Here is an 89,882-nt window from a genome sequence, read left to right on the forward strand (position 1 = left end):
CGGCGGACACCGGCACGGAACCGGCCAGGGGCGCCCGGCCGGAGCCGGCGAGAGGCGCCGGACTGGAGCCGACAAACTGACGATATGCCGGGTTTGTGAACTCCGGAGCGTTACCGTGCCCGCATGCACGCGAACACTCCGCCACAGAAGACTGTCGCACTGACGCGGAGGGGCCGACTGGTCCTCCTCGTCTCCGGGGCCGTCCTGGCCGGCACCGCCGTGGTGGTGCCGCTGCTGACCCTGCGCAACGACGGAGCGGTGCGCCCGCGCACGCTGGTGATCCCGGAGGGCTGGCGGGCCGCCCAGGTCTACGCCGCCGTCGACAAGGCGCTCGCGCTGCCGCCCGGCAGCACGAAGCAGACGGCCGCCGAGGCGGGTCTGAAGCTGCCGGACGCGGCGGAGGGCAATCCGGAGGGGTACCTGTACCCGGCGACGTACCCCGTCGACGGCAGGACGACCCCGCTGTCGCTGCTGTCCGCCATGGTCACCACCGCCGACAGGAAGTTCTCCGCGGCGCCGGTCGCCGCGGGCGCTCCCCGCCCCTCGCTGTCCCTCTACCAGGCCGTGACCATCGCGAGCATCGTCCAGGCGGAGTCGGCCACCAGGGCCGACATGGGGAAGGTGGCGCGGGTGGTCTTCAACCGACTGGAGCACGGCATGCCGCTCCAGATGGACTCCACCCTGAACTACGGCCTCGGCCGCACCGCGGCCCGCACCACCGCCGAGGACACGCGGATCACCAGCCCGTACAACTCCTACCGGCGCATGGGGCTGCCGCCCACCCCCATCGACAACCCCGGCGAGGACGCGCTGCGCGCCGTGTACGACCCGACCCCGGGCGACTGGGTGTACTTCGTCACGGTCAAGCCCGGTGACACCCGCTTCACCTCCGACTACGCCCAGCACCAGCGCAACGTCGAGGAGTTCGACGTCCGGCGGCGGAGCCCTGCCCGTCAGATCCCTGCGCGGCAGAGCCCCGGGCGGGCAGGGAGCGAGCAGCCGGGTCACAGCCCCGGTGCGCAGCCGACCACGAGCTGAGCCGGAGCCGATGCGGCGGTCCCGCCTCCGGACCCTCGGGCGGCGCCGGTCGTGTCCTGCGCGACGACGGCCGCGTCCTCACGCAGCCACGGCCGGCTCCCCGGCCAGCAGCCGCCGGATGTCCCGGACGGCCGCGCGCCCCGCCCGGCTGGCCCCCACCGTGCTCGCCGAGGGACCGTAACCGACCAGGTGGACGCGCGGATCGGCGACGGCCCGGGTCCCCTCCACGCGGATGCCGCCGCCCACCTCGCGCAGCCGCAGCGGCGCCAGGTGGTCGAGTGCGGCCCGGAACCCCGTCGCCCACAGGATGACGTCGGCCGCCAGGCGCTGCCCGTCCCGCCACTCCACTCCGTCGGGCGTGATCCGGGCGAACATGGGCCGGCGGTCCAGGACGCCGTCGCGCAGTGCCTGCCGCACGGCGTCGTTCAGGGGGAGGCCCGTGACCGAGACGACGCTGCGGGGCGGCAGTCCTCGTCGGACCCGTTCCTCGACGAGCGCGACCGCGGCACGGCCCGCGTCCTCGTCGAAGGGCCCCTCGCGGAAGACCGGCGGCCGTCTGGTCACCCAGGTGGTGGCGGCCGCGTACGGCGCGAGTTCCATGAGGTGCTGGGTGCCGGACGCGCCGCCGCCCACCACGATCACCCGCTGCCCGGCGAACTCCCGCGGACCGGCGTACTGCGCGGTGTGCAACTGCCGCCCGCGGAAGGTCTCCTGACCCGGGTAGCGCGGCCAGAACGGACGGTCCCAGGTGCCGGTCGCGTTGATCAGCGCGCGCGTCGACCACACGTCCTTCGAGGTCTCCACCAGCAGCCGCCCACCGGGGCCTTCGCGCACGGCGCGTACGTGCACAGGCCGCCGCACCCGCAGGTCGAACGTGCGCTCGTACTCGGCGAAGTACTCGCCGACGACGTCCGCGGACGGCCGCGCCGGGTCGGCGCCCGTCAGCTCCATCCCCGGCAGCGCGTGCATCCCGTGCACCTTGCCGTACGTCAGTGACGGCCAGCGGAACTGCCAGGCGCCGCCCGGCCCGGGGGAGTGGTCGAGCACGACGAAGCCGTGATCCGGTTCGAATCCGGTGCGCCGCAGGTGATGCGCGGCCGCCAGGCCGGCCTGACCGGCACCGACGACGACCACGTCGACCTCGTGTGTGCTGTTCACGCAGGCACCAACCGAGTGGGGGGCGCGGATCTTCCCCGGGATCGACGAGGATGGGTGCATGTCACATGCCTTCACCACCCGAGTGCTGCACGTCGCCTCCGGTTCACGGGAGCGGGTCGTCGACCTCACCCGCGACTGCGAGACCTTCCTGCGGGAGGCCTCCGACGGCCGTGACGGCCTGCTGAACCTGTTCGTACCGCACGCCACGGCCGGTATCGCGATCATCGAGACGGGCGCGGGCAGCGACGACGACCTCCTGGCCGCCCTGCACACGCTGCTGCCCGCCGACGACCGCTGGCAGCACCGCCACGGCAGCCCCGGTCACGGCCGCGACCACGTCCTGCCCGCCCTCGTCCCGCCGCACGCGACCGTCCCGGTCCTCGGCGGACGCATGGAACTGGGTACCTGGCAGTCGGTGTGCCTGGTGGACACCAACGTGGACAACCCGGACCGCCGGGTGAGGCTGAGCTTCCTCGGCTGACCGGGGCGGACGCGGGGCGGGCGGGCGGAGGGCGCGGGCCTGTGGGACGCCCGACTGCGCGCCTCCCCGCGCGGAAGGGACGGACCTGCCGACGCCACCGTCGCCGAGCGTCAGGAGCGGATCCTCGCCGCGGTCCGCAAGCACGGCATCGTGCGGCTCGTGCGGCCCTGGTGCAGTCAGGGGGCAGCAGTGACCGTAGGCGTAGGCGTCGCGCTGCCGGCCGATCGCGGCCTGGTCCGGCGCATGCACGGCGGCTTCGCGCTGCCGCGCCGGGCACAGGCGGCCCTGCCGGGGGAGGGCGTGCGCGGCGCCTGCGGCCCGAGGACGACGGGTTTCCTGGCCGGCACCGTCATGCTCTCGGTGGAGCACTACGGGCCGCCCGTCATCCAGGGGCGCAGACCACCGAGGCCGAGGGCAGGCGAGCCTCGCGCCACGACGACCCTTCGGCCCCACGCTCGCCCAGGACGCTGCCACGCCCGCGCACGCCCGTGACGCCGGTCTCGCGGTGCGCCGCCTCGCCTGCCCGGGGCACCGCCGGGTCGAGTTGATCGACACCTGGGCGAGCCCGACCCGCAAGGCGCCGCGCACCGGCCGGCAGGACGCCGTACGGTGCGGGGACACCGCCCCCGAAGACGTGAACTACTGCGCCCTGGCGGCCCGTTCGGATGCGAGGGCCTGCTGCGGCCGGAGATCCGGCTGTGCAGAGGGGTGGTTCACCTCGCGCGGACCGGAGGGCCGGACGGGGTGCTCACGCAGGTTCCGGGGCCCAGGGATCGACGGTCCGCGGAGGTCACGTCGTGGCACCGCTTCCGCGGGCGCGGGGCGCCGCCGTGCTGCGCCGGACCACCAGCCGGGTGGGGACGAGCGTGGTGCCGCGCTCCGTCCCGCTCTCGCGGACCTGGCGCAGGACCCCTTCCACGCACAGGCGCCCCACCTCGGCGAAGTCCTGGTGCACGGTGGTGAGCGGGGGCAGGAAGGACGCGGACTCCGGAATGTCGTCGAAGCCGATGACGGAGATGTCCTCGGGCACCCTGAGCCCCCGCTCGTGCAGGGCCCGCAACAGCCCCAGCGCCATCTGGTCGTTGGCCGCGAACACCGCCGTGCAGTCCTCCTGCCCGGCGAGGTGGAGGCCCGCGCGGTAGCCGGAGTCCGCCGACCAGTCGCCGCGCACCACCGGCGGCGGCACCCGCCCCTCCTCGGTCAGTGCCGCGCGCCAGGCGTCGGCCCTGCGCTGCGCGGCGAACGACTCCTCGGGGCCGGCCAGGTGCCACACCGTGCGGTGTCCGAGGCCGAGCAGGTGCCGCACCGCGTCCCGGGTCCCGCCGGTCTGGTCGGTGTCGACCACGGTGTACCTGTCGCCCGCGTCCGAGTCCGCCACGACCACGGTGATGTGGGGCGGCAGGGAGAGCCGGGCCGCGTCGAGCAGGTGCACCTCCATGATCACGATGGCTGCGTCGACGGCGAGTTCGCCGAGCCGGGAGAAGGCGCCGCGGACCTCGTCCTGCGTGGGCACGGCGACGGGGAGCAGGGTGACCGCGTACCCCTCCTGCGCGGCCGAGGTGGCGATGGCCTCCAGCGTGCGCATGTTTCCCGTGGTGGACAGGGTGAAGGTGATGACGCCGATGGTGCGGAACTCGCCGCGCTTGAGGGCGCGGGCCGCACTGTTGGGCCGGTAGCCGAGTTCCTTCATGGCGGCGAGCACCTGCTGCCGCGTCTCCTCGTTCACCCCCGGGAAGCCGTTGGAGACGCGGGAGACGGTCTGCGAGGAGACACCGGCCAGACGTGCCACGTCCGCCATCGACACGCTCCGCCTGCGTCCGGCGGTACGCCCCGCGGCCGTCGTGGTCCGGGAGCGCCGCCCACCGCGCGCCGAGGCGCTGTCCGCTGCTTCCACCGTCTCCCTCATCCGTGCGCCGGCCGGGGCGGCGCGTCGCGGCCACCCGTAGCCCGTACCGGTGCGGTGGGGGCAGGTCGGCACCGCATGTTTACGTGAACGTATCAGCCGAGCGAGCGGCGGCGCTCCCGCGCGATCCGCCGGCCGGGCGCGGGGTGCTGTCCGTGCCCGCGGGAAACCCGACACGGAAACCTGTCATGCTTTACCCAGTGCTGGGACGTTTCCGCGCCTGGCGGTACGTTTCCGCTGGGCGGATTCATCGCCGGGAGACTTCCTGAAGGCGGCCCTCTGGCCTCTTTCTTATGGCACGCTAGCACGAAGCGGAACCTGAGGTACCGCACCTCTTGCGACCTTCACGCGGATGAGTGGACGTCCAGATCCCCTGTTTGCTGATGTTCCGGGCAGGACACTTTCCCGGGTGACGGGCGGAGGGATTTCGTGGACTGTTCTGAAGAGTTCAATCGTTCAAAAGAGTTCCAGCGGGAATTCTCCTGGGATGTCATTGCCGGCCACCGCGAACGCCTGATGCGCCTGGTGCGCCGCCGGCTTCCGAACGCCCAGGACGCGGAGGACTGCGTACAGGAGGCAATGCTCCGGGCCGCCGCGCACGGAAACCTGGACCGGGAGCGGATCGGCCCCTTTCTGACGTCGGTCGCCCTGCGCCTGTGTGTCGATCACTACCGTGAGCAGGAACGACGTCGTCGGCTGCTGCGGCGTGCGGCTGATGCGCGCGCCCCCGAACTGCCCGACGAAGGCGTCTGCGACCAGGACTTCGGGCGCTGGCTGCTCGGACAGGTCGACCTGCTGCGCGGCCGGGAGCGCCAAGTGGTGCTGGCCCGCGCCCAGGGGATCTCCACGCTTGAATTCGCGCGGATGCACCAGATCTCGGTGAAGGCCGCAGAGGGAGCTTTCACCCGGGGTCGGGCCCGGCTGCGCCTGGTGTGCGCCCGCGCGCTGGACGGTGCAATGGCCTGAACCATAAATGATCGCGTGCGATCGGCAACACGTTCCGTAGATTCCGCGAGTTCCGTGAGTGTGGCGGTGAGTGGAATTCACGAGAATGATCCCCCTGGTTGAGGGATCGCATTTCGGGGCTCATTTATCGGGCTCCATGAAAAATCAACTCCGGATTTCGGGGGACTGCTCCCCGGGCTCCGTGAGGCACATGAAAGGGAAGTGGCCGTGGGGAAGAACAACACGCAGGACACCATCAAGGATCTGATCGGGGACATCGCCGACAGCACGAAGAAGGCCTTCGACGAGATCCTCGACCGGAAGGACGACGACCGCAGCGCCCTCGACTGGCTCGGCCCGGTCAACCCGTACCAGGCGCTCACCGGCCTCCCCGGTGACGTGCTCCGAACCGTCAGCGCGCTCTCCGCCCTCGGCGGGGTTGCCAACCCCGTCGCAGCGCTGGCCAGTGCCGCCAACGCCGCGGCCGGCGGCAACCCGCTCGCCGCGCTGACGGGCGCCGCGGGCAACCCGCTCGCGGCGCTCGGTGGCGGGGGCGGCAATCCGCTGGCCGCGCTGACCGGCGCGGCGGGCGCCGCCAACCCCCTGGGCGCCCTCACCGGCGGCGGCAATCCGCTCGGCGCGCTCGCGGGCGGCGGAAACCCCCTCGGGGCGCTCGGCCAGGTCGCGGGCGGCGCGGCCTCGGCCGTGTCCGGTGCGGCGGGCATGGCCGAGGGGCTGGCCGCGCTGCCCGCCCAGCTCGCCCAGCTCACCGAACTCGTCGGCAACCTGGCGAGCGTGCTGGAGAACGTCCAGAAGGTCGCGGGACCGCTCGCCGGCGTGAGCACGCCGGCCGCCCGCAAGGCCACCTGAGCCCGTCCCGGCTCCCGTGCCCACCGGGCGGAAGCCCCCTCCCGCCCGGTGACCCCCTCACAGGACCGACGCGATCCGTCCGGGACGTCCCGGACATCCGCCGGGACGTCCGTCAGACATCAGGAGGATGTGGCACATGAGTGCCCCGCTCGGCAGCCGGCTCCGGCTGGTGGTGAAGGTGCTGGGAAGTCTCGTCACCGACGAGGTCGGCCAACTGGCCCGGACCAGGCGGCAGTTCGGCCGGGAATCCCCGCCCGTGGGCACGTCCTCCGAGGGGGAGGGGGCCCGCCGTGCGCGAGCGGTCCGCCAGGCCCTGGAGAGTCTCGGCCCGTTCTACGTCAAGCTCGGGCAGATCCTGTCCACGCGGCCCGACATGGTGCCCCCCGCCATGATCGCCGAACTCCAGAACCTCCACGACCAGGTCGACGTCCAGCCGTTCTCCGTCTTCGAGCCCGTACTCGAGGCGGAGCTGGGCCCGGACTGGAAACTCTGCTTTGACGACGTCGACACCACCCGCCCGCTCGGCGCCGCCTCGCTGGCCCAGGTGTACCGGGTGCAACTGCCGGGCGGCCGGCCGGCCGTCGTCAAGGTGCAGCGCCCCGGCATCCGCGACACCGTACGCGCCGACATGGCGCTGATGCGCAAAGCGTCCCGGATCCTGGCGCGCACCGCGCCCCGCTTCAACGAGGTCATCGACGTGGAGGCGATGCTCGACTCCATCTTCGACGCCATGGAGCCCGAGCTGGACTTCACCGGCGAGGCCCGCAACATGGACGAGGCGCGCGAGAACATCCGCCGCTACCCGACCCTGGAGGTGCCCCGCGTCGTCCACGCCACGCCCAAGGTGCTGGTGCAGTCGCTCGCGCCGGGCACCTCCGTCCGCCACGCCGACCGGCGCGCGTTCAGCGACCGCGAACGCATGGACATGGGCAAGGACCTGCTGCGGTTCATGTACCGCGGCTACTTCGTCGACCGGATGTTCCACGCCGATCCGCACGCGGGCAACGTGTTCGCCCGCCCGGGCGGCCCGGCCACCCTCATCGACTGGGGTATGGTCGGCCGGCTCGACCGGCGCACCAGCCTGCGCCTGCTGCCGCTGCTGATGTCCATCGCCCAGAACGACGGGCACGGACTGGCCTGGGCCTGGGCCGACATGGGCCGCGTCACGGCCTGGTCCAACCTGCCGGCCTTCGCCTCCGACATGGCGGCACTGGTTCCCAAGGTGGCCACGGCCTCCCTGGAGGACATCAACTTCGGGGTGTCCCTGACCACCGTGCTGGAGAAGGCCACACGACGCGGCATCGGCTCCGCGCCGTCCATCTCGCTGCTGGGCAAGTCCTTCGCCAACCTCGAAGGCTCGGTGCGCTGCCTGGCGCCGGACATCGCCCTCGCCGAGGTCTTCAAGTCCGAGGTGCGCGGCATCATCGTCTCGCTGCTGCGCGAGTACTTCTCCCTCGACCAGGTCGCCCGCAACACCATGGACCTGCTCACCGCCGTGACCTCGGGCCCCGAGCAGTGGCGCGGGGTGCTCGCGGACGCCGCCAACCGCCGCTTCGCCCTCCAGGTCAACGAGCCGTACACACCCTCCTCCCTGGGCGGCCAGCGCCCCTGGTCGCCCTCGCGCGGCCTGATGGCCCTGGGCGCGGCGGCCCTCCTGCTCGACCGCCGCCGCGCACCGCGCTGAGCCGCGCCGCCATCCCGCTATGCCGACCCGCAGCCCTGCCGACCCGCAGCCCCGCCGACCCGCCGACCCGCAGCCCCGCCGACCCGCAGCCCTGCCGACCCACTGACCCGCCGCCCCGCCGACCCATCAAGCCGACCGACGCCGCACACCCCGCCGACCCGAGCGTCTGCCGGGCCGTCCGCCTGACGCCCCCGGCCCCGCCTGCCGAACCGGCCGGGCGGGCCCGGGCGCCCGGACGGCCGGTGCCCCGGCGCCGCCGCTCGTCCCGGCGAACCATCCGTGTGCGCACCCTCCGACGAAGGATCTCGACCGATGCCCATGCTGCTGCCGCACGACGACACCCCCCACGACACGGAGTCCGCCTCCGCCGGGCTGGACGGCGTCTCCGGAACGGCCCTGTGGACCGTGCGGATGCGTGCTCAGGAGTCCGCCCGCGCCGACGCCCTCTTCGACGACCCGCTGGCCGCCGAGTTCCTCACCCGTGCCCGTGAGGTGGGCACCCCGCCCGGCAGCGGGCTGCTCCAGCAGGTGCTCCCGGACTGGCTGGCCGTGCGCACCCGGTTCTTCGACGACCACCTCCTCGCCACCACCCGCGCCGGCTGCCCGCAGGTGGTCCTGCTGGGCGCCGGGCTCGACACCCGCGCCCACCGGCTCGACTGGCCGGCTTCGGTCCACCTCTTCGAGGTCGACCTGCCGGCCGTGCACACCTTCAAGGAACGTATCGTCGCCGCGCACCCGCCGGCCGTCGCCCGGCGTGTCCCCGTCCCCGCCGACCTCCTCGCCGACTGGTCCGGCGCGCTGCTGGCCGCCGGGTTCGACCCCGAGCGGCCCACCGCGTGGCTGTGCGAGGGGCTTCTCTTCTACCTGGCGCCCGAGGCCGTGGACCGCTTGGTCGCCACCGTCGGCGAGCTGTCCGCGCCCGGCAGTTCGCTCGGCGCGGAGTGCCTGAACGCCGAGGCCGCCGACTCGCCCTTCGTCCGGCCCTGGCTGGAGGCCCTGTCCGGCTCGGGCACCCCGTGGGTGTGGCACCTCGCGGACGCCGAGCACTGGTGGGGCGAGCGCGGCTGGGACGCCCAGGTGGCCGACCTGCTCTCCCTGCCGTACGCCCTCGAACGCTTCGCACCCCACCTGGCCGCCCATCCCGGCCTGGAGAAGCAGAGCATGCTCCTGGTGACCGCAACCCGGCCCGCCGGCGGGCGGTGAGTGCGATGGACGGCCACAACCTCTGCCAGACACCGACCACCTACCGGCTGCTGCGCCTGGAGTACCTGCTCGGACTCCTCGTGGCCACCGGGTTCTTCCTGGCCCACCTCGCCGAGGTCCGCTGGTGGGTCGCCGCCGTGCTCTTCCTCTACGTCGACCTGATCGGCTACCTGCCGGGCGCCGTCGCCTACCACCGCAGCCCCGACCGGCGGATCTCCCGCGTCTACTACGTCCTGTACAACACCATGCACAGCCTGAGCGTGCAGGGCGCGGTCCTCGGCGCCTGGGTGCTGGCGCACGGCTGGGAATGGGCGCTGCTCGTCCTGCCGATCCACCTGTTCGGCGACCGCGCCCTGTTCGGCAACTTCGTCAAGTCCTTCACCGTGTCATTCGAACCCCGCCCGCACCCCTCGGTGCAGTCCGCGCTGCGCGACTTCGCGTCCGTGCCCTGGCACCAGGCGGCCACCCGATGAGCACCCGGCAGGCACGGCAGCCGTCACCGCGACCGCGGCGACCACAACCGCCGCAGTCCCTCGCCGACGACGAGGCCTACGCCATGCTGCGCCGCCACGCCGGTCACAGCAGCGCCTTCCTCGCCCTGAACGCGGGCAACCGCCGCTTCCGCACGGCCGGCGTCGACGGCTTCGTCCCCTACCGGGAAGGCGGCCGGCGGCACCTGTTCCCGCTGGGCGGCCCGGTCTGCGCCGCCGGCGACCGGGACCGGCTGCTCACCGCCCTGCTGGAGCGGGCCGGGAGCGAGGGCCGCCGGGTCACCGCCGTCCAGCTCCCGCGACCGGCCGCCGAACTCCACGCCCGGCACGGTTTCACCGTCAACCAGTTCGGCGCATCCTTCAGCATCCACCTCGACGGGTACAGCCTCGGCGGACAGCGCATGGTGAAGGTGCGCAACATGGTCAACCGGGCCCGCCGCGAAGGCGTCACCGTCACCGAGGTGACCGCCGGCGAGCGCGCCGACCCGGAGGTCACCGCGGCCCTCGACGCCGTCGACCGGGCCTGGCTGCGCGACAAGGGCCGCCACGTGAAGGAGCTGGACTTCCTCATCGGCGAGCGCGGCGGTCCCGGCGCACCACACCGGCGGCTGTTCACCGCCCGCCACGCGGGACGGACGGTCGCCTACGTGTCGTACTCGCCCGTCTTCGGCGAGTGCGGCGGCTGGCTCTACGACCTGACGCGGCGGCTCCCGGACGCCCCGCCCGGGACGGTCGAGATGGTCTTCGCCACCGCCTTGCGCCGCTTCCAGGACGAGGAGTGCGCCTGGCTCCACCTCGGCTTCACCCCGTTCGTCCAGCTCCGGCCGGACGCGTGCGCCTTCGGGCCCACCAGCGGCGTGCTGCGGCGCTGCCTGGAACTCCTCGCCGCCAAGGGGCAGGCCATCTACCCGGCGGCCACCCAGGAGTCGTTCAAGCTCAAGTGGCGCCCGCAGCTGATCGAGCCCGAGTACCTGGCCTTCCAGGGCGGGGTCACCCCCGGCGCCGTATGGCGGCTGATGCGGCTGACCAAGGCCGTGTGACCCCCCTGCCCGGCACACCCTCACCGACCGGCGCGACCGAAGCACCCCTCGCCGACCGGCATGGCGGCAGCACGCCCCTCGCCGGACAGACGCGGCCGCCGCACGTCCTCGCCGACCGGCACGACCGAAGGACGCCCCCGCCGACAGCCACGACCGGCACACCCCTCGGCAACAGGCACGACCGAACATGAGCAGAAAGGCAGAAATGACCACATCCGTCGCCCACGGCCCGGCCCGCACCACCGCGATCCCCGCGGAGGCCGACCGGCACCGCGCCCCCAGCCTCCTCGACGGCGCGCTGCACGCCGACCTGACCCCGGAGGGCTGCGACCTCGGCTACTGGTTCCGCGCCGTCCCCGACGGCACCCTCGCAGGGGACCCGATGGGCCGCACCCCGGACATCACCGTGCCCGAGCACATGCTGTGCGAAGGACCGCTGCGGCAGGCGGTGATGCAGGAACTGGCCTTCCGCTCCATGGCCGAGGAGAAGGCGGCCCGCGCCATCTCCTACCTGGTCGCCCACGCCCCCGACCTCAGCGGAATGGACTTCTACACCACCCAGCTGATGGACGAGGCCCGGCACGCCTACGCCTTCCGCGGCCACCTCCTGGAACTCGGCGTCGAGGAGAGCGGCCTCGAAGCCACCATGGAGGAACTCGCCGGCGCCGACCGGGACGCAATCCTCGCCCCGCTGGAGGAGTTCGGCCTCGAAGTCCTGCGCGACCGACGGGACTACATCGGCGGCGTCATCACCCTGACCGTCCTGGTGGAGGGCGTCCTCGCGCCCACCGCGGAACTCAGCGAACGCAAGTGGCGGCCCTTCGACCCCGCCGCCGCCCAGATCGAACGGGCCGCCGGCATCGACGAGATCCGCCACCTGTCGGTGGGCACCACCATCGTCCGGCGGCACCTGGAACAGCACCCCGAGGAGCGGGAACGGATCGGCGACCTCATCGCCCGCGGCGCCGGGCTGTGGTCCGGGCTGCCCGTGCGCGAACTGACCCTGCGGCGCGAGCAGCTCTACCAGCAGGGCCTCGAACAGCACCGGGACATCGCCGGTGACTACGAGGTGTGGCCGGGCCGCCGGCTGGCCGACACCACCGCCGAGGAACGGATGGTGACCGCCGCCGAGTGGGCCGAGACCACCCAGCGGGCACGCCTCGCCGACATGGGGCTCGCGCCGTGAGGAGGCCCCCGCATCCCGCACGACACCGAGAACGAAAGGGCTGGTGGCACCCCCATGACCGACATCCCGGCAGTCGACTCCGCACCGCGTGAACCGGGCGCGGCGGAGGAGGACTTCCGTGAACTGACCCGGCGCGTCACGGCAGCCGGACTGATGAGCCCCCGCAAGGGGCAGTATGCGGCCGCCATCGTCACGGTGTGGCTGATGAACGCCGCCGGCTGGGCGGCGCTCGCGCTGAGCGACGGCAGTTGGTGGCGGGCCGCCCTGGCCGCGGTCTGGCTGGCGGTGTGGCACGAACAGCTCGCCTTCCTGCTGCACGACGCAGGCCACCGGCAGATCAGCCGCTCCCAGAAGACCATCCGCGCGCTCGGCCTGATCCACGGCAACCTCATGCTCGGGGTGTGCTTCGGCTGGTGGGTGCAGCACCACAACAGGCACCACAACCACCCCAACCACCTGGAGCTGGACCCCGACATCCTGCGCCGGGTCGCCATCTTCGCGCCCGAACAGGCCCAGCAGCGCACCGGGTTCGCGCGTTTCCTCGCCGCCAACCAGCGCTACCTCTTCTTCCCGCTGCTCGGCCTGGAGTCGGTGGTGCTGCGCATCGCCGGGGTCATCGCCCTGCGCCGGCGCGCGGTGCGCAGGCCCTGGCTGGAGGGCGGCCTGATGGCCCTGCACGCGGTGCTCTTCTTCGGTGCGCTGTTCTGGCTGCTGCCCTGGCCGAGCGCCCTGCTCTTCCTCGCCGTGCACCAGGTCCTGCTCGGCTACCTGCTCGGCCTCGCCTTCGCCGTCAACCATAAGGGGCTGCCCACCCGTACCGGCGGCGAGTGGAGCTGGCTGGAGCGCCAGGTGCTCACCTCCCGCACCCTGCCCACCGGCCTGATCGGCGACTTCTTCTACGGCGGTCTCAACTACCAGATCGAGCACCACCTCTTCCCGGGCATGCCGCGCTCCGCCCTGCGGCACGCCTACCCCCTCGTCAAGCAGTTCTGCGCCGAGCGCGGCATCGCCTACACCGAGACCGGGGTCCTGGAGTCCTACCGGGACCTCTCACGCCATCTGGGTTCGGCGAGTGAGGTCCTGCGCTCCGGCACCGTCACCGCCTGACACCCCACCCCCGTACGCGCCCCCGGCCCGTACGCACGCCGTACACAGACCGCAAGAGAGGAACCAGCGGATGAAGACCGCTCGGACCGCCACCACCACACCCTCGGCTCACCGGCCCAGGATGCGCAGAGCGCTCCTGCCCGCCGCGCTGCTCGCCGGCCTGGGCCTCCTCGCCCCGGCCGCCGTCGCCGCTCCGGCTGCCGCCCCGGCACGGGTCGCCGCTCCCACCGCGGCAGCGGACCCGGGTCCCGTCCCCGACCTCGTCTGCCGTCTCGAGGCCGAAGTGAACTTCAGCCCGCCGCTCGGCCTGCTCACGCGGGAGGCGCAGGTGACCGGGCACATCGGCTACCGCGACTGCCGCTCGCCCGACGGTGCCGCCCCCGAGTTGACCGACATCGTCTTCCACGTCTTCGGCACGGGCCGCTTCGGTGCCGTGCCGGTGCCGACGTTCTCCGTGGAGGGCACCGGCCGCGGCATCTGGAACATCGGTGAGGAGGGCTCCCTCTACTTCAAGGGCGAGCTGAAGAAGGGCAGTCCGGTGCCCGACCGCACGGTGACCAGCGGCCCGCTGGCCGGCGACGGGATCAACGGCCTGCAGATCCCCGTGCCCCGCTTCGACAAGATCGACCCCAACGGGGTCGCCGGGTTCGACGTGGTCGGACAGGTGTGCTTCTGGAACGGCGAGAAGGGCCGGTGCACCGCGTACTGAACCCCCTGAACACACGGAAGTGGGGTGAGGCCCGAGGGGGCCTCACCCCACTTCTTCGTGCTCCGGGCCGCTCAGCCGTCCAGAGCGCGGAGCATCTCCCGCAGCACGACGGGGTCGTACGGCATCGCCATGTGCGTGGTACGGCTGTCCGGGGAGAGTTCCTGCAGGCACAGGTTGGTGACCTCGTGGTCCGGCTCGCTGGGTGTGAGCCGCTGGGACGTGGGCGGCTGGACCACCTCGTCCCGTGTGGACCAGATCACGGTGTACCGCACCCCGGCGACGGTGTCGCCGGACGACGTCAGCTCGCGCACGAACTCCGAGTCGTGCAGCAACTGGACGAACGCCGGGCTGACCCGGAACAGCAGCTCCTCCTCGACGATGTCGCGCACCCCGACCGCCTGGCGCACCAGGGCCGTCAGGCCCTCGACGGTGACCCCGTGACTGCTGGGCGCGATGCCCACCACCCGGCGCACCTTGCCCGCGCCGCCGAGGGACTTCAGGTAGTAGAGCGGGATCATCCCGCCCTGCGAGTGGCCGACGAGGTCCACCTGGGCCGCGCCGGTGTCGGCGAGCACCCGGTCGACGAACGCGGCCAGCTCGCGGGTGGACAGGCGGATGTCGGCGAGGCCGTACAGCCTAGGCAGGGTCGGCAGTTCCCCGTAGTTCAGCCGGAAGACCCGGTGCCCGGCGGCCTTGAGCGCCGGTACGGCCTCCCGCCAGATGTACTGCCGGTCGCCCAGCGTGCCGTGCACGAGGACGACGGGGCACGGGCGCTGGGCGTCCGGGGGGCGGCCCCAGTCGTCGGTGGCGGCCGCTGTGTCGAAGGCAGCGGCGACTCCGTGGCCCGCGGCGGTGGCGTTGCCGGAGAGCCGCTCGGGCGAGCGGGTGAGTTCGGTCCGCGCGTCGTCGGCGTTGACGCCGGGGAGTGGGGGGAGTGGGGGCAGGGACATACGACCTCCTAGGTCGGTCATGGGGGTGAGCGGATACGCGGACGCCCGGCCGGTGGAGCAGATGGCCGGGCGTCCTTGCGGAGGAGAACGGTCAACTTTCCTCGGCCCGCGGTGGGAGAGAGGCGAGTGGAAGAGACGGGAGTGGCGGAGAGGGGAGCGGTGGAGACGTGTGTGGTGGGGAGGAGAGTGGTGAGGGGGAGCGTGGCAGAGAGGTGAGTGTGTGGAAGGCCCGGTCGTGCCACAGGAGCGGCCGGCCGGAGCCGGCCTCCACGGCCCGCACCCGGCCGACGACCGCGTCGTGGTCGCCGTACCGGCGTACGTCCTCGACGAGACACACCGACCAGGCGAGCGCCTCGGACACCACCGGCACACCGAGCACGTGCCGTACCGGCACCCCGCGGAACCGCGCGGTGGGGGACAGGGCGGCGTCGGCGAAGCGCTCCGCCACCCCGCGCTGCCGGTCGGTGAGGAAGCTGACGGCGAACTCGCCGCGCTCCTTGAGGGCGGTCAGTGTCTGTGAACCGCTGCGCAGGCAGGCGAGCAGCAGCGGGGGCCGGGCCGAGACGGAGGTGAGGGCCGAGACGGTCATCCCGGCCGGCCGGCCGGCGGCGTCGAGCGCGGTGACCACGGTGACCCCGGCGGCCAGCCTGGTGTAGAGGCCGAGGCAGCGCAGGGCGTCGGGGCCGGGTTCGTCGCGCAGGGTGTCCCAGCTCGCGGTGGGCGAGGTTCCCGGGGTGAGCGGGGCCAGGGCGAGTTCAGCCACGGACGGGGGCCGCCGTCCGTGGCAGCGGGACCGCGGGTGCCGAGGTGACGGAGCCGAGCAGTCCGCCCAGGATGCGCTCGATGTTGGTGCGCAGGGTCGACTCGGCGACCGGGTCCAGCATGTCGGCCAGTGTGGGAATGCCCAGGTCGAACCCGGCATCGAAGGTCACGACGGTGCCCGAGCCGGCCGGCGCGCACCGCCAGGTGCCCTCGAACACCTCGAAGTCGCCGCGCAGTTGGGTGAAGCCGAGGGTCAGGCGTTCCGGATGGAACGAGTCGCGCTCCGACCACCGCATCAGGCCGTTGCGGAAGCGCACGGTCCAGTCCGACACCACCGTGCCGTCGGCGCCGGGCGGATGCACCACCACCTCGCGCACGGTCTCGGTGACGTCCGGATAGCGACGGAAGTCGCGGATCCGCTCGTAGGCGGCTTCGGGGCTCACGTCCTGGGCGTTCATCCGTACGGTCACACGACGCATGGGGATACCTTTCGTGACTTTCGTAGCTTTCATGGCTTCGGGAGAGGGCAGACGGGAGAGAGGAGACCGGAGGTCAGAGAAGGGGAGGGGCAGGAGCGGGAGGGGCGGCGTTCAGCCGATCCGGGCCGCCACCGCGTGCAGCGCCTCGCTCAGGGTGGTGAGGAAGAGCCGCAGCTCCTCGTCGGTGACGACCGCCGGCGGGGTCAGACGCAGCACACGGCCCGCGTTGAGGGAGTGGTTCACCAGGACGCCGCGCCCGACCAGTTCGAGGATCAGCTCGCCCACGGCCTGCTCCGCGGCGAACTCCAGCCCGACCAGCAGGCCGCGCCCGCGCACCTCACGGACGAGACCGCCCGTGTACGGCGTACAGGCGGTGCGCACACCGTGCAGCAGCCTGAGCCCGAGCGCGCGGGCCCGCCCGGGAACGTCCTCGCGTTCCGTCGTCTCCACGGCGGCCAGCGCGGCCGCGCAGGCGAGCGGCGAGGCCGCGAAGGTGGAGGTGTGCAGGTAGGGGTCGCGCGAGAAGGGGGCGTAGGCCTCGTCGGTGGCCACCATGGCGGCGACCGGCACCACCCCGCCGCTCAGGCCCTTGCCGACGAGCAGCACGTCGGGGCGGACGTGCTCGGTGTCCACGCCCCACCACGAACCCAGCCGCCCGAGACCCGTCTGGATCTCGTCGACGATCAGGAAGGCGCCGTGTGTGCGGCACAACCGTCCCACGTCGGCCAGGTAGCCGGGCGGCGGGATGCGGACGCCGCCCTCGCCCTGCACCGGCTCGACGATCACACAGGCCCGTTCGCCGAAGCGGGCGAGCACGTCCGCCAGGGCCTCCCGGTCCCCGTACGGCACCGCCGAACTGTCCGGCAGCAGTGGGCGGAACGGATCCTGGTAGGTGGGGTTGGCGGTCGCGCTGAGTGCGCCGAGGGTCTTGCCGTGGTAACCGCCGACGGTGCTGACCAGCGCGGTGCGCCCGTGGGCGCGGGCCAGCTTGAGACCGGCCTCGGTGGCCTCGGCACCGGAGTTGACGAAGTGCACCCGGTCCAGGCCGAGGGGCGTGTGCGCGGCCAGTGCGGCGGCGGCGCGGGCGGCGACCGGCTCCAGGAACACCCGGGTGGCCAGTGGGTGGGCGTCGATCTGACGGTGCACGGCGGCGGTCACCGCGGGGTGCCGGTGGCCGAGGATGAAGACGCCGTACCCGCCGAAATCCAGATAGCGGCGGCCGTCCGCGGTGTGCACCCAGGCGCCCTCGGACGCCGTCTCCACCATGCCGCCCAGCACCTCGCCCAGCACCGCGCGGCCGGCGGCCAGGTGCTCCCGGTAGAGGCGGGCGGTGTGCGCTTCGTCGACAGGGAGGTCCGCGGGCGGCTCCGCCGACGGCTGCCCCGGCGCTTCGCGGGCTTCGACGGTCGGGGGTACTTCCGCTTCTTCCCGGACCGCCGGGTCTTGCGGGTCTTGCGGGTCTTGCGGGTGTTCCGGGCGAGGGGCCGCTACGGCGGTGGGGGGCGCCGTCATGACGCCAGCTCCCGGGGTGCCGAATCCTCCTGGAGAGCGGGCCGGGTCCGCCGCTGCCGCCGCGGGCCCGCGGGACCGGCCGCCCAGGCGGTCAGGTTGCTCAGCAGCGCCCGGCGCAGGTCGTCCTTGGTGACGGCGGTGCCGCAGTGCGGGGAGCCCAGGGAGGAGTCGAAGGGCAGGGCGCGCTGGAAGACCAGCAGCAGCTCCGCGTACGTCTGGAAGCGGCGCCGCAGCGACTCGGGGAAGGTCGGGCCTTCGATGAGCGGGAGCAGGAGCCGGTGCACCGACTCCACCGGGATCAGCCGCGGGGGGTGCGGGCGGGGCCCGTAGCGGTCGGCGAACTCCAGGCAGACGTCGACGACTTCGCATTGCAGGAGCGCCTCCGCGCCGGCCGTCAGCCAGTACTCGCCCTGGGTGACGCCACCGCGCAGCAGGTCGCCGATGGCGCGGGCGACGAGGTCCTGGGGCACCATGTCGATGCGTGCCCCGGGTTCTCCGGGCAGCACCGGGACCTGGCCCTTCACGATGGCGCCCAGGGCCCGGGTCAGCCCCTGGGCCCCCGCGATCCGGCCGGTGACGGAGTCGCCCATCACCACCGAGGGGCGCAGGATCGTCGTCGGCACCGGCGCCTCGCGCACCGCCTGTTCGGCCGCCGTCTTGGAGGCCAGGTAGGCGGCGGCGCCGGGGAAGCGCCGCTGCTCCTCGGTGGCCAGCGGGTTGGCCACGAAGGCGGTGCTGATGTGGTGCAAGGGTGCCTGCGCCCGGGCGGCCAGATCGAGCATGGTGGCGGTGCCGTCGAGGTTGGCCCGCCAGATCGCCTCGGGTTCGGCCTTCCAGTTGGTGGCCGCGGCGGAGTGCACGACGACGTCCACGTCGGCGGCGAGGCGCGCGAACTCGGCACGGGAGAGGCCGAGGCCCGGCTCCAGCAGATCGGCGCGGACCTCTTCGACCCGGGGGTCGTCCACGGGCGTGCGGTGGCGCAGGCAGATGATCCGGAAGCCGGGCGACAGCTCCTCGATGAGTGCCCGCCCCAGGACGCCGGAGCCCCCGGTCAGCAGGAGTACCGGGCGTCGGGTCGGCGGTAGATGAGGCATGCGGAAGATCCCCTCGGTCGGAGGCAGGACGGTGGCGGAGGACCGCGGTCCCGGCCGGGCCGTGACAGGCCGGCGGCACAGGAACGGAAGAGCGGCCGCAGAGCAGCGGAAGAGCAGCGGAGAAGCAGGGCCGGGCACCGGCCGGGTGGTGGCGGAGCACAGCAGGGCGGTGCGGTGGCGGGGTGGTGGGTAGTCGGTGGCCGGGCCGGGCGTATGGGGCTCAGGCCACGGTCAGCGTCCCGTCGGACAGGTACGCGGCCAGTGGTCCGGTCATCCGCGACCGGGACGGCGGGTGGAGGGCGAGACCGTTGGTACAGGCGGCGAGGTAGCCGACCTCGTCGGACGTCATGAAGTTGAGGCCCCCGAGGAGTTCCACCGCGCGCGGGACGATGCGGGACAGGGCGTCCTGGACGCCGTAGCGGACGTAGAGCGATTCGGCCAGCGTGGACTCGTCGGGGGTGCTCTCGTCCACGCGGCGCGCGAGTCCCTCCACCGCCGCGGCGGCGCTCTCGGTACTGATCAGCAGGGCGACCCGTTCGCTCTCGGGCACCCGGTCGTTCAGCAGCACCCGTTCCACCAGGCCGCTGGCCGCCCCGAGGTAGCTGCCGGTCATCAGCAGCTCGAACCAGACCAGGCCGATCGTCTGCACCTCGTCCAGCCGGGCGCCGGGCGGGCACGCGGTGCGCACCATGAGGTCCGGCGGCACCAGCACCCCGTCCAGGGTCACCTGGTCGCTCTCCGCCCCGGCCAGGAAGCCGCTGGACCAGAAGCCGCTGACGCTCAGGCCCTCGCTGGCGGCGGGGACCAGGGCCACGGCCAACTCCTCCCCTTCCCCGTCCTCGCGGGGCACGAGCACGCTGGCGGTCAGCAGGTCCATGGAGCGGGCCAGGCTGCACGGCCGCTTCACGCCCGTGATCCGCAGCCCCTGCGGGGTCGCAGTGGCGGACATCGACGGCGACAGGATGCCGGCGCCGCTGCGTCCCTCGGCGAACCCGGAGGCCATCAGCTGGTTCTCCGTGGCGACGGCCTGGACCAGCATCCACTCCAGGCCCTCACCGGCGTTGCTCAGTCCCACCAGGGTCGCCATCGAGAAGTGGTGCATGGTCGTCGCCACGGCGAGTGAGGGCGAGCGGCTGCCGAGGGCGCGCTGCACCCGTACGGCGTCCAAGGCGGAGGCCCCCCGTCCCTGGAGCGACGCCGGGGCGAGCAGCCCCGGTCCGCCGCTGTCGCGGAAGAGCCCGATGCCCGGGCTGCCGGGCCGTTCGAGGGTCATCAACGGCACGGCGCGCAGGCTGTCGTCGAGCCCCGGCAGCAGTTTGGTGAGGGCCGCGCGTTCACGGTCCAGGAATCTCATGTCGTCCCCTGCTCCTTGGTTCGCGGGCGCTGCCGGCGGCGACGGTTCACGGTGTCGCTGTCGTGGCAGCGTCACTTGTGTTTACGCGCGGGGCGCGAGGACCCCTCGGGGCGAAATGGGGTGACATGAAAGGGACCGCGGGAGAGGCGACGGCCGGCGGGGGAGGGCGCGGTGGGGCGCGGGGGATCGCGGGAGGGCTTCTCAGGTGCCGGGCGCACCGACGCGCAGGCCGTCCATGACGAGGTCGAGGAGGCGGCTCGCGCGGGCCTGCCAGTCGCCGTGCGGGTCGAGCTGCCAGATGCCGGCGATGGCGAGGACGAAGTCGTCGGCGCTGACGCCGGACCGGATGGTGCCGGCCTCCTCCGCGGCGCGGAGCAGGAGATCGGCCGCGGTGGACAGGGGTGTGTGCCCGGGTTTCGCCGGGCTGCCGGGTCCGCTGGTGGCCTGGCGGATGGCGTCCGCGAGCCCGGCCTTGGTCATCGCGAACCGGGCCAGTCGGTCCATCCACTCCCGCAGCGCCCGGTCGGGGGGCCGGCACTCCAGCAGCTCGGCCGCGCTCTCGGAGACCTGCTGCATCTCGTGGCGGTAGATCTCCAGGACGAGTGCCTCGCGGTTGGGGAAGTTGCGGTAGAACGTCCCCTGCCCCACGCCCGCCTTCCTCGCGATCAGGCTGAGCGGGGCGTCCGCGCACCGGGTCAGCTCGGCCACCGCCACTTCCAGGATGGTCTCGCGGTTGCGTTGCGCGTCCGAGCGCAGAGGCGTGTGCTTCTTCTGCTGCACTCGTCCTCCTTTCGGGTGCGTCGCCGACCCGGCCTTGCTAAGCGGACAGCTGTCCGGTAGTTTTTTCGATAGCGGACAGCTGTCCGCTTGATGTCCACTCTAACGGTAGCCAGTGCTTTTTCGCCACGTACAGTGCCCCTCTTCCTGCTTCCGGACTCCTTGCCCCGCATCGCCCCGTTTTCCTGATCCGTCATCCGTCATCCGTGGGCGATGCCCGACTCTCTCGACGTGTTTCCGCCGCACATGCGAAAGAAGCTGATCATGGACCCAGCCACCTCGTCGACATACAGCCCGATCACCTTGAACATCAACGGCGAGAAGCATGCGCTGACCGTCGACCACCGCACCACGCTGCTCGACGCGCTGCGCGAGCGGCTCGATCTGACCGGCACCAAAAAGGGCTGTGACCAGGGGCAGTGCGGTGCCTGTACGGTGCTCCTCGACGGCCGCCGGGCCGTGGCGTGCCTCCAGCTGGCGGTGGCGGCCGAGGGGCGTGAGATCACCACCATCGAGGGCATGGCCGAAGGTGAGCACCTGCACCCGGTGCAGCAGGCCTTCCTCGACCTCGACGGCTACCAGTGCGGCTACTGCACCCCCGGTCAGATCTGTTCCGCCGTCGCCATGATCGAGGAGCACGCGGCAGGCTGGCCGAGCGCCGCGACCGATGACGTGCGCCCCGAAGCGGGCCCGCCGCCGCTCACTCCCGAGGAGATCAAGGAGCGGATGAGCGGCAACCTGTGCCGCTGCGGCGCGTACGCGTCGATCGCCCAGGCGGTCGCCCGGGCCGCCGCGACCGTGCGGCCCGACGCCGACGCGTCGGCCGCGGAGAACAAGGAGGCCGTGGCATGAGGGAGTTCGGTTACGAGAGGGCCCAGGACATCGCCGGCGCCGTCGCACTGCTCGACGCCGACCCGGACGCCCGTTTCCTCGGTGGCGGCACCAACCTCGTCGACCTGATGAAGACCGGCATCGAGCGGCCCACCCGCCTCGTCGACGTGCGCGAACTCCCCCTCGACGGCATCGAGGAGACCGAGGACGGAGGACTGCGCATCGGTGCCACGGTCACCAACAGCGACCTGGCCGCCCATCCCGAGGTGCGCCGCCGCTACCCGGCTCTGACGCAGGCGGTGCTGGCCGGCGCCTCGGGACAGCTGCGCAACATGGCCACCGTCGGTGGCAACCTCCTCCAGCGCACCCGCTGCGGCTACTTCACCGACGTCACCCGGGCGTGCAACAAGCGCGTCCCCGGCAGCGGCTGCCCCGCGATCGAGGGCGAGCATCACAACCACGCGATCCTGGGCGCCTCCGAGCACTGCGTGGCCGTCCATCCCTCCGACATGGGCGTGGCCCTGACCGCCTTCGACGCCGTCGTCTCCTACCGGACGGCCGACGGACCGGGCAGCCTGCCGCTCGCGGACTTCTACCTGCCCGTGGGCGACACCCCCCACCGGGAGACCGCCCTGCCGCCCGGCGCGCTGATCACCGGCGTCACACTGCCGACCGCCCCGGTCGCGCGCACCTCGCGCTACCGAAAGGTGCGAGAGCGCGCCTCCTACGCCTTCGCCATCGGCTCGGTGGCCGCCGCACTCGACGTCCAGGACGGTCTCGTGCGCGAGGCGCGCCTGGCCTTCGGCGCGGTCGCCTCCCGCCCCTGGCGGGCACACGCGGCCGAGCGGGCCCTCACCGGGGCACCGGCCGACGCCGCCGCCTTCGCCGCCGCCGCGGACGCCGAGCTGGCGGCGGCCGCCCCGCTGCCCCACAACGGATACAAGGTGGCCCTCATGCGCAACCTGGTGGTGGCCGTGCTGACCGAACTCGCCGAGGAGGCCGCCCGATGACCACCGCCACCGGAACACGTACGAACGTCCAGGGCTCCGTCGGCACCGCGCACACCCGCGTGGAGGGCCGCGACAAGGTCACGGGAGCCGCGCGCTACGCCGGCGAGATCCCCTTCGCCGACCTCGCCCACGGCTGGCTGGTGCTGTCCACCGTGGCCCGCGGCCGGATCCGGTCCGTCGAGACCGCGCCCGTCCTCGACATGCCCGGCGTCCTCACCGTCCTGCACCACGGGAACGCCCCCCGCCTGGACACCGACTTCATCGGCCTGCTGGGCACGCCGCCCGACCCCACCTGCGCCCTCTTCCAGAACGACCGGGTGTCGCACCTGGGCTGGCCGGTGGCGCTGGTCGTCGCCGAGACCTCCGAGCAGGCCCGGGAGGCGGCCGAGGCCCTCGTCGTGCACTACGAACAGGAGCCCCACGACACCGACTTCTCCGCCGACCGCACCGACGCCTACGCGTTGGAGGGCCACATGCCGGCAGTGGTCGAGAAGGGCGACCTGGACGCCGAACTCGCCGCCTCCGCCTTCGCCCTGGACCAGGAGTACACCACCCCTGAAGAGCACCACAGCATGATGGAGCCGCACGCGGCCACCGCCCTGTGGGACGGCGGGCGGCTGGAGGTCGTCGACTCCAACCAGGGCGCCACCTGGGTCGTCGGCGAACTGGCCAAGCTGTTCTCGCTCGACCCGTCCGCCGTGCGGGTGCGCTCCGAGCACGTCGGCGGAGGCTTCGGCAGCAAGGGCGTGCGCGTCCACCAGGTGGGCGCCGTGATGGCCACCACCGTCCTGCACCGTCCGGTCCGCGTGGTCCTGACCCGCCGTCAGATGTTCTCGCTGACCGGCTACCGCAGCCCCACCGCGCAGCGCGTCAGGCTCGGCGCGGACGCCGACGGACGCCTGCGCGCGCTGGAACACCTGTCCCTCAACCAGACCTCCGCCGTCCACGAGTTCGTCGAGTCGTGTGCCGCCCCCTCGCGGGTGATGTACGACGCAGACGCCCACCACACCGCCCACCGGATCGTACGTCTGGACGTACCGACCCCGACCTTCATGCGCGCGCCGGGCGAGGCCCCGGGGTCCTTCGCGCTGGAGTCGGCGCTCGACGAACTGGCCGAGAAGTGCGGCCTCGACCCCATCGAGCTGCGCCGGCGCAATGAACCGGAGCGGGGCCCCGCGTCCGGACTGCCCTTCAGCGGCCGCAACCTGGAGGCCTGCTTCCGCGAGGGCGCCCGCCGGTTCGGCTGGGCGGACCGGGACCCGCGCCCCGGCGTGCGCCGTGAGGGCCGCTGGCTGCTCGGCACCGGCATGGCCGCCGCGTCGTTCCCCTCCGGAGCCGGGCCCTCCACGGCGGTCGTCACGGCCGAGGCGGACGGCACCTTCACGGTGCGGATCGCCGCCGCCGACATCGGCACCGGCGCCCGCACCGCACTGGGCCTCATCGCCGCCGACGCCCTGGAGACCACACCGGACAAGGTCCGGGTGCGGATCGGGGACAGCGACTTCGGACCGGCGATGATCGCCGGTGGTTCCATGGGCACCCGCTCCTGGGGCTGGGCGATCACGATCGCGGCCCGTGAGCTGCGGGAGCGGCTGGCGCTGGGCTCCGACATCCCGCCGGAGGGCATCACCGTCCGGTCGGACACCACCGAGGCCCTGGGCGCCCTCGCCCGCAAGGAGCGGCACTCCTTCGGCGCGCAGTTCGCCGAGGCCGCCGTGGACGTCACCACCGGCGAGGTCCGGGTGCGCCGGATGCTCGGCATCTTCGCGGCCGGCAAGATCGTCAACCCGCTCACCGCACGCAACCAGCTCGTCGGCGGCATGATCTGGGGCATCTCCATGGCGCTGCACGAGGAGGCGGTCCGCGACCGGGCCAGCGGCGGCCTCTACGGCGCCGACCTCGCCGGCTACCACGTCGCGACGCACGCCGACGTACCACCGCTCATCGAGGCCGACTGGGTCGACGACCCGGACCCGGAGGACCCGGTCGGGATCAAGGGCGTCGGAGAGGTCGGCATCGTCGGAGCGGCGGCGGCGGTCGCCAACGCCGTCTGGCACGCCACCGGCGTCCGCCACCGCCACCTGCCCATCCGCCCCGACCGTGTCCTAGGGGCGGCCACAGGGGAGCCGCATGCTTGACATCGCCGAGGAACTGCACCGCTGGATCGAGGAGGGTCGCGCCTTCGCCGTCGCCACCGTCGTGGCCGTAGGCGGCAGCGCGCCGCGCGGCCCGGGCGCGGCCCTCGCCGTCGACAGCGAGGGCACCGTCATCGGCTCGGTCTCCGGCGGCTGCGTGGAGGGAGCGGTCTACGACCTGTGCCGCCAGGCGCTGGAGGACGGCACCACCTTCCTCGAACGGTTCGGCTACAGCGACGAGGACGCCTTCGCCGTCGGACTGACCTGCGGCGGGATCATCGACATGATGATCACTCCGGTCGCGGCGGACGCACCCGTGCGGACGGTGCTCCGGGCCGCGCTGTCGGCCGCCCTCCGGGGCGAGCCGCTGGCCGTCGCCCGGATCGTGCGCGGTCCGGACCACCTGCTCGGCGCGACGGTACTGGTCCGTCCGGACCAGCGGCCGGACGGGCCGGGCGGTCCGGATTCAGGTGCGGACGGGAGGGACGAGGGTGCGGACGGCAGCGGATTCGACGACCATCCGGAGGCGGCCCGTACCGCGGTGGCCGAGGCCCGGGCTCTGCTGGAGGCCGGCCGCACGGGGACGGTGGAACTGTCCGAGGACGGCTCCCGCTGCCCCGGCGGTCTGACCCTCCTCGTCGAATCCAGCACGCCGCCGCCCCGCATGATCGTCTTCGGGGCGGTGGACTTCGCCGCAGCGCTGGTCAGAGCGGGCAAGTTCCTCGGCTACCACGTCACGGTGTGCGACGCCCGGCCCGTCTTCGCCACCCGGGGCCGCTTCCCCGAGGCCGACGACATCGTCGTCGACTGGCCGCACCGCTACCTGCGGGACACCTCCGTCGACCGGCGCACGGTGCTGTGCGTGCTCACCCACGACGCCAAGTTCGACATACCCCTGCTGACGGTCGCGCTGCGGATGCCGGTCGCCTTCGTGGGCGCGATGGGCTCGCGCCGCACCCATGAGGACCGCCGGCGCCGGCTGCGCGAGGCAGGCGTGAGCGAGGAGGAGATGGACCGCCTGCGGTCCCCGATCGGCCTGGACCTCGGCGCACGGACCCCGGAGGAGACGGCCCTGTCGATCGCGGCGGAGATCGTCGCCGCCGGTCGTGGCGGGACGGGCGCCCCGCTGACGGGCTCCCAGGGCCCGATCCACCACGACCGAGCCCGGCCGGGAGGCACCCGGGCGGCGTGACAGCCCGGGCGCCGCGAGCCGGACAGGACATCGCGCCGGACAGGACATCGCGCCGGTACGACCGGGTCAGGGGCAGGAGCGGGGAAAGGTCTCCAGGGCGGCGGCGAGACCGGCGGCGTCGGTGCCGACCTTGCGGTACACGGAGGACAGGAGCTGCCGCACCCCCTGCTCGGTGAGGTGCAGCTCCTTGGCGACCACCGCGACCGGATGCCCCTGGGCGGCCAGCTCGGCAGCCCGGCGCTCCTGGGCGGTGAGCGTGTCGGTCTGCGCGTACCGCAAGGGCAGCGGTCGCAGACCGGCCGCCGACAGTTCCGCCCGGGCCCGGCCGGCCAGCGCCTCCGCCCCGCAGTGGACGGCGGTCTCCAGCCCCCGGTACAGGCGGTCGGCGGCCTCGGGGAGCTTGCCGTTGCGGGCCAGCGCGGCGCCGTGCCCGACCAGCGCGCGGGCCAGCTCGTACCCCGCGGGGGACCCCTCCAGCAGGCAGACCGACTCCGCGTGCAGGTCGAGCGCCGCCGGTCCGCCGGTCACCTCGGCCAGGGTGCGCAGCGCCTGCCCCGTGGCCGACGCGGCGCCGAAGGCCCGCGCCCGCCTGAGCGCCTCCGAGGCCAGGCTCACCGCACGCTCCGGTTCGGCCGGGGCCAGCGCCGACGCCAGGTCCATCTGCCAAGGACACCAGGCGGGGTTGCGCCAGTCCCGGTCGTCCAGCCGCTCCCCGACCTCGGACAGCAGGCGGACCGCATCGGCGTTCCGGTTCTCCGCCAGCAGCAGCTCGGCGTAGACCGTACGGGGATCGGGGTAGATGACCGCGTTCGGCGCGCGCTCGCCGAAGCCGTGGTCGTCGGCGACCCGGCGAGCCTTTGCGACCCGGCCACGGGCCAGCAGGGTCTGGATCAGGACGCCGACCGCGAACCACTGCGCCGGAACCGCCCCTTCCACCCGGTCGGCCACCCGCAGGCCCTCCAGGACCTGGTCCTCCGCCTCCGCCAGACAGCCGCGGTGGTAGCGGATGTAGCCGAGGAGGGTCTGGCCCAGGGCCAGGTGGGAGCCGCGCCAGCCCTTGTCCGTGCACTCGGCGATGCCCTTGCCGAACAGCTCCTCGGCCCGCCGGGGCTGGTCGCAGTACATGAACAGCAGGGCGACCGAGGCGGGGACCTCGAAGCCACGGTGCTCGTCGGTCCAGCTCAGCCCGCCGCGCAGCGCCTTCTCGGCGTGTTCCAGGACGGTCTGCCGCGGCTCGCCGCGCACCATGGCGTCCCAGGCGCGCAGCCCCAGGATGTAGCGCTCCTCCAGGGTGCGTCCGGACAGCCGTCCGGCCAGCCGCGCCAGCTTCCGCGAGCGTCCCCGGGAGTCCGGCTCGTCGCTGCGGAAGGCGCTCCACACGAAGTGATCGGCCTGCATGCGCAGCCGCGTCCGCGCATCGGTGGCCTGCTGGGCCTCCTCCGCGGCCACGCTCGCCGCCTCCGCCATGCGGTCCGTGTGCGCGAGCGCCTGCGTCAGCCGGTAGACGATGGAGGCCCGCAGACCGGGATCGACGTCCGGCTCCGCCAGCGCCTCCCGCAGATGACTGACGGTGGCCGCGGGCTCGACGAGGAAGGTCGAGCACGCCAGTTCGTGGAGCAGCGCCGCCCGGTCCTCAGGCAGCGGCGGCTCCTGCAGGGCCCGGGTCAGCATCCGCCGGGCGGCTTCGGGCGCCCCGGCCCGCAGATATTCACGGCCGGCCTCCCGCAGGCACTCGACCGCCTCGATGTTGGCCTCGCACGGGACCTCCAGCAGGTGCCGTGCGGCGGCCGTGGGCCCGAGCCCCGCCGCGCGGACGGCCACCGCGGCGGAGTTGTGCAGACCGACCCGCAGAGCCGGCGGGATGGCCTGGTAGATCGCCGCGGCGATCAGCGGATGCGCGAACTCCACGTTCCCGCCCGCGGTCCGGCTGTCGGTCAGGATCCCGGCGGCGCGCAGCTTCGCGGTCTCCTGCGCGGCCTGCTCCACCCCGACCACGGCGATCGTGGCGGCCAGGTCAGGGGAGATGGAGGTGCCCAGCACGGCGGCGGCCGAGGCGAAACGGACGGTGGTGGTGCCGAGCCGGCGCAGCCGGTCCAGCAGCCCGGGACCCTTGATCGCGGAGGCGAGGTCGCGCATGACCGGCAGGTCGTCCCGGGCGCCCCGCACCTGCCGTTCGGCGAGCCGGATCGCCAGCTCCACCGCCTCGAACGGGCGCCCCTCGGTGACCGCCCAGCACTCCGCGCAGAACTCCTCCTCGGCCCCGTCGCCCACGTGTTCCCTGACGATCTGGGCCACTCCCGCGGCGGAGAGCGGCTCCAGGGCGTGCGGACGGTTCTCGTGATGATCGACCAGGGAGCGGAACGCGGTGGCGTCGGGCGGCAGGTCCCCCGGGCGGTAGGCGACGACGATCAGCAGCGGAAGGCTCTCGATGCGCGGCGCGAAGGACGCCAGCCAGCCCAGGGACTCGGCGTCGGCCCAGTGCGCGTCGTCCAGGAGCAGCACGACAGGTGCCTGCTCCACGGCGAGGCGGGTCATCACCCAGTCCAGGCCGTCCCGCACTCCCGCCGGGTCGGTCACCCGGACGCCGCCGGACGCCTCCAGGCCGAGGGCGGTGGCGACGGTGTCGTACCAACTGCCCAGGAACGCCCGCCGGGCCGGCTCGGGCATGGCCGCCAGCGGGGGCTGCACGAGTTGCCGGACGACGTGGAAGGCCATTTCCTGCTCGGTCTCGCCGCCCCGGCCCGAGAGCACCGTGAAGCCTTGGGCGGCGGACCGCGCGCGCAACTGCGTCATGAGGGTCGTCTTGCCCAGCCCGGCCGCGCCCGTGAACGCGAGCAGCCGGCCATGGCGCGGGGCGCCGTCCGCGGAGGCGGCGAGGTCGGCCAACGCGGTGTCCAGCGCGTGGAGTTCCCGTTGGCGTTCGAGCAAGGGTCGGTGTTCGGTGTGCGACTGCCACGGCTCATGTGCCATGTGCCTACCGCTTCCTGTCCTTCGGCCGTCCGGGGGGAAAGCCAGAGCGTACGCCCGGGCGGGGTCCGGACGGCCGAATGGGGCATGGAAGGGGTAAGGAAGGGTGAATCGCCCCTCTCGAAGGATTGACGCGTCCCCGAGGTGGGTAACGCGGCTGGAATGGCCGGCTACCGGGCAGGCGCCCGTGCGGAGTCGGCGTAGCGCGGCACGGCGCGCGACCAGTGGTAACACCCGCGGATCCAGCCGGTCATCCCGTCGAGGTAGCCGAGGGCGGCAGTGCTGAGTTGCGGTTCGAGTTCCGCGCGGATCCGCTCGAACTCCCGGATGGTGCTGTTGATCCGCCGGATGGCCGGCAGCACGGCCTCCGCGAGGGAGCAGCCGTACGCCCTCTGGTAGCCGAGGGCCAGATTGATCAGTCCGCCGGCCCGCTGCTCCTTCACCGCCGAGTACAGGTCGGGTATCCACACGGCGGCGTCCACGGAGAGGCGGGTCAGCCGCCGCATGAGCGGGTGGTGCAGTTCGCCCGGCGCCATCTCCTCGGCCTCCGCCGCCTCGCAGAGCGGATAGAACGGCTCCACTCCCGCCGTCAGCGACCGTATGGACGTGCACAGCCCGAGGTGCGGCGGCGCGGCCCCGTTCTGGGCCACCGCCTCGTACATGAGGCCGTGCACGTACTCCCGGCTGTAGCCCGCCCAGCGGGCCGCCTGGGCGGGGGTGCAGCGTCGGCGGACCTGGCCGTACAGGTCGGCCAGGGCCGCCCCGAGGGCCGTCGTCGGCGGGCGGCCGTCGCGGAGGATCGCGACGCTCTCGCACAGCATGGGCAGCAGCCGGTCGGGCCCGTCCAGGCCCACCTCCTCCGCCCGGTCGTCGAAGACGAACTGGTAGGCGATCTGCCGGGCGACGAGGTGCAGGATGTCCGCGTCGACGTCCGGGGTGATGTACGAGGCGAGCTGGGCCGGACGGGTACGGACGATCATGCCCGCCACGCCCGGTTCGGCGGTCAGCCCGCAGCTGTCCAGCCACGCGTCGGTGCCCGCCGCCGCCTCGGCCTCGTGGGGACTGCTCCGGAAGGGGAAGGGCATGTAGAGGCGGGCGTCGATCAGATCGTTCAGCGTGGCCGCCGGATCGGCCGCCCGGTCGGCGGCCGAAACCCCCTGGCGCGGTACCGCGCGTTCCCCCTGTGTCGTCGACACCACTGTCACCTGACCTTCGGCTCGATGAGGTCCTGCGGACGGTCCGAACGCGGCTCACAGGTCATCACCAGCGACCGCGGGCCAAGGGTCACCGCGGGGCGCGGCGGTGCCACCGGTCCGGGCAGGTGGCGCAGTCGCAGCCGTCCGGCCACGGTCGCCAGGACAACGGTGACCTCGGCCACGGCGAAAGCGTCACCGATGCACTTGCGGTTGCCCGCGGCGAACGGGAGCATCGCGCCCTGCGGCCCTCCGGCCGCCGTGCCCGGCAGCCAGCGGTCCGGCCAGAACCGCTCGGGGTCGGGGAACGACGCGGGATCGTGGTGCAGCAGGTAGGGGCTGTAGAGGACGGTGGCCCCGCGGGGCATCCGGCAGCCGCCCAGCTCGGTCGCCTCGGTGGTGACGCGGGTGAAGAGCCAGCCGGGCGGGGAATGCCGCAGCGTCTCGGTGACCGCGTTGCCGGTGTGCACCAGACGGGGCAGGTCGGCGGCGGTGGGCGCGCGCCCACCGAGCACCGTGTCGACCTCCGCGTGCACGCGGCGCTCCGCCTGCGGATGCCGGCCCAGCAGGCTGAAGAGGGAGGCCAGGCACAGGGCGGTGGTCTCCACACCGGTGAGCAGGAGGGTGATCAGGTGGTCGTGGACCTCCTGTCCCGTGATCGGCGGTCCCCCCGCGCCCCGTTCGGCCGCCAGCAGGGTGCCGAGCAGGTCGTCGCGCGGAGCCTGTCGGCGCCGTCGCGCGACGGCCGCGTCGATGAGGCCGTGCAGGCGTGCGAGGGCGTGTCGGTAGCGGCGGTTGGCGGGCAGGGGTATGCGGAAGGGGGCGTCCAGCGGCACCACCGTGCGCACGAACAGCCCGCGCACCACCGTGGCCAGACAGCGCCGCAGCTCGGCGGCCGTCGCCTCGTCGAGGGTGTCGGAGAGCAGCATGCGGCTGGTGACGCGGGTCGTCAGCGTCATCATCGCCGCGCTGACGTCGACGCGCTGGCCGGGCCGCAGCGAGTCGCACAGTGCCACGGCCTGAGCGCCCATCAGCTCGGTGTACGCGGCGACGTTCGAGGCGTGGAAGCGCGGTTGCAGCATGCGGCGCTGTCTGCGGTGCGTCTCGTGACGGCTGGTGACCAGGCCGTCGCCCATGAGCGTCCGGAGCCGGTCGTACTGGGGGCCGCCCTTGTCGAACGTACGGGTGTCCACGAGCATCCTGTGGACCAGCTCCGGATGGCACACCACCCAGGCGGGCAGCGGGCCGAGCCGGATCCGGACCACGTCCCCGCGCCGGGGCAGAGAGTTCAGAAAAGCCAGCGGACGGCGGAACAAGGCGATACCGTGGCTCAAGTAAGGGAATATGCCCGGCGCAGTACCCACGGTCCAGGACCGGTCGGACCGGTCTGTCGCGGGCAGGGCACCGGTTGACGCACCGCTCATCGAATACCACCTGCCTCAGTCGGCACACACAACTCGGGCGGTCTTTCAGGGCTTGGCGTTCGAACCATGTCCTGCCCAGTCCAACGCGTGACCGGCTCCCCATGCGTCTTGCAAAGGGGGCGCACGGAAGCGCGTGGGAGCGTGGGACGAACCGCGTGCGTGACGAACCGAGGCAGCTGGCCGATTTCCGGCGCCGGAGCAGCTGGCCGATTTCCGGCGCCGGACCTCTGAGGCGTCCGCCGCACCTCTCAAGGGGCCCGCCGGACCTCTTCCGGCGTCATGCTTCTTCCGGTCTCGGACTTCTCCCGGCCCGAGGCCTCTCCCGCTCTCGGGCCCATTCCGGTGTCGTCGGGTCCTTTCCGGTCAGCCCTGCGGGCCGCCGCCCTGTTCGGCGCGCTCGGCGTCCCGCTTCTTCAGCCGGGCCGCCTCCTTGCGGACCTCCGCCTGGGTGGCCCGCTCCTTCTCCAGCCACTCGGGCCCCTCCTGCTTCAGGGCCTCGATCTGCTCCGTGGTGAGCGCCTCGGTGACCCCGCCGCGCGCGAGACCCGCGATGGAGACACCCAGCTTGGCCGCGACCACCGGGCGGGGGTGCGGGCCGTCGCGCCGCAGGTCCCGCAGCCACTCGGGCGGATCGGCCTGGAGCTGGTCGAGCTCGGCACGCGAGACGACGCCCTCCTGGAACTCGGTGGGCGTGGCGGGCAGGTACACACCCAGCTTCTTCGCCGCGGTCGCGGGCTTCATCGTCTGGGTGGTCTGGTGCGACTTCATGGTGTCCAGACTATCGACCGGCGCGAGGGGATCCGACCACACGCGGGACGCCGCCCGCCGGACCTCGGCCGCACCAGCCTCCAGCCGCGACCCCGCCCCCACATCGGGCCTCCAGCCGCACCCCGCCCCGCCCCGCCCGCACCCGCCCCACCCGCACCGGGCCTCCGCCCGTACCCCGCCCAGCCCGCATCGGGCGTCGGACCGCACCCGCCCCCGCACCGGGTCTCCGCAACCGCACCGTGTCCCCGGGTCGCCAAGCCCCCGGCCCGCACCGGCCGGAGGCACACGCCGGGGGCCGGGCGGGTAACCTGGCCGGGTGACAGGCTCGGAAGCATCCCCCACGTTCCGGCTCGCGTACGTCCCCGGGGTGACGCCCGCCAAGTGGGTGCGGATCTGGAACGAGCGCCTGCCCGACGTCCCCCTCGACCTCCTCCAGGTCCCGGCCGCCGACGCGCCGGCGGCGCTGCGCGAGGGCGCCGCGGACGCGGGCGTCGTACGGCTGCCCGTGGACCGTACGTTCTTCAGCGCGATCCCCCTCTACACCGAGACCACGGTGGTCGTCGTCCCCAAGGACCACCTGGTGACGGCGGCGGACGAGGTGTCCGTCGCCGACCTGGCCGACGAGGTGCTCTTCCACCCGCTGGACGACGTCCTCGGCTGGGAGCGGCCTCCGGGCGAGCCCGCGTTCGAACGCCCGGCCACCACGGAGGACGCCGTCGAACTGGTGGCGGCGGGCGTGGGCCTGCTGGTCGTGCCCCAGTCGCTGGCCCGGCTGTACCACCGCAGGGACCTGACCTACCGGCCCGTCGTCGACGCCCCGCAGTCGGGAGTCGCGCTGGTGTGGCCCGAGGAGGCGACCACCGACCTGGTCGACGACTTCATCGGGATCGTGCGCGGCCGGACCGTCAACAGCACCCGGGGCCGGAATCCCGCGGCGGGCCGGACCACGGGCCCGGAGAAGGCGGTCGGCAGGACCGCGGGCAGAGCGGGCGGCAAGCCCTCGGGCAGGACGGCCGCGGGCACCGGCAGGGCCGCCGCGCACAAGGGCGGCTCCCGCGGGGCGCCTCGCGGCGGCAGGGGCTCGGGCGCGCAGGGCTCGGGCTCGGGTAAGGGCACCAAGCGGGGCAGGCCGCGCCGCGGATCGTAGAACGGGCCGCCGAGGGAGGGCGGACCCTTCCGCCCGGCCACGCGGGGGATCACTTCCCCGTCGTACGGCCGATCGACTCCACCAGCGGCAGCAGCCGGTGCGGGACGCGTTCGCGCAGCGCGATCTCGGTGCGGGTGCGGACCACGCCCGGCAGACTGATCAGTTTCTGGATCACGTCCTCCAGGTGGGCGTTGTCCCGCGCCACCACCCGGGTGAGCAGGTCGCCGCCTCCCGTGATGGAGAACGCCTCGACGATCTCCGGCACCCCCGCCAGCGCGTCCCCGACGTCGTCCAGGTGCCCCTGGGTCACCTCGATGTGCACGAACGCCAGCACCGGATGGCCGAGAGCGGCGGGGGACAGGGAAGGCTCCGTTCCGGTGATCACACCGTCCCGTTCCAGGCGGTCCAGCCGTGCCTGGAGCGTGCCGCGCGCGACGCCGAGGACGCGGGCGTACTCACGCACGCTGGTGCGCGGCTGTTCGAGGAGCAGCCGCAGGATGCGGGTGTCGAGTTCGTCCACGGCCATGACGGCACCGGCCTCCTAGCAGCGGGTCGATCCACTCCGACTGTACCAATGGCCCAGCTCAGCGTGATGGGAGTGGGCCAGCAGATCTCGTCCATTGGCTCGCTGCCGGGCCCTTCTTCGCCCGTCGTGTTGAGCCAATGGCCCAGTTGATCGGTGCTGACTTGAGCCAGAGGACCTTCGGGTGTTGTGATGGACGTGTCGATGGCGCTGCGGATCACCGCGGCGCCTTTTTCATGCCGGTGTTCGACGTCTGCCGAGGGGGCGGTCAACAGTGCTGAAGAGGGTGTTCATGGCTCCGGACCCCGGACGGGCGCGACTGCGGTTCGCCTCCCGGGCCGTTGTCGGGATCGCTCTGGCGGCCGTCGTGTGCGGTCTGGCCGGCCACTCGCTGCCCGGCGCCGTCACCGGCGGGCTCGCCGCGCTGCTCGCCCTGTTCACCGTCTTGGACCCCACGATCCGCGGGCAGGCGCTCACCACGGCGCTGCTGCCCGTCGTCGGCATCCCCGTCCTCGTCGCCGCCGCCGCGCTGCACGCCCACCCGGTGGCCCGGGACCTCACCTTCCTCGCCCTGGTCGGCGCGGGAGTGTACGCGCGCCGCTGGGGACCGCGCGGCCACAGCCTGGGCGTCTTCGCCTTCATGACCTTCTTCGTGGCCCAGTTCCTGCACGCCACCCCCGGGCAGCTGCCCGAGCTGTCCGCGGCGGTCGTCCTGTCCGTGCTCAGCGCGGCGGCGGTGCGCTTCGGGCTGTGGTGCTACGAACGCCGGCAGCCCCCGGCCGCCGTCCCCGCCCCGCCGGCCGGCACCGGACTGGCCCGGGTGACCACCCGGCAGGCCGTCCAGGCGACCGCCGGCGCGGGTTTCGCGCTCGTCCTGGGCCAGTTGGTGTCCGGGCAGCGCTGGTACTGGGCGGTCGGCGCGACCTGGTGGGTGTTCGTGAACACCGCCTCGCGCGGCGAGACCCTGGTCCGCGGTTTCCGCCGGGTCCTCGGCACCGTGCTCGGCCTCGGCCTCGGGGCCCTGCTCGTCGCGCCGCTGCACGGATCCGCCCTGCCCACGGCCGTCCTCGTCGCCGTCGGCGTCTTCGGGATCTTCTACACGGCCGCCGTGTCCTACACCTGGATGATGCTCTGGGTCACCCTGCTCGCCGTCTCGCTCTACGGTCTCCTCGGCGTCCTCAGCCCCGCGCTGCTCGCGCTGCGGCTCGGGGAGACGGCCGTCGGCGCGCTCGGTGCCTGGCTGGCCGTGCTGTTCGTGCTGCCGGTCACGACCCACGCCGTCACCGGTGACTGGATCCAGCGCGCCCTGCGCTGCGTCCACGCCTGCACCGGCGAGGCCGCCGCCCGGCTGGCGGGAGACGCGGACGCCGACCCGGCGCCCCGCGTGGCCGAGCTGGAACACCTGCTCGGCCGGGTACGCCTCTCCGTGGCGCCGCTCGTCCACCCGCTGAACCCGATGCCGGCCCGCAAGCGGCGCGCCCGCCAGGTGCTCGTCCTGCTGGACGCCTGCGCCCGCGAGGTCCGCGGCCTGGTCACCGTCGCCGCGGACCCCGAGGCTTCCCACGACGCGCGCCTGGCCGCCGCCTGCTGGCGCGTGGAGGCCGCCGTCGAGGCGCTCACCGACGGCGGCGGCGAACCCCTCGCCGCGTCGGACACCCCCCGGCCCGCCGCGGAGGCGCAGGCGCTCGTCCACCTGCACGGCCTGGAGCGGGCGCTGGCGGACCTGGCCGCACCCCTGCGGGCCCCCACGGGCTCGCCCCTGGCCGGCGCCTGACGTGCTTCCCGCACCGGCGAGACACCCCTCGACCTTGGTCTAGACCGATCTTGATCGACTGCTACCGTCACCCCGAACGGGACGACGGAGAGGAGAATGCGGTGGCAGACGAGGGCGGCGGGCGGCAGCGGGCGTTCATCGGGTCCTTCACGGCGGCGGGCGGCCCCGGCGTGGTCACCGCGGCCGTGGCCGAAGGCGGCGCGCTGACCGTGCTGAGCAGCGTGGACGGCGTGCTGGACCCGTCCTACCTCGCCCTGTCCGCCGACGGCGGCACGCTCTACGCGGTCAGCGAGACCGCCGAGGGCGCGGTGGCCGCGTACCGGGTGAAGGGCGAGACGGTCGAACTCACCGGTCCGCCCGTCCGCGTCGAGGGCAGCGGCCCCACTCACCTCAGTCTGGTCGACGGGCACGTCCTCACGGCCAACTACGGCTCGGGCAGCGTCAGCGCCGTCCCCGTGCGCGCGGACGGACGCCTCGGTCAGAGCGTGTCCGACGTGCTGCGTCACACCGGTTCCGGACCGCACGAACGTCGGCAGCGCGCCCCGCACGCCCACCAGGTGCAGCCCGACCCGAGCGGCCGCTGGGCCGTCAGCGTCGACCTCGGCACGGACTCGGTGCGGGTGTGCACGCTGACGGACGGCAGCCTCGGCGTGCACCGCGAGATCGCGCTCCGCCCCGGCTCCGGCCCCCGCCACCTGGCCTTCCACCCGGACGGCCGACACGCGTACGTCCTCAACGAACTCACGCCCACCGTCACCGCCTGCCGCTGGGAGCCGGAGACCGGCTCGCTCAGGCCGCTCGCCGAGACGCAGGTCCTGCGGGCCGCCCCGGCGGGTGACGCCTACCCGTCGGGCATCGTCGTCGCGCCGGACGGCCGCTTCGTGTGGACCGCGACGCGCGGCGAGGACGTGCTCTCGGTCTTCGCCGCCGAGGCCGACGGGGAGCGGCTGGAACTGCGGGCGACCGTCCCGTGCGGTGGCCACTGGCCCCGCGCGCTCACCCTGTCCGGTGGATTCCTCTACGTCGCCAACGAGCGTTCCGGTGACGTCACCTGGTTCGCCGTGCACCCGGAGACGGGGCTCCCGGAACGGGCCGGCGCGGTAAAGGTGGCCGCCGCCTCCTGTGTCGTCTTCGGCTGAACACTCCGCGTCTCGATCGAGAACCCCGAGCGGCCATGCGATCGACCGTCCGGCCGATCGACCGAGCGCCTGATCTTGAACGCGATCCGACCGATCGGCCGGAGGGCCGGTCGGCCGCGTGGCGACATGGCGAAGGGCCCGCCCCGAGCGGAGCGGACCCTTCCCGGCAGTCCTGCGGATGCCGGAGCCGCGTCACCGTACCGGCGTGCCCTGCGCCTGCTGCGGGGAGATGCCCAGGGCCGTCGTGTACTTGGCCAGGGCCAGCTTGCCGATCGCCGGGTAGGCGCCGAGCGCCTCGGCGGCGGGGCAGTCCGCCTCCTTGGCGGCGGCCTCGACCAGCTCGGCGTCGATCTCCGGGCCGATCAGGTAGGGCGCCAGCGCCAGCTGCTGGGAACCGGAGGAACGCAGCTGCTCGGCGACGCCGGCGACCGAGCCCTCCTGGTCGAGCGCGGCGGCCATCACCGGCACCGCGAGGCGGGCGGCGAGCAGCATGCCGGTGATCCCCGCCGCCTGCACGGCCTCCTCGCCGCCGACCGACGCGAGGATGATGCCGTCCGCGGCCGTCGCCACGGTGAACAGCCGGGCGCGGTCGGCGCGGGCCAGCCCCGCCTCCGACAGCCGCACGTGCAGTGCCTCGGCGAGCAGCGGGTGCGGGCCGAGCACATCGGTCAGCTCCGCGGCGACCCGGCTCTCCATGACGGCCTCGCGGAGCCGGCGCAGCAGCGCGTTGTCCGGACCGGCCAGCAGCGGTACGACGACCGCGACCGGGCCCTCGGGCTCCTTGACCTCGCCACCGGCGGCGAGCGCCTGCTCGTAGCGGGCCGTCCGCTGGTCGGCCGCGCGCGCGAGCACGGACTGCAGGGTCGGGAACTCCGCCTCGTCCCCGTCGAGGTACCCGATCAGGGCCTCCAGGCCGGGAAGCTCGGAGCGGGCGATGCTCACGGCCTCCTCGGCGAGGGCGCGCGATGCGGCACCGGGCGTGCCAGGCACCGCGAGGACGAGCGCGGGCGCGCCCTCGGGAGCCGCCAGCGGTTCGGGTCGGCGGTGCCGTCCGGGCTGGCGGGGGCGCGGCATTCGTACAGGCAGGCCGGACGCGGGCCCAGTGGGGGAGCTCATGGCGCCGCATGTTACTGGCTTTCGGGGTTCCCCCGTTCGGGGAGGGGGCGGGTGAGCGGTTTCCGTCCGGTTTTGTCGCGTGAGTTACGCACCGATCGGAAATGATCGGTGCGGGCAATCGGATCGGATGCGACAACTCGCCCCGGACATGTGGTTGCTTGCCTGGCAAGAGGCCGACATGTTCGGTAGATGGGCAATTGGTCCCCTTGTCCCGGGCGGTGTGCCCGACGAGGGCCCGCAGCCCCGGCCCACCGGAGTCCACGGCGGGGGGAGCCGGTCGACAGCGCCGGGGGAGGTGGGTGCGCGGGGTTCCTCCCTGGCTGTGCGGCGTGCGGACATGTGCCAGTAGAGTGACGCGCCGTGGCACCACGACCGTTGCATGAACTCGTCGAAGCGGGCTGGGCGAAGGCCCTCGAACCCGCGGCCGAACGCATCACCGCCATGGGGAACTTCCTCAGGGCCGAGATAGCGGCCGGCCGGACCTACCTCCCGTCCGGGGCCAACGTGCTGCGGGCGTTCCAGCAGCCGTTCGACGACGTGCGCGTCCTGATCGTCGGCCAGGACCCCTACCCCACCCCGGGCATGGCCATCGGGCTGAGCTTCGCGGTCTCGCCCGAGGTGCGATCCCTTCCGGGCAGCTTGGAGAACATCTTCCGGGAACTCCATGCGGACCTGGGGCTGCCCCGGCCGTCCAACGGCGATCTGACGCCGTGGGCCCGGCAGGGGGTACTGCTGCTCAACAGGGCGCTGACGACGGCGCCCCGCAAGCCCGCGGCACACCGGGGCAAGGGCTGGGAAGAGGTCACGGAGCAGGCGATCCGGGCGCTGGCGGCCCGCGGCAAGCCGCTGGTGTCGATCCTGTGGGGGCGTGACGCGCGCAATCTGCGCCCGCTGCTCGGCGATCTCCCGGCGATCGAGTCCGCCCACCCCTCGCCGATGTCGGCGGACCGGGGCTTCTTCGGCTCCCGCCCGTTCAGCCGGGCCAACGACCTGCTCGTACGGCAGGGCGCGCAGCCGGTCGACTGGCAGCTTCCCTGATCCGGCCGCCCGCAGCCGGCGGCCGACCCGCGGTGGCCGACCGCCGGCAGTCGTGCCCCAGCGGCGGCCTTCCAGTCGGGCCTGGGCAGCCGGCCCGTCCGGCCGCGGGTCACGGCACCGCGGCCGTCGGGGCCGGGCGTCGTGTGCGTACGACACCGGTCGCGTAGGCGACGGCGACCGCCTGCGCGCGGCTGTTCAGGTTCAGCTTGCCCATCATCCGGTTCAGACGTGTCTTCAAGATGTGTCTTCACCGTGGCGACGGTCACCGTCGGCCGGTCGCCGATCTCCGGGTTGGACAGCCCCTGGCCGGCCAGGCTGAGCACGTCGCGCTCCCGGTTGGTCAGCGGGGCCGGCGTGTCGGAGTCGGCCAGGGCGGGCGAGGGCCGGCGCGGGTAGGTGTCGATGAGCCGACGGGTGACCGTGGGTGCGAAGAGCATGCCGCCGTCCGCGACGGTGCGGATGGCGGTGAACAGCCGTTTTGGCGGTGTCTCCTTTGAGCAGGAAGCCGCTCGCGCCGACCCGGAGAGCGGCGTGCACCGGCTCGTCGAGGTCGAACGCGGTGAGCATGATCACCCGCTGTCTGGGCTCGTCGCAGGGGGCCAGGATCCGTTCGGCCGCGGCGACCCCGTCCAGGCCGGGCAGTCGGATGTCCATGAGGATCACCTCCGGCCGGTGCCCGGTGGCCGGCTCGACCGCCTCCTCCCCGCTCGCCGCCTCCCCGCAGACGTCGAAGTCAGGTGCGGCCCGCAGGAGGGCCGGCAGGCCGCTGAGGACGAGTACTTGGTCGCCTACGACGAGCACACGTGTCATCCCTGTGATTCGCCCGCAGTAGGTTCGGTCCACGGGCTCGCCTGCGGCCCCGCGTCCGGGTGGTCCTCCCGGGCCGGGCGGTAGGGGACGGGCAGTGTGAACGCCACCTCGAATCCCGCCGCCGGTCCGGGCCCGGCGCGGAAACTGCCGCCATAGAGCCTCACGCGTTCATACATGCCGATCAACCCGTGCCCGGTCCCCGCCGGGCCGGGGCCGATTCCAGCCTCGCCACGGCCGGTTCCCGGCGCCCGCCGACCGGTTCGCGCGGACCGCCCGGCCAGGGCTTTCCGCTGCCCGGCGGCGCTTTCGGCACCGCTTCCGTTTCTGGTGGCGGTGCCGGTGCCCGCTCCGGTCGGCGTGCGGGAGCCGTTCGCCCGGGGACCCCCGTCGTCGGACACCGTGACGGCCAGCCCATGGGTGTCGTACGCCAGCGTTATCCGGACGCGGGCCTGCGAGCCCGCGTGTTTGAGCGTGTTGGTCAGGGCCTCCTGGACGATGCGGTAGGCACACAGGTCCGCGCCCGATGCCAACGGCCGGGGTTCCCCCGTGAAGGCGGTCTCGACGACCAGCCCGGCGCCGGTCATCCGGGCCGCCAGTTCGTCCAGCCGGGCGAGACCGGCATCGGGTCCGGTGGACGGACCTGACACGGCGTCGGTGCCGTCGGGGCTCACACGCAGCACCTGGAGCAGGCCGCGCATCTCCTCCAGCGTCTCGCGCGCGGTGTCCTCGATGGTGCGCAGCGCAGAGCGGGCCTTGGCGGCGTCGGTGTCGAAGACGTACCTGGCCAGACCGCTCTGCACCGAGACGACCGACAGATGGTGGGCGACCACGTCGTGCAGTTCGCGGGCGATGCGCAGGCGTTCCTCTGTCACGGCGTGCCGGGCGCGGGCCCCCTCCTCGGCGCGCAGGCGCGCGGTGAGCCGGTCCAGTTCGGTGTTCTGCCTCTCCAGGCGGCGCAGGCTGGTACCGAAGCCCCAGGCGAGCAGCAGGACCACGAGGGTCTGGCCCACGGCCACCAGCGCCGACATCGCGTGGGAGGCCAGTGCGTTGTACAGCCACGCGGCCGTGACCGGAACGGCCGCCCGCGCGGTCTCCCCGACCGGTCGCGCGGCGGCGATCGTGAAGAACGCGAGCATCGGCGACCACACGTTGACGGACGGCTGGTAGCCGAGTGCCGTGTACAGGGCGAGGCCGGCACAGGTGGCGCACAGCACCGGCCAGGGAGCCACCCGGCGCACCACGAGCGGCAGGTGGATGAGGCAGGTCAGGACGACGGCGCGGGTGTCGAAGGCGGGCCAGCCGGGCGGCCGGTACCCGGCGGCGAAGCCCAGCGTGACCCCCAGGAGCGCGGCCGCGATCAGCGTGTCGAGGCCCAACCGTTGACGTGGCGTCACCCGCAAGCGCATGACGGCAGGGTAGCCAGCGCGCCCCCGCTCCACGGCCGGGTCGGGAAGCGCAGCCCTCTCGTCCGGAAGGTCGCCGCCGTGGAGCCGCCACCCACGGCGGCTCCCACCGTGCCGGGGACGGGCCGCCCCTCCCGCCCGCGTCAGTCGATCACCGCCGCGCGGACACAGAGCACGTCCGGCAGGTGCGAGGCCAGTTGCCGCCAGCTGTCACCGTCGTCCGCGGAGGCGTACACCTCGCCGTTGCGGTTGCCGAAGTAGACGCCCGCCGGGTCCGCGTCGTCGGTGCACAGGGCGTCGCGCAGCACGGTGCCGTAGTGGTCCTCCTGTGGCAGGCCCGCCGACAGCGGCTCCCAGCTCCGGCCGGCGTCGGTGGTCCGGAACACCCGGCAGCGGTGCCCGGCCGGGACCCGGTCCGCGTCGGCGTTGATCGGGAAGACGTACGCCGTGTCGCCGCGGCGCGGGTGGGTGGCCGCCGCGAAGCCGAAGGTCGAGGGCAGGCCCTCGCCGATGTCCGTCCAGTGCGCGCCCCTGTCGTCGCTGCGGTAGACACCCCAGTGGTTCTGCAGGTAGAGCCGGTCGGGGTCGGCCGGGTCCTGGGCGACCTTGTGGACGCACTGCCCGAACTCGGGGTCCGGATCGGGCAGGAACACGGCGGACACCCCGGAGTTGGACGGTGCCCAGCTCGCGCCGCCGTCGTCCGTGCGGAACACCCCGGCGGTGGACACGGCGACCGTGACGGCCTTCGGGTCGCGCCGGTCCGTGACCACGGTGTGCAGCCCCTCACCGCCGCCGCCCGGAACCCACCGGGAGCGCGTGGGGTGCTCCCACAGCGGGCGGACCAGCTCGAAGCTCTCCCCGCGGTCCTCGGAGCGGTAGAGCGCGGCCGGTTCCGTGCCCGCGTACACCACGTCCGGTTCCGCCGCGGCCGGGTGCAGCTGCCAGACCCGCTCCAGCGACGCGCCGGTGTCCTTGGGGAACTTCACCGCCGGCCGGGCCGGTTCGGTCCAGCTGCGGCCCAGGTCGTCGGAGTGGAACACGGACGGCCCCCAGTGCGCGCTGTCACCGCCGGCCAGCAGCCGCGGGACGGTGCCCCTGGTGTCGATGGCGACCGAATACACGGCCTGCGCGTTGAACTGTGGGCTGTCGTCGAACTCCCAGGCCCCACCTCGCCGCCGCCCGATGAACAGGCCCTTGCGGGTGCCTACGGCGAGCAGTACCTCGGACATGCCGATCACCTCCGCGACCATTGCGTCCAAGACGCCTTCGTCCTGGACACCGGCCAGTCTGCACCCCACCACTGACAGCCACCTCCGCCGCGGCGTCACCGCAGGTCACAGCGGCCTGGTCGGACATGAGGGGGCCGTCGCCAGCCCGGGCGAGGGGCCGCCGCGCGCCACCGCCCACCAGGCGCCCGCCGGCCGCCCACCTGGCGCCCGCGACGGGCCTTCCGCCAGGCGCCCGCGCCGGACCGGCCACCAGGCGCCCGCGCCGGACCGCCTATCAGGTACCCGCGGCGCCCCCGGCTCAGCCGAACCCCGGCAGCGCCCGCCCCAGGATCGCGTCGAGGTCCGCGGCGCCGGGCAGGGTGCCGAAGGCGTGCCCCCAGTCCCCGCCCAGCCGGGTCGAGCAGAACGCGTCGGCGACCGCCGAAGGGGCGTGCCGGACCAGGAGGGACGCCTGCAGGGTCAGCGCCATCAGCTCGACCAGGCGGCGCGCGCCCACCGGGGAGGCTTCGCCCAGGCCCTGCCGCAGCCGGGTCACGGCCGCGTCCAGCCGGGGATCGCCGCCGTGCGCGAGGGCGAGCTCGGCGAACAGCGCCTCGGCGGCCCCCGGCTCGCGTCCCAGTGCCCGCAGCACGTCCAGGGCGTTGACGTTCCCCGACCCCTCCCAGATCGACAGCAGCGGGGCCTCGCGGTAGTGCCGGGGCATGCCGGACTCCTCCACGTAGCCGTTGCCTCCCAGGCACTCCAGCGCCTCCGCGGTGAAGGCCGGGCCACGCTTGGTGACCCAGTACTTGCCGACGGCGGTGGCCACCCGCCGGAACGCGGCCTCCCGCGATGCCTGCCCGCCCTCCCGTGCCGCCCGGTCGGCCGCACCCGCCAGCCGCAGGGTGAGCGTCGTCGCGGCCTCCGACTCCAGCGCCAGGTCGGCCAGCACGTTGCGCATGAGCGGCTGGTCGGCCAGCAGCGCTCCGAAGGCCGTGCGGTGCCGTGCGTGGTGACCGGCCTCCACCAGGGTCTTGCGCATGAGGGCCGCCGACATCATCACGCAGTCCAGCCGTGTGCAGTTGACCATCTCGATGATCGTCTTGACACCCCGCCCCTCGGGGCCGACCAGCCAGGCCACCGCGCCGTCGAACTCCGGTTCGCACGAGGCGTTGGACCGGTTGCCCAGCTTGTCCTTGAGGCGCTGGATGCGGAAGGCGTTGCGGCTGCCGTCGGGCAGGACGCGCGGCACCAGGAAGCAGGACAGTCCGCCCGGCGCCTGCGCCAGTACCAGGAAGACGTCGCACATGGGCGCCGAGGTGAACCACTTGTGCCCGCGCAGCGTGTACACGCCGGGTTCCGCGGTCGGCGCGGCCGTCGTCGTGTTCGTCCGTACGTCCGAGCCGCCCTGCTTCTCGGTCATGCCCATCCCCGCCAGCAGCCCCGCTTTGCCGGCCGGCGCCCGCGGCCCCGGCTCGTAGACGCGGCTGGTCAGCAGCGGTTCGTAGAGGGCGGCCAGCTCGGGCTGGGCGCGCAGGGCGGGTACGGCCGCGTACGTCATCGACGTCGGACAGCCGTGCCCCGCGTCGGTGTGCCCCCACACCAGGCCGCCCGCCGTACGGGCCACGTGGGCCCCCGGCCGGTCGTCCGCCCAGGGCGCGCCCGCCAGGCCCTCGGCGACGGCGGTCCGCATCAGGTGGTGCCAGGCGGGGTGGAAGTCGACCTCGTCGACCCGGTTGCCGTAGCGGTCGTGGGTGCGCAGCTCCGGCTCGTGGCGGTCGGCGAGATCGGCCCACTCCTGCGCCTGCGTGCTCCCGGCCCGCGCCCCGAGCCGCCGCACGCCTTCCTCGGCCCAGCCGGCGCCCTCGCGGCGCAGCCCCTCCAGCAGCGCCGCGTCCTCCGACGCGTCATAGGGGCTCAGGGGAGGAGGCTGGTTGGTCACGTCGTGGGTGGTGGACGGGCGGGGCGGCGCGGAGCGTGCCGCCGTGCCGTCCGGGGGCGCGTCTCCCGCCCGCCGCGCGTCTCCCGCGCCCGGTGCGTGTGCCAGTGTCGAGGCCATACCGTCAGTGTTGCACTATTGCCACAGTCGCAGCAATGATGCAACAAGAGGAATCCGTACAGTACCTGACCATGAACGACTCCCGGGAGCCCGCCGCGCTCGACCTGCGCCCGCTGTCGGCGCGGTCCGTCGTCCTGAGCCTGCTGCTGGGCACCCACCCGCCCGAGCTGCCGGTGAAGGACCTCCTGCGGGCCGTCGAACCCTTCGGCGTCGGCGGGTCGGCCCTGCGGGCGGCGCTGAGCCGGATGGTGGCCGCCGGCGACCTGTGGCGCACGGACGGCGTGCACGGCCTCAGCGACCGGCTGCTGGAGCGCCAGCGGCGCCAGGACGACGCCGTGCACCCGCGGACCCGGACCTGGGACGGCGAGTGGGAGATGGCCGTCGTGACGGCGACCGGACGCGGACCCGCCGAACGCGCCGGACTCCGCGCCCGGCTGACCGCCCTCCGGCTCGCCGAACTGCGGGAGGGCGTCTGGCTGCGGCCCGCCAACCTGCGCCGCGCCCGGCCCGCAGGCGAGGGCGGAGTGGTCCATTTCGCCGCCCGGCCGGACGAGGACGCCCGCGACCTGGCCGCGGAACTGTGGCCGCTCGACGCCTGGGCGGCCACCGGACGGGCGCTGCTCACCCACCTGGCGCGCACCGACCGCCCGTCCGGCCGCTTCACCGCCCTCGCGGCCGTCGTACGCCATCTGCTCGACGACCCGGTCCTGCCCGCCGCGCTGCTCCCCGCCGACTGGCCGGGTCCCGAGCTGCGCGCCGCCTACACGGCCCGGCAGCGAGAGCTGACCGAGGAGGTGCTGGGCCGGACCGGGGGTCGGACCCGGCCCCGCACCGCCCCCGGCCCGGGTCAGCCGTAGGTGACGTCGGACGCCGAGTAGCGGCAGTACGTGCCGTCCGGGCCGCTGCCGGTCTCCTTCGGCTCCTTGCCGGTGTTGTTGCCCTGGTAGCGCACGCACGGCTTGACCTTCTTCGAGCTGTCGCCGTGGACGCGGATCCCGCTCAGGGTCGCCGTGTCACCGTAGTTCTCGTCGATGCCGACGATCGCCTTCCCCGGCGCGGTGACGTCGACGTCGCTCACGGAGATGGTGCGCTTGTACTGCGTCTTGCAGTTGCCGCACGAGCGCACCAGCTTCCCGAAGTCCGCGACCCGGAACTGGCTGACCGTCAGCTTTCCCGCGCCGTTGAACTGGAAGATCTTGTCCGACGCCTTCTTCGCGCCGCCCCCGATCACGTGGTACGCGGCCGACGACGACGTGCCCTTGAAGCTGGCCGCGTCCTCGCCGACGTCCTCCCACCACACGTTCTGCAGCGTGCAACTGCCCGGACAGTGGCCGCCGTCGGCGGCGGGGGAGCCGATGACGACGTTCTTGAGGACCGCGCCGTCCTTCAGTTCGAAGATCGGCCCCTGGTCCTCGGACTGGCCGTCCGTGCCGAGGTCGCCGCTTCCGTAGAACCGCTGGAGTTCGCCGTCGTAGGTGCCGGACACCGGGATCGTCTCGGTGACCGGCACGCTCTTCGTCGGTGTGGGCCAGGCGGAGGCCGCCACGGCGGTGCCCGACAGGCCCGTCAGGTAGGTGGTGCAGGTCAGGCCGAGAGCGGCCAGTGCGCTGGTCGCCGCGCGCCGCCGGGCGCGCGGACGTGATGCGGAAGTCATGTCCCGAGTCCTCCGGTCAGAGTTTTCCGGTGCCCGCGCCCGCCGTCACCGAGGCGACGACGCCGGAGGCGGGTTCGGCCGTGTAGTCGTAGGGCGGGTCGGTGAAGGTGCCCACCTGCGAGACCTCGGTGGCGGCGCCCCCCAGGTCGTTGCCGCGCAGGTCGGCGTAGCCGTCCTTCTTGCTGTCCCGGCTGGTGGTGACGGCGACCTGGGTGTCGCGGAAGACGTTGTTCTCGACGAGCATCTGGGCACCCATGCGCGAGTGCACGGCGGTCTCGGCGCCCACGACGTAGTTGTCGTAGAAGTGCCCGGTGCCGAACCGCAGACTGGGGATACGCGAGTTGACGTTGTCGAACCAGTTGTGGTGGTACGTCACCCGCAGGTGCCCGGTGTCCTCGCTCGCGTTGCTGTCGCTGTGCCCGACGAGCGAGCCCTTGTAGTGGTCCTTGAAGGTGTTCCAGGACACGGTCACGTAGTCCGAGGCGTGCGTGATGTCGACGAGGCCGTCGTAGTAGTCCTTGCCGTGCTCGCGGTCGGACGACAGGGAGTTGTGGTCGATCCACACCTTGGCCGAGGCCTGGACGGTGATCGCGTCGGTCTTCACCGCCTTGCTGATGGCGAGGTTGCGGATCACGACGTTGCTGACCTTCTTCAGGCGCAGCCCGCCGCCGGTGAACCCGGAGGACGCACCCACGCCGAGCACGGTGGTGTTGGAGCCGACGTCCACCTGGCCGCTGAGCGAGATCACGCCGCTGACCTTGACGACCTTGGCCGCGTCGCCCGCGACGGCCGACTTGAAGGCGCCGAGGGAGGAGACCGTGACCGCGGAGGTGCCGCCGCCGCCGGTGGTTCCGGCGCCGAACCCGACCGGCGTGGTCTCGGCGGCCCCGGCCGACTGCGGCAGCGCGAGCGCGCCGACCGCCGCGGCGACGGCCACCGCGGCCGCCAGTAAGGACTTCGGTGCGCGGGGACGCGGACGTGGGGGGAGAGTGCGCATGCGGATGTGTCCCTTCGGGGGAGTACGTGAGCGAGACGGGTCATGTACATAGACGACGAACGTCATCTGGTACGCGCAGCGCGGGCAGAGCGACCGTGTGAGCCGAAAACGGCCGCGAATGGAACCTGGCGGGTCACAGTGCTGAACGGAACGTAGAGTGCAAGCGCTTTCTGGTCAACGCTTCCGGCGGAAGGATCACGGGAATCGTGGGAGCGCTTCCATTCAGTGTTCGGCGCCGGGGGAGGAGAGGGCCGGGGACCGGTGGTCCGGCGGTTGCTCCAGCCGGCCCCGGAGCCCCGGACGCCACCAGGGCGGCGGATCCACGGCGGATCCCGGTGGCGCGGGCGCGAACCCTGGCGTTCCCTGAGAAGGGCGGGGATGACCGGCACGCCCGCGGGCACCCGGTGCGCACGGACGCGGGATCCCCACTCCCAGGCGAGGAGAGTCATGGCTGAGCAGAAGTCGTCGTCGGTCCTCACGATGCCCCTGCACGGTGCCGCGGCGGTGCTGCGCAGGGTGCCCGGCGCCGGCACGGTGGGCAGGGCCGCGCAGGGCACGCTGGACGTGATCGGCGCGGTGTCGCCGCGGGGCCGGCGGCTCGCGGTCTACACGGGTGCCGGGGTACTCGGCGTCGCCGGGGTCGTGGAGTGGCCGGTGGCGCTCACGGGGGCCGCGGTGGCCTGGCTCACCCGGCCCCGGTCCGAACACGCCGACCAGCCCCCGTCCCCGGAACGGCACACGGACGGCGTAGGGCGTGCCCCGGCACCCGCGGGCGGGGCCGCGCGCCCGCGTACGCCCCGGGGCACGGCAAGCGGGCAGGGCACCGCCGTCACCCCGGCCGTCACCCGGACCCGTCGTACGGCACGCGGGGCCGCCGACGATCGAACGGCGCCGGGACCGGCCCCGGCGGGCGGCGGAGGCCGCAGCCGGACCCGCGCGACCCTGGCGAAGACCACGACCAAGGCGTCCGCCTCGAAGGCCACCGCCGTCAAGACCGCCGCCGTCAAGTCGTCCACGGCCAAGACCGCCGCAGGCCGGACGACCGCTGCCAAGACGTCCGCCGCCGAGGCGCCCGCGGGGAAGACGGCGACAGGCAGCGCCGCCGCGGCCGCGGCCCGCGCACGCGGGACCACGGCGGCCAAGTCGACGGCGAGCAAGGCGGCTGCGGGCAAGACCGCTGCCGGCAAGGCGACCGCGGCCGAGTCCGCCGCGCGCACGATCGCCCCGAGCACCCGCACGGCGGGCGGGACCTCCGCGGGCGGGACGGCCGCCGGCAAGGCACCGGCCGGCAAGGCCGCCTCGGCCAGGACAGCAGCGGCAGGTAAGGCACCGGCGGGCAAGTCCCCCACCGGCAAGGCCGTCGCCAAGACTGCCGCAGCCACCAAGGCCACCCCGGCCGAGGTCGCCGCCAAGGCCACCCGGGCGAAGACCGCGACCGCCAAGAGCGCGACCCCCAAGACGGCCACCGCCAAGACGGCCACCGCCAAGACCGCGGCCGCCAAGTCCGCCGCAGCCCAAGCCGCCACCGGCGGGCAGCGCAAGGGCCGGGCCGCGTCCGCCGGGCCGCTCGGGCCCACGGCGCGGCCCGGCCGAACCACTCTGTGAAGGTGCGTGATGGTGCTCGGGCTGCTCACCGCTCCCTCGGCCGCCGTCCGGCTGCTGCCGGCGGCGCCCGCGTTGCTGGCACGGGCCGCCGCCCCGGCGATCGGGGTGGCCGCCGGGGCGCTGGCGGGGACCGCGCGGGCCGGCGTGCGCGGCGCGGACTCGGCGGCACGGGTCGCCCGGGTCGCCCGTAACGCGCTGCCCGGCGCGCGCGGGCACTGGCGTTCCGGCACCCGCGCCCACCTGGCGCTGCGCGCCGCCGAGCCCGAGCGGGTGCGGCGGGCCGGCGGGACCGGGCACCTGGCCCGCCGGGTGGCCGTGGCGCTCGCCGAGCGGCCCGACGTGCTGTTCGCGTACTGGGACGAGGGACTGGCCCGGCTGGTGGTGACCGCGACGGAGGACGAGGCGGCCGAGCGGGTCGTGGACCACGCGGCCGACCTCGCCGCCCGGCACGGCCTGGTCCTCGAGGGCGGCGACCCCGACGAACCGACGCACCCGGCGGATCCCGCCGGGGTACGGGCGGCAGCCGCCACGCTGGCGGCCGACGCGCTCGGGATCGCCGTGGCCTTCACCGCGTCCTCGCTCCGCCTGCCGCCGTCGCCGCGCCTGGTGACCGCCGTCGTCACACTGCTGCGGGAGAACCCGCGCTTCCGCGCCTGGCTGCGGGCCCGGGTGGGCGACGCGTCCATGGACCTCATGCTGGCCTGCGCCAACGCGGTCGCCCACGGCACCGGGCAGACGCCCACCGCGCTGGTGCTCGACGGCACCCTGCGCGCCTGCCAACTGGCGGAGACCGTGGCCCGCTCGGCGGCCTTCGACGCGGTGCACGACCAGTTGTGCTCGCCCGACCGGGTCAGTCTCGCCGCGGCCGGCGGACCGCCCCGCCCGCCGCTGCGCGTCTCGCCCGCCCAGGAGTACGCCAACCACGCCTCCGCGGGCAGCCTGGTCGGCGCGGCCGTGACCCTGCTGGTCAAGCACGACGCCGCCGAGGCGGCCGAGGCGGTGCTCGCGGGCTCGCCGAAGGCCGCGCGCTACGGACCCGCCGCCTTCCACGCGGTGCTCGGCGCGTCGCTGGCCCGCACCGGCGTGCTGGTCCGCGACCCGGAGCGGGCGCGGCAGTTGGAGATGGCGGGCACCGTCGTCCTGCATCCGAGCGCGCTGCGCACCCCGGAGGGGGAGGCGGACCCGTGGGCCGAACCCGTGCTGGACGCGGCCCGCCGGGCCGGGCTGCGGGTCGTGGTCGTCGACGACCCCGCCCTGGAGGACCTCACCGCGCTCGCCGACCAGGTCGTGGACGCCCGTCGCCCGCTGGACGACGTGGTGTACGGGCTGCGCGCGCAACAGGACGCGGGCGCGGTGCTGACGGTCGCGCGCGCCGGTTCGGCCGGCGACCACGGCGTGCTGCCGGGGCTGCGCGGAAGCGACATCGCCGTCGCCCTCACCGACCGCGACTCGGCCGTCTGCTGGGGCGCCGACATCCTGGCCCTGCACGGCCTGCCCGACGTGTGGCGGCTGCTGAGGGCGATCCCCGCCGCGCGCACGGTCGGCCGCCGGGCGCAGACCCTGGCCCGTTCCGGTGCCGCGCTGTCCGGGCTGCTCGTCGCCGTCGGCGAGTCCGGGAAGGGTCACGGGCGCCTCGCCGTCCTGCCCGGCCTGCGGCACGCGCCGGTCGACCTGAGCGCGGCCCTCGCACTGATCTCGGGAACACGCGCCGCCCTCGGCGTGGCGGCGGCCCGCGCCCCGCACCCCCGCCCGCGCGTGCACTGGCACGAACTGCGCTCGGAGGAGGCCCGGGAACGGCTCGCGCACGAGGAGACGGCCGTCCCGACCCCGCTGGAAACGGCCACCGCCCGGGTGCGCGGGGCCGCCCGCAGTGCCACCCGGCACCCCGCGCTCGCCCCGGCACGCTGGACGTACGAGCTGGGCCGGGCCGTACGGGGCGAACTGCGGGACCCGCTCACCCCGGTGCTCGCGGTCGGCTCGGCGGCCTCGGCCATCCTCGGCTCCGTCATGGACGCGCTGCTCGTGGTCGGCGCCCTCGACCTGAACGCGCTGGTCGGCGGCGTCCAGCGGCTGCGCGCGGAGCGGGCCCTGTCCGGGCTGCTCGCCGACCAGAAGCGCAAGGCGCGGCTCGCGCCCCCGCCCGCGGAGGCGCCGGCAGGCGGCACCCGCACCGTCGAGGCGGGCAAGCTGCGCCCGGGAGACGTGATCGAACTCAAAGGGGACGACGTGGTGCCCGCCGACGCCCGCCTGCTGTGGGAGGAGGGCCTGGAGGTCGACGAGTCCGCGCTGACCGGGGAGTCGTTGCCGGTGCAGAAGCAGACCGCGCCGACCCCGCACGCCGTCGTCGCCGACCGTCTCTGCATGGTCTTCGAGGGGACGACCGTGGTGGCCGGGCAGGCGCGTGCCGTCGTCGTGGACACCGGTGAGAGCACCGAGGCCGCGCGCGCCGTGCACCTCGCGGCTCGCACCCCGCCCGCCGCCGGAGTGCAGGCACGGCTTCAGGAACTCACCCGCAAGGCACTGCCGTTGACGCTCTCCGGCGGGGCGGCGGTGACCGGCCTGGCGCTGCTGCGCGGCACGCCGGTGCGGGAGGCGGTCAGCGGGGGAGTGGCCGTCGCGGTGGCAGCCGTCCCCGAGGGGCTGCCGCTGGTGGCCACGGTGGCCCAATTGGCGGCGGCCCGCCGGCTCAGCCGCGACGGCGTCCTGGTGCGCACCCCGCGCACGCTGGAGGCGTTGGGCCGGATGGACACGATCTGCTTCGACAAGACGGGCACGCTCACCGAGAACCGGCTGCGGCTGGTGCGGATCTCCGACGCGGACGGCGACATCCACCCGGTGGCCGACGAGGCCGCCGCCGCCACGGTGCGCGCGGCGGCCCGGGCCTGCCCGCGCTCGAACGGCAATACGGACCGGCCGGTGCACGCCACCGACGAGGCGGTCCTGGACGCGGCGGGCCCCGACCCGGAGTGGACGCAGCTCGAAGGCCTCGACTTCGAGGCGGGCCGCGGGTACGCGGCGGCCGTCGGCCGCAGCGGGAACGGCCCGCGGGTCCTGGTGGTCAAGGGCGCCCCCGAGACGGTCCTGCCCGCCTGCCCGGGGCTGCCCGCCCACGCCTCCGGCGCGGCCCAGTCGCTGGCCGGTGCCGGGCTGCGGGTCCTCGCGGTGGCCCAACGGCTGCTCGGCGAGGGGGATCCGGAGGCGGACGTACTCGAACAGCCGCTGGGAGAGCTGGAGTTCACGGGGCTCCTGGCGCTTTCGGACGTGCCGCGCGAGACCTCCACGGCCCTGGTGCGCGGACTACACGACGAGGGCGTACGGCCGGTGATGCTCACCGGCGACCATCCGCAGACCGCGCGGGCGATCGCCACCGAACTGGGCTGGCCGCAGGACACGGTGGTGGTCACCGGGGACGAACTGGCCGCCGCGGACCGCCTCGCGCGGGCCCGGATGCTGCGGGACGCGGGCGTGGTCGCCCGGGTGGCGCCCGAGCAGAAGCTCCAGGTCGTGGAGGCGTTGCGGGACGCCGGCCGGGTGGTGGGCATGGTCGGCGACGGCGCCAACGACGCCGCCGCGATCCGCGCCGCCGACATCGGGGTGGGCATCAACGCGCGGGGTTCGGCCGCCGCCCGCAACGCCGCGGACATCGTCCTGACCGCCGACGACCTCACCGTACTGATCGACGCCATCGGCGAGGGCCGCGCCCTGTGGCACAGCGTCGCGGACGCCATCGCCATCCTGATCGGCGGCAACGCGGGCGAGGTCGGCTTCGGCATCCTCGGCACGCTGCTGTCCGGCCGGGCGCCGCTGTCCACCCGTCAGATGCTCATGGTGAACCTGTTCACCGACCTCTTCCCGGCCATGGCGGTGGCGGTGACCCCCAAGGAGGACGCGGCGCGGGCCGCCTCCCCCGAGGACGCGGCCGGCGGGGTGCTGGGGGAGCCGCTCGTCCGGCAGATCCGCCACCGGGCCCTGACCACCTGCCTCGGCGCGGTCACCGCCTGGCTGATCGGGCGGTTCACGCCGGGCACCGCGCGCCGCTCCGGCACGATGGCGCTGTGCGGAGTGGTCGGCACGCAGCTCGCCCAGACGCTGCTCGATCGCCGTGACAGCCCGCTGGTCCGGCTCACGGCCCTGGGCTCGGCCGCCGTCCTGGTCGCCGTGGTCCAGACGCCGGGCCCCAGCCGCCTCTTCGGCTGCACTCCGCTGGGCCCGCTCGCCTGGGCCGGCGTCGCCGTGGCCATCGCGCTGGCCCTGGCGGGTCAACGGACGTTGCCCCGCCTGGAGGAGACGGTCGTGCGCCTGCTGCCCAAGGGCCGCGACGAAGGCCCCGAGGGAGGCCCCGACGGAGGCTGAGCCGTACGGGGCGGACGCCGACCGGCCGGCCGGACGTCGCCCGTCCGGCCGGCCGAGGGACGCGCGTGGCTCAGACCGACCGGTGGTACTGGTCGGGCACGTGCACCGGGGCGTCCAGCTCGCGTGCGGCGTGGCGGGCCCAGGACGGGTTGCGCAGCAGCTCGCGGCCCACCAGCACCGCGTCCGCCTCGCCGTTGGCGATGATCTTCTCCGCCTGCCCGGTCTCGGTGATGAGCCCGACGGCGGCCACGGCCATGGGCGTCTCGGCCTTCACCCGGGCCGCGAACGGCACCTGGTAGCCCGGGCGCGTCGGAATGCGTACGGCGGGAGCGTTGCCGCCGGTGGAGACGTCGAGCAGGTCGATGCCGTGGGCGTGCAGCTCCGCCGCGAAGCGGACCGTTTCGTCGGCCGTCCAGCCGTCCGCCTCCAGCCAGTCGGTGGCGGAGATGCGGAAGAACAGCGGCTTGTCGTCCGGCCACACCGCGCGCACCGCGTCGACGACCTCCAGGGCGAAGCGCACCCGGTTCTCGTAGGAGCCGCCGTACGCGTCGGTGCGGTGGTTGGAGTGCGGCGACAGGAACTCGTGGATCAGGTAGCCGTGCGCACCGTGGAGCTCGGCGATCTCGAAACCGGCGGCGAGGGCACGGCGTGCCGCGTCGGCGAACTCGCCGACGATCCGCTGGATCTCCTCGACGGTCAGCTCGTGCGGGACCGGGTGCCCCTCGTCGAAGGCCACCGCGCTCGGGGCGAGCGGCTGCCAGCCGTGCGCCTCGGGCGCGAGCGGCGCTCCGCCCTTCCACGGCCGCTCGGTGGAGGCCTTGCGCCCGCTGTGGGCGAGCTGGACCGCGGGCACCGTACCCTGGCCGCGCAGGAAGTCCGTGATCCGCCGGAACGCCTCGACCTGGGTGTCGTTCCAGAGGCCGAGGTCGTACGGGGAGATCCGGCCCTCCGGCGAGACCGCGGTGGCCTCCACGACGATCAGGCCCGTGCCGCCGGTCGCCCTGGCCGCGTAGTGCGCGAAGTGCCAGTCGCCCGGCGCGCCCGCCGACGGGCCCTCGGGCGCCGCCGAGTACTGGCACATCGGGGGCATCCAGACCCGGTTGGGAATCGTCACGTCACGCAGGGTGTAGGGCTCGAAGAGCGCACTCACGGCGGGCTCCATTCATCACGGGGACCGGGGAACAGGCTTGTACGGTAACTCTCGTACTACGATACCTGTCAAACTACGATGGTGTTCGTAGAATGAGGCTTCGCTACGAAGTGGAGCAGCCGTGACCGCCACCGCCCCCGTTCCCCCCGCCGGCAGCCGCGATCTCCCGCATCCCGAGCGGGAGGAGATCCGTCTGGAGTACGTGCTGCACGCGCTGTCCGAGCCCGTGCGGCTGCGGATCGTGCGCGAACTCTCCGCCGAAGGCGACGAGTTGTCGTGTTCGCACTTCGACCTGCCGGTCACCAAGTCGACCACCACGCACCACTTCCGCGTCCTGCGCGAGGCCGGCGTCGTCCGCCAGGTCTACCGGGGCACGGCCAAGATGAACGGCCTGCGCCGCGACGACCTCGACCACCTCTTCCCGGGCCTGCTCGACACCCTCCTCGACGCCGCGGCCCGCCAGGCCGCACGCCTCACGAAGGGCTGAGCCGACCCGCCCGCCACGGGGTCTACGGCACCGCCGTGCGCGCCGCGGCCCGCAGCGACGCCCAGTCGGGCAGCTTGACCACGCCCCGCCCGAGCGAGGCGCCCAGGTCCGCCTCCGCGCGCTCGATGGCCTGCCAGCCCGCCCACGGCACCGGATCGAACCCCTCGGCACGCAACGCGGCGACCGCGTCGCCGGGCACCGGCACCCGTACGAGCGCGGGCGCGTCCGCCAGCAGCGACGCCACCGTCTCCTTGGCGCACGGCCGGTTGGTGCCGATGACCCCCGTCGGACCCCGCTTGATCCAGCCGGCCACGTACTCACCGGGCGCGACCGCCCCGCCGCGCAGCACACGCCCCTGCCGGTGCGGCACGGTGCCCAAGACCGCGTCGAACGGCAGCCCGTCCAGCGGCACCCCCCGATACCCCACCGACCGCAGCACCAACTGCGCCGGCACGTCCTCGTGGCGCCCCGTCCCCGCCACACCGCCGTGCCCGTCCGGCACCGTCCGCTCGAACCGCACGGCCGCCACCCGGCCGCCCCTGCCGAGCAGCGCGACCGGCCGGAGGAAGAAGCGCAGCCGGATCCGGCGGGCCGCCCCGGTCGGGGGCCGGTCCGCCCAGCCGCGCAGCACCTCCACGTTGCGGCGCTGGGCGGCCGGCAGCGCCGACGGGTCGGCGTACGCCGGGTCCGGCGCGAGTTCCGCGGGGTCGACGACGAGGTCGGTGCCGGGCAGGGAGCCCAGCTCCCGCAGCTCCTTGGTGGTGAAACGGGCCTGCGAGGGGCCGCGCCGCCCCACCATGTGGATCTCCCGCACGCCGCTCCCGGCGAGCGCGGCCAGCGCGGCCTCGGGCATGTCGGTGGGGCTCAGCTCCGCCGCGCCCCGGGCCAGCATGCGGGTGACGTCCACGGCCACGTTGCCGACGCCGACGACCACGGCGCTGCGCGCGTCCCGCAGGAAGCCGCCGTCCACGGCGTCCGGATGGGCGCTGTACCAGGACACGAACTCGGTCGCCGACCAGCAGCCCGGCAGTTCCTCGCCGGGGACGCCGAGGTGGCGGTCGGTCGCGGCGCCCACGCAGTACACCACCGCGTGGTACAGCTCCCGCAGCCGCTCGGCCGGCAGCCCGCCCGGACCGCCGATCCGCACACCGCCCAGGAACCGGACCCGCTCGTGCTCCAGGACCGCGCGCAGGCTGTTCTGGAGGGACTTGATCTTCTCGTGGTCCGGTGCGACGCCGTACCGCACCAGACCGTACGGGCACGGCAGCCGGTCGAGGACGTCGACGCACACCGAGGCGTCCTGCTGGACGAGACCCTGAGCGGTGTAGCACCCGCTCGGTCCCGAGCCGACGACGGCGACACGGAGCACGGCCGAACCCCCTGACTGCGGCACGGCCGCAGGAGAGCGCTGAGGACTCCAGCATGGCACCCGGCGGTCGGACGGGGGAGGGCGACGCAGCCGGAGAGCGGCGTGTCGGGTCCGACTTGCCCCGCCTGCCGGGTCCGGGCCGCTCCGGCTGCCGGGTCCGGGCCACTGCGCCTGCCGGGTCCGGGCCACTCCGGCTGCCGGGTCCGGGCCGCTCCGGCTGCCGGCTCCGGGCCACTGCGCCTGCCGGGTCCGGGCCCCTCCCGCTGCCAGGCCCCTCCCGCTGCCGCGCCGGGCTACTCCGGCTGCTGTGCCTGGTGGCGTCCCGTGGCGAAGAAACGGGAGACGTCCGTACCGCAGGAGCCGCCGCCCGGGCCCGGTTCTTTCGGATCCGGCGGGACGCCCAGTTCCCAGTCGAGGCGGTAGCGCTCGAACAGCTCCGCCCGCAGCAGCGGCACCGGCATCGGCGCTCCGGGGATCAGCGCAGCGTAGACGGCGCCCATCAGCAGGGCCCGCAGCATCGGGTAGTCGGCGTCCACGTCCGCCGAGCCGTGCCGGGCCACGGTGTCCCGCAGCAGATACGACAGACGCTGCTGCTCGGGGCACTGCACGAAACCCTCGGCCTGGAGGATCCCGGCCATGTGCTGGCGCATCAGCACGGGCCGGTCGCGGGCCAGGCCCAGGATCGCGTCGATGGCCCGCGCCATCCGCTCGGATCCGTCCTCGGTGCGCGGCTCGCCTTCCAGCGCCTCCTCCAGCGTGCGGTGCATGAGCCGGTGCACCGCGGACTGCACCAGCTGGCGCTTGCCGGGGAAGTAGTACGACACCAGGCCGCGCGCCGAACCCGCGCGGTCGGCGATGTCGCCGAGTGTCGTGGCGTCGTACCCGTGTTCGCCCACGAGTTCGACCGCCGCCTGGAGGAGCCGCTCCCGGGAACGCCGTCGCAACTCTTCATTGACCGAGGCGCTGCGCGGGGACATTCTGTAACTCCTGCGTTGACTGGCTGCCAGCCAACTATACTCAACGCGAGCAGGCCGGCCCCTCGGCGGGGTGTGGTCGTGCTGCCCGCCCGTCTCGGGCGACGCGGGGGATCGTCCGAGACGGGCACATCCACACCTCATCGGTTTCCTGAGGCTACTTCTCGGTGGCGGGCGCCGGCGTCCTTCCAGCGGCCGGCCTACTGCGTGCGGGCTCCGCCCGCCGGGCTCGTGCGTGCCCTGCCCGCCAGGTCGAGCACGGGCCGCAGCGCGTCCGGGCGTTCCGCGACCGGCAGGTGGTCCACGAAGTGCACCGCGCACCCCAGGGCCGCCGCACCGCCGTCGGCCGCGCGGCTGTCGCCCACCATCAGCACGTCCTCCGGCTCGGCTCCCACCGCAGCGCAGGCCCGCGCGAACAGCCGCGGATCCGGCTTCTGGATGCCGTGCTCGTACGACAGGACGTACGCGTCGACGTAGACGTCCAGGCCGTGGGCGCGGAACACCGGGCGCAGGTCCCACCCGATGTTGCTCACCACGCCCACCGCCACGCCGCGTTCGCGCAGGGTGCGCAGCACCTCGGCGGCGTCGGGGTACGGGGCCCAGGCCCGTGGCGTCATGTGCCGGTCGTAGAGCGCGTCGTACAACGCCGGGTCGGGCAGCGCCACTCGGCGGGCCATGCCGGTGTAGGCGGCACGGTGCTGTTCCGCGCTGCGGTCCCTGGTGGCCCACAGCCCGGCCAGTTCGTCCGGCACCCGGACCGGCTCGGCACCGCCCGGCAGCGCCCCCGCCTCCTCCAGCCCGCGAGCGGCCTCGGCCAACTCCCGCTCACCGAGGGGCAGATCCGCCTCGTCCAGCACCGCCCGCAGCCAGGACTCGGCGGACTCGATGCGGAAGAGGGTTCCGGAGAAGTCGAAGAGAACGGCAGTCATGCGGCTGATCATCACTCATCCCGCCCGCGACGGCCAGCGGTCGGGGACGGTACAGGCCAGCGCGACCACGGTCGCCCCGAGCAGCCACCCGCCGAGGACGTCCGAGGGCCAGTGGACGCCCAGCCAGACACGGGTCAGGCCCACACCGGCCACCGAGGCAACGGCCGGCCCCAGGGCGGCTCGCCGCACGCCGCGTCCGGCGCCGTACTGGTGGAGCAGCCGCAGGAGCAGGCCGCAGACCACCGTCGCGGTCATGGCGTGGCCCGAGGGGAAGGCGGCGTACGCGGCGGAGTCCACCGGATCGGGCCAGGACGGCCGGGGCCGGTCGACCGCGGCCTTCAGACCCTGTTGCAGCAGTGTGCCCAGCGCGCACGTGACCACGAGCCACGCCGCCGTCCACCACCGCGCCCGCCGCACGAGCCACAGCGCGACCACCGCGCACAGCAGACGCATGGTCAGTGGGTCCCACACCCAGTCCGTCAGGACGCGGCACGCGTGCGTGAGGTCCGGGGCACCGACCGCCCGGCGGTGCGCCGCCCGGGCCACGGCCCCGTCGAGAGCGGTCAGCGGGGACCACCGGAGGACGACCAGGACCAGCAGGACCGTCGAACACAGCCCCAGCGCGAAGGCCGCCCGGAGCGCGACGGTGTGTGCGGCGGGCGGACGGGGCGGAGCGGCGAGGGGTGCGGGAGGCATGACGCGATACTGGCCGCGCGACGGACGCCGAAACACCCGTACCTCCCGTGGATCGCCGGATCGCCGGATCGCCGGATCGCCGGATCAGCGGGAGCGGGCCACGGCTTCGGGGTCCGTCAGCCCAGCGCCCGCAGGCCGGGCACCAGCGTCACCAGCACCGGGACCACCGGCACGAGCGAGGCCACGGCCGTCAGCCGCACCCGGCGGGCCGCGGTGAGCCGGTCAGGCGCGGTGAGCAACCGGTGCACCCGGTGCGGCACATGGGCCTGGGGAGTGGGGCAGGGTCCGAACACGCCCCGGTCCTCGTTCAGTTCGACCAGCGCGAGAGCGGTGGTGAGCCGGCCGAAACGGCGCGAGGCCATGTCGTCGGCGGCGAGTTCCACCAGGTGGTGCATCTCGTCGCGGAACGCGGCGAACACCGGCACCTGCGGGAAACCGTCCGCCAGCGCCGCCGAGCAGTGCAGCAGCCAGTCGTGGCGGGCCCGCGCGTGACCCTGCTCGTGCGCGAGGACCGCGTCCAGCTGCCGCCCCTTCAGCCGGCGCAGTGCGGCGGTGGTGACGACCAGCCGGGGCGCCGCGCCCCGCAGCCACCAGGCCTCCGGGCGCTCGTTCTCCAGGACGACCAGCCGCTCCGCACCCGCGTCCTCGCCGGGCAGCAGAGGGGCGCGCACGAGCAGTTCGGCGCGCCGGCGCCGACGGCGCGCCCGTGCCCGTACGACCTCACGGACCAGCATCGCCGCACTCCACACCCCGCCGCAGGCGAGGGCCACCGCGGTCGTCGGCGCCCAGGCACCGGCCGCGCCCAGGGCGTACGCCTCCACCACCCCGCGCGGAGCCGTGGCGAACACGTGCCCGCGCACCTCCTGCCAGGCGGACGCGGCGCTGAGGGTCATCGACAGCGCGCAGCACAGCAGTACGGCGGCCACCACGCACTGCCACGCCCACAGGGCGACCACCGGTTCACGGTCCGGCCAGTCGGCCCGGGTGAGCAGCCGGGGCGCGACGACGGCGGTCAGCGCGCCGAGCAGCAACAGGACCGCGGGGACCATCATGCGAGCACCCTATGAGCGGACGGCCGCTCAGGGGTACGGCTCCGCGAGGCAAGTGACGCAGACCACGGCGCGGCCGGGCCCCGCGGCACGGCGTCTCACATGGTCAGCAGCATCGCCACCATCGCCATCCCCATCGACAGCCGGCAGGCCCGTGCCAGCTCCGGCCGGTCGCCCCACCCCGGGTGGCCGCCGCCCGTGGCGACGTTGCCCTGAGTGCTCTGTGTGTCCTGCCTGCCCACCGGGGCCGGTACCAGCCGGGCGCCGGTCAGCAGGACGTACCCGGCGAAGTACAGCAGCAGGACGCCGGTGACCAGGGGGACGCCCGACCCGCCGTGCGCGTGGTGGTGGGTACCGGGCGAGAGGGCCATCGACACGGACATGTAGACCATGGCGCACGCCCCCACCAGGTGGTGCAGGTGGTGGGGGCTGGTCCGCGCCCACCACAGCGCGCGCACGGCCGCCGCGCCGAAGACCCCCGCGTACAGCGGCCAGGCCCAGGCGGGCTGGGTGAACACCGCCGCGGGCACGGCCATGACGGCCATCCCGAAGCCCATCAGCGCCTCCCCGCCCGCCGCGCGGCGCTGCTCCTCGACAGGGCTGCGCATCCGCAGCAGACAGTAGGCCCCGGTCGCCGCGCACAGCGCGACGAGCAGCCAGCCGGGCGACGCCGGTCCGTGCACCCGCCCACCTCCCGCTCTCAGGTCCGGACCGCGGTTTCGGCGGCCTTCCGGTCGGTCAAGCGATGCCCGGCACAGACGGTGCGCACACGAGCGCAAGGAGGTACAGGGGGAGCGTGCACGGGAGCGCGGGTGGCGGAAGCCATTGCCCGACACTTACTTTACGAGTAAAACACCTGTTAAGCTTGTTGCCATGAGCAGTGCCACCCCCACCCCCACCCCGACCCCCACGGCCCGGTCCGTCCGGCGCCTCCCGCTCATCGACGTGCTGCGGCTCGGCCGTCCCTCCGACATCTGGTTCAAACCCGCGCTCAGCTCGGTCGTCTCCGTGGCGCCGCCGAACCTCGCACTGCTCGCCCTCGGCAGGCTCGACCTCGCCATGTACACGATGGCCGGATCGCTCTGCGCCCTCTACGCCCACAACCGCCCCTACGCCGCCCGCGCCCGGGTCCTGGCCTGGGTGGCGCTCGGCATGCTCGGCGGCCTCGCCCTCTCCCTGGTCGCCGCCTCGCTCACCCGCGACACCGTCGTCCTGGTCGCCGTGGGCGCGCTCATGGCGGCGGCGCAGAAGGCCCTGTGCGACGCGACCCGGGTGGGCCCGCCCGCCAACGTCGTCCTCACCTTCATCAGCTCCGCCTCCCTGTTCGCTCCGCAGACCCTCGGACAGATACCGGGCCACCTGGCGCTGGCCACCGCGGCGGCGGCCTGGGCATGGCTGGTCGGCATGGCACCCGGCCTGCTGCGCCCGCACGGCCCCGAACGCCGGGCCACCGCGCAGGCGCTGAACGCCGCCGCCGCGTACGCCGCCACCGGCGGCACCGGGGACGGCCACGCCCGCGCCCGCGCCGCCGCGGCGGCCGCCGTGCAGGCCGCCTGGCAGGCGCTGCCGTCGACCGGCTCCCGGTCCCGCTCCCGGCGTGCCCTGGCGCGGCTCGTCATCCGCGCCGAGGTCGCCCTCGCCGCCCCCGCCGACGCGGACCCGCAGCGGCTGCGGACCTGGGCACGTGAGCTGTGCGGCAGCGGCCCGATCCCGCACACGGGCGAGACGGCGGCGGCCACCGAGGAGATCCTCGGCCTGGACGCCGAGGCCGACGCCCCGCACCGCTCCTGGTGGAGCCGGCTGGGCCCGCTCACCCCGATCGCCGTGCGCACCGCGCTCGGCTGCGCCCTCGCCGGGTACGCCTCCCTCGCCCTGGGCATCGGGCGCCCCTATTGGGCCCTGGTCACCGCGGCCTCCCTCTACCAGGCGAACGTCACCCTGACCTGGAGCCGTGGCGTCCAGCGCGTCGTCGGCAACCTGATCGGCGTCCTCGTCTTCGCCGCGATCACCCCGCTGGCCCACACCAGCGGTGTGGCCCTCGTCCTCGCCTGCGTGGCCCTCAACTTCGGGGCCGAGGCGCTGATGGGTCGCAACTACTGGCTCGGCAGCATCTGCGTGACCCCCATGGCGCTGCTCGTCACCGAGTTCGCCGGCCGGCACCCGGCGGGCGAGCTGATGACCGAGCGGGCCGTGGACACCGTCGTCGGCGCGCTGGTCGGCTTCGTGGCCGCCGTGGCCGTCACCAACCGCCGGGCGGGGGACCGCATCGAACACGCCCTGACCGCGGTCGACCGGACCCGCGAGCGGGCCGCGCGCCTGCTCGCCGAACCGCGGCCCGAGCCGGCCGCACTGGAGTCCGCCCGCCGGAGCCTGGCCGCCGCGCTGGTCGAGCTGCGCGCCACCGTCGACGCCGCGTCCGGCGAGTGGTGGCAGCGTGCCCTGCCGCAGGAGCGGGTCGTGCTCACCGAGCAGTCCGCACACCGTACGCTCGCGGCGACGGTACGACGCCTGGGACTGCACACCCCGGCGGCGAGCACGGGCAGGACGACGGAGGACGCGCGGCCATGACGGCGAGCAACGGACGACCGGCACCCACGGAAGCGGGCCCCGGGGAGATGTCCCACGGGCCCGGCCGGGCAGTCCTCTCCGGGCCGTCCGGCAGCACGGAGCCGTCCCCGGCCGCGGCCTTGGCGCCTGCGGCGGAAGGCCCCCGCGAGGCGGCGGGCCGGGGCGCCGCCCAGGACGACACCGTCGCCGGTGTCGTCCGGCAGTGGCAGGCGGTCCACCCGGAACTGGACACCGCGCCGATGGAGATCATCGGCCGCATCAACCGGTGTTCCGCCCTCCTCCAGCAGGCGGAGGACGCGCCCCTGCGCCGGGCCGGGCTCAGCCGGCCCGAGTTCGATCTGCTCGGCGCGCTGCGGCGGACCGGGCACGAACTGACCCCGAGCGAGCTGGCCCGCGAGACCTTCTCCTCGGGAGCCGCCGTGACCAAGCGGCTCAAGCAGCTCACCGAACGCGGCCTGGTGGAGCGGCGCGGCGACACCCGTGACCGCCGCGTGGCCCATCTCCGCCTCACGGAGGCGGGCCGCGACCTCGTCGACGGTCTGCTGCCGGACCAGCTGGCCTACGAGAGGACCGTGCTCGCCGGTCTGGACGGCGCCGGACGCGGCGATCTGGCCGCGCTGCTGGGCGAACTGCTCACCCGCCTGGAGGGCCGCCCCGGCGCCGCGCGGTTCTGAGGTCCGCCGGGGTCGCGGTGTGCTCGCCCGCCGGGGCCACGGCTCCCGGCCGGCGGTCTCAGTCCTCCTCGCCGGGCTGGTAGACGCCGAAGGCCGCGCCCTGCGGGTCGCGCAGCACCGCGATGCGGGGGCCGTGCGCGACGGAGACGGGCTCCTGGAGGGTCCTGGCCCCTGCTCGGTCCGCCACCTCCGCCGTCCCGTCGACGTCCTCGACCGCGAAGTAGGGCAGCCAGTGCGGCGGCACATCGGCCGGGAAGCGCTCGTGCAGAGCGGTGACGCCGCCGAAGTCCATGCCGTGCATACCCCACTGCGTGTACCACTCCGAGGCGTTGACGCTCCAGCCGAACACGGTGGTGTAGAAGTCCCGGGCCCGCTTGACGTCGCGGGTCGCCAGCTCCACCCAGCCGAGGGCTCCGGGCCGGTTGAACACCCCGGCGCCGGCGAACTCCTTGGCCTGCCAGATCTGGAACGCCGCACCGGACGGGTCGAGCGCCACCGTCCGGCGGCCCTCGTCGAAGATGTCCATGGGGCCCCGGATCACGGTCCCGCCGGCCTCCGCCACCTTGTTCGTGGCCGCGTCGGCGTCGGCGACGGCGAACGAGACGTTCCAGGCGACCGGCTGGGTGGGCCGGTACAGCGGGCCGAGCCCGGCGACCGCCGCGTCCCCCAGGCGCACGACGGTGTAGCCGCGCAGCTCCGGCCGGGGGTCCGGCGCGTCGCAGTGCCAGCCGAACACCTCCCCGTAGAACCGCTTGGCCGCCTCCAGATCGCTGGTCCCCAGCTCCGCCCAGCAGGGGCCGCCGATCACCGGCTTGTCGAACTCCATGGCACTCCTCCGGGAAGGCTCGCCCCCACCACCTGAACGCTATCCCCGGTCACCGACGGTGGCCAGCGGGACTCGTACGGCCGGGAACGGTCAGATGCCCGGCCGGGAGCGCAGCGGGTGCTCCGCGGGGACCTCGACGAGCACGAGCGGGATGCCGTCCGGATCGGCGATCCACATCTCGATCAGCCCCCATGGTTCGCGCACCGGCGGGCGCACGATCTCGACGCCCGCGCCCCGCAGCTCCGCGTGGGCGGCGGCCAGGTCCTCGACCTGGAGCCACAGCCGGACCCCGGCGGAGTGCGGAGCCTCGGAGCGGCCCGACAGCTCCAGGAAGCCGCCTCCGAGGAAGTAGACGGTGCCGCGCTCGGCGCCCGTGCCGAACTCACGGTAGACGGGCAGCCGCAGCCGTTCGCCGTAGAAGGCGCGGGAGCGTTCGGGGTCCGTGGGCCGGATCAGCGTCCGGCTGCTGAGTACGTGCACCATGCGCGGGAGCTTAGGCCTTGTCAGGCAGGGTTTACCCTCGTTGCTGCCCGCCGCGCCCGAGACCCGAGAGGCCTTCTCCATGGACACCGCCGCCACCGCACCGGTCTTCCGCGATGCCACCGATGCCGACACCGAGGCCCTGGTGGCGCTGATCGAGTCGGCGTACCGCGGCGATGCCAGCCGCGCGGGGTGGACCACCGAGGCGGACATCCTGCACGGGCAGCGCACCGACCCCGAGGGTGTGCTGGCCGTGATCAAGGCCCCGGACAGCAGGCTGCTCACCGTCGAGCTCGACGGCCGCGTGGTCGCCTGCTGCCAGCTCGAACACCGGGGCGACCACGCCTACTTCGGCATGTTCGCGGTCAGCCCCGCCCTCCAGGGCGCGGGCCTGGGAAAGGCGATCATCGCGGAGGCGGAGCGGCAGGCCCGCCAGAGGTGGGGCGCCACCGAGATGCACATGACGGTGATCTCCGTGCGCGCGGACCTGATCGCCTGGTACGAGCGGCGCGGCTACCGCCGTACGGGAGAGACGAGCCCCTTCCCGTACGGCGACGAGCGCTTCGGCGTCCCGCAGCGCGACGACCTCGAGTTCGAGCTGCTGGTCAAGCCGCTCGCGTAGGGGCGCCGCGTCCGGGGGCCGCCGCTCACGCGGTGAAGCGGCCGGTGCGTTTGATCTCCGGGTAGTCGGTGGTGGCACCGTCCAGTTCCAGGGCGCGGACCAGCCGCAGGTGGTCCAGGGTGTTCACCACCCAGCCGATGATCCGCAGGTCCGCCGCGCGCGCGTGCTCGACGATCTCCAGCGTGAGCCTGCGGATGTCGAGCACGAGGGTGCCCGCGCCGGCCGCGGTGGCGCGCTCGACGACCTCGGTGCCGTAGTGGTCGGCGACCAGCGCGGTACGGACGCCGGGGACCAGGCGGGCGATCTCGGTGAGCGCGTCGTCGTGGAAGGACAGCACCTCCACCCGGGCGACGAGGTCGCGGCGGCGCATCACCTCGGCCAGCGCCTTCGCCGCCGCCACGTCCTTGATCTCGGCGTGCAGGGGCGTCCGTACGGCGTCCAGGACCTCCTCGAAGACGGGGACCCGCTCGCCGCGGCCCGCGTCGAGCGTGCGCAGTTCGGCGAGGGTCTTGTCGGCGACGGATCCGCTGCCGTCGGTCGTGCGGTCCACCTCGGCGTCGTGCATGACGACGAGCGCGCCGTCCTTGCTCAGGTGCAGGTCGAGTTCGATGGCGTCCAGGCCGGCCTGCTGGGCCGCCACGAACGAACGGAGGGTGTTCTCGGGCTCGACACCCATGACTCCGCGGTGACCGATGGTAAGGAAGTTCAAGGTTCAACTCGCTTCCGTCGACGGCGGCTCGGCACGCCCGCGGACCCCAAGGGACCTCGTCGTCCACGCGGCAGGGCCGCAGCCTAACGGGCCGCAGTCGGGTTGAACCCGGGCGTACACGGGGCAGTGGGGTGACGGCCGGGCGACAGCGGGGCCGTAGCCGCCGGGGTGGTCACTCCTGCGTGGGCGAGTCCCCCGGGCGTTGACCGAGAGACCGGTCCGCCGTCCGCCCGCGCTCAAAGAGGCCGGAAACCGCCCCGCCGCCCCCGCAGGCCGTGTCACCCGACTGGCCTAGGGGGAGTGGCCGCCATACGGGTGTCAGGCAGGAAAATGACCGGCGAAGAAGCGCGACGACAGGATATTTTCCCGAGGGTGCCCTTGCTGGAAGAAAGCTCATATGTATACGGTCTTCATACGCGAGCTTCTCCCGTGGAGGATGGGTCATGACGGAAATTCTTGTGCAGGTGGGTACGGAGGGGCAGGTTCCTCCGGTGAGCAGGGTGGCTGAGCACCCGGCGTGGCCCGTGCTCAAGGATGCCGTGGAGCAGATCCGGCCATGGCAGTCGAAGGACGGCTCCATCGACTTCGCGGCCGAGGGCGCGCCCTCCCGCGAGGACGCCGACGCCGCCGTGCGCCGGGTGGCCGACGCCGTCGCGGAGCTGTCCCCGCTGCTGCCGCACGACGCCGCCTACCACCAGGCGCTCGTGGCGGACCTGCGCCGCTGGTCCGACGGCGGCTTCCAGGTCCCGGACTTCCTCGACTCGCTGCTGGCCTTCCAGCCCGCCGCCCACCGCGCGGACGGCCTCCAGCACCTGGTCGTCTTCCCGATGTACACGCAGAACGGCAACCCGGACCGCAACCTGGAGGCGGTCGTGCTGCGCATGGTCTGGCCCGACTGGCTGGCCGAGCTGGAGCGCACCCGCTACGACAACCCGCTCTTCTGCGGCATCACCTTCGAGGACTTCACAGCGGGCTACGACACCAACTCCGCCGTGCTCTTCCCCGAGACCATCGCCGTGCGCGAGGCGCCGGAACGATTCTCCTGGGGCGGCATCTTCTGCGACCGCGAGGCCGCCCGCTTCCGCCGGGTGACCGCCGCCGCCGTCGACCTCCTGGGGCTGCGACTGCCTGAGGACATCGCCGCCATGGTCCACGACCAGAAGCGCTGCGAGGAGGCCTTCGTGCTGTGGGACATGGTCCACGACCGCACCCACAGCCACGGCGACCTGCCGTTCGACCCGTTCATGATCAAGCAGCGCCAGCCGTTCTGGATGTACGGCCTGGAGGAGCTGCGCTGCGACCTCACCGCCTTCAAGGAGGCCGTGAAGCTGGAGCGGGACGGCGTCTCCCAGGCCCGCGACGTGCAGTACGCGGTGCTCTTCGACCGCATGTTCCGCTTCCCGGTCACCGGCGAGCGCGTGCGCAACTACGACGGCCTCGGCGGCCAGCTGCTCTTCGCCTACCTGCACAAGAACGACGTGGTGCGCTGGACGGACAACAAGCTCGCCATCGACTGGGAGCGCGCCCCGCAGGTCACCAACCAGCTGTGCGCCGAGATCGAGAAGCTCTACCGCGACGGCATCGACCGCCCGAAGCTGGTGCACTGGTTCGCCGGGTACGAGATGGTCGCCCGCTACCTCGCCCCGCACCCCGGCTCCAAGTGGGCCAAGGGCCCCGACGCGCTGGACCTGACCCTGCCGCCGCGCAAGCTGGTCGATGACGTGCTTCCGGACGAGTTTCCGCTCAGCATGTTCTACGAGGCACTGTCCAAGAAGCTGAAGAACGTGATCGCCTCCACCAAAGGCATCACGGCCGACAGCGCCGAGCAGGTCGCCGCGTGAGCGACCGAATCCAGAACACAGCTGCTACGGAGGCGAGGAACATGGCGGGGAACGGGGCTCTCAGCGGTGCGGTGATCGCGGTGGCCGGCGCGGGCGGACCCGCCGGCCGGGCGACACTGCTCAGGCTCGCCGAGGCGGGCGCGACCGTCGTCGGGGCGGACAACGACCCGCAGCGGCTCTCCGAGGCCGTGGACGCGGCCCGCTACGCGTCCGGCGGCGCGAGCGTCACCGGGGACACCGTCGACCTGCTCGACCTCCAGTCCACCCGGGACTGGGCCTCGCACGTCGAGAAGGACTTCGGTCGCGTCGACGGCCTGGTCCACCTCGTCGGCGGCTGGCGGGGCAGCGAGACGTTCACCAAGACCAGCCTGGACGACTGGGACTTCCTGGAGCTGCTGCTCGTCAAGACCGTGCAGCACACCTCCCTGGCCTTCCACGAGGCGCTCCAGCGCAGCGACCGCGGCCGGTACGTGCTGATCAGCGCCGCGGGCGCCAGCAAGCCCACGGCAGGCAACGCCGCGTACTCCGCCGCCAAGGCGGCCGCCGAGGCCTGGACGCTGGCCATGGCGGACTACTTCCGCAAGGCCGGGAAGGCCGAGGGCGCCGAGGGGCCCACGTCGGCGGCTGCGATCCTGGTGGTGAAGGCGTTGGTGCACGACGCGATGCGCGCCGACCGGCCCAACGCGAAGTTCGCGGGTTTCACGGACGTCAAGGACCTGGCCGAGGCCATCGAAGGCGTCTGGAGCGAGCCCGCCCAGGAAGTGAACGGAAAGCGTCTGTGGCTGACCGAGCAGCCGTGAACCCTGCCAAGACCGATGCGCACCGCCACCACGACCCGCAGGTGCGCGGCTTCGCCAGCGACAACTACGCCGGCGTCCACCCGGAGGTGCTCGCCGCCCTGGCCCTGGCCAACGGCGGGCACCAGGTCTCCTACGGCGAGGACGAGTACACCGACCACCTCCAGCGGATCGTCCGCAGCCACTTCGGCGCGAGCGCCGAGGCGTTCCCGGTGTTCAACGGCACCGGCGCCAACGTCGTCGCGCTGCAGGCCGTCACCGACCGCTGGGGTGCGGTGATCTGCGCCGAGAGCGCGCACATCAACGTCGACGAGGGCGGCGCGCCCGAGCGCATGGGCGGCCTGAAGCTGCACACGGTGCCCACTGCGGACGGCAAGCTCACCCCCGAGCTGATCGACCGGCAGGCGTTCGGGTGGGAGGACGAGCACCGCGCGATGCCGCAGGTCGTCTCGATCACCCAGAGCACGGAGCTGGGCACGCTCTACACGCCCGAGGAGATCCGCGCGATCTGCGAGCACGCCCACGGCCACGGCATGAGGGTGCACCTGGACGGGTCCCGGATAGCCAACGCCGCCGCCTCCCTGGACGTCCCCATGCGGACCTTCACCAACGCGGTCGGCGTCGACATCCTCTCCCTGGGCGGGACGAAGAACGGCGCCATGTTCGGTGAGGCCGTCGTCGTCCTGAACCAGGACGCGGTGCGCCACATGAAGCACATCCGCAAGATGAGCATGCAGCTCGCCTCCAAGATGCGCTTCGTCTCGGTGCAGCTGGAGGCGCTGCTCGCCAAGGACCTGTGGCTGCGCAACGCCCGGCACGCCAACGAGATGGCCCAGCGGCTGGCCGAGGGCGTGCGGGCCGTGCACGGAGTGGAGATCTGCTACCCGGTCCAGGCCAACGGTGTCTTCGCCAAGCTGCCGCACGCGGTGAGCGAGCGCCTGCAGAAGCGGTTCCGCTTCTACTTCTGGAACGAGACCGAGGGGGTCGTGCGCTGGATGTGCTCGTACGACACCACGGAGGACGACGTGGACGCGTTCGTGGCGGCGCTGAAGGAGGAGATGGCCCGGGCCTAGCTCCAACGGGCTCTGAGTGTGCATAGTTATGCGATCATTCGGAAAGTCATTGACTGCCGAGTGATCGCATTCCTATGCTCTGCAGCCATGGAGCTGACCCAGCACACCCCTGACCTGTCCGCCTATCTGGCCGCCGACGAGGCGATCGACCACGAGCATCCCGTCGTCCGCGAGATCGCCGACCGGCTGGCCGAGGGGGTGGCCGACTCGTATGCCTATGCGCGATCCGCCTATGAGTTCGTGCGCGACACCATCCCGCACTCACAGGACTCCGGTGACCCGCGCGTCACCTGGCGGGCCTCCGACGTCCTGCTGCGGCGCACCGGCATCTGCCACGCCAAGGCCCACGCCCTCGCCGCCCTGCTGCGGGCCGAGGACATCCCCACGGCACTGTGCTACCAGCGGCTGGCCTGGGACGACGGCGCCGGATACGTGCTGCACGGCCTGGTCGCCGTACGGTTCAACGGCGCCTGGCACCGGCAGGACCCGCGCGGCAACAAGCCGGGGGTGGACGCCCGGTTCTCCCTCGCGGGGGAGCGGCTGGCCTTCGTGCCGGACCAGAAGTCGAATGAGATGGACTATCCGGTACTGTACGCTGGACCGCATCCGGCGGTTCTGAGCGCGCTGAAGGGCGCCCCCGACCGGACGGCGCTGTCCAAGGCGCTCCCCACCGAACTCTGACGTGTCAGACGGAGAGACCATGACGCTCACACTCATCGTGTCCGACGAGGTGCGCGCGCTGGCGCCCGGCTTCACCCACGTGGCCGTCGAGGCACACGACCTCGTCAACGGCCCCAGCACACAGGCCAGTGCCGCACTCCTCGACGACGCGGCCCTGCGCCTGGCCCGGCGCCTGGACGGGCGCGCCCCGCACGAGGACCCGCACATGGCCGCCTGGCGCGAGACGTACACGGCGTTCGGGTCCAAGCCGTCGCGGACGCGCAACTCGGCCGAGGCGCTGGCCAAGCGCGCCCTGTCCGACGCCGGGCTGCCCCGCATCAACGTCCTCGTCGACCTCTACAACGCGATCAGCGTCGCCCACCTGATCCCCGTCGGCGGTGAGGACCTCGACCGGATCCAGGGGTCCATGAGCCTGGTGCGCGCCGGTGGTGAGGAGGAGTTCGTGACCGTCGCGGGCGGCGAGGAGGTCGTCGAACACCCCGACGCCGGCGAAGTGGTGTGGCGCGACGAGGCGGGCGTCACCTGCCGCCGCTGGAACTGGCGCCAGGGCCCGCGCACCCGCCTCACCGAACGGACCACCTCGGGCGTCTTCCTGCTGGAGAGCCTGGCGCCGATGCCCGTGTCCGACGTCGTCCGGGCCGCGGGCGAACTCGCCGAGTTGCTGGAGAAGCTCAGCCCGGGTGCGCGGATCGCCGTACGGGAGCCGCAGCCCGCGCGCTGATCCTCAGGGGCGGCGGTACTGGTCGCTCATGGTCGGCGTGGTGTTGTGCATCGACAGGGCGTTGTAGGAGGACCGGTCCCGCTGGGCCCGGATACGGCCGGCCTGCTCGATGAGGAGACCTTCCGCGTTCTGCGTGGCGCCGTTGCGGCGGCGCAGGAGCACGACGATCAGCCACGCGGCGACGGCGCCGAACAGCCCGAACATGACGGCGAGTGAAACCATGGAGATCCCCCGTCTCCTCGCGCGCGCACCGACCGGACGGCGGCCGCGCACCGGACGCCCCCGGTGAATCGGCGGACCGTCAGTTTAGTGCACCGGGCACGCAAGGAGCCAGCGATCACGCGTCAGGTCAGTGCGCGGCGGCCGTGCGCAACTGCTCCGGAGTGGGCGCCGTGCCGCCCAGGTGCGCGGGCATCCACCAGGTGTCCTCCGGGCTCCTCGGGCGGACCGGGTAGGCGCGCTGGGCGGCCTCCAGCAGTTCCTGGACGCGCTCGCGCAGCCGGCGGGTGATGGCACCCGCGTACTGGTCGCGCGGTGCCTCGACGGCCTCGCCCACGCGGACCGTGACGGGGGTGTGGCTGCGCCTGAAGTTGCGCGGGTGCCCCTTGGTCCACAGCCGCTGCGTGCCCCAGACCGCCATCGGGATCAGCGGCACCCCCGCATCCTGCGCCAGCCGGGCGGCGCCCGACTTGAAGGCCTTGAGGGTGAAGGACTCCGAGATCGTGGCCTCGGGAAAGACCCCGATCACCTCTCCGGAGCGCAGCGAGTCCAGTGCGTGCGCGTAGGCCGCCTCGCCCTGGGAGCGGTCCACCGGGATGTGCTTCATGCCGCGCATCAGCGGTCCCGAGATCCGGTGCCGGAAGACCGACTCCTTCGCCATGAAACGCACCAGGCGCTTCTGCGGCAGGGCCGCCAGGCCGTTGAAGATGAAGTCCAGATAGCTGATGTGATTGCTCACCAGCACGGCGCCGCCCTGGCGCGGGATGTTCTCCGACCCCCGGCAGTCGATCTTGAGGTCCCACACCTTGAACATGGTGCGGGCGAAACCGATGACGGGACGGTAGACGAACTCGGCCATGGGCGGGGCGGACCCTTCTGTCTGCCAGGGAAGGGGGACTCCCGGCGGAAGTTACGCTGCCGTAGGTTTACGGCACGTCGCAGATCGTGCCCCAAGAACGGCCGGGGAGCCAGCCCGCGTGCCCGTCCCCGGCGAGATCCTCGTCACGTCACTCCGTCGGCCCGCGGGCGCCCGGGAATCCCCGCGCGCCCGCGCGCGCTGAAGCGGTGCGGGGCCGGACGACGGCGGTCGACGGCGGCGACGGCACGAAGGAACGGGAGAACAGGGATGCGCGGACAGGACGCGGGCGGACGGCTGAGCGCGGCCGAGTTGGGCCGGGGGCTGGGCGAACGCGCCACGCTGGTGCAGTTCTCCACCGCCTTCTGCGCACCCTGCCGGGCGACCCGCCGGGTCCTCGGCGAGGTGACCCGCATGGTCCCCGGCGTCGCGCACGTCGAGATCGACGCCGAGGACCGCCTGGAACTCGTGCGCGCACTGGGCGTCCTGAAGACCCCGACCGTGCTGGTCCTCGACGCGGACGGACGCATCGTGCGGCGCGCCACCGGACAGCCCCGCACCGCGGACGTCATCGCGGCGCTGGGCGAGGCGGTGTGAGGACCGCCTGCGGGACCGTGAGGCATGTCCCATGTTCCGGGACCCACTTGACTGCACCCGCCACCTATCGTCAGCCTGACCGTATGCCTCGGGAACTCCTTCTCTCCGGGCGGGAACTCCAGGGGTCGGCACTTCTCGACTTCTCGCCCGCGCCGTGAGCGCGCGCTGTCCGGGCTGTTGAGCAGCCACGGTTCCCGCGCGTCCCACCAGCAGAAGGACAGCTCCATGACGGCCCCGTCCGACCTCGTCGCCCCCACCTCCTTCCAGCCCGCCTCTCCCGGGCTGCTGCGCTCCGTCTTCCGGCGGCACGCGGCGGGCGTGGCGGTGATCACCGCGCGCGGTGCGCGGGGGCCGGTCGGCTTCACCGCCACGTCCCTGACCTCCGTCTGCGCCGAGCCCCCGATGATCTCCTTCGGTGTCGGGACGGGCGCCTCCAGCTGGCCGGCGATCTCGCGGACCGAGTATCTGGGCGTCCACATACTCGGCGAGCACCAGGAGGAACTGGCCGCCACGTTCGCCCGCAGCGGCGCCGACCGCTTCGCGGCGCCCACCGCCTGGCGCGACGGCCCGCAGGGTGTGCCGCTGCTCGACGGGGTGCTCGCGTGGCTGGTCTGCCGGGTCGTGGCCCGGGTCCCGGCGGGCGACCACCGCATCGTCGTCGCCGAGGCCGTCGGCGGCGACTCCACGGGCGCCGGGCGTCCCCTGCTCTACCACGAGGGCCGTTTCAACGCCCTGCGCGACTGAGTCACGGGCCGCTTCGGCCCCCCTCGGCGGCCCTCGCCCCGCCCTCTCTGCGGAACCGTCGAATTCCGGTTACGCTGCGTTGCGAAGGTCACAGTTCAAAGCGCTTGCTTAGCGGTAAGGAACTGGGTGTACTGACGAGTAATATTTCGGCCGGAGCGCGGGGTCGCCCCGACCGGGATCGGCCGCTTCAGGCGCCTATGCTGCCTGCAAGAAGGCAGCCCAGAAATGACGATGCAGTAGGAGAGCCGGCGTGAGCTTGAGGATCGTTGTCACTGTGAAGTACGTGCCCGACGCCACTGGCGACCGGCACTTCGCCGATGACCTGACCGTCGACCGGGACGACGTGGACGGTCTGCTCTCCGAGCTGGACGAGTATGCCGTGGAGCAGGCCCTCCAGATCGCGGAGAACGCCGACGACGCCGAGGTCACCGTGCTGACCGTGGGCCCGGAGGACGCGAAGGACGCACTGCGCAAGGCGCTGTCGATGGGCGCGGACAAGGCGGTCCACGTCGAGGACGACGACCTGCACGGAACCGACGCCATCGGGACCTCGCTGGTGCTGGCCAAGGCGGTGGAGAAGGCCGGCTACGACCTGGTGATCTCGGGCATGGCCTCCACCGACGGCACGATGGGCGTGGTGCCGGCGCTGCTGGCCGAGCGCCTGGGCGTTCCGCAGGTGACGCTGCTGTCCGAGGTCTCGGTCGAGGACGGGACCGTGAAGGGCCGCCGTGACGGTGACACGGCCTCGGAGCAGCTCGAAGCGGCGCTGCCGGCGGTGGTGTCGGTGACCGACCAGTCGGGCGAGGCGCGTTACCCCTCCTTCAAGGGGATCATGGCGGCGAAGAAGAAGCCGGTCGAGTCCTGGGACCTGTCGGACCTCGGCATCGAGGCCGACGAGGTCGGCTCGGCGGGCGCGTACACGGTGGTGGAGTCGGCGGCGGAGCGCCCCGCGCGGACCGCGGGCAAGATCGTCAAGGACGAGGGCGAGGGCGGCAGGCAGCTCGCCGAGTTCCTCGCGGGCCAGAAGTTCATCTGAGCCCGGTCTCCGCTGTCCCCTTCCTCATACGTCGCAAGCAGGAGAGAAGAAGTCCCATGGCTGAAGTCCTCGTCTACGTCGATCACGTGGACGGTGCCGTCCGCAAGCCCACCCTGGAGCTGCTGACCCTGGCCCGCCGTATCGGCGAGCCGGTCGCCGTCGCCCTCGGGGCCGGCGCCGCCGACACCGCCGCCGCCCTCGCCGAGCACGGCGCGACCCGCGTCCTGACCGACGAGGCCGCCGAGTACACCGAGTACCTGGTGGTCCCGAAGGTGGACGCGCTGCAGGCCGCCGTCGCGCAGGTCTCCCCGGCCGCCGTCCTGGTCCCCTCCTCCACGGAGGGCAAGGAGATCGCCGCCCGCCTGGCGCTGCGCATCGGTTCGGGCGTCATCACCGACGCCATCGACCTGGAGGCCGGTGCCGAGGGTCCGGTGGCCACCCAGTCGGTGTTCGCCGCCTCCTACACCACCAAGTCCCGCGTGTCCAAGGGCACCCCGGTCATCACGGTCAAGCCCAACAGCGCCGCCGTGGAGGCCGCCCCGGCCGCCGGTGCGGTCGAGGCCCTGGAGGTGTCCTTCTCCGAGAAGGCCACCGGGACGAAGGTCACCGCCCGCACCCCGCGTGAGTCGACGGGCCGCCCCGAGCTGACCGAGGCCGCGATCGTCGTCTCCGGCGGCCGCGGCGTGAACGGCGCGGAGAACTTCGCGATCATCGAGGCGCTGGCCGACTCCCTCGGCGCGGCCGTGGGCGCCTCGCGCGCCGCGGTCGACGCGGGCTGGTACCCGCACACCAACCAGGTCGGCCAGACCGGCAAGTCCGTCTCGCCGCAGCTGTACATCGCCAACGGCATCTCCGGCGCCATCCAGCACCGGGCCGGCATGCAGACGTCGAAGACGATCGTCGCGGTCAACAAGGACCCCGAGGCCCCCATCTTCGACCTCGTCGACTACGGCGTCGTCGGCGACCTCTTCGAGGTCGTCCCCCAGCTCACCGACGAGATCAAGACCCGCAAGGGCTGATCCTGCGGGCCCTTGCGGGCCGCATCGGGCCAGGCCCCCGTGACCGTCACCGGTCGCGGGGGCCGCGGCTTGTCCGGCTTGTCCGGGATCCGGCGACGGCTCAGGCTGCGGACAGGTGTTGACCGGCGGGAAGCTCCACGGATAGCTTCGTAGTGCGGATTATTGATTCCGCACAACGGAAAATAGGAGGGTGTGGAATGGGTCAGGGCCAGCAGGAGACGGTGGCGACGAGCCTTGCGGGCGCCGTCAGCGAGGAGATCAGTGCCTCCCTCGCGCCGGTCGACGCCGAGCTGGAGCGCTGCTACCCGGGCGATCCGGGGTCCCGCCAGCCCGTCCACACCGTGTACGTCCCCGGTGACGCCTTCGCCGCCGACACCCTCCGCTCCTGGGGCGACCAGGCGCTCGCCGCCCTCGACGAACACGCCCCGGACGCCGCGTCGTTCGCCGCCGTCCTCGGCCTGAGCGACGAATTCGCCGAGCCGGTGTACTCCCGCGTCCGCGCCAAGCTGGAACGCGAACCGATCGAAGACCTCCGCATCGACTTCGAGGACGGCTACGGCCCCCGTCCCGACGCCGAGGAGGACCAGGCAGCCGCCCGCGCGGCCCGGCTGGTGGCCGAGGCGTACGCCAAGGGCACGGCCGCGCCCTACATGGGCATCCGCATGAAGTGCATGGAAGCGCCGGTCCGCGACCGGGGCATCCGCACCCTCGACGTCTTCCTCAGCGGTCTGGTGCGGGCCGGCGGACTGCCCGACGGGCTGGTCCTGACGCTGCCGAAGGTGACGTACCCCGAGCAGGTCACCGCCATGGTGCGGCTCCTGGAGGCCTTCGAGAAGGCCCACGGGCTGGACGCCGGCCGGCTCGGCTTCGAGATCCAGATCGAGACCAGCCAGTCCATCCTGGCCTCCGACGGCACCGCCGCCGTCGCCCGGATGATCCAGGCCGCCGAGGGCCGCGCCACCGGCCTGCACTACGGCACCTTCGACTACAGCGCCTGCCTCGGCGTATCCGCCGCCTACCAGGCCAGCGACCACCCGGCCGCCGACCACGCCAAGGCCGTCATGCAGGTCGCCGCGGCCGGCACCGGCGTACGCGTCTCGGACGGTTCCACCAACGTCCTGCCGGTGGGGCCCACCGAGAAGGTCCACGACGCCTGGCGCCTGCACTACGGCCTCACCCGCCGCGCCCTGGCCCGCGCCTACTACCAGGGCTGGGACATGCACCCCGGTCACATCCCGACCCGGTACGCCGCCGTGTTCGCCTTCTACCGCGAGGGCTTCGAGCAGGCGGCGGGCCGCCTCGCCCGGTACGCCAACCGGGCCGGCGGCGACGTGATGGACGAGCCCGCCACGGCCAAGGCGCTCAGCAACTACCTGCTGCGCGGCCTGGACTGCGGGGCCCTCGACATCGCCGAGGTGGCCCGTCTCACCGGCCTGACCCGCGCCGACCTGGAGGGCTTCGCCGCTCCGCGCCGCGGCGACCTCACGGCGTCCGCGCAGTAGCCCCCCGGGCGCCCGCCCGGCCCGCTTCCGAAGCGGGCCGCGCGGCGCCGCGGAGTCCACGAGGCCTGGCCACGCGGCGGCTCACGCCGAGGGCGGCAGTTCGCCCGAACCGCGCTGGACGAGCCGGGTGGGCAGTTCGATGCGCTCGGGGGCCAGCAGAGCGCCGTCCAGCTGGCGGAAGAGCCGCTCGGCGGCGGTGCGGCCGAGGGCCGCCGCGTCCTGGGCGACCACGGTGACACCCGGCTGGAGCAGGTCGGCGAGTTCGATGTCGTCGAAGCCGACGAGGGCGACCGGCCGGGACAGCGCGGCCAGGACGCGGATCACGGTGACCGTCACCCGGTTGTTGCCCGTGAAGACTGCGGTGACCGGCTCCGGACCGGACAGCATCTCCTCGGCCGCCCGGCGCACCCGCTCCGGGTCGGTGACACCCAGCGACATCCAGGCGTCCTGGACGGTTGTCCCCGCGTCCTCCATCGCCGCCCGGTAGCCGCGCAGGCGTTCGGCCGCGGTGTGGATGCGGGGCATGTCGCCGATGAAGCCGATCCGGCGGTGGCCGTGGGCGATCAGGTGCGCGACGCCGTCGCGGGCGCCGCCGAAGTTGTCCGAGAGGACGACGTCGGCGTCGATCCGCCCGGCCGGGCGGTCCACGAACACGGTCGCCACGCCCGCCCTGATCTCCGGTTCGAGGTACCGGTGGTCGTCGCCGGCCGGGATGATGACCAGCCCGTCCACCCGCCGCGCGCACAGCGCCAGGGCCAGCTCCTGCTCGCGGTCCGGGTCCTCCGCGCTGGAGCCGTTGATCAGCAGGGCTCCGTGCGCCCGGGCGACCTCCTCCACGGCGCGGCTGAGCGGACCGTAGAACGGGTCGGCCAGGTCCTCCAGGACGAGGCCGATGCTCGCCGTACGGCCCTTGCGCAGCACCCGCGCGCTGTCGTTGCGGCGGAAGCCGAGCGCCTCGATGGCCTCCTGGACACGCCGCTCGGTGTCGGGGGTGACGCCGGGCTCGCCGTTGACCACGCGCGAGACGGTCTTGAGGCCCACGCCGGCCCGGGCCGCCACGTCCTTCATGGTCGGACGATTGCCGTAGCGTGTCCCGGACGCGCGGTCGGCGGGGCGGTCTTCTCGGCGGGCGGTCTCTGGCACGATGCGGCGTCCTGTTCCTTGTCGTCCGCAGGGGCTGTGTGGGGTCCCTGGATGCGTATGAGGATGTGGCGTCGAGCATAGAGCCTGGACAACGTTGTCATACCCGCGAGAGACTGTCCACCGCATACTCGGTCCGCGCTCCCGACGCGAGGCCGGGCTGCGCCCACCTCTTGGTTCTTTCATGGTTGACGGGGAGATCTGACTCTGATGCACACCGACCTCGTGGCCGCGCTCGACATCGGCGGCACCAAGATCGCCGGCGCGCTGGTGGACGGCCACGGCAGCATCCTGGTGCGCGCCCAGCGCGCCACTCCCGCGCAGGAGGACGGCGGCACCGTCATGCGGGCCGTGGAGGACGTGCTCGGCGAGCTGAGCACGTCGGAGCTGTGGGGACGGGCCACGGCACTGGGCATCGGCAGCGCGGGCCCGGTGGACGCCTCCGCCGGCACGGTCAGCCCGGTCAACGTGCCCGGCTGGCGCGGCTACCCGCTGGTGGAGCGGGCCCGGGCCGCGGCGGGCGGGCTGCCCGTGGAACTGATCGGCGACGGCGTGGCCATCACGGCGGCGGAGCACTGGCAGGGCGCCGCCCGCGGGCACGACAACGCGCTGTGCATGGTGGTCTCCACCGGAGTGGGCGGCGGCCTGGTCCTCGGGGGCCGGCTGCACCCGGGCCCGACGGGCAACGCGGGCCACATCGGCCACATCAGCGTCGACCTGGACGGGGACCCGTGCCCGTGCGGGTCGCGCGGCTGCGTGGAGCGCATCGCCAGCGGCCCGAACATCGCCCGCCGAGCGCTGGAGAACGGCTGGCGGCCGGGCTCCGACGGCGACGCCACGGCCGCCGCGGTCGCCGCCGCGGCCCGCGCCGGGGACCCGGTCGCCGTGGCCTCCTTCGAGCGCGCCGCCCGGGCCCTGGCCGCGGGCATCGCGGCGACGGCGACCCTGGTCGAGATCGACATCGCGGTGATCGGCGGGGGAGTGGGCAAGGCGGGGAACGTGCTGTTCGACCCGCTGTGCAAGGCCCTGGCCGACTACGCGACCCTCTCCTTCGTCCGGCGCCTGACGGTCGTCCCGGCGCAGATGGGCACGGACGCCGGGCTGGTGGGGGCCGCCGCGGCGGCGCTCACCGCCCGGACGAAGGCCGCCGCGGCCGGAGTCTGACCGGCGGGCGGGCGGGCGGCCGGGACGGAGTCGCGGGAGCGAAGGGGGCCGGGCGACGCGTCGCCCGGCCCCCTTCACCGCCTGGTGCGGAGCATCACCGGTTCAGCACGTCAGCCGGGCGTCCGCCCAGTCGGCGTGGTCGGAGTCGGTGTTGTCGCCGCCGTTGGTGACGACGAGCCGGACGACCTGGGCGCCGGTGACGTCGGCGCTGATCGGCTGGGCGGCCATCGCGTTGGTGAGGACGCCGGTCGAGGCGACCTTGGTGCCGTCCGCCCAGATCTCGAAGGAGACGGTGCCCTTGGCGCCCTTCTCGTCGTCGACGCCCACGTCCGCGGATACCTTCGTGCAGGCCTTCCCCGTGTAGTACGTGACCTCGCTCGGCGCGTGGGTGCCGAGCCCCTTGGCGTACACGACCCCGCCGACGGTGATCGGGCGGCCGTCGCCCGCGGCGCTCTCCCCGTTGCTGGTGTCGCGTTCCACGGGGCCGTAGCCGTTGGTGGCGGACATCCACGGGAGGTCACCGAGGTACGACGTCCCGGCGGGCGGCGGCACCACCACCGACGCCGTGACCGTCGTCGTGTTCGTGGCGCGGACCTTGGCGGGGGAGCCGTAGCTCGTCCTGAGCGTCAGGTCGTACGACCCGGTCGGCGTCCCCTTCGGTGCCGTGACCGCCCACCGTGTGGTCAGGGTGGTGCCGGTGGGGACGGCGTGGGCGCGGGGGGCGGAGCGGGCCCGCACCGTCCAGCCCTCAGGGCCGGTCAGCGACACGGAGACGTCGTGGGCCGAGGTGCGGCCCAGGTCGGTCACCGTGCTCGTCAGCGCGGCGGGCCTGCCCGCCACGACCAGGGGCGCGCTGTCGGCGGCGAGTTCGACAGCGGGCGGGTTCTTGCTCCAGTGCCGGTCGGGTGAGACCCGTACGAGCACCGTGCCGTGGGCCGGTACGGTCGCGGAGACCGCGCCCGCGGTGTTGTAGTTCCGGTGCTGCCACAGGTCGCGCAGCGTGTAGGCCGGGGCCTGCGGCAGGCCGACCGCCCGGGCGGTGGTGGCGATGTGCTGCGGGGTGTCCGTCTCGTTGAACAGCGCCACCGCGCGGCTGCCGTCCTTCATCTGCTTGGCGACGACCCAGCGGCCGCCCTCGGAGGAGACGACGGTGCCCTGCTTGCCCAGCGGGTCCTGGTCGACGGCGATGACGTCCTTGTTGGCCAGGATGCCGAGCGTGGCGGGGGACGCCTTGCGCAGGTCGGACCCGATGAGCAGGGGCGCGGCCATGACCGACCACATCGAGAAGTGGGTGCGGTACTCCGTGTCCGTCATGCCGCCGTTGCCGACCTCCAGCATGTCGGGGTCGTTCCAGTGGCCTGGGCCGGCGTACGGGGCCAGGGGCAGGTTCTTCTTCAGGATCGACAGCATCGAGGACCACTTGTCCTGGATGTCGTGGGTCGTGCGCCACAGCTGGCCCACGCCGGAGGCCCACTCCCAGGGCTTGTTGTCGCCCCATTCGCAGATGCTGTAGACGATGGGACGGCCGGTCCTGCCGGTGGCGTCCCGCAGGGCGTCGCGCATGGTGACGTAGCGCTGCCGGGCGTCTGCGCCCTGGTTGTTGCAGTTGTCGTACTTGAGGTAGTCGATGCCCCACTCGGCGAACTGGCGGGCGTCGTTCTCCTCGTGGCCGAGCGCGCCCGGGAAGCCGGTGCTGCTGCACGTCTTGGTGCCCGCGCTGGTGTAGATGCCGAGCTTGAGGCCCTTGGCGTGCACGTAGTCCGCCACGGCTTCGATGCCGTGCGGGAAGCGGACCGGATCGGGGACGAGCCGGCCGTTCGCGTCGCGGGCGGGCAGGGCCCAGCAGTCGTCCAGGTTGACGTACTGGTAGCCGGCGTCCTTCAGGCCCTTCTCGATGAACAGGTCGGCGATGCCCTCGACCATGGATTCGTTGAACTCGGGGCCGCAGTGGGTGGAGTTCCAGTTGTTGAAGCCCATCGGCGGGGTGAGGGCGAGTCCTCGGGCCTCGGTCGGGGCGGAGCGCTGTTCCCGGGCCACGGCGACCGAGGGGGCCGCTGTCCCGAGGGCGAGCAGCGAGACGGCCAGTACTCCGACGACTCTTCGACGGGAGGTGCGTGTGTGCGGGTGACGCATCTGAACGTTCCTCCGAACTCCCGAAAGGTGGGATGACTTCATGTCCGCGTCATCGTGTGCGTTTACGGTAGGACCTGTCGGACTCTGTCGGAAGGGAGCGCCACGCTTGTTCAGCGGTTGTTCGATATGCCGTCACGGCCCTGGCTCACGCGAGCGTGACCAACGGCGCCGTCCACCGTTGAGCAGGCATGAAGAAGCGCAGCATGCTCGCCCTCGCCTCCCTCGCCACCGGCTTCGTCGTGGCCGCCATCACTCCTTCGCACGCCGCTGACCACGACGCGCTCGGCGGCCTGGGCGTGAAGGACACCGTGGGCGCCGTGGACCACCTCGTCAGCCACGACAGCCTGGCCGTGGACGACGACGCCCTGGGGCAGGACGGCTGAGACGGCGGACCGGGCGGGACCGCGCCGCCCCCGGCGCTATCCCGTGCCGCCCTCAACTGGGCCTGGTTTCCGTGGCAGGGTGAAGCGGGCAAGCCACAGGGGGCCAACAGAAGAGGGGGACCAGTGACCGTCGTCTGGATCAACGGCACGTTCGGTGCGGGAAAGTCCACCACCGCACGGGAACTGATCGACCTGATCCCGCACAGCACGCTCTTCGACCCGGAGATCATCGGCGGCCTTCTCACGCACCACCTCCTGCCGCCCAAGCACCTCGCCGAGGTCGGCGACTTCCAGGACCTGCCGATCTGGCGGCGCCTGGTGATCGACACGGCCGCCGCCATGCTCGCCGAACTGGGCGGCACCCTGGTCGTCCCGATGACCCTGCTCCGCCAGGACTACCGCGACGAGATCTTCGGCGGCCTCGCCGCCCGGCGCATCGATGTGCGGCATCTGCTCCTCGCCCCGGCGGAAACGATCCTGCGGGAACGGATGGCGAGCCGCGAGATCCCGCCCGGCCTTCCCGACGGCGACCTGCGAATACGCCAGTGGGCCTACGACCACATCGAGCCCTACCGCACCGCCCTGGCCACCTGGCTCACCGCCGACGCCCACCTCGTCGACACCAGCTCCCTCACCCCGTACGAGACGGCCGTCCGCATCGCCGAGGCCGTCGGCGACGGCACCGCGACGCCCTGCGAGATCGTGCAGACGCCCGAACCCACCTCCGAGACCGTCGCCTCCGGGGTGCTCCTCTTCGACGAACGGGACCGGGTGCTGCTCGTCGACCCCACCTACAAACCCGGCTGGGAGTTCCCCGGAGGCGTCGTCGAGCCCGGCGAGGCCCCGGCCCGCGCCGGGATGCGCGAGGTCGCCGAGGAGACCGGGATACGGATGGAGGAGGTCCCCCGGCTGCTCGTCGTCGACTGGGAACGCCCCGCGCCCCCCGGCTTCGGCGGGCTGCGCCTCCTCTTCGACGGCGGCCGGCTCGACTCCGCCACGGCCGGCCGGCTGCTGCTGCCCGGTCCCGAACTGCGCGACTGCCGCTTCGTCACCGAGCGGGAGGCCGCCGGGCTGCTGCCGCCGGTCCGCTACGAACGGCTGCGCTGGGCGCTGCGCGCCCGGGAACGGGGGGCGGCGGTCTACCTGGAGGCGGGCGTGCCGGTGGGGTGACCGGCCACGCGAGTGGACCGGCGCGCGGCCGGGGTACGGGGCGCGGCCGGGGCATGCGGCGCGCCACGGGGGAAGGGGTCCCGTCGTCCCGGGCCGGTAGTCCAGTCCCGCTCGGCAGGTCCGGTTCCGGCCGGTAGGACAGGCAGGCTCCGCGGGAACGGACGGGCCGCTTCTCGGAGTTCGTCCGGGGGTCCGGGAGCCGCGCCGGGTCCCGGACCCTCAGGCGGGCGTCCGGTACCCGTCCGCGGAGCGGCGGAGCGTCTCCCCTGCCCTCTCGGTCACCGGAGCGCCGTGGCCGAAGCAGGCGACGTCCGTGTCCAGCGCGGCCAGGCGCCGGAAAGAGGCGACGGCCCGGTCCCGGTCGGTGTTGAACACGCCCAGGACGACCGAGCCGTCCACCGGGGAGGCGGCGACCGCGTCCCCCGTGAACAGGACGCCGTGCCGCGGGAGATGCAGACTGATGCTGCCGTCGGTGTGGCCCGGGGCCGGGACGACGTGGGCGCCGCCGCCGAAGTCGAGGACATCGGTGCCGGACAGCTCGGTGAGCCGTGGCGGGCGGACCGGCTCACCCTGCGGGAGCTGGGCGAGGGCCGCCGCGTGCAGGGGGCGCTCCCAGTCCTGGTAGACCGGCGGGACAGCGGGCGCCTCGCCCCTGACGACCGGCGCGTCCAGGCGGTGGGCCAGTACCTCGGCGCCGTACGGACCGGCCAGTTCACCCGCCCCGCCCATGTGGTCCTCGTGGAAGTGGGTGAGCACGATCCGCCGCAGCTCGGCGGGGTCGCGTCCCAGGGACCTGATCGCTGCGGCGATCGGCGTGCCGGCGCCCAGCGGTCCGGCGTCGACCAGCGTCAGCCCGTCGTCGTCGGACCACAGGTAGGCCTGGCCCACGGGGAAGCGCAGCAGATGCAACCGGGGGAGGATCTCCACGACGTCCATGGGACGACCGTAGGGAGGACCCCCGCCCCGGGGCGAGGGTCCTCTGCTGTCGGCAGAGCGGACGACGTCTTGCGGGCGCTTTCGGGCTCAGCCCGCGTAGTTGAGCAGGAACAGGGCCTCGGCGACCGACAGGCGCTCGAGTTCCTTCGGGGAGACGCTCTCGTTCACCGCGTGGATCTGCGCCTCGGGCTCGCTCAGGCCGATGAGCAGGATCTCGGCCTGCGGGTACAGCGCGGCGAGGGTGTTGCACAGCGGGATGGAGCCGCCCTGGCCGGCGTACTGCAACTCCTCGCCGGGGTAGGCGACCGCCATGGCGTCGGCCATCGCCTGGTAGGCGGGGCTGGTGGTGTCGGCGCGGAAGGCCTGGCCCTGGCCGATCTGCTCGGTGCTCACCCGGGCGCCCCACGGCGTGTGCGCCTCCAGGTGGGCCTGGAGCAGCTTGGTCGCCTCGGTGGCGTCGACGCCCGGCGGCACCCGCAGGCTCACCAGCGCGCGGGCCCCGGCCTGCACGGACGGGGTGGCGCCGACCACGGGCGGGCAGTCGATGCCGAGGACCGTGACGGCCGGGCGGGCCCAGACGCGGTCGGCGACGGCGCCCGAACCGATCAGGTCCACCCCGTCCAGCACCTTGGCGTCCTTGCGGAACTGCGTCTCGTCGTACGCCAGACCGTCCCACACCGAGTCGGCGGCGAGGCCGTCCACGGTCGTCGAGCCGTCCTCGGCGCGCAGCGAGTCCAGGACGCGGATGAGGGCGGCGAGCGCGTCGGGAGCCGCGCCGCCGAACTGGCCGGAGTGCAGGTTGCCCTCAAGGGTGTCGACCTGGACGCGGACCAGGGTCATGCCGCGCAGGGTGCTGGTGACGGTGGGCAGACCGACGCGGAAGTTGCCGGTGTCACCGATCACGATGGTGTCGGCCGCCAGCAGCTGCGGGTGCTGCTCGGCGTAGCGCTCCAGCCCGCCGGTGCCCTGCTCCTCCGAGCCCTCGGCGATCACCTTGACGTGGACGGGTATGCCGCCGTTCGCCTTCAGGGCGCGCAGCGCGAGCAGGTGCATGATGACCCCGCCCTTGCAGTCGGCGGCGCCGCGCCCGTACCAGCGGCCGTCGCGCTCGGTCAGCTCGAAGGGCGGCGTGGCCCACGCGGCCTCGTCCAGCGGCGGCTGCACGTCGTAGTGGGCGTACAGCAGCACGGTCTTGGCGCCCTCGGGGCCGGGCAGGTAGCCGTACACCGACTGCGTGCCGTCCGGGGTGTCGAGCAGGGCCACGTCGGTGAAGCCCTCGGCGCGCAGCGCGTCGGCGATCCAGTTCGCCGCGCCCTCGCTCTCGCTCCTCGGATACTGGTCGAAGTCCGCCACCGACTTGAAGGCCACCAGCTCGGCCAGCTCCGCCCTGGCGCCGGGCAGCAGGGAGGCGACGGTCTCGGCGACCGGATGCGACGACATGGGCACGCTCCTTGTGGGTGCGACAGTGCACTCGTGAGCACCTTGTCGGTGCTCTGTGAGCACTTCTGTGTTCCGGATGATCGTGTCAGCGCGGGCGCGTCCTCGTGGGCGGGGCGCGTCCGTTGCCGATCCTCCCACAGCGGACCGCACCGGAAGCCGCCGTAGGATGCCAGGGACAGCAGCGGCAGCCGGGTTGATCTGGAGCGGTAGACCATCGTGAGCAGCGAGAACTCTTCGGCGGACGACGTGCAGCAGGTGTGGGACGTCGTCGTGGTGGGCGCGGGACCCGCGGGGGCCTCGGCCGCCTACGCGGCGGCGGTCGCGGGGCGGCGCGTGCTGCTGCTGGAGAAGGCGGAACTGCCACGGTACAAAACGTGCGGCGGCGGGATCATCGGTCCCTCGCGCGACTCGTTGCCGCCCGGGTTCGACCTTCCGCTGAAGGACCGGGTGCACGCGGTGACGTTCTCCCACAACGGCCGCTTCGTCCGCACCCGGCGCTCCAAGCAGATGCTGTTCGGGCTGATCAACCGGCCCGAGTTCGACCAGCAGCTCGTCGAGCACGCGCAGAAGGCGGGTGCCGAGCTGCGCACCGGCGCCACCGTGTCCAGGGTCGAGCAGCACGGCTCGGCGGTGCCGGACCGGCGGACGGTCGCCGTGGTGCTCCAGGGCGGCGAGACGGTCCTGGCCCGCGCGGTGGTCGGCGCCGACGGCAGCGCCAGCCGCATAGGGGCCCACGTCGGGGTCAAGCTCGACCAGGTGGACCTCGGCCTGGAGGCGGAGATCCCGGTCCCCGAGACCGTGGCCGCGGACTGGCGCGGGCGCGTCCTGATCGACTGGGGTCCCATGCCGGGCAGTTACGGCTGGGTGTTCCCCAAGGACGACACGCTGACGGTCGGGGTGATCTCGGCCCGCGGCGAAGGCGCCGCGACCAAGCGGTACCTGGAGGACTTCATCGCCCGGCTGGGCCTCGCCGGCTTCGAACCGAGCGTCTCCTCCGGGCACCTGACCCGCTGCCGCGCCGACGACTCGCCGCTCTCGCGCGGACGCGTGCTGGTGTGCGGGGACGCGGCGGGGATGCTGGAGCCGTGGACGCGCGAGGGCATCTCCTTCGCGCTCAGGTCCGGACGGCTCGCGGGTGAGTGGGCGGTGCGGATCGCCGAGGCGCACGACGCGGTGGACGCGCGGCGCCAGGCCCTGAACTACGCGTTCGCCATCAAGGCGGGGCTGGGCGTCGAGATGGCCGTCGGCAAGCGGATGCTGGCGGCCTTCGAGCGCCGCCCCGGCCTCTTCCACGCCGCCCTGACGGGCTTCCGTCCGGCCTGGAAGGCGTTCAGGGACATCACCCAGGGCTCGACGACACTGGGCGAGCTGGTCCGCAACCATCCGGTCGCCCAGCGCGCCCTGAGCATGATGGACCGCCGGCCCGCGGCGGCCGACGCGCCCGCTGCCCAGGAGGCCGAGGACGACGCGGAGGAGACGGCGGTCGGCCCGCGCCCCTGACGTCCGTGAACTTCGTCAGGCCCGCGACTTCCGTCCCGGACCGGGGTGCGCAAGGCCGTACGGCCCGGAGCGGGGCCCGTACGGCCGGGCGCGGGCCGCAGAGCCGCGCGGGGGGCCGGAGGGCTCGGTGGGGTGTGGCCGCTCCCCGCGGTCGCCGGGCCGGCGCCGTGGGGACCGTAGCCGCCCTGGCCGTTTCGGGCGAGCGGGTGCCGTGCGCGGTCGTCGCGACGGCGGCCGTCCGGCCGCGGCCCTGGAGGGCGGCGTACTTCCCGGGGAGTACGGGTGATCACCCCGCTCGGCTGACGCGTCCGGCGGTACGCGCCCTCTAGCGTGGCGGGCATGGACGAGCAGCGGGTGCACGGGGGCGGGCCGCCGCAGTGGTGGCGGCAGGGGCCCCCGTGGTGGCACCGCGGCGACGGGCAGGAGCGGCCCGGCGCCCGCCGGTCCTGGCCCTGGCCCTGGCCCTCCACCCTGCTCTTCACCGCCTTCGTCCTCGTCGGCACCCACTTCTCGGCCCACGCCCAGCAGGGCCACCGCGAGGCCCTGGACGGGTACGCCTACGCCCTGGTGACCGTGGCGGCCGGGCTGCTGCTGTGGCGCAGGCGGTTCCCGGCGTCCGTCGCGTACGGGACGGCGGCGGCGACCCTGGCTTACCTGGCCGCGGGTTATCCGTACGGTCCGGTGTTCCTGGCCGTCGTCGTCAGCTGTTTCAGCGCCGTCGTCGCCGGGCGGCGCCGGGCCGCCTGGGCGTCCGTGGGGCTGCTGTGGGCCGGGCACGCGCTGATCGTGCTGTGGCTCTACCGCCGGCTGCCGCCGCCCGGCGACACCGCCTCCGGCTGGGGGCGGCAACTGGTCGTCGCCACCTGGGTGGTGGCCGTCGTCGCCGTCTCCGAACTGGCTCGCGTGCGCCGCGAACAGTGGGCCAGGGAGCGTGCCGAGCGCGCCCAGGCGGCCCGGCGGCGCGCCGACGAGGAACGGCTGCGGATCGCCCGCGAACTGCACGACGTCCTCGCCCACAGCATCTCCGTCATCAACGTCCAGGCGGGGGTCGGGCTCGCCCTCCTCGACACCGACCCGGAACAGGCCCGCACGGCGCTCACCACCATCAAGGCCGCCAGCAAGGAGGCGCTGGGCGAGGTGCGGCAGGTGCTCAGCACCCTGCGCACCCCCGGCGACGCACCGCGCGCCCCCGCGCCCGGCCTGGACCGGCTGCCCGAACTCGCCGACCAGGCGGCGAGCGCCGGCCTCACCGTCGAGATCGACGGAACCCCGCCCCCGCTGCCGCCCGGCACCGGCCTCGCCGCCTTCCGGATCGTCCAGGAGGCCCTCACCAACGTCGTACGGCACTCCGGATCCCGGCACGCGCGCGTGCGCATCGCCCGCGACGGCGGCACGCTGCTGCTGCGCGTCGACGACGACGGACCCGCGACCGGCGCGGACGCCGGCGGCAGCGGCAACGGGCTGGCCGGAATGCGTGAGCGGGCCGCCGCGCTCGGTGGCACCATCGAGGCGGGCCCGCGCCCCGACGGCGGCTGGCGCGTCATCGCCGTGCTGCCCGTGACGACCGAGGAGGAGAACCGGTGATCCGCGTGACGCTCGCCGACGACCAGTCACTGGTGCGGGCCGGGTTCAGGGCGCTGCTCGACGCGCAACCGGACATCGAGGTCGCCGGGGAGGCCGCCGACGGCGAGGAGGCCCTGCGCGTGGTGCGCGAACTGCGCCCCGACGTCGTCCTGATGGACATCCGCATGCCCGCCCTGGACGGCCTGGCGGCGACCCGCCGCATCACCGGTGACGCGGACCTGAAGGACGTCAAGGTGGTCATGCTGACCACCTTCGAACTCGACGAGTACGTCTTCGAGGCGATCCGCTCGGGCGCCTCCGGGTTCCTGGTCAAGGACACCGAACCCGAGGAACTGCTGCGGGCGGTACGGGCGGTGGTCGACGGCGACGCGCTGCTGTCGCCCGGGGTCACCCGTCGTCTGATCGCGGAGTTCGCCGCCCGCTCCAAGGAGCCGGCGGCGGCCGACGCCCTCGGCCGGCTCACCGACCGCGAGCGCGAGGTCATGGCCCTGGTCGGCATCGGCCTGTCCAACGAGGAGATCGCCCGCCGCCTGGTGGTCAGCCCGCTCACCGCCAAGACCCATGTCAGCCGCACCATGGTGAAACTGGGCGCCCGCGACCGGGCCCAACTGGTCGTCCTCGCCTACGAGTCGGGGCTGGTCCGGCCGGGCTGGCTGGGCTGAGCCCGTACGCCGTCCCCGCCCGGCTCAGACGATCGCCGAGGTCTCCCGCCACAGGGCGGCCAGCGAGGCGTCCCCCGTCACGCGCGGCACCGGGACCCGGTTCCACAGCGCGAGGTACATCCGGTCGGCGGGACCGGCGAGTTCGGCGTCGGCGTGGGTACCGGCATCGGTTCCGGCGTCGGGGGCTGCTCCCGTGGGACGGTTTCGCTCCGTGACCGGCGGCCCGTCCGAGAGCCGTACGGTCCACAGCGCGTCGCCGCCGGGGCCGGCGCTGTCGACGTCCTTCGCGCCCTCCGCGCGGATCCGCAGCAGGCGCGGCCGCGCGGTGCGGACCCGGCTGCGGGCGCGGGCGTGGAAGCCGCGCAACAGCTCGTCGATGCCGTCGACAGCGAACTCCGCGGCGATCGGGGTCGGCGTGCCACCGCGTGCCGTCTCGGCGTCGAAACGGTGGACGGCCGTCTCGTGCGCCTGCCGCCGGGTCCAGAAGGCCAGCGGCGAGGGCGAGGGCAGCGGCGCCGGGTGGAACGTCCAGCACGCGACGTCGCCCGGTGCCTGCGCCAGGGTCCGCACGAGAGAGCGGTGGCTGTCGCGGTACCAGTCCACCAGCGCGGCGCCGTCAGGGTCCGGGGGGTCGCCCATGGGCCGCGGGGAGGGGTACGCGTCCGCGACGAAGGCGGCGGCCCACCGGTGCACCACACCCGTGTGCCGCAGCAGGTCGCGCACCCGCCATGCGGGGCAGGACGGCACCCGCGCCCCGGTCCCCGCCTCCCCGGCCGCCGCCGCCAGCAGCCGGCCCTCCCGCTCCAGCGTGTCGAGGAAATCGGCAGTCTCCATGCCGGGAAGTGTGCCGGACCGCGGGCGCCCGTGGAACCGGACGGCGGGCGGCCCGCGGAACCGGGCAGAGGGCGTCGCTGAGAACCGGGAGACGGGCGCCCGCCGCGAGGGGCGGTCGCGCCGTCGGCCGGCTCCCCCGTTATCTTCTTCGCGGTCCTGCAAGAGGGCCGCTGGCCTCCGGGCCCGGCATGACTGTTCCCCCCTGTCGAGTGGATGACCTGGGGGGTG

The 89,882-nt window shown here is 73.7% G+C and carries 78 protein-coding genes and 2 pseudogenes; 42 read left to right on the forward strand and 38 right to left on the reverse strand.

Going from position 1 to position 89,882, the window contains the following annotated elements:
• Positions 1-123: 123 nt before the first annotated feature.
• Positions 124-1,038 (forward strand): endolytic transglycosylase MltG, encoded by a 915-nt coding sequence (gene mltG / locus AB0G56_RS18585; protein ID WP_360970376.1) that lies wholly within the window; start codon positions 124-126, stop codon positions 1,036-1,038.
• Positions 1,039-1,116: 78 nt separating this feature from the next.
• On the opposite strand, the gene AB0G56_RS18590 is transcribed toward mltG, so the two are convergent.
• A complete protein-coding gene (locus AB0G56_RS18590; RefSeq protein WP_360970378.1) occupies positions 1,117-2,196 on the reverse strand; it encodes an NAD(P)-binding domain-containing protein in 1,080 nt (359 codons plus the stop codon).
• 58 nt (positions 2,197-2,254) lie between these two features.
• Here AB0G56_RS18590 and AB0G56_RS18595 point away from each other — a divergent pair, with 58 nt between their 5' ends.
• A complete protein-coding gene (locus tag AB0G56_RS18595; protein ID WP_360970380.1) occupies positions 2,255-2,677 on the forward strand; it encodes a secondary thiamine-phosphate synthase enzyme YjbQ in 423 nt (140 codons plus the stop codon).
• Positions 2,678-3,467: 790 nt separating this feature from the next.
• On the opposite strand, the gene AB0G56_RS18600 is transcribed toward AB0G56_RS18595, so the two are convergent.
• A complete protein-coding gene (locus AB0G56_RS18600; RefSeq protein WP_360970382.1) occupies positions 3,468-4,475 on the reverse strand; it encodes a LacI family DNA-binding transcriptional regulator in 1,008 nt (335 codons plus the stop codon).
• Positions 4,476-5,009: 534 nt separating this feature from the next.
• On the opposite strand from AB0G56_RS18600, the gene AB0G56_RS18605 reads away from it, so the two are divergent.
• The 9 genes from AB0G56_RS18605 (at position 5,010) to AB0G56_RS18645 (ending at position 13,815) form a co-directional block, all read left to right on the forward strand.
• Positions 5,010-5,546, forward strand: a complete 537-nt coding sequence (locus AB0G56_RS18605) for a sigma-70 family RNA polymerase sigma factor (protein ID WP_360970384.1) — start codon at positions 5,010-5,012, stop codon at positions 5,544-5,546.
• A 207-nt stretch (positions 5,547-5,753) separates the two neighbouring features.
• Complete coding sequence (locus AB0G56_RS18610; RefSeq protein ID WP_360970386.1) at positions 5,754-6,395, forward strand: hypothetical protein; 642 nt, start codon at positions 5,754-5,756, stop codon at positions 6,393-6,395.
• A gap of 136 nt (positions 6,396-6,531) precedes the next feature.
• On the forward strand, positions 6,532-8,079 hold the full coding sequence (locus tag AB0G56_RS18615; RefSeq protein WP_360970388.1) for an AarF/UbiB family protein: 1,548 nt from the start codon (positions 6,532-6,534) through the stop codon (positions 8,077-8,079).
• A gap of 312 nt (positions 8,080-8,391) precedes the next feature.
• On the forward strand, positions 8,392-9,282 hold the full coding sequence (locus AB0G56_RS18620; RefSeq protein ID WP_360970390.1) for an SAM-dependent methyltransferase: 891 nt from the start codon (positions 8,392-8,394) through the stop codon (positions 9,280-9,282).
• Between the two features lie 5 nt (positions 9,283-9,287).
• Positions 9,288-9,755 (forward strand): hypothetical protein, encoded by a 468-nt coding sequence (locus AB0G56_RS18625; protein WP_360970392.1) that lies wholly within the window; start codon positions 9,288-9,290, stop codon positions 9,753-9,755.
• On the forward strand, positions 9,752-10,813 hold the full coding sequence (locus AB0G56_RS18630) for a DUF2156 domain-containing protein (RefSeq protein WP_360970394.1): 1,062 nt from the start codon (positions 9,752-9,754) through the stop codon (positions 10,811-10,813). Before AB0G56_RS18625 ends, AB0G56_RS18630 begins: the two co-directional genes overlap by 4 nt.
• A gap of 205 nt (positions 10,814-11,018) precedes the next feature.
• Positions 11,019-11,999, forward strand: a complete 981-nt coding sequence (locus AB0G56_RS18635) for a VlmB-like protein (protein ID WP_360970395.1) — start codon at positions 11,019-11,021, stop codon at positions 11,997-11,999.
• A 54-nt stretch (positions 12,000-12,053) separates the two neighbouring features.
• On the forward strand, positions 12,054-13,106 hold the full coding sequence (locus AB0G56_RS18640) for an acyl-CoA desaturase (protein ID WP_360970397.1): 1,053 nt from the start codon (positions 12,054-12,056) through the stop codon (positions 13,104-13,106).
• Between the two features lie 70 nt (positions 13,107-13,176).
• Entirely contained in the window at positions 13,177-13,815 is a 639-nt protein-coding gene (locus AB0G56_RS18645) for a hypothetical protein (RefSeq protein WP_360970399.1), read from the forward strand.
• A 71-nt stretch (positions 13,816-13,886) separates the two neighbouring features.
• On the opposite strand, the gene AB0G56_RS18650 is transcribed toward AB0G56_RS18645, so the two are convergent.
• From AB0G56_RS18650 to AB0G56_RS18680, 7 genes are all read right to left on the reverse strand, one after another.
• Positions 13,887-14,765: an alpha/beta fold hydrolase gene (locus AB0G56_RS18650; RefSeq protein WP_360970401.1), complete on the reverse strand. Its 879-nt coding sequence runs from the start codon at positions 14,763-14,765 to the stop codon at positions 13,887-13,889.
• Positions 14,766-14,856: 91 nt separating this feature from the next.
• Positions 14,857-15,528 carry a flavin reductase family protein gene (locus AB0G56_RS18655; protein ID WP_360970403.1) on the reverse strand — a complete coding sequence of 224 codons (672 nt, stop codon included), beginning with the start codon at positions 15,526-15,528 and terminating at the stop codon, positions 14,857-14,859.
• Positions 15,521-16,006 (reverse strand): SRPBCC family protein, encoded by a 486-nt coding sequence (locus AB0G56_RS18660; RefSeq protein ID WP_360970405.1) that lies wholly within the window; start codon positions 16,004-16,006, stop codon positions 15,521-15,523. The genes AB0G56_RS18655 and AB0G56_RS18660 overlap by 8 nt, the downstream gene beginning before the upstream one ends.
• A gap of 111 nt (positions 16,007-16,117) precedes the next feature.
• Complete coding sequence (locus tag AB0G56_RS18665; protein WP_360970407.1) at positions 16,118-17,518, reverse strand: aminotransferase class III-fold pyridoxal phosphate-dependent enzyme; 1,401 nt, start codon at positions 17,516-17,518, stop codon at positions 16,118-16,120.
• Positions 17,515-18,612, reverse strand: a complete 1,098-nt coding sequence (locus AB0G56_RS18670; RefSeq protein WP_360970409.1) for an SDR family oxidoreductase — start codon at positions 18,610-18,612, stop codon at positions 17,515-17,517. The genes AB0G56_RS18665 and AB0G56_RS18670 overlap by 4 nt, the downstream gene beginning before the upstream one ends.
• A gap of 220 nt (positions 18,613-18,832) precedes the next feature.
• A complete protein-coding gene (locus tag AB0G56_RS18675) occupies positions 18,833-19,966 on the reverse strand; it encodes an acyl-CoA dehydrogenase family protein (protein WP_360970410.1) in 1,134 nt (377 codons plus the stop codon).
• Between the two features lie 201 nt (positions 19,967-20,167).
• Complete coding sequence (locus tag AB0G56_RS18680) at positions 20,168-20,746, reverse strand: TetR/AcrR family transcriptional regulator (protein ID WP_360970412.1); 579 nt, start codon at positions 20,744-20,746, stop codon at positions 20,168-20,170.
• Positions 20,747-21,007: 261 nt separating this feature from the next.
• Here AB0G56_RS18680 and AB0G56_RS18685 point away from each other — a divergent pair, with 261 nt between their 5' ends.
• Genes AB0G56_RS18685 through AB0G56_RS18700 form a run of 4 tightly spaced genes read left to right on the forward strand, consistent with a single transcriptional unit; the run spans position 21,008 to position 25,911 of the window.
• Positions 21,008-21,595, forward strand: a complete 588-nt coding sequence (locus AB0G56_RS18685; protein WP_360970414.1) for a 2Fe-2S iron-sulfur cluster-binding protein — start codon at positions 21,008-21,010, stop codon at positions 21,593-21,595.
• Positions 21,592-22,584, forward strand: a complete 993-nt coding sequence (locus AB0G56_RS18690; RefSeq protein WP_360970416.1) for a xanthine dehydrogenase family protein subunit M — start codon at positions 21,592-21,594, stop codon at positions 22,582-22,584. Before AB0G56_RS18685 ends, AB0G56_RS18690 begins: the two co-directional genes overlap by 4 nt.
• The gene (locus tag AB0G56_RS18695) at positions 22,581-24,722 is read left to right on the forward strand and encodes a xanthine dehydrogenase family protein molybdopterin-binding subunit (RefSeq protein ID WP_360970417.1); all 2,142 of its coding nucleotides are present in this window, start codon (positions 22,581-22,583) and stop codon (positions 24,720-24,722) included. Before AB0G56_RS18690 ends, AB0G56_RS18695 begins: the two co-directional genes overlap by 4 nt.
• Positions 24,715-25,911: an XdhC family protein gene (locus AB0G56_RS18700; RefSeq protein WP_360970419.1), complete on the forward strand. Its 1,197-nt coding sequence runs from the start codon at positions 24,715-24,717 to the stop codon at positions 25,909-25,911. Before AB0G56_RS18695 ends, AB0G56_RS18700 begins: the two co-directional genes overlap by 8 nt.
• A gap of 66 nt (positions 25,912-25,977) precedes the next feature.
• Here AB0G56_RS18700 and AB0G56_RS18705 read toward each other — a convergent pair whose 3' ends face one another.
• From AB0G56_RS18705 to AB0G56_RS18720, 4 genes are all read right to left on the reverse strand, one after another.
• Positions 25,978-28,881, reverse strand: coding sequence for an AAA family ATPase (locus AB0G56_RS18705; protein WP_360970421.1), 2,904 nt, complete (start codon positions 28,879-28,881; stop codon positions 25,978-25,980).
• Positions 28,882-29,048: 167 nt separating this feature from the next.
• Positions 29,049-30,074, reverse strand: coding sequence for a sesquiterpene cyclase (locus tag AB0G56_RS18710; RefSeq protein ID WP_360970423.1), 1,026 nt, complete (start codon positions 30,072-30,074; stop codon positions 29,049-29,051).
• Positions 30,075-30,079: 5 nt separating this feature from the next.
• On the reverse strand, positions 30,080-31,405 hold the full coding sequence (locus tag AB0G56_RS18715) for a cytochrome P450 (protein WP_360970425.1): 1,326 nt from the start codon (positions 31,403-31,405) through the stop codon (positions 30,080-30,082).
• 453 nt (positions 31,406-31,858) lie between these two features.
• Positions 31,859-32,263, reverse strand: a complete 405-nt coding sequence (locus tag AB0G56_RS18720; RefSeq protein ID WP_360970427.1) for a DUF5997 family protein — start codon at positions 32,261-32,263, stop codon at positions 31,859-31,861.
• A 316-nt stretch (positions 32,264-32,579) separates the two neighbouring features.
• On the opposite strand from AB0G56_RS18720, the gene AB0G56_RS18725 reads away from it, so the two are divergent.
• Entirely contained in the window at positions 32,580-33,410 is an 831-nt protein-coding gene (locus AB0G56_RS18725; RefSeq protein ID WP_360970429.1) for a LysR family substrate-binding domain-containing protein, read from the forward strand.
• 49 nt (positions 33,411-33,459) lie between these two features.
• Here the strand turns inward: AB0G56_RS18725 and AB0G56_RS18730 are convergent, their stop codons facing one another.
• Positions 33,460-33,936, reverse strand: coding sequence for an Lrp/AsnC family transcriptional regulator (locus tag AB0G56_RS18730; protein WP_360970431.1), 477 nt, complete (start codon positions 33,934-33,936; stop codon positions 33,460-33,462).
• A 271-nt stretch (positions 33,937-34,207) separates the two neighbouring features.
• Here AB0G56_RS18730 and AB0G56_RS18735 point away from each other — a divergent pair, with 271 nt between their 5' ends.
• Entirely contained in the window at positions 34,208-35,707 is a 1,500-nt protein-coding gene (locus tag AB0G56_RS18735) for an FUSC family protein (RefSeq protein WP_360970432.1), read from the forward strand.
• 101 nt (positions 35,708-35,808) lie between these two features.
• On the forward strand, positions 35,809-36,846 hold the full coding sequence (locus AB0G56_RS18740; RefSeq protein WP_360970434.1) for a lactonase family protein: 1,038 nt from the start codon (positions 35,809-35,811) through the stop codon (positions 36,844-36,846).
• 192 nt (positions 36,847-37,038) lie between these two features.
• On the opposite strand, the gene AB0G56_RS18745 is transcribed toward AB0G56_RS18740, so the two are convergent.
• A complete protein-coding gene (locus tag AB0G56_RS18745) occupies positions 37,039-37,962 on the reverse strand; it encodes a hypothetical protein (RefSeq protein ID WP_360970436.1) in 924 nt (307 codons plus the stop codon).
• A gap of 360 nt (positions 37,963-38,322) precedes the next feature.
• Between AB0G56_RS18745 and AB0G56_RS18750 the strand changes: the two genes are divergently transcribed.
• Positions 38,323-39,000, forward strand: a complete 678-nt coding sequence (locus AB0G56_RS18750) for a uracil-DNA glycosylase (protein ID WP_360970438.1) — start codon at positions 38,323-38,325, stop codon at positions 38,998-39,000.
• A 109-nt stretch (positions 39,001-39,109) separates the two neighbouring features.
• Here AB0G56_RS18750 and AB0G56_RS18755 read toward each other — a convergent pair.
• From AB0G56_RS18755 to AB0G56_RS18770, 4 genes and pseudogenes are all read right to left on the reverse strand, one after another.
• A pseudogene (locus AB0G56_RS18755) lies at positions 39,110-39,810 on the reverse strand (response regulator transcription factor).
• Positions 39,807-41,216, reverse strand: a complete 1,410-nt coding sequence (locus AB0G56_RS18760; protein WP_360970440.1) for a sensor histidine kinase — start codon at positions 41,214-41,216, stop codon at positions 39,807-39,809. Before AB0G56_RS18760 ends, AB0G56_RS18755 begins: the two are co-directional and overlap by 4 nt.
• A 140-nt stretch (positions 41,217-41,356) precedes the next feature.
• Entirely contained in the window at positions 41,357-42,514 is a 1,158-nt protein-coding gene (locus AB0G56_RS18765; protein ID WP_360970441.1) for an exo-alpha-sialidase, read from the reverse strand.
• 226 nt (positions 42,515-42,740) lie between these two features.
• Positions 42,741-44,480, reverse strand: coding sequence for an acyl-CoA dehydrogenase family protein (locus AB0G56_RS18770; RefSeq protein ID WP_360970443.1), 1,740 nt, complete (start codon positions 44,478-44,480; stop codon positions 42,741-42,743).
• Between the two features lie 71 nt (positions 44,481-44,551).
• Between AB0G56_RS18770 and AB0G56_RS18775 the strand changes: the two genes are divergently transcribed.
• A complete protein-coding gene (locus AB0G56_RS18775; RefSeq protein WP_360970445.1) occupies positions 44,552-45,337 on the forward strand; it encodes a PaaX family transcriptional regulator C-terminal domain-containing protein in 786 nt (261 codons plus the stop codon).
• Here AB0G56_RS18775 and AB0G56_RS18780 read toward each other — a convergent pair.
• Together AB0G56_RS18780 and AB0G56_RS18785 are read right to left on the reverse strand one after the other, a co-directional pair.
• Positions 45,328-46,134, reverse strand: a complete 807-nt coding sequence (locus AB0G56_RS18780; RefSeq protein WP_360970446.1) for a pectate lyase — start codon at positions 46,132-46,134, stop codon at positions 45,328-45,330. The two genes, AB0G56_RS18775 and AB0G56_RS18780, sit on opposite strands and share 10 nt — an antisense overlap.
• Positions 46,135-46,150: 16 nt before the next feature.
• Positions 46,151-47,131, reverse strand: a complete 981-nt coding sequence (locus AB0G56_RS18785) for a polysaccharide lyase family 1 protein (protein WP_360970448.1) — start codon at positions 47,129-47,131, stop codon at positions 46,151-46,153.
• A gap of 447 nt (positions 47,132-47,578) precedes the next feature.
• Here AB0G56_RS18785 and AB0G56_RS18790 point away from each other — a divergent pair.
• Together AB0G56_RS18790 and AB0G56_RS18795 are read left to right on the forward strand one after the other, a co-directional pair.
• Positions 47,579-47,830, forward strand: a pseudogene (locus AB0G56_RS18790) (hypothetical protein); the annotation flags it as partial.
• A 915-nt stretch (positions 47,831-48,745) separates the two neighbouring features.
• On the forward strand, positions 48,746-53,089 hold the full coding sequence (locus AB0G56_RS18795) for a cation-translocating P-type ATPase (RefSeq protein ID WP_360970450.1): 4,344 nt from the start codon (positions 48,746-48,748) through the stop codon (positions 53,087-53,089).
• A gap of 70 nt (positions 53,090-53,159) precedes the next feature.
• Here the strand turns inward: AB0G56_RS18795 and AB0G56_RS18800 are convergent, their stop codons facing one another.
• A complete protein-coding gene (locus tag AB0G56_RS18800) occupies positions 53,160-54,239 on the reverse strand; it encodes an NADH:flavin oxidoreductase/NADH oxidase (RefSeq protein ID WP_360970452.1) in 1,080 nt (359 codons plus the stop codon).
• A gap of 121 nt (positions 54,240-54,360) precedes the next feature.
• Here AB0G56_RS18800 and AB0G56_RS18805 point away from each other — a divergent pair, with 121 nt between their 5' ends.
• Positions 54,361-54,726: a helix-turn-helix transcriptional regulator gene (locus tag AB0G56_RS18805; RefSeq protein WP_360970453.1), complete on the forward strand. Its 366-nt coding sequence runs from the start codon at positions 54,361-54,363 to the stop codon at positions 54,724-54,726.
• Between the two features lie 22 nt (positions 54,727-54,748).
• Here the strand turns inward: AB0G56_RS18805 and AB0G56_RS18810 are convergent, their stop codons facing one another.
• From AB0G56_RS18810 to AB0G56_RS18835, 6 genes are all read right to left on the reverse strand, one after another.
• Positions 54,749-56,095 (reverse strand): FAD-dependent oxidoreductase, encoded by a 1,347-nt coding sequence (locus tag AB0G56_RS18810; protein WP_360970455.1) that lies wholly within the window; start codon positions 56,093-56,095, stop codon positions 54,749-54,751.
• A 293-nt stretch (positions 56,096-56,388) separates the two neighbouring features.
• Positions 56,389-57,072 (reverse strand): helix-turn-helix domain-containing protein, encoded by a 684-nt coding sequence (locus AB0G56_RS18815; RefSeq protein ID WP_360970457.1) that lies wholly within the window; start codon positions 57,070-57,072, stop codon positions 56,389-56,391.
• A gap of 197 nt (positions 57,073-57,269) precedes the next feature.
• The gene (locus tag AB0G56_RS18820; RefSeq protein WP_360970458.1) at positions 57,270-57,998 is read right to left on the reverse strand and encodes an HAD-IA family hydrolase; all 729 of its coding nucleotides are present in this window, start codon (positions 57,996-57,998) and stop codon (positions 57,270-57,272) included.
• A 15-nt stretch (positions 57,999-58,013) separates the two neighbouring features.
• Positions 58,014-58,694, reverse strand: a complete 681-nt coding sequence (locus tag AB0G56_RS18825) for a phosphatase PAP2 family protein (protein ID WP_360970460.1) — start codon at positions 58,692-58,694, stop codon at positions 58,014-58,016.
• Positions 58,695-58,810: 116 nt separating this feature from the next.
• The gene (locus AB0G56_RS18830) at positions 58,811-59,746 is read right to left on the reverse strand and encodes a M56 family metallopeptidase (RefSeq protein WP_360970461.1); all 936 of its coding nucleotides are present in this window, start codon (positions 59,744-59,746) and stop codon (positions 58,811-58,813) included.
• 95 nt (positions 59,747-59,841) lie between these two features.
• Entirely contained in the window at positions 59,842-60,426 is a 585-nt protein-coding gene (locus tag AB0G56_RS18835; RefSeq protein WP_360970463.1) for a DUF5134 domain-containing protein, read from the reverse strand.
• A gap of 190 nt (positions 60,427-60,616) precedes the next feature.
• On the opposite strand from AB0G56_RS18835, the gene AB0G56_RS18840 reads away from it, so the two are divergent.
• Both AB0G56_RS18840 and AB0G56_RS18845 read left to right on the forward strand, forming a co-directional pair.
• Positions 60,617-62,311: an FUSC family protein gene (locus AB0G56_RS18840; RefSeq protein ID WP_360970465.1), complete on the forward strand. Its 1,695-nt coding sequence runs from the start codon at positions 60,617-60,619 to the stop codon at positions 62,309-62,311.
• Positions 62,308-62,985, forward strand: a complete 678-nt coding sequence (locus AB0G56_RS18845; RefSeq protein ID WP_360970467.1) for a MarR family transcriptional regulator — start codon at positions 62,308-62,310, stop codon at positions 62,983-62,985. The genes AB0G56_RS18840 and AB0G56_RS18845 overlap by 4 nt, the downstream gene beginning before the upstream one ends.
• Positions 62,986-63,043: 58 nt before the next feature.
• On the opposite strand, the gene AB0G56_RS18850 is transcribed toward AB0G56_RS18845, so the two are convergent.
• Both AB0G56_RS18850 and AB0G56_RS18855 read right to left on the reverse strand, forming a co-directional pair.
• On the reverse strand, positions 63,044-63,811 hold the full coding sequence (locus tag AB0G56_RS18850) for a VOC family protein (RefSeq protein ID WP_360970469.1): 768 nt from the start codon (positions 63,809-63,811) through the stop codon (positions 63,044-63,046).
• 90 nt (positions 63,812-63,901) lie between these two features.
• On the reverse strand, positions 63,902-64,294 hold the full coding sequence (locus tag AB0G56_RS18855; RefSeq protein ID WP_360970471.1) for a VOC family protein: 393 nt from the start codon (positions 64,292-64,294) through the stop codon (positions 63,902-63,904).
• A 79-nt stretch (positions 64,295-64,373) separates the two neighbouring features.
• Here AB0G56_RS18855 and AB0G56_RS18860 point away from each other — a divergent pair, with 79 nt between their 5' ends.
• Entirely contained in the window at positions 64,374-64,913 is a 540-nt protein-coding gene (locus AB0G56_RS18860) for a GNAT family N-acetyltransferase (RefSeq protein ID WP_360970473.1), read from the forward strand.
• A 25-nt stretch (positions 64,914-64,938) separates the two neighbouring features.
• Here AB0G56_RS18860 and AB0G56_RS18865 read toward each other — a convergent pair whose 3' ends face one another.
• Complete coding sequence (locus AB0G56_RS18865; protein WP_360970475.1) at positions 64,939-65,622, reverse strand: glycerophosphodiester phosphodiesterase family protein; 684 nt, start codon at positions 65,620-65,622, stop codon at positions 64,939-64,941.
• 443 nt (positions 65,623-66,065) lie between these two features.
• Between AB0G56_RS18865 and AB0G56_RS18870 the strand changes: the two genes are divergently transcribed.
• The 5 genes from AB0G56_RS18870 to AB0G56_RS18890 all read left to right on the forward strand — a co-directional run bounded on the left by AB0G56_RS18870 (position 66,066) and on the right by AB0G56_RS18890 (position 70,735).
• A complete protein-coding gene (locus tag AB0G56_RS18870) occupies positions 66,066-67,463 on the forward strand; it encodes a DUF6421 family protein (protein WP_360970477.1) in 1,398 nt (465 codons plus the stop codon).
• Between the two features lie 41 nt (positions 67,464-67,504).
• A complete protein-coding gene (locus AB0G56_RS18875; protein ID WP_360970478.1) occupies positions 67,505-68,263 on the forward strand; it encodes an SDR family NAD(P)-dependent oxidoreductase in 759 nt (252 codons plus the stop codon).
• Entirely contained in the window at positions 68,260-69,333 is a 1,074-nt protein-coding gene (locus AB0G56_RS18880) for a low specificity L-threonine aldolase (RefSeq protein WP_360970480.1), read from the forward strand. Before AB0G56_RS18875 ends, AB0G56_RS18880 begins: the two co-directional genes overlap by 4 nt.
• A gap of 87 nt (positions 69,334-69,420) precedes the next feature.
• The gene (locus AB0G56_RS18885; protein ID WP_360970482.1) at positions 69,421-70,014 is read left to right on the forward strand and encodes a transglutaminase family protein; all 594 of its coding nucleotides are present in this window, start codon (positions 69,421-69,423) and stop codon (positions 70,012-70,014) included.
• A gap of 19 nt (positions 70,015-70,033) precedes the next feature.
• Positions 70,034-70,735, forward strand: coding sequence for a phenylalanine--tRNA ligase beta subunit-related protein (locus tag AB0G56_RS18890; protein ID WP_360970484.1), 702 nt, complete (start codon positions 70,034-70,036; stop codon positions 70,733-70,735).
• A gap of 3 nt (positions 70,736-70,738) precedes the next feature.
• Here AB0G56_RS18890 and AB0G56_RS18895 read toward each other — a convergent pair whose 3' ends face one another.
• Both AB0G56_RS18895 and AB0G56_RS18900 read right to left on the reverse strand, forming a co-directional pair.
• A complete protein-coding gene (locus AB0G56_RS18895; RefSeq protein WP_360970486.1) occupies positions 70,739-70,957 on the reverse strand; it encodes a hypothetical protein in 219 nt (72 codons plus the stop codon).
• 127 nt (positions 70,958-71,084) lie between these two features.
• Complete coding sequence (locus AB0G56_RS18900; protein ID WP_360970488.1) at positions 71,085-71,813, reverse strand: lysophospholipid acyltransferase family protein; 729 nt, start codon at positions 71,811-71,813, stop codon at positions 71,085-71,087.
• Between the two features lie 267 nt (positions 71,814-72,080).
• On the opposite strand from AB0G56_RS18900, the gene AB0G56_RS18905 reads away from it, so the two are divergent.
• From AB0G56_RS18905 to AB0G56_RS18925, 5 genes are all read left to right on the forward strand, one after another.
• Entirely contained in the window at positions 72,081-72,407 is a 327-nt protein-coding gene (locus AB0G56_RS18905) for a thioredoxin family protein (protein WP_360970490.1), read from the forward strand.
• A 225-nt stretch (positions 72,408-72,632) separates the two neighbouring features.
• Complete coding sequence (locus AB0G56_RS18910) at positions 72,633-73,151, forward strand: flavin reductase family protein (protein ID WP_360970492.1); 519 nt, start codon at positions 72,633-72,635, stop codon at positions 73,149-73,151.
• Between the two features lie 250 nt (positions 73,152-73,401).
• Positions 73,402-74,187 carry an electron transfer flavoprotein subunit beta/FixA family protein gene (locus AB0G56_RS18915; protein WP_360970494.1) on the forward strand — a complete coding sequence of 262 codons (786 nt, stop codon included), beginning with the start codon at positions 73,402-73,404 and terminating at the stop codon, positions 74,185-74,187.
• A 56-nt stretch (positions 74,188-74,243) separates the two neighbouring features.
• Positions 74,244-75,206: an electron transfer flavoprotein subunit alpha/FixB family protein gene (locus AB0G56_RS18920; protein ID WP_360970496.1), complete on the forward strand. Its 963-nt coding sequence runs from the start codon at positions 74,244-74,246 to the stop codon at positions 75,204-75,206.
• Between the two features lie 197 nt (positions 75,207-75,403).
• Positions 75,404-76,708 (forward strand): aldolase/citrate lyase family protein, encoded by a 1,305-nt coding sequence (locus AB0G56_RS18925; protein ID WP_360970498.1) that lies wholly within the window; start codon positions 75,404-75,406, stop codon positions 76,706-76,708.
• 81 nt (positions 76,709-76,789) lie between these two features.
• Here AB0G56_RS18925 and AB0G56_RS18930 read toward each other — a convergent pair whose 3' ends face one another.
• Positions 76,790-77,851, reverse strand: coding sequence for a LacI family DNA-binding transcriptional regulator (locus AB0G56_RS18930; protein ID WP_360970500.1), 1,062 nt, complete (start codon positions 77,849-77,851; stop codon positions 76,790-76,792).
• A gap of 207 nt (positions 77,852-78,058) precedes the next feature.
• On the opposite strand from AB0G56_RS18930, the gene AB0G56_RS18935 reads away from it, so the two are divergent.
• Complete coding sequence (locus AB0G56_RS18935) at positions 78,059-79,012, forward strand: ROK family protein (protein ID WP_360970502.1); 954 nt, start codon at positions 78,059-78,061, stop codon at positions 79,010-79,012.
• 102 nt (positions 79,013-79,114) lie between these two features.
• Here AB0G56_RS18935 and AB0G56_RS18940 read toward each other — a convergent pair whose 3' ends face one another.
• Positions 79,115-81,145, reverse strand: coding sequence for an NPCBM/NEW2 domain-containing protein (locus AB0G56_RS18940; RefSeq protein ID WP_360970504.1), 2,031 nt, complete (start codon positions 81,143-81,145; stop codon positions 79,115-79,117).
• A gap of 188 nt (positions 81,146-81,333) precedes the next feature.
• Here AB0G56_RS18940 and AB0G56_RS18945 point away from each other — a divergent pair, with 188 nt between their 5' ends.
• Both AB0G56_RS18945 and AB0G56_RS18950 read left to right on the forward strand, forming a co-directional pair.
• Positions 81,334-81,528 carry a hypothetical protein gene (locus tag AB0G56_RS18945; protein WP_360970505.1) on the forward strand — a complete coding sequence of 65 codons (195 nt, stop codon included), beginning with the start codon at positions 81,334-81,336 and terminating at the stop codon, positions 81,526-81,528.
• A gap of 123 nt (positions 81,529-81,651) precedes the next feature.
• Entirely contained in the window at positions 81,652-82,698 is a 1,047-nt protein-coding gene (locus AB0G56_RS18950) for an NUDIX domain-containing protein (protein WP_360970507.1), read from the forward strand.
• Between the two features lie 219 nt (positions 82,699-82,917).
• On the opposite strand, the gene AB0G56_RS18955 is transcribed toward AB0G56_RS18950, so the two are convergent.
• Together AB0G56_RS18955 and AB0G56_RS18960 are read right to left on the reverse strand one after the other, a co-directional pair.
• The gene (locus tag AB0G56_RS18955) at positions 82,918-83,634 is read right to left on the reverse strand and encodes an MBL fold metallo-hydrolase (RefSeq protein ID WP_360970509.1); all 717 of its coding nucleotides are present in this window, start codon (positions 83,632-83,634) and stop codon (positions 82,918-82,920) included.
• 87 nt (positions 83,635-83,721) lie between these two features.
• Positions 83,722-85,074, reverse strand: a complete 1,353-nt coding sequence (locus AB0G56_RS18960; RefSeq protein ID WP_360970511.1) for a dipeptidase — start codon at positions 85,072-85,074, stop codon at positions 83,722-83,724.
• A 216-nt stretch (positions 85,075-85,290) separates the two neighbouring features.
• Between AB0G56_RS18960 and AB0G56_RS18965 the strand changes: the two genes are divergently transcribed.
• The 3 genes from AB0G56_RS18965 (at position 85,291) to AB0G56_RS18975 (ending at position 88,820) form a co-directional block, all read left to right on the forward strand.
• Complete coding sequence (locus AB0G56_RS18965) at positions 85,291-86,574, forward strand: geranylgeranyl reductase family protein (protein ID WP_360970513.1); 1,284 nt, start codon at positions 85,291-85,293, stop codon at positions 86,572-86,574.
• Positions 86,575-86,913: 339 nt separating this feature from the next.
• Positions 86,914-88,158, forward strand: coding sequence for a sensor histidine kinase (locus AB0G56_RS18970; protein ID WP_360970515.1), 1,245 nt, complete (start codon positions 86,914-86,916; stop codon positions 88,156-88,158).
• A complete protein-coding gene (locus tag AB0G56_RS18975; protein WP_360970517.1) occupies positions 88,155-88,820 on the forward strand; it encodes a response regulator transcription factor in 666 nt (221 codons plus the stop codon). The genes AB0G56_RS18970 and AB0G56_RS18975 overlap by 4 nt, the downstream gene beginning before the upstream one ends.
• Positions 88,821-88,844: 24 nt before the next feature.
• On the opposite strand, the gene AB0G56_RS18980 is transcribed toward AB0G56_RS18975, so the two are convergent.
• On the reverse strand, positions 88,845-89,654 hold the full coding sequence (locus AB0G56_RS18980; RefSeq protein ID WP_360970519.1) for a maleylpyruvate isomerase family mycothiol-dependent enzyme: 810 nt from the start codon (positions 89,652-89,654) through the stop codon (positions 88,845-88,847).
• Between the last annotated feature and the right edge of the window lie 228 nt (positions 89,655-89,882).

Origin of the sequence: Streptomyces sp. NPDC021356, from assembly GCF_040641015.1 — a bacterium.
GTDB lineage: Bacteria > Actinomycetota > Actinomycetes > Streptomycetales > Streptomycetaceae > Streptomyces.

What these genes read in the sequence shown, in the direction of transcription:
- AB0G56_RS18795 (WP_360970450.1), top strand. Translation starts at nt 48,746, where the DNA reads ATGGTGCTCGGGCTGCTCACCGCTCCCTCGGCCGCCGTCCGGCTGCTG.
- AB0G56_RS18625 (WP_360970392.1), top strand. Translation starts at nt 9,288, where the DNA reads ATGGACGGCCACAACCTCTGCCAGACACCGACCACCTACCGGCTGCTG.
- AB0G56_RS18640 (WP_360970397.1), top strand. Translation starts at nt 12,054, where the DNA reads ATGACCGACATCCCGGCAGTCGACTCCGCACCGCGTGAACCGGGCGCG.
- AB0G56_RS18890 (WP_360970484.1), top strand. Translation starts at nt 70,034, where the DNA reads ATGACGCTCACACTCATCGTGTCCGACGAGGTGCGCGCGCTGGCGCCC.
- AB0G56_RS18660 (WP_360970405.1), bottom strand. Translation starts at nt 16,006, where the DNA reads ATGCGTCGTGTGACCGTACGGATGAACGCCCAGGACGTGAGCCCCGAA.
- AB0G56_RS18615 (WP_360970388.1), top strand. Translation starts at nt 6,532, where the DNA reads ATGAGTGCCCCGCTCGGCAGCCGGCTCCGGCTGGTGGTGAAGGTGCTG.
- AB0G56_RS18705 (WP_360970421.1), bottom strand. Translation starts at nt 28,881, where the DNA reads ATGGCACATGAGCCGTGGCAGTCGCACACCGAACACCGACCCTTGCTC.
- AB0G56_RS18940 (WP_360970504.1), bottom strand. Translation starts at nt 81,145, where the DNA reads ATGCGTCACCCGCACACACGCACCTCCCGTCGAAGAGTCGTCGGAGTA.
- AB0G56_RS18980 (WP_360970519.1), bottom strand. Translation starts at nt 89,654, where the DNA reads ATGGAGACTGCCGATTTCCTCGACACGCTGGAGCGGGAGGGCCGGCTG.
- mltG (WP_360970376.1), top strand. Translation starts at nt 124, where the DNA reads ATGCACGCGAACACTCCGCCACAGAAGACTGTCGCACTGACGCGGAGG.
- AB0G56_RS18690 (WP_360970416.1), top strand. Translation starts at nt 21,592, where the DNA reads ATGAGGGAGTTCGGTTACGAGAGGGCCCAGGACATCGCCGGCGCCGTC.
- AB0G56_RS18700 (WP_360970419.1), top strand. Translation starts at nt 24,715, where the DNA reads ATGCTTGACATCGCCGAGGAACTGCACCGCTGGATCGAGGAGGGTCGC.
- AB0G56_RS18745 (WP_360970436.1), bottom strand. Translation starts at nt 37,962, where the DNA reads ATGAGCTCCCCCACTGGGCCCGCGTCCGGCCTGCCTGTACGAATGCCG.
- AB0G56_RS18960 (WP_360970511.1), bottom strand. Translation starts at nt 85,074, where the DNA reads ATGTCGTCGCATCCGGTCGCCGAGACCGTCGCCTCCCTGCTGCCCGGC.
- AB0G56_RS18770 (WP_360970443.1), bottom strand. Translation starts at nt 44,480, where the DNA reads ATGGCCTCGACACTGGCACACGCACCGGGCGCGGGAGACGCGCGGCGG.
- AB0G56_RS18825 (WP_360970460.1), bottom strand. Translation starts at nt 58,694, where the DNA reads ATGCCTCCCGCACCCCTCGCCGCTCCGCCCCGTCCGCCCGCCGCACAC.
- AB0G56_RS18780 (WP_360970446.1), bottom strand. Translation starts at nt 46,134, where the DNA reads ATGACTTCCGCATCACGTCCGCGCGCCCGGCGGCGCGCGGCGACCAGC.
- AB0G56_RS18945 (WP_360970505.1), top strand. Translation starts at nt 81,334, where the DNA reads ATGAAGAAGCGCAGCATGCTCGCCCTCGCCTCCCTCGCCACCGGCTTC.
- AB0G56_RS18670 (WP_360970409.1), bottom strand. Translation starts at nt 18,612, where the DNA reads ATGCCTCATCTACCGCCGACCCGACGCCCGGTACTCCTGCTGACCGGG.
- AB0G56_RS18860 (WP_360970473.1), top strand. Translation starts at nt 64,374, where the DNA reads ATGGACACCGCCGCCACCGCACCGGTCTTCCGCGATGCCACCGATGCC.
- AB0G56_RS18820 (WP_360970458.1), bottom strand. Translation starts at nt 57,998, where the DNA reads ATGACTGCCGTTCTCTTCGACTTCTCCGGAACCCTCTTCCGCATCGAG.
- AB0G56_RS18875 (WP_360970478.1), top strand. Translation starts at nt 67,505, where the DNA reads ATGGCGGGGAACGGGGCTCTCAGCGGTGCGGTGATCGCGGTGGCCGGC.
- AB0G56_RS18970 (WP_360970515.1), top strand. Translation starts at nt 86,914, where the DNA reads ATGGACGAGCAGCGGGTGCACGGGGGCGGGCCGCCGCAGTGGTGGCGG.
- AB0G56_RS18785 (WP_360970448.1), bottom strand. Translation starts at nt 47,131, where the DNA reads ATGCGCACTCTCCCCCCACGTCCGCGTCCCCGCGCACCGAAGTCCTTA.
- AB0G56_RS18775 (WP_360970445.1), top strand. Translation starts at nt 44,552, where the DNA reads ATGAACGACTCCCGGGAGCCCGCCGCGCTCGACCTGCGCCCGCTGTCG.
- AB0G56_RS18925 (WP_360970498.1), top strand. Translation starts at nt 75,404, where the DNA reads ATGGGTCAGGGCCAGCAGGAGACGGTGGCGACGAGCCTTGCGGGCGCC.
- AB0G56_RS18850 (WP_360970469.1), bottom strand. Translation starts at nt 63,811, where the DNA reads ATGGAGTTCGACAAGCCGGTGATCGGCGGCCCCTGCTGGGCGGAGCTG.
- AB0G56_RS18905 (WP_360970490.1), top strand. Translation starts at nt 72,081, where the DNA reads ATGCGCGGACAGGACGCGGGCGGACGGCTGAGCGCGGCCGAGTTGGGC.
- AB0G56_RS18830 (WP_360970461.1), bottom strand. Translation starts at nt 59,746, where the DNA reads ATGATGGTCCCCGCGGTCCTGTTGCTGCTCGGCGCGCTGACCGCCGTC.
- AB0G56_RS18635 (WP_360970395.1), top strand. Translation starts at nt 11,019, where the DNA reads ATGACCACATCCGTCGCCCACGGCCCGGCCCGCACCACCGCGATCCCC.
- AB0G56_RS18695 (WP_360970417.1), top strand. Translation starts at nt 22,581, where the DNA reads ATGACCACCGCCACCGGAACACGTACGAACGTCCAGGGCTCCGTCGGC.
- AB0G56_RS18815 (WP_360970457.1), bottom strand. Translation starts at nt 57,072, where the DNA reads ATGTCCCCGCGCAGCGCCTCGGTCAATGAAGAGTTGCGACGGCGTTCC.
- AB0G56_RS18910 (WP_360970492.1), top strand. Translation starts at nt 72,633, where the DNA reads ATGACGGCCCCGTCCGACCTCGTCGCCCCCACCTCCTTCCAGCCCGCC.
- AB0G56_RS18885 (WP_360970482.1), top strand. Translation starts at nt 69,421, where the DNA reads ATGGAGCTGACCCAGCACACCCCTGACCTGTCCGCCTATCTGGCCGCC.
- AB0G56_RS18600 (WP_360970382.1), bottom strand. Translation starts at nt 4,475, where the DNA reads ATGGCGGACGTGGCACGTCTGGCCGGTGTCTCCTCGCAGACCGTCTCC.
- AB0G56_RS18900 (WP_360970488.1), bottom strand. Translation starts at nt 71,813, where the DNA reads ATGGCCGAGTTCGTCTACCGTCCCGTCATCGGTTTCGCCCGCACCATG.
- AB0G56_RS18935 (WP_360970502.1), top strand. Translation starts at nt 78,059, where the DNA reads ATGCACACCGACCTCGTGGCCGCGCTCGACATCGGCGGCACCAAGATC.
- AB0G56_RS18895 (WP_360970486.1), bottom strand. Translation starts at nt 70,957, where the DNA reads ATGGTTTCACTCGCCGTCATGTTCGGGCTGTTCGGCGCCGTCGCCGCG.
- AB0G56_RS18920 (WP_360970496.1), top strand. Translation starts at nt 74,244, where the DNA reads ATGGCTGAAGTCCTCGTCTACGTCGATCACGTGGACGGTGCCGTCCGC.
- AB0G56_RS18955 (WP_360970509.1), bottom strand. Translation starts at nt 83,634, where the DNA reads ATGGACGTCGTGGAGATCCTCCCCCGGTTGCATCTGCTGCGCTTCCCC.
- AB0G56_RS18630 (WP_360970394.1), top strand. Translation starts at nt 9,752, where the DNA reads ATGAGCACCCGGCAGGCACGGCAGCCGTCACCGCGACCGCGGCGACCA.
- AB0G56_RS18665 (WP_360970407.1), bottom strand. Translation starts at nt 17,518, where the DNA reads ATGACGGCGCCCCCCACCGCCGTAGCGGCCCCTCGCCCGGAACACCCG.
- AB0G56_RS18620 (WP_360970390.1), top strand. Translation starts at nt 8,392, where the DNA reads ATGCCCATGCTGCTGCCGCACGACGACACCCCCCACGACACGGAGTCC.
- AB0G56_RS18720 (WP_360970427.1), bottom strand. Translation starts at nt 32,263, where the DNA reads ATGAAGTCGCACCAGACCACCCAGACGATGAAGCCCGCGACCGCGGCG.
- AB0G56_RS18645 (WP_360970399.1), top strand. Translation starts at nt 13,177, where the DNA reads ATGAAGACCGCTCGGACCGCCACCACCACACCCTCGGCTCACCGGCCC.
- AB0G56_RS18730 (WP_360970431.1), bottom strand. Translation starts at nt 33,936, where the DNA reads ATGGCCGTGGACGAACTCGACACCCGCATCCTGCGGCTGCTCCTCGAA.
- AB0G56_RS18685 (WP_360970414.1), top strand. Translation starts at nt 21,008, where the DNA reads ATGGACCCAGCCACCTCGTCGACATACAGCCCGATCACCTTGAACATC.
- AB0G56_RS18650 (WP_360970401.1), bottom strand. Translation starts at nt 14,765, where the DNA reads ATGTCCCTGCCCCCACTCCCCCCACTCCCCGGCGTCAACGCCGACGAC.
- AB0G56_RS18595 (WP_360970380.1), top strand. Translation starts at nt 2,255, where the DNA reads ATGTCACATGCCTTCACCACCCGAGTGCTGCACGTCGCCTCCGGTTCA.
- AB0G56_RS18840 (WP_360970465.1), top strand. Translation starts at nt 60,617, where the DNA reads ATGAGCAGTGCCACCCCCACCCCCACCCCGACCCCCACGGCCCGGTCC.
- AB0G56_RS18760 (WP_360970440.1), bottom strand. Translation starts at nt 41,216, where the DNA reads ATGCGCTTGCGGGTGACGCCACGTCAACGGTTGGGCCTCGACACGCTG.
- AB0G56_RS18855 (WP_360970471.1), bottom strand. Translation starts at nt 64,294, where the DNA reads ATGGTGCACGTACTCAGCAGCCGGACGCTGATCCGGCCCACGGACCCC.
- AB0G56_RS18870 (WP_360970477.1), top strand. Translation starts at nt 66,066, where the DNA reads ATGACGGAAATTCTTGTGCAGGTGGGTACGGAGGGGCAGGTTCCTCCG.
- AB0G56_RS18675 (WP_360970410.1), bottom strand. Translation starts at nt 19,966, where the DNA reads ATGAGATTCCTGGACCGTGAACGCGCGGCCCTCACCAAACTGCTGCCG.
- AB0G56_RS18845 (WP_360970467.1), top strand. Translation starts at nt 62,308, where the DNA reads ATGACGGCGAGCAACGGACGACCGGCACCCACGGAAGCGGGCCCCGGG.